Below are 115,343 nucleotides of genomic sequence, written 5' to 3'. Positions count from 1 at the left end.
TTGACGAGACGGATAATATCGTTTTTTTCGGAGGGGCGGGAGTCTCAACAGAAAGCGGAATACCGGATTTCAGAAGTGTGGACGGGCTGTATAACCAGAATTATGATTATCCTCCGGAAACAATTCTCAGCCATACCTTTTACCGGAGGATGCCGGAAGAGTTTTTCCGTTTTTACAGAGATAAGATGCTGTGCCTGGACGCAAAGCCCAATGCCGCACACAGAAAGCTGGCTGAATGGGAGGCGAAGGGAAAGCTGAAGGCGGTTATCACCCAGAACATAGACGGCCTGCATCAGCTGGCAGGAAGCAAAAATGTGCTGGAGCTGCACGGAAGCGTGCACAGGAATTACTGTGAGCGCTGTCATAAATTTTATGATGCGGAATATATGCTGCATACGGAAGGCGTTCCGAAGTGCAGCTGCGGCGGCACGATTAAGCCGGATGTGGTGCTTTATGAGGAAGGACTTGACAACAGGACGCTGACCCGGGCCGTGGAATATATCAGCAGGGCGGATGTGCTTATCATAGGAGGAACCTCCCTGGCGGTGTACCCGGCGGCAGGACTGATTGACTATTATGAAGGAAATAAGCTGGTACTTGTGAACAAAACGCCAACGTCCAGGGATGCACAGGCGGATTTGGTGGTGCAGGGCAGTATCGGGGAGATTTTCTCCCGGCTGTAGAGTGAAATACCCCGCGGGGCGGCATCGGCACAATGCAACAGGGACATCGGGCGGCGGAGGCTGCCTTAGGGTGATGGGAGCATTGCGGGCCGGTTTGTCGTCTGCGGGAATAAAGGTGGGATGACAATATGGATATCCAGGTAGGGAATATTGTAAAACTGAAAAAACAGCACCCCTGCGGCAGCAGGGAATGGGAGGTCCTGCGGGTGGGCGCCGACTTCAGGCTCAAGTGTCTGGGCTGCGGCCATCAGATCATGGTTCCCAGGAAGCTTGTGGAAAAAAATGTCCGGGAAATCCGGGAAAAGGCTTGAAATCGCTGGATTTCTATGATATGATATTACCTCGTGATATATAAATTTCCTTGCTCCCGGGCAGGGGGCCAGAGACCAAAAGGAGGTAACTAGCATGAGCAAATATGAATTAACATTTGTTGTGAATGCGAAAATCGAAGACGACGAAAGAGCTGCAGTTGTGGACAAGTGCAAGGCTCTGATCGAAAGATTCGGCGGCACAATTACAAACGTTGATGAATGGGGTAAGAGAAGACTTGCTTACGAGATCCAGAAAATGAAAGAAGGCTTCTATTACGTAGTTCAGTTCGACGCTCCGACTTCTGCACCGGCAGAAATCGAAAGCCGTATTCGCATTATGGACAACGTTATGAGATATTTAGTTGTTAAGCGCGAAGAAGCATAATCAGTGGATTTTGTAAAGAAGGCAGATGCTTTCTTTCGAATGCGGTGTGCTTTCTTGATTTGTACTGAGGATGCATTCGCAGTACAGGAGGTAATATGAATAAAGTAATTCTTATGGGACGTTTAACCAGGGATCCTGAAGTGAGATATTCCCAGGGAGAGAGCGCAACGGCAATTGCCAGGTATACACTGGCGGTTGACAGAAGATTCAACCGCAACAACGACGAGAATTCAGCAGATTTTATCGGATGCGTTGCATTCGGCAGAAGCGCGGAATTCGCAGAGAAGTATCTCCGTAAAGGTACGAAGGTCGTTGTAACAGGCCGTATCCAGACTGGCAGCTATACGAATAAGGATGGCGTTAAGGTTTACACTACCGACGTGGTTGTGGAAGATCAGGAGTTTGCAGAGAGCAAGAATGCTGCGGCGAATAACGACGGGGGTTATTCCGGCGGTTATACCGCACAGGTATCCAGACCTGAACCGAGCGCACCGGGCGATGGTTTCATGAACATTCCGGACGGAATCGACGAGGAACTGCCGTTTAACTAATGCAATTGTGACTGTCCGGCCCCCGGTTTACAGAGGACCGGTGCCGTGGAAGGGAACTTCCGGGCGGACTGGCCGGACAGATTTATATGATTCAGATAGGAGGCAATACTATGGCTTATAATAAAGCAGAGAGATCTGATTCTCCGATGAAGAGAAGAGGCGGCATGCGCAGAAGAAAAAAAGTTTGCGTATTCTGCGGTAAAGATAATACAATTGATTACAAAGATGTAAATAAATTAAAAAGATACGTTTCCGAAAGAGGAAAAATCCTTCCCAGAAGAATCACCGGAAACTGTGCAAAGCATCAGAGAGCACTTACTGTTGCTATCAAGCGCGCAAGACATCTTGCACTTATGCCTTACGTAGCAGACTAATATTAAGAGCAAAGCGGCTGTCGGAAATTCATCCGGCAGCTGTTTTTTGTTGAAAAAATGAAAATAATTGTCTTTTACGTCGCAGGCCAACAAAGCGAAAAGTATGGCATTCTGCATTAAAAAATGGTATAATATCAAAGATATGTGTGTCGGAGGCCCAGGCCCCCGGTTTTACATGAAGAAATTTATTGACGCCGGCGGGAAGAATTTACAGCCGGGTCTGTCTCAGAGCCTGTTTGAGGATTCATTTTCTTAAGCTGCATATTGTATTTACTGGTAACTTCAGGGATACCTGACAGTTACATCCACAGGAATCAATTTTCAGACACACTCCAGACTACGGATGAGGATAGGAATGAAGAAAAGAGTCAAATTAAAAGGAAGGCTGAAGATATATATGCAGATATCCATGTATCTCGGCCTTTTGCTTTTATTGGTGGACATTGGAATTTATTTTCTGGATACGCGGGCGGGGTTCCTTCTCACCTGCTTCCTTGTATTTTATTTTGCAATGATCCTGTATCTTATGCTGTATAACAGACCCATTATCATCAATGAGCTGGTCAGCTTTGCAACGCAGTACGGACAGATACAGAAGGAGCTTTTAAGAGAGCTTTCCGTGCCGTATTCACTGCTGGATGAGGATGGGAAAATAATCTGGTACAATCATGCATTCGCAAGGGCAATACATAATGAAAAAGCCCAGCGGCGTTCGGTTACCTCCTTTTTTTCCTCGGTAACAAGGGACAGGCTCCCTTCAGTGGAGGAAGGCGTGGCAGAATTTGAAATCTCCTATGAGGAGAGCGAGTATATTGCCAAGTTTACCAGAATATCGCTCCGGGAAATGGCTGACGACAGTGATATCATCGGCGAGGAGGAGTACCAGGGTTGTCTGTATGCCATGTATCTGTTTGATGAAACGGCGCTGAAAATCGCCCTGAAGGAGAATGATGATCAGTCCCTGGCAGTGGGAATGATATATCTGGACAATTATGACGAAGCGCTGGAAAGCGTGGAGGAAGTGCGGAGATCGCTGCTTATCGCGCTGATTGACAGAAAGGTGAATAAGTACATTTCCGGTTTTGACGGAATCTGCAAAAAGATTGAAAAGGACAAGTATCTGACTATCCTCCGTAAGAGCGCGGTCACTCAGATGAGCGATAAGCGTTTCGAACTTCTGGAGGATGTGAAGACCGTAAATATCGGCAACGAGATGGCGGTTACCATCAGCATCGGCGTGGGCCTGGACGGCCTGAGCTATTCCCAGAACTATGAATTTTCCCGGACAGCCATTGACCTGGCGCTGGGCAGAGGCGGCGATCAGGCCGTTGTCAAGACGCCGGAGCAAATCAGCTACTATGGTGGGAAGAGCCAGCAGGTGGAGAAGAACACCAGAGTCAAGGCCCGGGTCAAGGCGCATGCGCTGCGGGAAATTATTACAAGCAAGGACCGGGTCCTTATCATGGGCCATCAGATCGGGGATGTGGACAGCTTCGGCGCGGCTATTGGTATTTACCGGATTGCAAGGACGCTGGATCGCAAGGCGCAGATCGTTATCAACGAAATCACCACCTCCGTACAGCCGCTGATTGACATGTTCCAGAACAGCCAGGAGTATGAACCGGATATGTTCCTCAAGAGCCAGCAGGCGCTGGAAACGGCGGGAAATAACACGGTGCTTGTGGTGGTGGATGTGAATAAACCCAGTATCACGGAATGCCCGGAGCTGCTGAAGGTATGTAAGTCCATTGTGGTTCTGGATCATCACAGGCAGGGAACGGAAACTATTGAGAACGCAACGCTTTCCTATGTGGAGGCCTATGCTTCTTCTACCTGTGAAATGGTTTCCGAAATATTGCAGTATATCAATGACGGGGTACGCATCAAAGGCGAGGAAGCCGACTGTATGTATTCCGGCATCATGATAGATACCAATAATTTTATGACGAAGACCGGCGTGCGTACCTTTGAGGCGGCAGCATTCTTAAGACGCAACGGCGCGGATGTTACCCGTGTCCGGAAGCTGTTCCGTGAAAATGCGGCTGAGTATAAGGCCAAGGCGGATGCCGTGGGACAGGCGGAAATTTACAGGAATGATTATGCGATTTCCATCTGCCGCAGCGACGGGATTCAGAGCCCCACGATTGTGGGCGCACAGGCTGCCAACGAGCTCCTGAATATTAAGGGGATTAAGGCAAGCTTTGTACTGACGGAGTATCAGGGCCGGATTTATATCAGCGCCCGTTCCATAGACGAGGTCAATGTACAGGTCATTATGGAAAGAATGGGCGGCGGCGGCCATATGAACGTGGCAGGCTGCCAGGTAGACGGTTCGGAGCCAGCGTCCGTAATCGGTACAATCAAAGGAACATTGGATAAAATGATAGAGGAAGGTGAACTGAAATAATGAAAGTGATATTATTGGAAGATGTAAAAGCCCTTGGTAAAAAAGGGGAGATTGTGAATGTAAACGACGGCTATGCCAGAAACTTTATCCTGCCCAAGAAGCTGGGGCTGGAGGCCACATCCAAGAACCTGAACGATCTGAAGCTCCAGAATGCCAATGAAGAAAGAAAGGCAAAGGAAATTCTGGAGGCAGCACAGGCATTTGCCAGGGATCTGGAAAGCAAATCCGTTGTGATTAAGATGAAAGCGGGAGAGGGCGGAAAAGTATTCGGATCCGTATCTTCCAAGGAAATCGCAACTGCATTTAAGGAGCAGTGCGATGTTGACATCGATAAGAAAAAGATTCAGCTGACGGATGCAATTAAGGCCTTCGGAACCTATGAGGTGCCTGTGAGGCTGCATCAGCAGGTGACCGGGAAACTGAAGGTAAAAGTGGAAGAATAAGAAGGAATTGACAATGGCATCGATGGATGAGGCTATATTAAAACGGGTATTGCCCCACAGCATGGAAGCAGAGCAATCCGTAATCGGTTCCATGATTATGGACAGAGAAGCGATTGTGGTCGCATCCGAAATGATATGCGGGGAGGATTTTTACAACAAGTCCTATGGTGTATTGTTCGATTCCATGGTGGAACTCAATGATCAGGGGCAGCCGGTGGATCTGGTTACCCTTCAGAACCGGCTGAAGGAAAAGGATGTGCCGCCGGAAATCAGCAGCCTGGAATTCATCAGGGATCTGATTACGGCGGTTCCCACCTCGGCCAATATCAAGTATTATGCCAATATCGTGGCGGAAAAGTCAGTGCTGCGCAGATTGATCCGGCTTATGGAAGAGATAGCCAATAACTGCTATGCCGGAAAAGACAGCGTGGAAGTTATCATGGAGGAAACGGAGAAAAAGGTATTTGATCTGGTCCAGCGCCGGAATACCGGAGATTTCGTTCCGATCCGTGAGGTTGTCATGAACGCCATGGATAAAATAGAAAAGTCGTCCCATAACAGCGGAGGCGTCACCGGAATTGCCACCGGATTCATTGATCTGGATTACCGGACCGCAGGCATGCAGCCCTCTGATTTGGTGCTGATTGCTGCCAGGCCTTCCATGGGAAAGACTGCTTTTGTCCTGAATATTGCCCAGTATGTGGCGTTCCATTCCGGGGACTGCGTGGCTATATTCAGTCTGGAAATGAGTAAGGAACAGCTTGTTAACCGTCTCTTCGCCATGGAGTCCAAGGTGGATTCCCAGCATCTGCGTACCGGAAACCTTTCCGATCTGGAATGGGAGAAGCTGATAGAAAGCGCGGGTATGATTGGACAGTCCAAGCTGATCATCGATGACACGCCGGGTATCAGCATCGCGGAAATGCGTTCCAAATGTCGTAAATTCAAGCTGGAAATGGATTTGAAGATGATAATCATCGATTACCTCCAGCTCATGTCGGGTAGCGGCAGAGGCACGGATTCCAGGCAGCAGGAGATTTCAGATATATCCCGTTCCCTGAAGGCTCTGGCAAGAGAACTGAGCGTGCCGGTGCTGGCGCTTTCCCAGCTGAGCCGTGCCGTGGAGCAGCGGCCGGATCACAGGCCCATGCTTTCGGATCTGCGTGAATCAGGAGCTATTGAGCAGGATGCCGACGTTGTTATGTTTATTTACCGTGACGACTACTACAATCCGGATACGGAGAAGAAGGGGATTGCGGAAATCAACATAGCGAAGCAGAGAAACGGCCCTATCGGCACCATTGATTTGGTATGGCTGCCGGAATTTACAAAGTTTGCAAATCTTCAGAAATAGTTATTTTTAGCGGGTGATTTCGGGAATCTGATAACCGGACGGAGAAGCGGCAGCTATAAAATAGAATAAAGAATACAATACAAAAGAGAACCCAACCTGAGGCTGGCGTTCTCTTTTTTTATAAAAAAAAACAGATATGCCGCAGTCGGCGGCAGACAGGAGGAAAAATGAGCAGTAAAAAATCAGCCAGCAGGGCGGCAGTGATTGAAAAAGATGAAAAACCGGTGGAAAGAGAGGATGAGGAAATGAATACGAAGTATGCGGAACAAACACAAAACAGGCAGGCACAGAAGGTGCAGAAAACACAGAAGGCTAAGAACACAGAGAAGAAACAGAGAGAGCAGCTGGGGAGAAAAGAAAAGGCGGGGCAAACAAATCCGGAAGAACAGGGAGGTGCGGCAGGACAAGTGCAGGCAGCAGACCTGACAGGTGCAGCCGGACAAATTCTGCCGTCAGATCTTGCTGGGGCAGCGGGACAGCCGGAGACAGCAGGGCAGGAGCATCCTGATTTGGAAAAGGACATGTATCTCATTTCGGAAACGGCAAAGCTGGTAGGAGTGGAGAGCCATGTGCTCAGATACTGGGAGGAAGAACTGAAGCTCCCTATCAGGAGGAATGAGCTGGGACACAGATACTATACAAGAGAGGATGTGGAACAGTTCAGGGAAATTAAGAAGCTGAAGCAACAGGGGTTGCAGCTGAAGGCAATACGTACGGTGCTCACAGACAGCACACTTCAGGTTATGGTGCCCATCAGGGAACACATACAGCCGGTGCGCAGCACACAGGCAGAGCTGAACGAACGGGATGACAGGCAGCTTCAGGATAAAAGCGCCCGTTTGCAGCTTCTTTTACATAATCTGGTGGCGCAGGCTGTCAGGGAAAACAACCAGGATCTTACGCGGGAGATCAAAGAGACGATCATGAAGGAGATGGATTATCAGTTCCGTATCCAGGAGGAGGAAAACGAAAAAAGAGACAGGCAGAGAACGGAAAGGGAAGAGGAGCATTATAAAAAGCTGGACGAGCTGATAAAGCAATACAGCGGCAGAGGCCTGACCGGAAAAGAACGCAGGGAGAGGAAAAGACAGGCTGTGAAGGAACGCAAGGCTCAGAAAAGTGAAGAAAAAAGAAAGAAGCATTCATTATTTTGAATGCTTCCTTCCTGAAGTCCTTATGTTGTTTCACGCAGGAATGCGTTATCAGCGCAAAAAGCGCAGATACCTGAATATTACTTATTCCTGGGAAATAGCGCCTGTAGGGCAAGCTCCTGCACAGGAACCACATTCGATACAGGTATTGGCGTCGATTACATACTGTCCATCTCCTGCAGAGATAGCGCCAACAGGACACTGTCCTTCACATGTTCCGCAGCTTACACAAGCGTCACTAATTACATATGCCATAATGATATCCTCCTTTATTCTTATAGACTTTGTTGATTATCATTACTTATTCTAATATAGAAAATCATTTAATACAAGCTATTTTTTGTGAATTATCGGCGATTTTTTGTACTTTTTGAGGAACAAATATACAGATGCGGTAACTGTTTTGATTACACAGAAACAATATTATTACAATATATACAATATATGGGTTCCATGCGAAAATATGCCGTATTTTACATATTTTAATAAAAATAAAATCAGATTAATCCGAAAGTCCGTTACAGCTTATGATGGAGCCGGCTTCTGATTCCTCCGGTCCTTGATACCCTTAAGAATCGACTGTTTTTTGAGCAAAAGCGTGGGCCTGTCCATGGGGGGGATGCCCTCCAGCCGGTAGGGAATTCCCAGCTTTTCATACTTTGCCTTTCCCATTGTATGGTAAGGCAGGACGTCCAGGGCTTTGAGGTTACTCAACCCTCCGATAAACCATCCCAGTCTGTACAGGAAGCTTTCATCATCGGTTACGGTGGGAACCACCACATGGCGGATCCATACGGGTACTTTTTTCTTATCCAGATACCAGGCAAAACGGAGGATATTGTCATTCGGGCAGCCGGTCAGATCCTTATGGCATTTGGGATCAATATGTTTAATGTCCAGCATGACCAAATCGGTCATTCCCAGAAGAATATCCAGCTTTTTCATCCATTCCCTGTTGGAAGGCGCGAATGGAATTCCGGAGGTGTCGATACAGGTGTGGATATTATCCTTTTTGGCCAGCGTGAATAATTCTGTCAGAAAATCCAGCTGGAGCAGAGGCTCTCCGCCGGTTACCGTGATGCCGCCGTCCTTGTAGAAGCTCTTGTTACGCTCATAGCTTTCCATAATCTGTTCTGCAGAAATGTAAGACCCCGCATTTATTTCCCAGGTATCAGGGTTGTGGCAGTAGGCGCAGCGCATGGGGCATCCCTGCAAAAATACAACAAATCTGACGCCCGGTCCGTCTACTGTACCGAAGCTTTCTATAGAATGTATTCTTCCCGGTGTAGGTGTGCTTTCCTGCGTAGATGTTGGCATAATTATCCTCCTGCTTATCAAAGCTGTCATTTGCTCCTGATCCTATTATAGCACGACAGGCCCTGCGGGAAACCGGTTGTTTGGCGGGTTTTCCGTGCAGGGCCTGTCCGTTTTACTTACAATTATAATTACAGCGCTTCATGGAACGTACGGGAAATAACATCTGCCTGCTGTTCCGGTGTAAGCTTAATGAAGTTTACGGCATAGCCTGATACACGGATCGTCAGCTGAGGATATTTTTCCGGGTGCTTCTGGGCATCCAGAAGAGTTTCACGGTTCAGTACGTTGACGTTGAGATGATGGCCGCCTTTTTCAGCATAGCCGTCCAGTAAAGAAACAAGATTGTCAATCTGTGCGTTGTTAGCTTCCATAGTTTGCCTTCCTTTCTTTTCTCGGGAGAGAAGAATCAGCAGCCGTTCCTGCAGGAACAGCAGCATAAATCATTCGTTTTCAGTTCTGTCAAGACCCTCGTGGAGGGTGGGAACGCTGCAGGCCAGCGGTGCGGCCGAGCATTCCGGGCATCCGGTCTGTACCTTCCTGCCGCCGGGGCGGGAAGCGTCAATAGCCACGTTAATATGGCCCACGCCTTCCTGCGCACCGGCATCCAGCATCCTGACCAGATCGTCTATCATAGTCTGTTGATCCATAAAATCAGCTCCTTTTACTCCTGAGGCAGTGTATCAAGGTCGATTTCAATGTCTCCTGCAAAAATCTCATCCTCTTTCCCAAGTGCGCCGGGGATGATGGTAAAGGTATTGGAAATACCATCCTGTGCATCCTTAAAAGGCAGCTTGGATACGGAGGACATGGAAGCTACCGCGCCATGGGTGTCACGTCCATGCATCGGGTTGGCGCCGGGAGCAAAAGGTTCTCCGGCCTTACGGCCGTCAGGTGTGGCCCCGGTTGCCTTTCCGTAAACCACGTTGGAGGTAATGGTCAGTACGGAGGTGGTGGGGAAGCCGTCCCTGTAAGTGTGATGTCTCCTTACCATGGTCATGAAGCTGGACACCAGCTCCCTGGCAATGGTATCCACACGGTCATCATCATTTCCGTATTTCGGGAAGTCACCGGTGGTTTTGAAATCTACAATAATGCCGTCCTCGTCGCGGATGGGCTCAACCTTTGCATATTTAATCGCGGAAAGGGAGTCCGCCACAACGGAAAGCCCGGCGATGCCGGTTGCAAAATAACGGCGTACGTCTCTGTCGTGAAGAGCCATTTGCGCTCTTTCATAGCAGTATTTGTCATGCATATAATGGATAACGTTCAGGGTGTTAACATAAACGCCGGCAAGCCATTCCATCATGTCATGGAATGCATCCATTACCTTATCGTATTCCAGTACATCTCCTTCATACTTACGGTATTTGGGACCTACCTGCTTTCTTGTCTTCTCGTCGATACCGCCGTTGAGAGCGTAAAGCAGGCATTTTGCCAGATTGGCGCGGGCGCCGAAGAACTGCATTTCCTTACCGATTCTCATGGAGGATACACAGCAGGCAATGCCGTAGTCATCGCCGTGGGTAACGCGCATTAAATCATCATTTTCATACTGGATGGAAGAAGTCTGGATGGACATCTTCGCGCAGTAACGTTTGAAGTTAACAGGCAGCCTGGTTGACCAGAGCACGGTCAGGTTGGGCTCCGGGGAAGGTCCCAGGTTGGTCAGTGTATTCAGGTAACGGAAGGACATCTTTGTTGCCATGTGGCGTCCATCAACGCCTACGCCTGCCAGGGATTCCGTAATCCATACGGGGTCGCCGGAGAACAGCTCGTTATATTCCGGCGTACGTGCAAATTTGATGATTCTCAGCTTCATGATGAAGTGATCAATAAATTCCTGAATCTGCTCTTCCGTAAAGGTTCCCAGGGCAAGATCTCGTTCTGAATAAATATCAAGGAAGGTGGAGGTGCGGCCCAGGGACATGGCGGCTCCATTTTGTTCCTTTACTGCAGAAAGATAACCGAAGTAGGTTGCCTGAATGGCTTCCTGTACATTGGCAGCCGGTTTTGAAATGTCACAGCCATAGGATGCCGCCATCTGCTTCATCATTTTCAGGGCAACGATCTGCTCGGAAATTTCTTCACGAAGGCGGATTACATCATCGGTCATCGTGCTTCCGGTGGATTCCTTCTGTGCCAGCTTGTCCTCGATCAGGCGGTCAATGCCGTAAAGGGCGATTCTTCTGTAGTCTCCGATAATCCTTCCGCGGCCGTAGGCATCCGGAAGGCCGGTAATGATGTGGGCGCTGCGGCATGCGCGCATCTCAGGGGTATAGGCATCAAAAACGCCTGCATTATGAGTCTTTCTGTGGGTGGAGAAGAATTCCTCCACATCCGCATCCAAAGTATAGCCGTTGTCAGCACATGCCTTCTGTGCCATACGGATGCCGCCGTAGGGCTGCAGGGAACGCTTAAAAGGGGCATCGGTCTGAAGGCCTACAATAGTTTCTTTGGATTTATCAAGATATCCGGGACCATGGGACGTAATGGTGGAAATGACTTTGGTATCCATATCCAGGACACCGCCGGCTTCTCTTTCCTTACGGCTCAGATCCAGAACCTCATCCCAAAGATCCAGGGTATTCTGTGTAGGTCCGGCAAGAAAAGCTTCATCCCCGTCATAAGGGTGGTAATTCTTCTGGATAAAATCACGCACATTGATTTCGTGCTCCCAGTCACCGCCTATAAAACCATTCCATTCTGTTCTCAAGATTTTCCTCCTCTTCTACTGCCGGGGCAGTATCAAATGTAGATGATAAACGGGCAGACGGTCCCAAAATGCGAACCGTAAAAAACTGCGGATAGAACACCATCAGGTCTCACCCGCACCTGTATTATATGTTTCCCGGAAAGCCGCGTCAAGGCGCGGACTGTTCTTTTTTGTAAACAAACCCCGGTTTTATACTTTTTTAATAAAATTTATCAATAAGCGAGGGAACGGGGCAAAACGCATCCGCCCCAGTTCCTTCCGCTTTTTGCGGGGGCGCCGGAGCCGGGCTTCTCCTTCTTCAGGGGGGCTGCGGTGGGGGTATTTTCTGTGCCAGTTTCAAAAACGGGCTGTTTCTAACTGTTTCGGTTGGCCAGGATTCGGCCAACGCGGCCAAAACTCCTCACGCAGCGACTGGAGTCGGCTGCGTTCGTCAGACAGGCCGCTAGGGGCGGCCGGATCCTGGCCATCCGAAGCAGTTAGAAACAGCGCCGTTTTTTCATATGGCACGGAAAATACCCCCACCGCAGCCCCCCTGAAGAAGGAGAAGCCCGGCTCCGGCGTCCCCGTAAAAGACGGAAGGAACTGGGGCGGATGCGTTTTGCCCCTGGTGGCAGCGGTAGGTTTTGTGTGAGGGATGTTGTTGTTGTTCTGCCATATTTTGTATGATGAAAAAGTATATTGAATTTAGTATTTCATATATTATTGATTTCTATTTGGATTATGTTGTCTGGCTTTTTCCTTTTTCCTTATACACTCGCATATCTTGCGTAATTTGGGGAAAAGTATTATACTAAGAAAATCAGCGGGCTGGGGTCTGCTGATAGTTTCTAAGGAAAAGGAGGTAAGCGAAATGGCGCAGATTACTAAGGAAATGACAATTGGTGAAATCTTAAGAGCCAATCCCGAGGTTGCTCCCATTCTTATGGAAGCAGGCATGCATTGCCTGGGATGTCCTTCTGCTCAGGGTGAAAGCCTGGAAGAAGCGGCTATGGTTCATGGAATGGATATTGAAGATTTAATGAGCAAGATTGCTGCATTATAATCAATTTTCAGGGGCGGACATGCTGTGTACCGACATTTATGCGGCGCGGGTGACGGGATGGCAGGCTGCTTTGGCCTGGCATGTGCGTGCGGCATATAAGGGCGGTTAGCGGGGATGGAGCCTTTGAATACGGGAAGAAACAGACGGGCACGCTGCCAATAAGGCGCGTGCCCGTCTGTTTTTTAGATTTTGCTTAAGTTCTGTAAAGCGTTTTCGCTGATTATCAGTTCGTGATGTTCCTCAAAATAGGCTTCTCCTGCAGGAACTGACTTTTCCTGCCGTCCGTATTCTGACAGACAGTTGCAAAGCTTGTTGAATTCTTCCGGTGTATGGGAAGAACTTGTAACAATCAGGAAATAGCGTCCTGTGCTGCTGTCCTTATACAGTGAGTTGGAGCCGTGATAAAAACCCTTCAGTACGTGGGCCAGCCTGGTCAGATGATTCAGGGAATCAAAGGAATATATCCTTGTCAGGCTGACAGAGCCTTCCGCTGATCCGGCTTCTTCAGCTTTTTCCTCCTGGCGGAGCGTTTTCTGTCCGTTCTGTCCGCCGTTCACGCGGCCTTCATGAATGCGCTTGAATAAATCGAGAACATCGTCTGCGCCTTCATTCAGATCCTGAATCATATCATCCAGGCTGTCGTCGTCATGAACACTGGGGGCAAATTTGGAAAAACGTGTGTCCAGTTCCTCCGGATCCTCCACTTTGGTGATGATTAAAACAATACAATCGGAGTTCAGGGGAATTGCTTCTATCATAAGCGGAATGTCTTCTGCTTCAAAACCGAATTTCAGGGAAGCCTGCTGCATCATATCCCGGAAGAGGCTTTTGGCCTTCTCGGTGCCATAGGCAAGCTCGCTGATTTTCAATTCACGATCTGCCAGGTCGGCTTTTGTCAGGGTACAACGAATCTGATGATCATTTACTTTTTCAATTTTCATGTTCTCACATCCTTAATATAAAGATATTGAAATTGTTGTCTTGTGTGACTGAAAATACCTGTAAAATGAACATATCTGTGTAGTATCTGTGATTATCAAATATATTATACTTAAGGAAGAAATAAGTCAAGCATCCTTTGAAACTGTTTAAACTTTTTTAAGATTTTAGTCTTGCTATTTTTCCATTTATCGGATATAATTCGTTTTAGAGATGCTTCTGGACAATCAGTGTCAGAAGGAGGGCGGTTTTTCAGCCGGAATGAGTTTGTATCACTCATTTATTTATGATTCTATTATATCATATTTTAAGCAAATATTATAGACACACCAGATCTTTCCTGTGTGCTCTATATCTTCTCCTCATCTAATAGTATGAGGATGTCTTACAGGCTTATGTGCTTGTCGGAACAAAAATCATTTCCAAAATTACCACTAAGTTTCGTTTAATTCGCAAAATTCATGTTGTAATTGGTTTTTTTATCTTATTCCGCGATACATGTCCTGGAGCATCTTGTTTTTTCTGTTTAAATATCGTCGCTGCCGTAAAGTCATACGGAAGGGCACATTTATATATCACGATCCTTTTGGGGAAGGACTGGGGCGATTTTTCCGCGCCGTCTGTCCGGGTGCTTTTTCCGTATAGAAAATACGGAGGGGTGTGTACCATGCATTTAGAGAAGGACGAGAAGAAGCTGGAAAGGCATCTGAGGGAAATTTACAGCAAGGGGGTTGATCTGTATCTGGAAGGAGAACCCGCTTCCCCGGAAGAAATCGCCAGAAAATTTTTCGTCAATGAAGATACTGTTTATATGCCGGACTTCGTGACCGACGAAGACGGCACGCTGCGGGAAGTAAGGTATGACAGGGTTGAATACCGCTGATGTCCGCTACGGCCATATATTATTAAGTTTCCTATCTGAAAATAATTGTAAAATGAAAACAGCTGTGAAGCTGCGGGATGGCTTCGTAACAGCTACAGGAAGTATCCGATTCCGACATCCGTATAAACGGTCCCCCGTACCGACGCTGCGGATGGAAGAAAAAGACAGCTGCCGAGCGCGCCTGAGACAGCCGCGCGCGGCGGCAATTAGTCAGATTCTGACGATTTATGTAAAAATAGGTAATGACGATGTTTAAATAGTCTGATATAATAAGGACGGTCAGGAGGAATACGGAAAATGAAAAAAAAGCTTCCGGTAATAATCGCTGTCGTCCTTATTATTGTGATTATTGCCATTACCATGGGTGTTAAAGTCCTTGAAAGATTCTCCTATTCAAAGGAAAGGATGGATCTTGGATCTTATTATGGAATAGAATCGGGGGAGGATGTGGCCCTCGTTTTAAATAATGAAATAAAAGAAGAAAAAGGCAGGCTGTCTGAAGGAAGATGCTATCTGCCCCTGGATACAGTGCATGCCTATCTGAATGACAGATTCTATGCAGACTATAATGAGAATCTGCTCCTTTATACGACGCCGGATGAAATAATCCGGGCGGAGGGCGGCAGTGCAGGTGAGGAAGGCTATGTTCCTGCGTTTATGGATAACGGCGTAATGTACGTTGCGCTGGACTATGTGAAAAAATATACTAATTTTTCCTTTGAACTGTTTCAGGATCCTAACAGGGCGGTGCTGACTACCAGTTGGGGCGAGCATCAGGCTGCCGATATTAAAAAGGATACGGCCGTGCGATACCAGGGCGGCGTGAAAAGTGATATTTTAACCGATGTGAAGGCAGGGGACAAGGTGGTCATCCTGGAGGAAATGGAAAACTGGAGCAAGGTTGCCACATCGGACGGCTTCCTTGGCTATGTGGAAAATAAAAGGCTTGAGAACCTCCGCAGTGAAACGCTGATTCCGGTGACTGATTATCAGGAGCCTGAATATACCAGCATCCGCAGGGATCATAAGATCAGCCTGGGATGGCACCAGGTTACAAGCGAAGCGGCTAATTCCACGCTGTCAACGGTATTGGACGGCGTGAGCGGCATGAATGTTATTTCTCCCACCTGGTTTTTCCTCAGCGATAATGAGGGGAATTTTGTCAGCATAGGCAGCAAAGACTATGTGGAGCAGGCGCACAGCAGGGGGCTTGAGGTATGGGCGCTGTTAGATAATTTCACCTATGACGTGAATACGAAGGAAATCCTTTCCTATACGAGCAAGCGGGCCAATCTGATTTCCGGGTTGGTGAACGAGGCCCTGGCGCTTGGCGTGGATGGCATTAATGTGGACCTGGAGCAGGTGAGTACGGAGGCCGGTGAGGATTATGTGGAATTCCTGCGTGAGCTTTCTATTTCCTGCCGCGCCAACAACCTGGTGCTTTCCGTGGATAATTATGTGCCGAAGAATTATAATGCCCATTATAATTGGAAGGAACAGGGGATTGTGGCCGATTATGTCATAATTATGGGATATGACGAGCATTACGGCGGCTCCCAGGAGCCCGGCAGCGTAGCCTCTATCGGATTTGTGGAGGAAGGCATAAGCACTATGGTGCAGTCAGTACCGGCGGAGAAGGTGATTAATGCGGTTCCCTTTTACACACGGATCTGGGAAACAAAGGGCGGCCAGGTACAGAGCCAGGCTGTGGGAATATCTGCGGTACAGAAGTTTGTTTCCGATAAAGGCGCGGAAACCATCTGGGATGAGGAGGCCTGCCAGAATTATGCGGAGGTGCAGGACGGGGATTCCTTCTATCAGGTATGGATGGAGGATGCACAGTCTCTGGAGGTTAAGATAAATATTATGAAGAATTATAACCTGGGCGGTGTTGCGGCATGGAAGCTGGGTTATGAAAAGGGGCACCCTGAAGTGTGGGATGTGCTGACTTCATTTGTGAATGGATGATAGATGGGCGATAATGCTATATTGCCTTCAATGCGGGAACCGTCAGCAGGCGGTTCCCTTTTTCATTCACAGAACAGGCAGTTTTTAATTCGCAGGACAGAAGGTAAGGAGGAAGTTGCGCCCGCCGGTTCTATTTTGTAGGACAGCACATAAAATGGAATAAGCGAAGGGCGGGAGGTTCCAATGAGTCAGGAACTGAAGGAACAGATTCTAAAGGGCGTAGTTACGATTCTTCTTTTCACGTCCGTTTTTTTTGCTGCAAGGCAGGCGGCGGTTCTGGTAAATGAAGGTGAGGCAGAGACGGAGGAACGGTTCTGCGTGGTTATAGATGCGGGACACGGGGGAGACGATCCGGGAAAAATCGGAATCAACGGCGCACTGGAAAAAGAAATTAATCTTCAGGTTGCTGAGAAGCTGAAGGCATTTCTTGAAGCATCGGATGTAAAGGTAGTCATGACCCGGACGACCGACGGTGGGTTATACGACGAAAACGCTTCCAATAAAAAAGTGCAGGATATGAAGCAGCGTATCCAGATTATTGAAGAAGCCCAGCCGCAGCTCGCGGTAAGCATTCATCAGAACAGCTATGGGGAAGAGTACGTGGACGGGGCGCAGGTTTTTTACTATAACAGCAGCGTTCAGGGAAAGGAGCTGGCGGAAACGATACAGAATCGGATGGTACAATATCTGGATCCGGAAAACCACCGGGTGGCGAAGGCCAACGACAGCTATTATCTTCTGAAAAAGACGGGAAAACCGATTGTAATCGTGGAATGCGGCTTCCTGTCCAACGGCGCTGAGGCGGAGAAGCTGTGCGATGATTATTACCAGGAGAAGGTGGCGTGGAATATACATATGGCGATTATGCAGTATTTGAATAAGCATTATTAATTTGAAAGAAGGAAAGCACAGATTAGTCTGACAGCTTTCCTTCTTTTTTACCCTTAATTTACCATAGGAAATACAAAGATTGTTGATAGGATTAGGAAAAATGATATGCTATTCTGAAACTGGAGTAATTTTGCATAAGAGGAGGTTCAGTATGAAATACAGGTTTGGTTTGATGGGAAAAATTGCTGTTAGTCTGTTCATTTCTAGTCTGATAATTATGTTTCTGGGAATAACAGTATTATATACGAGATTCAGAACTGAGGCGATGAGGATGAATCAACTGCTTCAGGAGGCAAACCTTGAAATTGCAGGGGAAAATATTGTAGAGAAAATGGATGCAGCAGAGTATACGGCCATATCATTATTTTTTGATAAGGATATGAGAAATATATTGCTGAGTAAAAGAGAAGTAAATAACAAAGTAGAGCTTCATAATCAGGTGTATGGTAATTTTCTCAGAATTTTAAATACAACATCATCTATTAGTCGTATTACCCTTTATCGAAAGGACGGGTTTTCTGTATCTGCCGGGTTAGAGAATAATTATGGGCATTTTGATTATGACAGTTGTTTGAAAGTGATACAGAAACATATAAATAATTTTTCAGAAGAAAGCAATTATGCAGTTTGGATTCCGGTGCTCATAAATTTACAGAATGGAACACAGGAGGCATATTTTATGAATGCCCGTATTTTGCGGGACGTGAGTTCCAGTGAACCGGTTGGAATCCTTACTTTTTATGTTAAAGAAAAAGTGATCAGCCAGATGTATTCTTTTTTTGGTAAGGATAGTTATCTGACTGACTCAGAAGGAAAAATTATATCCGCACAGGACCGGGAACGAATCGGAAAAATGGAAGAGATGGATAATACTGGTGTGCCGGAGACTGTATTTGTATCAGTTGGAGACAGACAGTGGTATTTAACAGCAGTGCCTGAAAATACAATACTGGATGCTACACAGGATACTGCTTTTTTTACAATGATGACAGCTGCTGGATTTTGTACTTTTCTGTCAATGGCAGCAGCATTTCTTATATCACGGGGTTTAACTCATAATATTAAGTATTTAAAGGAAATTATAGAATGTACCGGCGCAGGAAATCTTAATTTGCGCTATCAGGGAAAAAGCGGAGATGAAGTTGATTATTTGGGAAAAGCTTATAATAAAATGCTTGATGATATACAGGGGTATATTGCAGAGGATAAAAAAAAGCAGAAACAAATTCAAGATGGGAAAATAAAGTTTCTTCAGGCGCAGATAAATCCTCATTTGTTATATAACACTCTGGATGTTGCAATTTTTTATATGGAAAAAAGTAATATGGATATGGCACTTCATATTTTACGGTCAATGAGCAGTTTTTTTAAGCTTTCTTTAGGAAAGGGAGAACCTTTGCATTCTATTCGTACCGAACTATCCCATATAACCTATTATATGCAGCTGCAAAGGCTATGCAGAGGAAAGGAAATTGAGCTCTTTACGGATATTCCAGAGTCACTTATGGAGATTAAGATTCCCAGAATAACATTTCAGCCTATTATAGAAAATGCTTATCTTCATGCTTTTCAAGGAACAATAAATGACGGGTGGATTAAAATTGGTGTAAGCAGAAAAAGAGAGATGGACAAGTCGGTATTGCACATTTGTATTATGGACAATGGTATGGGGATGGATGAAGTGAAGACGGAAACTATAGAGGCCGGACTGCATTCAGAAAAATGCGGAGAAAACTGCTATGGACTTTGGAATGTTTATAGGAGGTTGAAGCTGTATTACGGAGAAAGCTGTAGAATGAGCCTGGAAAGCGAATTCGGAGAGTATACCAAAGTGATTTTTGCTATACCGGAGGAGGAAGAGAATGTACAGAGTGATGATTATTGATGATGATAAAACGATTAGGGAGCATCTGAAAGAAATTATTCCCTGGAAAGAACTGGGCCTGGAATTAGTGGCGGAGGCATCAGAGGGTGAGGAAGCGATGGCTTGTTTTGTGCAGGAAGAACCGCATATCATAATAACTGATATAAATATTCCGCTAATTGATGGAATGGAATTGGCCCGGCGTTTTTCTGAGAGGGAAAAGGATATTCAGGTTATATTAATTACCGGATTCGGAACGTTGGATTATGCCAGAGAAGCAATTAAGGCCGGTACGGTTGATTTTCTGTTAAAACCTATTGAAGTAGATGAACTTTTAAATGCCCTGAACAAAGCCATAGAAAATATTAAGAAAAAGGCAGAGGAACTGGCCAAATTCCAGCGTATGGAGGAAATACTTCAGGAAAATCTTCCAATATTGCAGGATCGTTACTTACTTGAAGTGCTGGAAGGGGTTGAGGAATCGGAAGAAGAATTGCTCAGGCATTTTGAAAAATTAAATTACAGAATAAATGGAAAGTATTTTCGTGTTGCCGTATTCCTTCCTGATTTTGGGAAAATGAAGATTAATGATAAAGAGATTTTTCAGTTTGCATTGCAGAACATGATTTTGGAAATAGGAAATGAGTATCTGGTGGAATGCAGGGTGCTGTGGAAAAATTTTTCAGAGGGCATTGTTTTTATACAAATGAAAGACAAGGAAAGTGAAACAGCAGAAAGGCTGATGATAAAAGTAAGAGATAAACTACAGACATTCTCTCAATTTGATTTTCAGGCGGGGATAGGATATCTAGTGGATGATTTAAAAAAACTACCGCAATGCTATCAAAGTGCGGTACAGGCATTGGATTATAGTAACATTTATGGAAGAAATCATGTGACGGTGATTGATAATGTTTTGGTCTTGGAAGAGAAAGAACCTGTTCATTTGGAAAAGGAAATTGCTGATGTCGTTCATTTTTCTAACATGGAAGGGATACTTGATATCCGGCATGCAATAGGAAATTATATGAATCGATTGTTAATTGCATCAAAAGGTTCTTTTTTCTGTATTCAAAAAGAATGTATAAAACTGTTGTCAGAGGTTCTAACCTCATCACCGGAAATTCGGTGGAATGTGGAAGAGTGCTTCAGAGAGGATCCCTATGTTGCTTTGCTTCATTGTCGGGAGCCTTTGGAAATGCAGAGCATTTTGCTTGATATTTGTGGTCAGATGAGAACGTACAAACAAAGGCAGTGCCAGAAAAAAGGAAAGAGAGTAATTGAAAAAGCTAAACAGTATATCAAAGAACACTATAAAGAGGAACAATTAAATTTATCGCAGGTGAGTGAGGCAATAGGATTGTCTGCAGTCTATTTCTGCAGCCTTTTCAAAGAGGAAACAGGACATACTTTTGTTGAATATTTAAATATGGTAAGAATTGAGCAGGCAAAGATAATGTTAAAAGCGGGGGATAAGAAAATATATCAGATAGCGTTGGAATCAGGTTACAGTAATCCATCTTATTTTTATGAAGTATTCAAAAAGTTTACAGGTAAAAGGCCGCGTGAATACGCAGAAAGTCAGTAATCTTAAGAATTTATATAAATATTTCAGAAGAATTTAGATGAGAATTTCCAAATCGGCGTGATTTATTTTATATTATGTAAAAACTATAATATAAGTATCCTGCAGGATAGAAACTGAATACCCACAAAATAAGAACCTGTTAAACAGGTGGAGAGGGGACACTATGAAAAAGAAAGGCAAAAGGGTACTGGCAATTTTACTTGCAGCTATGATGATGACTGCTTGCGCAAGCAATAAAGAAGTGCAAAATGATACGGGAAAAACAATCGTGACTTCTTCGGAAACGCAGACAGAAAATATTTTACATGAAGATAAAGAACAGAATACAGATGAGGAAGAAGCAGATCTTATGGGCACTGAGGTTACTTTTTGGTATATGCCGCTATATGAAGGGTTTGACGAGAAGATGAGCCAGGATTTGGCGCAGGAAGTAAAAGAAAAATATGGAATTATATTAAATACAGAGGTTCTTACCTGGGATGCGGGACCGGAAAAGGTAACGGTGGCCATGGCTACCGGTGCAACCCCAGATTTGTACCTGGATACCTATTCCCGGATTGCACCGGCAATAGGGGGCGGTTTATCAGCAGATCTATCGGATACTGCAGATGCGCTTAAAGACCTGTTATATGATGGTGTACTGGGTACGGGAAAGTTAAATGGAATACAGGGTTATATTCCAATTAATTTATCCCAGGGATACAATATTACCGTAAATGTAAGTCTTGCAAGGGAGCTTGGAGTGTATGACTTATTGCCTGAAGATAAAATACACTGGTCATATGATGAATTCCTGGAATTCTGCAGGGCAGCAAGAGAAAATGGAAAAGATAAAAATATTTATGCCACACAGCTTTTTGCAGGCAGTAAGTCTTCTGATGCAGTGTATTACTCATTTATGATGAGCGGCGGCAGTGACATCCTCAATGCAGATCATACAGGAATGGCAATAAATGAGGAAAAGGCTTCAGATACTTTGACATTATTTAAAACAATGATAGAGGAAGAATTGGTGCCCTCAGGAGCGGCAACGACAGTGGATAATGATATTCGTCCGAATTGGTACAGTCAGAAGCTGGCATGTATGTTTGTCAGCACAGGAACCGGAGAAGCTGTTAATGTGAAGAAACAGATTGACAGTGGGGATATTGAGCCATTTGACGTGGACATATATGAGATTCCCACGCCAGATGGAAAGGCCGATCCACATGTAATGAGCTGGGGAAGTACCGGATTTACAATTTTTAAGAATGCAGGAGACAATGCAAAAATTGAGGCATCCAAAAAAGTAATAGAGACTTTCTTGGAAAATCAGTCATACAGTCAGGAAGTGTGTGTGCAGACTGGTAATTCAACAGTTCTTAAAGACTTGGACGTTGATTACGGTGATGATAAATTAAATGAACAGGCTAAACGGGCAGCTGCAAGTACTGCGGAATATGCGGATTCTTCTATTGGAGTATTGGAGTCCTGGTGGTCAGATTTCAGAGAAACCTTTTATGTACAGCTTCAATCATATTATACAGGGGAGAAGAGTGCAGAACAGGTGATAAAGGACTGGGAGGCAGCAGGCAATGAAGTCATAGCAAAATCGCTTCAGCAATAGTTTGCAAGGAGGAAGCATCTCATAAAGCTTCCTCCTTTTATTAACCGAAACATTTCAATGGGACTATAACTGGTTTGAAAGGATTATGAATGAAACGATTACGAAAAGAAAAATGGGGATATTTATTTCTTCTCCCGTGGTTTTGTTTTTTTATTATTTTTACTGTATATCCTTTTTTATATGGATTTAAGGTTTCTTTTTATGATTATACAATAAGCCGTTCGGTATTTGGCGGTGTATCAAATTATGTACAGGCATTTGGAAGTGCTCCTTTTTGGCGGAGTGTATGTGCTACCTTTGAATATGCAGTTATTATTCTGCCAGTCACAGTTCTTGTTTCCCTTTGGATTTCAAAAGTTTTAAGTACGCGTGGAAAAAAGATAAATGCTTTTGCTAAAGCCGTATTTTATTTACCATCCGTAACAAATCAGGTAGCGCTTGTAATTGTCTGGAATTTTCTTTTTTCCCCGGCTTTTGGATTGGTGGCAAGTATATTCCGTATACTGAAGCTGGATCCGATATCATGGTTTGACAGCCCGGTGACTGCAATACCGCTATTGGCATTGTTGATTTGTACATATGGACTGGGGCAGCCTGTCATCTTATATACGGCAGCAATTAATGGAATTCCCGACTGCTATTTTGAGGCGGCAAGGATTGACGGTGCAACGGAAAACCAAATTTTTTTCTCAATTACGCTGAGGCTTTTGCATGGTACAACAACATATATATTGATAACGAGTACAATTGGTATGCTACAAATCTTTGCAGTCCCTTATCTGATGACAAATGGTGGTCCAAGTTTCAGAACTTCAACATTACTTATGCTGGTATATACAAGTGCTTTTCAGAATGGAAGCTTTGGTTACGCTTCAGCAATCGGTGTTGTGCTTTTCTTTATTACTGCAGCCATTGCATTTATTCAGTTTCGTATGATGAGACAAGATGCGATTGAGTATTAGGAGGACTTATGAAAAAAATAAAAAAGAGAAATATATTATCCTTCGGATTATTGTTATTACTTATCGCAGTTTTTCTGTTTCCCTATTATGTCATGGTGGTAGGCGCTTTTAAAAGTCAGATGGCCTTGCAGCTGATTCCGCCGGACTTAAATCCTTTTATAAATCTGACGGGAAAAAACGCTGATTATGTATGGAGAAAAACGGAAATTTTTCTGTGGCTTACAAACAGCGCTATTGTAAGTTTAGGAACAGCGGTAATTACTGTACTTATTGGTGCGACGGCAGGATATTCTTTCGCCAAAAAAAAGTTTCGTGGAAAAGGGTTGGTTTTTATGCTAGTAATAGCAACCATGCTTTTACCAAGGCAAATGCTTCTGATACCCAATTATCTTGTCGCTATGAAGCTACATCTGACAAATTCCAGAATCGGACTGATACTTACTACCGTATCCCCTGCTTTTGGTGTATTTTTGTGCAGGCAGTTTATGGAGAGCATTCCTACGGAACTATTGGAAGCTGCGGAAATTGACGGCTGTGGTGAAATAAAGAGGTTTGTTAAAATTGTTTTGCCAATGGCCCTGCCTGCTTTGGGAGCATTGGGGATATTTTCGTTTTTCAGTGCATGGAATGATTATTTATGGCAGCTTATTATGATTGCAGATAAGGAACTCAGGACAACGCCTATTGGTATAGCGTTATTTTCTCAGGGACAGATAACAAATACAGGCTATCAGCTTATGGCTGCCATGATTGCCACGCTACCTATGCTTCTGATATTTTTAGCCTGTCAGAAGTTTTTTATTAAAGGAATTACAATTGGAGGTGTAAAGGGATGAAAGGGAATTATGGGGATAAGCCTTTTCGAGGAATATATCCAGCACTGCTTACGCCAATATCAGAGGACGGAAAAATAAAGAAGGAGGGATTAAAAAAACTGGTTTCCTGGGAGATGGAAAGAGGTGCGGATGGTTTTTATATTGGCGGAGCGACTGGAGAATGTTATAGCATGGACACTGAGGCAAGAGAAGAACTGGCTCAGACAGCAATTAATGAGATGAACGGAAGAGGTAAGTCAATTGTTCATATTGGTGCATATTCAATCCGTACAGGGATAAGACTTGCACAGCATGCGGAATCGGTAGGTGCAGATGCGGTATCGGCGACACCGCCTCCGGTATACCACTACAATATTGATGAAATTACAGAGTATTATAGAATATTGTCTGAAGCTGTGAAGATACCAATGATTGTGTACATAAATACTATGTTTACAGAAAAAAACGTAGTATCTGCAGTAACCCGTATCCTGGAGCTGCCGAATGTTATTGGAGCTAAGTTCACTCGGAATAATTATTACGAGATGTTTCAGTTATCCCATCTGAAAGGAGGAAAACTTAATCTGTTGAACGGACCTGATGAAACTCTGCTGTGTGGTTTAATTATGGGGGCAGACGGGGGGATTGGCTCAACTTATAATATTATGCCGGATATATATAAAAAGATTTATATTGCCTATTTGCAGAGTAACATAGAGGAGGCCCAGAGATGGCAGTTTTGGGCTGATGCAGTTATCGGAATTTTATTAAAGTTTGGACAAATTCAGTCGATGAAATATCTGTTCTGCCGAAAAGGGATTGATATAGGAAAGGCAGAAAAACCGGGGGCAGAACTGTCTCAGGCTGAAGGAAAGGCTTTGATGAAGGAATTGAAAATAATTGGTTATTTTCATGAATATCCGGAGCTGGAGTGAGGGGGAATTTACGTATGAAACAGTGGTATGCAAAGTGGATTATGTTTGAGGAGTGTCCGGAGAATGTTACGCCTGTTTTCAGAAGGGAATTTATACTGGAGACTATGCCGGGGAAAGCAGAGATACAAATAACCGGGTTGGGGTTTTATCTGTTGGAGATTAATGGAATGCGGGTTGGAGATGAGTTATTACAGCCGGCTTTTACTGTATATGATAAAACGGTGCTTTATAACAGTTATGATATAAGGGAATACCTTGCGGAAGGAAAAAACGAAATTAGGGTAACTTTGGGTAATGGGTGGTTTCATGAACCGGGAGAGGATTGTTTTGATTTTGAACATGCGGTATGGAAAAGCCATCTCCAAATGATATGTGAATTGTATTTGGATGGAACTCTTTTTCTGAAGTCAGATACCAAGTGGCAATGTAGAGAAGGGAAATGGAGTTATAATTCAGTTCGGTTTGGTGAGAATTATGATGCGGGAATAACAGAAAAAGAATGGAAAAATGCAACAATTGCTAAGGGACCTGGAGGAATATTGAAGAAACAGAGACTGCCGGGAATCAGGATTCAGCAGTACCTTTCTCCGATCTGCAATAAAAATGGAGTTTATGATTTTGGAAGGAATATTGCAGGAGATGCAGAAATTACTGTAGAAGGTAAACGGGGAGGGGAAGTTGAGATTAAATACGGGGAACGGTTGGATGCCAATGGAGAGGTTGATCAAACATTGATTAAGAGACATCCGGAGATACCGAGAAATCAGACGGATTATTTCAGAAAAGGAACAGATAGTGTTGAAATATGGCATCCTGAATTCAGCTATAAGGGGTTCCGATATGTTCAGATTAAGGGGAATATCACAATTAAGAATATCAGAGCACGCATATTTTATACGGATTTATCACAGAATGGAGGGTTTCAATGTTCACATAAAACCCTTCAACAGATTTATGATGCTGCATTGTGGTCTGTGAAAACCAATTTCCATCATATTCCCACAGATTGTCCACATAGAGAAAAGAATGGCTGGACAGGAGATGCCCATATATCCAGTGAATTTGCATTATTTAATCTGAATATGGAGGAGGCCTATATACAGTACATAGATAATCTTGTGGATTGTCAGTGGCCCAGCGGTCAGCTCCCATGTATTGCGCCTACCAGTGTTTATGGTTATAACTATCAGAGCGGCCCAACCTGGGATGCAGCATTGATTTTTATACCATGGAATCTGTATTTCTTTACGGGGAGAAAAGAAATCTTGGAACGTTATTATGATTCAATGAGGCAGTATATGTATTATACACAGCAAATATCGGAGGGAGGAATTTGTAAAAGTGGATTAGGTGATTTCCTGCCAGACTGTCTGCAGGAGGTATGTCCAAGGGAGATGATCCTATCCTGCTTTGTTCTCCGGCTTGCTCAGATTATGGAAAAGATAGCAAAAATACTTAAGCGGGAAGAATGCGAAGACTGGAGAAATTTATCCTTAAGAATTAAAAAAACTATTAAGAAGGAATTTTATAATAAATGTAGTAGGACGGAAAGCTATTTAAGCTGTGTGCTTTATTATGACCTTTCGGATAATCCTGAAAAAGAAGCCGCAGAGCTGGCAGCTTTAGTTCGTGCTAAAAAACATTGTGCAGGCGGCGGTATTTTTGGTTCTGTTTATGTGCTCGAGGTGCTTACACGGTATGGCTATTTTGAGGATGCCCTTCAAATTGTAATGCAAGAGAAATATCCTGGATGGGCTTACATGTTGAAGTCTGGAGGAAGTACGCTGTGGGAACATTGGGACGGGGAAAAAGGTTCTTTGAATCATCATATGCGTTCCGCTGTAGGCGCATGGATATATAAGGCTTTAACAGGGCTTGAAATTGACGAAAGTAGCCCCGGCTGGAGGCGGGTGGTATTCAGACCCCGTTTTACGCATAAAATTCCTAAACTTACTGCATGGTTTAATACACCCTATGGAAAATTAAGCATTTTTATAGATAACGGAAAAATGAAATTGGAACTGCCAGAGGAAGTTACAGCTCATCTTTTCTGGAAAAACGAAGTGTATGAGATTACCGGATCTTGGGAAAGAAAATTATATTAGTAAGAAATAGTGTAAAAATAAGGCAGGTACATTTGCGTGATATAATCGCTAACATACCTACCTTATTTGCTATTAAAAAACAAGTTTTCATAATTATTTTACAAGTATTTCTTTAGTCTCACTCCTTCCATACATCCCTCACAAACCCCACATAAGCCGCAATAAAATAAAGCAGATATATCCCCACAAAGATAAGGAAGGAGGTGCCGAAGTAAGTGAACGCCGAGCCGCTCACGCCTGTTGCATTCACGAATTTCCCGCTTATGATGATAACGGCCATGCCGCTTATCAGTACCGCAGGGAGAATCGGGCACAGATAAAACCAGGCCATCTGTTTGAGGAGCGTGCGGTTTATCTGTTTTCTCCGCAGTCCCAGGGAGGAGAGAAGCTGGCAGTGATAGCGGTACTTGCCGGAATCGCTCAGCTGCTGTACGGACAGAATGGTGAGGGCCACGCACAGGTAAACAAGGCCGATGTAAACCATGGGAAGTGAGATGGAGGTATAGCCCCATTTCCCTTCCGCCAGCAGCTCCTGGGAGATGAGCGTATCGGTAATTGTAAGTGTCATGGTGTCCGTGCCACTGGCGATGATATCGCTGTAATCCGTGTGTGAGGAGTAAATCGCACCGATCTGTTCATCGCTCAGCGTGCCCGGAATCATGGAGGCCAGTTCGGTATAATAGACTTCCATCTGTTCCACTACATCATCGTCCGTCACCAGAATGTAGTCAGAGCCATTGTGTCCGTCCTGGCAGAAGGCGTCTGTATAGATTCCGGCCAGATACAGCTCACTGCCGCCGGCCGGGACGGTTACCTGATAAACATCATCCCCCAGTTCTTTGAGAAGCCGGTATTTTGTCTGAAGGAGATAACCGCCTTCGGGAAGTTCGGCTTCCGGAAAGCCCAGCATACGCCGCAGCGCATTGTAATCACTCAGCCGCATGAAAGGATCGTGGTTGTAATACTGTGCCCAAATACCGTCCGGCATGGAAATAAGGCTGTCTACGCTGGCAGAAGCCCCGCCGCCCGGCCCGTTGCCCGGATTTCCTCCATATTTGGCAAAGGCGCGCAGGTGGGTAAGATAATATGTGCGCATCTGTTCCCCACCATTGTGATATACTTTGTAAACATGAGTGACTGCGTCAGGTGAAAGCCCGTTTATTGCCGCCTGTTCCGATTCCATCGTACTTGACGCGTTTCCCAGAATGCTGACGGAAAAAGGGTATTTGTAAATAAGCTGTGTATTCTGGTACTGGTTCAGCATTAATGCAAGGCTGCAGCCAAGCAGGGAGAGGGTGAAAAGCACTGTGAGCGTGCCGAAGGTAAAGCGCATGGTCCGTATTTTTGAGGACAGCTGCCGGATGAGGAACAGATTCGTCCCATGATAGATCCGTTTTCCCCTTTTTTTCAGATAGAGGCTGAAAAGGGAGGCGAGCCCCCAGTAGAGAAGATAAATGGAGAGAATCAGAAGTACTATCATGCGTATGATATCATCATTATCCAGACTTCCGCCTTTGAAATAAAGAACCGTTCCGAAAATGACGAAGTAAGCGATTCCGGCTAGGCTTGTCGCGGCGCCCGTTATCAGGTTCCCTTCCCGGATGCATTCATTTTCCCTGTCTGCCCGGACGAGCCCGGCAATGTTCATCCCCCGGAATTTCTTCTGGTGAAAAAGGAGGGCCAGAAGGTAGCAGGAGAAAAAGCAGAGCAGAGTCATCAGAAAAGAAGGGGTGTTCCAGGAAAAATCCAGACGGTAGCTTTTCCCGATAAGGGTATAAAAGCAGGCAAAGAGGAACTGGCGCAGAAAGAGTCCGATGATCGTACCAAGCAGAAAGGCCATTGCCCCAAGGGCCAGGCTTTCTCCCCAGAAGATATGGGTAATCTGTCTGCGTTTCATGCCCAGGAGCAGGTAGGTTGCGAATTCCCGGCTCCTTTTTTTCATCATGAAGCGGATCATGTACTGGATCAGCCAGGCTAAAACCAGGAGGATAAAAAAGGTGGCAATGCCCAACATGACGGCAATGATGTAGGAGTCAGTTTCCAGTGTCCGTATGTCCGGATCAAAAAGAAGTCCGTTAAAGGAAAACATGATTGCCGCAATTAAAACCAGGGTGACGAAGAAAACCAGATAATCCTTCCAGGTACGTCCGGCATTGCGCAGGCTTAGTTTAGTCAGCATGGGAAAGCTCACCTCCCGTCAGGGCGAGTACATCCAGGATTTCGTTCAGGAAGGCGCGTCTGTCCTGCCCGGCGCGTACCAGTTCGTGAAATATATGCCCGTCCTTTAAAAAGAGGATCCTTTTGCACCAGCTGGCGGAAAAGGCGTCATGCGTGACCATCAGGATGGTGGAATCCATTTCCGTATTCAGCTTGTGGAAGGTTTCCATAAGCATCAGTGAGGATTTGGAATCCAGCGCGCCGGTAGGCTCATCCGCAAGAATCAGCCTGGGGCCGGTGACCAGCGCCCGCGCGCAGGCGCAGCGCTGCTTCTGTCCGCCGGATATCTGGTAAGGAAATTTATCCTGAATGGAGGAAATGTCCAGAATATCCATAACCTTCCGGGTCTTTTCCTCGGCCTCCTTTCCGTGCTTCCCCTGGAGGGAGAGCGCCAGAACAATATTTTCCCGGACAGTGAGCGTATCCAGCAGATTAAAATCCTGGAACACAAAACCCAGGTTATCTCTCCTGAAGTCCGAGAGCTGATCCTCGTTCATGACGGTGATATCGTCAGGTCCGTAAAAAACATGCCCACTTGTTACGGAATCGATGGTGGAGAGGATATTTAGCAGTGTTGTCTTGCCGGAGCCGGAGACTCCCATAATCCCCAGGAATTCGCCCTGGTCCACACAAAAGCTGACACGATCCACCGCCTTCGTGACATTGCTGCCTTTTCCGTAATATTTTTCCACATCGCATACTTCAATAAAATGATTCATACCTATCCTGCCTTTCTTTGCAGTTCCTGCCGCAGCCTTCGGTTTGCCTTTGTGTTGCTCTGGCATTTTTAAGTCCGGCGACGGCTTCTGGTTACAGTATAAAGGGCTGAAAGGCGGGATGGTATCACATTAGCTTTCTTCAGCCTTACAGATCTGTAAGCTTTCTTCTCTGGGGATTTCCAGGGTGATTTGCGTAAATTCGCCCTCGCGGGACTGGGCGTATATGGACAGGCCCAGCTTGCGGCAGAGCTTACGGCACAGATAAAGTCCCATTCCGGTGGATTTTTTCCTGTTCCGGCCATTGGTGCCGGTAAAGCCTTTTTCAAAAATTCTGCCCAGTTCGTTTTCGGGAATGCCTGCGCCGTCATCCAGGACCGAAAGAATTACCCTTTTTTCCTCTTCCTTTGCCGAAATTGTAATTTTTCCCCGTGCCTCCCTGCGGTATTGGGCGCTGTTGCGGATAAGCTGGCTTAAGATAAATACAAGCCATATGCCGTCGCAGTAGATACGGCAGTTCTCCGGCAGGTCAAACTGCAGCATAATATGACATGCGGTGAGGAGCCTACGGTTGCGTGTGACGGCTTCACTGATGATATCGTTGAGGCAGCAGGGGGTGATGAGAAAATCCTGGTAGACTTCATCAGAGCGGGCATAATAAAGGGCCTGTTCCACGGCATTTTCCATGGATTCCGTTTCCCGGAGCATTTTGCGGAAGAAGGCGGCTTCCTCGCCTCCCTCCGATATTTTCCGCGCGCACATGAGATTGACGGCCGTGAGCGGCGCCTTCACCTCATGTATCCAGCTTTCGATATACTCCCGATAGTCCTGCTTCTCCTGCTCCAGCGCGTGAACGGTTTCTATGACTGAACGGTTGGAGATGCGCAGGACACGGCGGTACAGCCTGTCTGTGAGCAGAGGGGATTTTTCCATGACCTCTCCGATGAGGTAGGGCTTATCCAGCTGTTCCAGCTGCAGGAACAGCTGATCAAAATAAACTTTTTTCCGGTAAAAGTCGATTCCGCCATAAAGGAGGACAAGAAATGTCATCAGTCCGGCAAAAAGAAGGGCGTAATCCGCAGGATAGCCGGTAATGCGCAGAAAACAGAAGAGAAGAAGCAGAAGGGCGCAGTAAAAACAAAGAAAAAGGATTTTATCCTTCACATAATCTTTAAGCCTCATATCTGATACCCCAATCCCCGCCTGGTTTCAATGTATCCGGGCGCGCCAATGTCCTCCAGCCTGCCGCGCAGCCGGGTCATATTTACGCTCAGCGCATTGTCATCGATGAAAACCTCCTGATCCCAGAGGTAATCGATTAAGTCTTCGCGGGACACGATTTTTCCGGCGTGCTTCATCAGGAAATAAAGGATTTTCAGCTCATTTCTGGACAGCTCCGTGCTGCGGCCGTCTCCCTCTTTCAGGGAGACGGTCCCGCAGGCCAGATCCAGCCTTACATTTTTCCAGATAAGAGCTTCGTCCTGTTCCCGGGCGGTTCTGCGCAGGACGGCAGCGATGCGGGCCAGCAGGACCGCCGGCTGGTATGGCTTTGCCACGAAGTCGTCTCCGCCCCGCAGCAGGCAGTTCAGCTCGTCCATGGAGGTGTTGCGTGCCGTGACAAAAATAACGGGGATGCGGGATTCTTTTCTCAGCCGGGAACAGATGGTGAGTCCGTCCGTTCCCGGGAGGCCGATATCCAGAAGGAGCAGATCCGGCTGTTCCTTCCGGGCAAGTTCGATTAGATCGGTATCCGGTTCGGGGGCAGTTACCCGGTAGGGCACGCCCTCCAGCAGGCTTTTCAGTTCTTCCCTTATGGCGGGATCGTCTTCGATTATCATTATATACTGCATGCTATCGGCCTCTTTTAACAGTTTTTCAGGGTTTCTTTTTGGCAAATTTCGCTTCGGACTCATTTTTCAGCCGGACGGCGTTCACAATGGGAAGGCCGGTGCTGTAATCCAGCTGTACAGGCTCGTATTCCGTGTTTTCACGCTGTCTGGTCATCAGGCGGCTGTCCCAGGTCTGGTAGGCGGTATCGGGATGCCAGGGCCTGTTTTCCCAGTAATATCCGCGGAAGGGATCCCTGGTGGCATACATATTGTCCAGAAGGGCTTTGTGCAGGCGCAGCTTAACCTCCATATGTTCCTCAGTTTGGGAATTGATGAGGTTGACAAGCTCCTGGGGATCCTCCTGCAGGTCGTAAAGCTCATCGCTGGTCATCAGGTTGACTGCCAGCTTATACCGGCCGTCATATACGGCGCGGACAGGCTGATAGCCGCCGAAGCCGTCGTGATCCACCTCATATCTTCCAAATTCAATGAAAACATATTCATTGGTACGGGTGCCGTCAAGCAGCTCCCGGTATATGCTGCTGCCTTCCATGACCTTGGGGACAGGCAGGCCGAAAATATCCATGACAGTGGGCGCCAGATTGATATGGGAAACCGGATGGGGATCGGTCCTGTTTTCTCCGAAGCCTTTGATAATCAGCGGGATATGCGTGATTTCTTCGTACATGGCGGGACCTTTGGAGGTCAGGGAATGGGAGTAGAGCATATCGCCGTGGTCCGAGGTGTAGATAATTATCGCATCCGGCGCATATTCTTCCGCCGCGTCCAGTACCTTTCCTATTTCGTAGTCAACAAAGGAATTGCAGCCAAGGTAATATTTGGGCTGCAGTTTGAAATCTTCCCTGGCTGCGGCCATATAGGTGTCCTTTGCCCAGATTTTATGGTGGGCGGGTTTATCCTCCAGGGTGTCCAGCATGTTTGCTTTATGGGGGAATTCATAGCCGTCATACATGGACCAGAATTCCTTCGGGCAGAGGAAGGGGCCGTGGGGCTCATCGTAGGATACCACGAGGAAGAAGGAATCATCCCTGTTTTTTTCCAGAAAATCCATGGCCCGGACGGTGCATCTGTGGGCATAGGTGAATTCTTCCTTAATATCATACTTTTCCATGCTTTCCGTCTGGCGGGACAGATACCGTTCCTCTTCCGTCAGCTCCTCAAGATAGCAGCGCATGTCATACCAGTAATCCGGATCCCAGCCGTCCGCGCAGCGGCCCAGGCCGAAATAATCGCCGCCGTCCAGGTGCCATTTGCCGATGTAGGCGGAGTGTATGCCCTGATCCGTCAGCCTGCGCCCAATATTTTGTACATTATCGGACAGCCCCATGCAGTTGGACCAGCCTGCGCAGGAATGGGGATAGCTCCCTGTGAATATGGCGGAGCGGGCAGGCTGACAGACGGGCTGGGTGGTGTACGCCTTTTCAAAACGGATGCCATCCTGCGCCAGCCTGTCCAGAGACGGCGTTTTCATATCCGGGTATCCGTAGCAGCCCAGCATATCCGTGCGCTGGGTATCGGTCATAATAAAAATCACTTTTTTCTTGTCCATATCGCTCCTCCGGGTTTTTAATAATTTTTTTATTGGTAATGGTTCCGTTCTGTCACAATTACTTTTATTGTACCTCATTGTTGGGATTATGCCAATATACCGGCAGAAAACATATACCAAAACAGCATCCTTGCAGTTACTGTTCACGCCCCGTTTGGAGCCCTGCCACCGCCGCCCTATGGCCGTGCCTCTGTGTCCACCAGCCGGAGCGGCCGGAAAACAGGGCTTTTGGACTTTTACATCAGTAATGAATGTGATATAATGTGCAAAGAGCGGGCCTGCGGAGTGCGGGCGGACACAGGATGAAGCGTGCCGGACCGTGGAAGGAAGGGCAGAAAGAGCAGTTATTATGGAAACAATTTATGCGGTAATCAATGGGGATGATACGGATGGGGAGAAAATACGGCAGGCAGGAGAAATCCTGAAGGCAGGCGGGCTTGTGGCGTTCCCTACCGAAACGGTTTACGGGCTTGGCGGTGACGCCCTCAATCCGGAATCCTCAAGAAAAATATATGCGGCCAAAGGACGGCCTTCGGATAATCCTCTTATTGTGCATATCTGCAGATGGGAGGATATTTACCGGATTGCGGACCCTGTGCCTGAGGCGGCGCAGCGGCTGTGCGAGGCGTTTTGGCCGGGGCCGCTTACCATGATTCTTCCCAAAAAGGATACGGTGCCGGATGAGACGACAGGCGGGCTGGATACGGTGGCGGTGAGGTTCCCGTCACATCCGGTGGCGCAGCGGCTGATCGATGCCGCCGGCGGTTTCGTGGCGGCGCCCAGCGCCAATGCGTCAGGGAAACCCAGTCCTACGATGGCGGAATATGTGGCGGAGGACATGAACGGCAGAATAGAGATGATTCTGGACGGCGGTGCCGTGGGGATCGGACTGGAATCTACGATCGTGGATCTCACCGGCGGAGAGCCTACGGTTTTGCGGCCGGGGTATGTGACGCAGGAAATGCTGGAAAAAGTGCTGGGAGATGTGGCCGTGGATCGTACCATTCTGGACGGGACAACGGCGGAACGGCCGAAGGCGCCCGGAATGAAATACAGGCATTATGCGCCGAAGGGAGATCTCGCCATTGTGGAGGGAGAACCGGAGGCTGTGACGGAATATATCAACAGGCTGTGCGCCGAGGCGGCGGCAGCAGGGAAGAAGACAGGAGTTATCGGTACCGATGAGACCTTTTCTTCCTATGCGGCCGACAGTGTGAAGACGGTAGGAAGCCGCGGGGACGAAGAGGCGATTGCCCGCAGCCTGTACCGGATTCTGAGAGAGTTTGATGATGAAGAGGTAGAGGTAATGTATTCCGAATCCTTTTCCACTTATGGGATGGGACAGGCAATTATGAACCGCCTGCTGAAGGCGGCGGGGTACAGGGTTATTACGGTATAAGCGCGCGGAATGCAACGCGCAGATGAAATTAAAGATCCCGCTGCAAGCAACGGGGTCTTTAACCCTCGTGGCAATCGCCAAATATCCATGCAAGCATGGATACTTGGCTCGTTGCTCGCGGGAATAAAAGCCAGAGAGGCGGAAAGGTGTGCAAGGGCATATGATAGTAGCATTAGGCAGTGACCACGGCGGATATGATTTGAAACAGAAGGTTATCGGTTATCTGAAGGAAAAGGAAATCGAATACAGGGATTTTGGCTGTGAAAGCAGGGAATCCTGCGATTATCCTGAGTACGGAAGAGCGGCGGCTGAGGCTGTGGCGAAGGGAGAATGTGATTTTGGAATTGTGATCTGCACCACAGGGATCGGCATTTCCATCGTTGCGAACAAGGTAAAGGGAATCCGGTGCGCGCTCTGTTCGGATACGGTTTCCGCAAGACTGACCAGGGAACATAACGATGCGAACATGCTGGCCATGGGGGCAGGCATTGTGGGCGCTAATCTGGCGCTGGGAATCGTGGATACATTTCTTAATACGCCTTTTTCCGGTGAACAGAAGCATGTACGCAGGGTAAAGGCAATAGAGTGACGGCCGGGCCGTATGACAGGCGCTGTAAATGAGATAATATATAACAGCCGCGTCTGTGCAGATACTGAGCAGTTATATTTTGCATAAAATACACAGGAGGACAAATATTATGTCAAAAGTAGTGATTATGGACCACCCGCTGATTCAGCACAAGATCGGATACATCAGAAGAGTTGAGACAGGCACCAAGGATTTCAGGCAGACTATCAGTGAGATTGCCATGCTCATCTGTTATGAAGCCACAAGAAGCCTGCCTCTTGCCGATGTGGAAATTACGACGCCTATCTGCGATACCACGGTGAAGGAGCTGAAGGGTAAGAAGATGGCAATCGTGCCTATTCTGCGTGCGGGGCTGGGAATGGTGGACGGTGTCCTGAACCTGATTCCGGCGGCCAAAATCGGGCACATCGGCCTGTACCGCGATCCGGAAACCCTGCAGCCGGTGGAGTATTACTGCAAGCTGCCTGCGGACTGCGCGGAGAGAGAGGTCTTTGTAGTGGATCCCATGCTGGCTACAGGAGGTTCCTCTGTGGCGGCTATCCAGATGCTGAAGGATAAGGGCTGCAAAAAAATCCATTTCATGTGCATCATCGCCGCTCCGGAAGGAATTGCGAAGATGCAGGCGGAGCATCCGGATGTGGATTTGTATGTGGGTGCGCTGGATGAGAAGCTTAATGATCACGGATACATTGTCCCCGGGCTGGGCGATGCGGGAGACAGGATTTTCGGAACAAAATAAGAGAAAAAGAGGGAGTTACATGAAAAGAACTGACTATATTACCTGGGATGAATATTTTATGGGGGTGGCCAAGCTGTCGGGCATGCGGTCAAAGGACCCCAGCACGCAGGTGGGAGCATGTATAGTGAGCCAGGATAATAAAATCCTGTCCATGGGCTATAACGGCTTTCCGATAGGATGTTCCGATGATGAATTCCCCTGGGATAAAAACGGCGGGGAAGAGGATACGAAGTACCCTTATGTGACCCACAGTGAATTGAATGCAATACTCAATTACCGCGGGGGCAGCCTTGCCGGAGCCAAGCTTTATGTTTCTCTTTTTCCATGCAACGAATGTGCCAAGGCAATCATTCAGAGCGGTATCCGGGAAATTATTTACGAATGCGATAAATATGCGGACACCCCGGCTGTGAGGGCTTCCAAGCGGATGCTGGATGCGGCGGGCGTGACTTATCGGAAATACGAGTCCGCTGGCCGCAGTGTAACCATAGATTTGTAGGCAGATACCCCGCCGCAGGCTGAAGGATAAGCATGAAATGCAGCAGGCGCGGCGGACCAAAGTCCGTGGGGAATTGACCCTCGCGGCAGTCGCCAATATGGACAGGGGAACCGGAGGTTCTCTGCAGACGTGTCCTTTTGGCTCGTTGTTCATGGGAATAAAGGAGATATTGGATGAAGGCAGCAGGGAGACGGAGGCTGGCAGCGGGATTTCTGGCAGCAGTGCTGATGCTGACGGTTCCCGCCATCGGCGCGAACGCCACCTCGGACACAAGGGAAAAGCTGGAAAAGGCAAAACAGGAAAAGCAGGCGACGGAAAACCAGAAAAATGCCGCGGAAACGAATATTGATAATATGGAAGAGGTGCAGACCGGGCTGAAGGGTGAGCTGAATAATCTGACGGCCCAGCTGACCGAGGTGAGCAACAACCTGGAAACCATAGAAAACAATATTATGGCTAAAAATGATGAAATCGCCGCGACTCAGGAGGAACTGGAGAAGGCGAAGGAATCGGAGGCATGGCAGTATACCTGTATGAAAAAAAGGATACAGTTTATGTATGAGCAGAGCAGCCAGATGTATCTGGAAGCGCTGTTTACGTCATCCTCCTTTGCGGAGTTCCTGAATAAATCGGAATACTTTGAACAGATAGCGGCTTATGATCAGAAAATGCTGGCTAAGTATAAGGAAACAAGAAAGCAGATAGAAGAGAAAGAGGCTGAGCTTGAATCGGAGAAGGCTGAGCTGGATGAAATGAAGGCTTCTGCAGAAGCGGAGCATGAAAAGTTCTCGGGCCTGATTAACAGGACCCAGGGGAATATATCCGCTTATTCCAGTCAGATCGCCAGCGCGGAAGCTGAGGTGGAGGCCCTGGAGGCCCAGATAGAGGAGCAGAATAAAAATATTTCGGCGCTGCAGAAGCAGCTGGCCGAGGAAATCGCCAAATCCCGTCTGGCTGCAAACTCCAGCTGGCGTGATATCTCGGAGGTATCCTTTACGGAGGATGACCGTTATCTGCTTGCCAACCTGATTTACTGTGAAGCGGGCGGCGAACCTTATGACGGACAGGTGGCTGTGGGGGCCGTGGTAATCAACCGTGTGCTCAGCTCCGTGTATCCCAGCACGCTTTCCGGGGTTATATATCAGAACCGCCAGTTTGAACCGGTATCCACCGGGCGTCTTGCACTGGCGCTGGCGGAGAACCGTGCTACGGCCAGCTGCTACCGCGCAGCCGATGAGGCTATGAGCGGCGTGACAAACGTGGGGAACTGTGTATACTTCAGGACGCCTATACCGGGCCTGGAGGGAATTAATATCGGCGGACACGTATTTTATTAATTTCATTTAGGATACGCCGGAAATAACGGCATGAAAAGAGAAAGAAAAAGCGGACCGGAGAATGGTCCGCCTTTTGTTGAATACAGGGCCGGCCTGCAAATAGCAGCGGCCGCCGGCCTTATGCCTGCGCCGCCGGTTCCGTATGGGCCTGGCGTTCAGGGGAAGTCGAACCTGTCGATGGGAGCCGTGAGCGAGGGCATATCCCCGGCATATATGCGTTCCAGAAGCGAGTTCAGGGAATGCAGCGCCGATTTAAGCTGCGGCACGGTGATCAGGTTTTCTTCCAGGGCCTGGGCCATTTCACCGATGTCCACCACCTTGACAAAACCGTCCGGGTAGACGATTACATCCGCAAGGAGATCGGTGACAACAAGCGTATTCTTTTGTTCGTCAAAGTCGTGGGAAATAATGTCGCAGTAGTAGTAGAGCAGCCTGTGATCAGCCGCATAGAATTTGCTTACTTTGTAGCCCTCCCTGAAATAATAACAGGAAAAGCCATGGTGGAGATCCTTTCTTGGTCTGATTGCCTGCCAGCCGGTTACCAGAATCCCGGCGTCGTTCAGAAGAATCCGGTCGTTTTTGAGAAGAATGCATTCTTCCGGTATCAGACGTCTTCTGTACAGAACGGGGTCTTTCATAAGAGCCTCCCTCTCCTGCCGGCCGGAATACGCAGTGCAAGGCCTGCCGCGCAGGGTGCGCCAAATATTAGGAAAACGAAGGTAAATGTGAAGGAACGCAGCATTTAAAAACGAAGTATGTATTTGTCCAAAATACTACACTTACCGGGACAAAATGTCAATGAAAAAAACCACTGTTTTGGTAGACATATTACGGGAAAATGGGTATAATCATAAATGAGCGTTTTAGGGTAAGCCTGAAAATTAATTGTACCCGTTATGGCCGGGGCAGGCAGTTTTCAAATGTGCGATGTCCCGCAGGATAACAGACGGGGAAAGGGAAGCCGATGAAACTGGATAAAAATGTTTTCAGATATTTAACGCTGATTACGCAGTTCGGCATCTATATGCTTGTTCCGATCTTTTTATGCTCCTTTGCAGGCATGTTTTTAGATAAAAAGCTTGGCACTTCTTTTTTTATGGTCATACTGTTCTTTATCGGAGCCCTTGCCGGTTTCAGGAACATATATGTATTGGCACAGAAATTAACCAGGGACAAGAGTAAAGGTTGCCGTGATGAGAAATCTTCTGGAAAAAGTAAATGAGACAGTTCTGGAACTGTGGACAGGCATCCTGATATGGGGTGCTGCCTGTCAGTTAATTCCCATATGGTTTATAAAGGATAAGGGAGGCTACAGCCTCGGCCTGTGGATCGGAGTGATCCTTGCGTCAGCTGCGGCCTTTCATATGTGGTGGTCCCTTGACCGCGGCCTGGACCGGGAGGGCGCCGCCCAGGGCTTTATCAGAAAGCATGCCTTCATCAGGTATGCCGTGATAGTTGCGGTATTTGCGGTGGTAATGCTGACCGGCGCCGCCAATCCGCTGGCCGCTTTCCTGGGAATTATGGGACTTAAGGCGGCGGCTTACATGCAGCCCTTTATCCATAAGCGGCGGCATCCGGATACGGAGGGGCAGGCTGATGCTTCCCTGCTTTCGTCCCCGCCTGATTTGAGTATGTGCGGCGGCGCACATACGGGATCTGAAAATGAAGAAAAAAAGGAGGTGAACCTAGGATGAATACTGGAATTCTGATGTCCGCGGATTCGGGAGTGGATTTCATGATACATGGAATCTTTTCCTATAATTTCTTCGGACACGAGGTGTGGATTACAACGACACATGTATGCCTGCTGATCGTTATGCTTGTGATTATCGGGTTTGCCATTGCCGCCAACCGTGCGATGAAGCATGCCTCAGAAGTGCCCGGAGGCTTCCAGAATGTTGTGGAGATGATTGTCGAGAAGCTGGACGGCATGATTCACAATGTAATGGGAAAGAATGCCGTGAAGTTTGCGAACTATATCGGAACGATATTTATTTTTATTCTGATAAGCAATATTTCCGGACTGTTCGGCCTGAGGCCGCCCACGGCGGACTACGGTGTGACGCTTCCCCTGGGTCTGCTTACGTTTACGCTGATCCATTACAACAAGCTGAAGCACCAGAAGCTGTCAGGCGTATTAAAAGGACTGTGCGAGCCATGGCCTATCTGGGCGCCGATTAATATTATCGGTGATGTGGCAGTGCCTATCTCATTGTCGCTGCGTTTGTTTGCCAACGTGCTTTCAGGTACCGTTATGATGGCGCTTGTGTACGGACTGCTGAAGTGGTTTGCGGTGATCTGGCCGGCTGCGCTGCATGTGTATTTTGACCTTTTCTCAGGCGCAATACAGACCTATGTGTTCTGTATGCTTACGATGACATATATATCGGATGCCATCGGTGATGACTAAACATGGAAACAACAGCGCCCGGCAAGCCGGCGCAATTGTTCATAAAAAAGAAATTATTTTTACCCGCCGGGAGGCGGAGGAATGGAGGAAATTATGGAGTTCAATGAAAGCTTTATTCTGGGATGTTCAGCAATCGGTGCAGGTCTTGCGGTTATCGCAGGTATCGGACCTGGTGTAGGACAGGGTATTGCCGCAGGACATGCTGCAGCAGCGGTAGGACGCAACCCCGGCGCAAAATCCGATATCACATCCACCATGCTTCTTGGACAGGCAGTTGCCGAGACAACAGGTCTGTACGGCCTTCTTGTTGCCATGCTGCTCATGTTCGTTAAACCGCTGATTTAAGGTGCGGCCCCGACCGGAAAAAAGAATGAAAGGAGGCTTGCATCTTGACGACAAAATTAGCGATGGCAGCGCTTTTGACTGCTGACGGAATGACACCCCGCCTGTTTGACCTGGATTTCCAGCTGCTGGCGGACGCAGTGCTTTCCATTATTGCAGTATTCGTTCTGTTCCTGGCCCTGTCCTATTTCCTGTTTAATCCCGCAAGGGAGTTCTTAAAGAAGAGACAGGACAAAATCCGGAATGAACTGGAAGAAGCAAGAGTCAGCCAGGAAGAAGCTGCCGCTTTGAAAAAGAAGTATGAGGACAAGCTGGCAAATATCAATAAGGAAGCCGATGATATCCTGAGTGCAACCAGAAAGAAAGCCATGGCCAACGAAACCCGTATTATTACGGAGGCCAGGGATGAAGCGGCCAGAATCGTGGCGAGAGCCAAGATTGAGGCGGAGCTTGAGAAGAAGAAGGTTGCGGACGAGGTGAAAAAGGAAATGGTTTCCCTCGCTTCCGTACTTGCGGGCAAGGTAATCGGCACCACAATCGATGCATCCGCACAGGATGGCCTGATTGATGAGACTCTGAAGGAAATAGGTGATAGCACATGGCTAAGCTAGTTTCGGAAACTTACGGAGAAGCGCTGTTTAGCCTGGGGCTGGAAAAGGGAATTGTGGACAGCCTTATGGAGGAGATCGATGCCCTCCGCGGAATACTGGAAGAAAACCCCGGCTTTTCCAGGCTGATGAACCATCCGGACATCGGCAGGGACGAGAAGCTGGAGGTCCTTCAGAAGGTTTTTGAAGGGAAGCTTTCGGATACCATGTACGGTTTTCTGGAGGTGCTGATTCACAAGGGCCGTTACGGCGCTGCAGAAGATATTTTTACTTACTATACGGACAGATATAAGGCCTATCACAGGATAGGGGTGGCTTTTGTCACAAGTGCGGTGGAGCTGACCGGGGCGCAGAAGTCCAAGATTGAGAAGCGCCTGCTTGAGACCACGCAGTTCGATAAAATGGAGCTGCATTTCAGCCTGGATGAGGAGCTGATTGGCGGGCTTGTTATCCGGATTGGCGACAGGGTGGTGGATTCAAGCATCCGTACAAAGCTGGAAGGGCTGCAGAGGCAGCTGATGAAGGTACAGCTTTCGTAACAACAAGAAAATGAGGAAGGTTGAAAGTCCATGAATTTAAGACCAGAAGAGATTAGCTCGGTTATAAAAGAACAGATAGAGCGATACTCCTCCAAGCTGGAAGTGGCGGAAGTTGGTACGGTCATCCAGGTTGCGGACGGTATCGCACGTATCCACGGACTTGAAAACGCAATGCAGGGCGAGCTTTTGGAATTTCCCGGTGAAGTGTACGGAATGGTACTGAACCTGGAAGAGGATAATGTGGGTGCCGTTCTTCTGGGCAGCCAGAGAAATATCCGCGAAGGCGATATCGTAAAGACCACCGGCAGGGTGGTTGAGGTTCCTGTAGGCGATGCGATGACAGGACGTGTAGTCAATGCCCTTGGACAGCCGATCGACGGCAAAGGGCCTATCCAGACGGACAAATACCGCAAGATTGAAAGGGTTGCGTCCGGCGTAATTACAAGAAAATCTGTAGATACTCCCCTGCAGACAGGTATTAAGGCGATTGACTCCATGGTGCCCATCGGAAGAGGGCAGCGTGAGCTGATCATAGGCGACAGGCAGACCGGAAAGACTGCCATAGCAATTGACACCATTATCAATCAGAAGGGGCAGAATGTTAAATGTATCTATGTGGCAATCGGCCAGAAGGCATCTACGGTTGCAACGATAGTAAAGACCCTGGAAGAATTCGGCGCCATGGCTTATACCACGGTGGTTGCATCCACCGCAAGTGAGCTGGCACCGCTGCAGTATATAGCGCCTTATTCCGGCTGTGCAATCGGCGAGGAATGGATGGAGAACGGCGGCGACGTGCTGGTGGTTTATGATGACCTGACCAAGCATGCGGCGGCTTACCGTACCCTGTCTTTGCTTCTTAAGAGACCGCCGGGACGTGAGGCATATCCCGGAGACGTATTCTATCTGCATTCCAGACTGTTGGAGCGTGCGGCGAGAATGAGCGAGGAGTACGGCGGCGGTTCCCTGACTGCGCTTCCGATTATTGAAACGCAGGCAGGCGATGTTTCCGCTTATATCCCTACCAACGTTATTTCCATTACTGACGGCCAGATTTATCTGGAGACGGAAATGTTCAATGCGGGCTTCCGTCCTGCTGTTAATGCGGGCCTGAGCGTTTCCCGTGTAGGCGGTGCAGCGCAGATTAAGGCCATGAAGAAAATTGCCGCTCCCATCCGTGTGGAGCTGGCACAGTACAGGGAGCTGGCGGCTTTCTCACAGTTTGGATCCGATCTGGATGCGGATACCAAGGAGAAGCTCGCACAGGGCGAACGTATTAAGGAAGTTCTGAAGCAGCCTCAGTATAAGCCGATGGCTGTAGAGTACCAGGTTATTATCATTTATGCCGCTACCAACAAATATCTGCTGGATATTCCGGTAACCGATATTACAAGATTTGAGAGCGAGCTGTTTGAATTCCTGAACGTGAAGTATCCGGAGGTTCCGGCGGCAATCCGTGAGGAAAAGGTAATTTCCGAGGAGACGGAAAAAACGCTGATTAAGGCCATTGAGGAATGCAAGGCACAATTCAGGTAGAAAGAACAGGTGAATTTGTATGGCTTCCATGAGAGATATAAAAAGGCGGAAGGGGAGTATCCAAAGTACCCAGCAGATTACGAAAGCCATGAAGCTGGTCTCTACCGTCAAGCTGCAGAAGGCCAAGACAAAAGCCGAGGAATCCAAGCCTTATTTTGACACCATGTACCAGACGGTCCGTTCCATTCTGAGCATGTCGGAGAACATCAGCCATCCGTATCTGGACGGCGGAGCCGGCAGTAAGAAAGGGGTAATCGTCATTACCTCCAACAGGGGGCTGGCCGGCGGCTACAATTCCAATATTACCAAGCTGATTACCAAAGGGGACTTTTCCAAGGAGGACCTGGAAATCTATGCTGTGGGTAAGAAGGGCAGGGATACGCTGGAAAGAAACGGCTACCATATCGCCGCCGATTATTCGGAGGTGATGGAGGAACCCTCCTACCATGATGCCATGCATATCGGAAGGCGTGTTCTTGAGGCTTTTGAAAAGGGTGAGATTGGAGAAATCTACCTGGCCTATACAATTTTCAAAAATACAGTGGTGCACATTCCGGTTTTGGTGAAGCTGCTCCCCGTATGTACGGATGACTTCGCCGGAGAAAAGTACTGCCGCGGGAGCCTTTCGGGCTCTGAGGCGGAAACGCCGGAAGAACAGCAGGGACCCACAGCGCCCATGAATTTTGAAATGGAAGAGGTGGATGCGCTGGATCTGCTGATACCCAAATATATTACCAGTATGATTTACGGAGGCCTTCTGGAGGCTTCCGCCAGTGAGAACGGCGCGAGAATGCAGGCTATGGATTCCGCAACGAGCAATGCGGAGGATATCATTGAGGATCTGACGCTGCTGTACAACAGGGCGCGTCAGGGATCCATTACGCAGGAGCTGACGGAGATTATTGCAGGCGCCCAGGCGATCAGCTAGTGATCGCCTGCAATCAGTTAATGATTGTCTGCGCTCAGCTAGTGACAGCTAATCATTGCCTGTAAGCTGCTTATGGCTGCGGGCGCAGTGACTGGCTGCAGGCAGTTAACTGCCTGCGGGTATTTACGAAACAGGAAAGGAAACAACAATGGCAGAGAATAAAAACGGAAAAATCACGCAGGTAATCGGCGCGGTTCTGGACGTGAAATTTGAACAGAACTGCCTGCCGGATATCAATGAAGCGCTGAAAATTCCTACCAGAAGCGGCGGCACGCTGGTTGCAGAGGTTGCCCAGCATCTGGGTGACGATATTGTGCGCTGTGTTGCCATGGGTTCCACGGACGGACTGGTGAGGGGAATGGACGTTATCGCCACAGGCGCCCCCATCTGTGTCCCGGTAGGGGAGAAAACGCTGGGACGTATGTTCAACGTTCTGGGAGAGCCGATAGATAACCTTCCGGCACCCACCGGAGTGGATTATGAGCCCATTCACAGACCGGCGCCGGATTTTGAGGAGCAGTCAACGGAAACGGAGCTGCTGGAAACAGGCATTAAGGTAGTCGATCTGCTCTGTCCTTATCAGAAGGGCGGCAAGATCGGCCTGTTCGGCGGCGCGGGCGTAGGAAAGACGGTCCTGATCCAGGAGCTGATCCGTAATATCGCCACAGAGCACGGCGGATATTCCGTGTTCACCGGCGTAGGCGAACGTACGAGAGAAGGAAATGACCTTTATTATGAAATGAAAGAATCCGGGGTTATCGATAAGACCACCATGGTATTCGGTCAGATGAACGAGCCTCCGGGAGCGAGAATGAGAGTCGGACTTTCCGGCCTGACCATGGCGGAATATTTCCGTGACAAGGGCGGTAAGGACGTGCTTCTGTTCATTGACAATATTTTCAGGTTTACCCAGGCAGGTTCCGAGGTGTCCGCGCTTCTGGGACGTATGCCCTCTGCGGTAGGCTATCAGCCCACGCTGCAGACGGAAATGGGCGCCCTGCAGGAGCGTATCACATCCACCAAGAACGGTTCCATTACTTCCGTTCAGGCGGTATACGTGCCTGCCGATGACCTTACGGACCCCGCTCCGGCCACAACCTTTGCCCATCTGGATGCGACAACGGTACTTTCCCGTTCCATCGTAGAGCTGGGTATTTATCCGGCGGTTGACCCGCTGGAGTCCACCTCCAGAATTCTGGATCCCAGAATTGTAGGGGAGGAGCATTACCGTGTGGCCAGAGGTGTGCAGGAGCTGCTGCAGCGTTATAACGAGCTGCAGGATATCATTGCTATCCTGGGTATGGATGAGCTTTCCGAGGAGGATAAGCTGGTGGTATCCCGTGCGAGAAAGGTACAGAGATTCCTTTCCCAGCCCTTCTTCGTTGCAGGGCAGTTTACAGGAATGGAAGGAAAGTATGTTCCGATTTCCGAAACCATCCGCAGCTTCCGCGAGATTCTGGAAGGTGAGCATGACGATATTCCGGAGAGCTACTTCCTCAACGCGGGAAGCATTGACGATGTGCTTGCCCGTGTGAAATAGAGGTGCATTTATGGCAGAGGACAGGAATTTTACATTGAAAATCATCACGCCGGAACGGGTTTTTTATGAAGGGCCGGTGTCTATGGTGGAGTTCAATACAACGGAAGGGGCAATTGGCATCTATAAGGGCCATATTCCCATGACCGTTATGATTAAACCGGGCATTCTCACCATTACTACGGATGAGGGCAAAAGAGAAGCGGCGCTGCATGCAGGATTTGTGGAAATACTGCAGACACAGGTGACCGTGCTTGCCGAAGTGGTGGAATGGCCTGAGGAAATTGATGCAAACCGTGCAAAGGCAGCGTTGGAAAGGGCAGAGGAACGCATCAGGCGCCATGAACCGAATACGGATCTGGCAAGGGCGGAAACTGCGTTGGACAGAGCCATGGCACGTATTAACGTTTTAAAATAAAAGGGAGGAGAAAGCAGGTGTAATCTTTAAGGATATGCCTGCTTTTTCTTAAGTATGCCCGTAGGCGTACATTACATAACAGCTTACATGGAACAGGGCTGCTGTTTACGGTACTGCGGCCGTTTGCAGCCATAATGTTCCGGGGCGGGAGGAAAGACGATGCGTGAAGATATTAACAAGGTATTGGAAAATGTGGGAAAGGTGATTATCGGAAAGAAGGATGTGCTGGAAAAACTGCTGGCCGGACTGCTGGCGGACGGGCATGTGCTTCTTGAGGATGTGCCGGGGACAGGGAAGACGAAGCTGGCAAAGGCCCTGTCAGCCTCACTGGGCGTGGATTTCGGCAGAATCCAGTTCACGCCGGATATGCTGCCAGCGGATATCACGGGTATGCATATTTACAGCAGGGAAACGGAACAGTTTGAATGGAAGGAAGGGCCGGTGTTCACCAATATCCTGCTGGCGGATGAAATCAACAGGGCCACGCCCAGGACTCAGGCCGGACTGCTGGAATGTATGGAGGAGCGCCAGGTGACGGTGGACGGAGAGACACGGAAGCTGGCCGAGCCTTTTTTTGTAATCGCCACTCAGAATCCGGTGGAAACTGCGGGAACCTTCCCTCTTCCTGAGGCACAGACGGACCGTTTTATGATGAAGCTTTCCATGGGGCTGCCGGACAGGGAAGAGGAAATCCGGATTCTGGAAACCTACCGGGAAAAGGATCCTCTCCTGGAGCTTAACGCCGTCATGACATGCGAAGAGCTGATTGCGGTAAAGAGACAGGCGGAGAAAACATATGTGCATCCGCTGATAAACGGTTATCTGGCGGATATTGTCCTTGCCACCAGAAAGCAGGAAAAGGTGGTAATGGGAGTAAGCCCCAGAGGAACACTGGCCCTGATGCGGTGCTGCAAGGCGCTGGCCTGTATGGAGGGAAGGGATTATGTGACCCCTGATGATGTGAAAAAGCTGGCTCCTGCGGTATTGGCCCACAGGCTGGTGTTTTCCTTCGGAAGGAGCCGGCAGGAGGAAGCGGTGAAGCTGATGGAAGAAATTCTGAAAAGCGTGCCGGTGCCGGTGGAGGATTTTAGCAGGAGATAGCTTGCAGGCTGCCGTTTTCAGCCTTTTTTTGCAGGATAGCTGGATACGGCGGCGGCTTCAGGGGAGAAATTATGCTGATTATTTGGATTGGACTGGGCGCTGTGCTGCTGTTTGCGGCACAGGCGTGGATATACAGCCACTATTGGGAAAAGGGCTTGTCCGCAGAACTGCTTTTTTCCAGGGAGAGTGCGGTGGAAGGGGAGGAATGCCTTCTGCTGGAGCGGGTGGAAAACCGGAAGCTCCTTCCCCTTCCCATGCTGAAGGTAAAATTCCAGGTTTCCAGGAACCTGCGGTTTTCCGACGAAGGGGACGGCGCGGTCACCGATAAATATTACAGGAACGATATTCTGTCATTGGGGCCCAGACAGCGTGTGACGAGGAAAATACCCTTCCTCTGCGGAGCCAGGGGCTATTACCGTATCCGGGGGCTGGATCTGGTGGCTGCGGATCTGTTCCTGACAAGGGAGATGATTGCCGAGGCGGAGGCGGACACCACGCTGTATGTTTACCCAAGACCTGCGGCGGGGGTGGAACTGGATACGGCGCTGCAGAAGCTGAACGGGGAAATCCTGGCAAAGAGACATATGCTGGAGGATCCCTTTGAATACCGGGGAATCAGGGAATATGCGGCTTTTGATGAAATGAAGACCATCAACTGGAAGGCCACGGCCCGGATGGGAGAGCTGATGGTGAATATGCGTAATTTCACCTCCCTGCGGGCGGTGCGTATTTTCCTGAATCTGGAGGATTCCGGCATCCTGAAAAACGACAGGCTGGTGGAGCTGTGTATTTCCATTGCGGTCCGGTTTGCAGGAGAGCTGCTGGGGCAGGGGATCCGCGTGGCGGTATATGCCAACGGCAGGGATGTGCTGACCGGGGAACCCATGAAAATGCAGCCAAGCGCGGCGCCGGGGCATATGGAAAGCATTAACCGGGCTTTTGCCAGGCTGGATTTGGAGAAGGAAGTGTACCCGTTTAGCGAGGTGTTTGAACGGGAGCTGGAGGAAGAGGGAAAGGATATTGCCACACTGTTCCTTTCGGTGGACCGGAGTGCGGCGTTCCAGGAGCTTATACGGCATTTTGCAGGAAGCGGCGCGGATTTTAGCTGGATGTGCCCGTTGTTTCCAAGGATGGAGGGCCTGGTGGAGGACGCTGAAAAACTGCATTTTATCAGGCTGAATGCGGAGGAAATGCTGAATGGAAAATAAATGGATTGATCGCTGCATGATGTGTCTTGAGGTTTTGATGAATTACCTTGTGATTTTCTGCCTGGAGACGGTAATATTTGGTTCATTTCCCAATTTGGAAAAGGTATTGGAGGCTGAAAACGGGCAGTTTGGCGCTCCCGGTCTGTTCCGGCAGATCCTGCTTATGGCAGTTCCGTTTCTGTTTTTGCTGATCCGGGCGAAGGCGGCCCATTTTATGAGCTTTGTGGCGCTGCATGGCGCTGTTGCCGCGGGGGCGGTGCTTCTGCTGGGACAGGGCACGGCGCAGAGGGTCTGCTTCGGGGTTTTTGTGTCTATTTATCTGATGCTTTCCTTTATGCTCCGGATTTCAAAGCAGAGAATCGGGGAAGGACAGCTGGGGGCGGTGGCTGCGGGAATCGGTGCCGGCGCTTCTTTCCTGCTATGCGCCTATATGGGGATGGAGGCCGGCTGCGGCCGGATTATTAATACAGCGCTGCTGTATACCTTTCTCTTTTTCGTATACTCCTATCTGGAGCATCTGGATCGGTTCGTACAGTTTAACCGCAGCAGCAATGCCCATATCCCGGTGAAGAAAATGCTCGTAAGAGGCGGGACAATGGCGGGGCTTTTCGGTCTGTTCACGGTGATAATCCTGGGTGCGGGCACGAACAACCGGCTGGTGCAGGGAATGATGGATCTGGTAAAAAAGCTTGGCTATTATATTGCCAAGGCCATTGCCATAGCTGTCAGCTTTTTACTGCAGCTTTTTTCCGGCAAGGAGCAGGAGCCTGTGACGGAGATTGTACAGCAGCAGCAAATGGATATGGGTGTTGGCGAGGCGGCAGCCCAGCCAGCCTGGCTGGAACTGTTGATTAAAATCACGGAATATCTGATGGCGGCAGCAGTGGCGGCGCTGCTTTGTTTCCTGGTATATAAGCTGGTCCTTGCCGCAATCCGGCGTTTCTATGAAAAGGGGAATGCGGTGGAGGTGGAGGAAGGCAGGACGACGGAAATCCGGGAATCCCTGGAACGGGACAAAAGAAAACGGGACAGGGAAAAGGCTCTACCTCTCCTGGCCAGAAGCCCGGAGGAGAAGATCAGGAAGATTTTTGTTAAGACCGTTAAGAAGCTGGGGCTTCTGCAGGCACCGGAGACAGGACGCCGCGGCCGGGGTTCATGGAAAAAAGAGGAAGAAAGCATGACGGACGGCAGGATCCACACGCGGACAGCCAGGGAAATCCTGGAGGCCGGCTGCTTTACCGAAACAGAAAACCTGAAGGCGGCGCAGGAGCTGCTCGGGCTGTATGAAAAGGCCAGATACTGCGGCGGCTGCACGAAGGAAGAGGCCGCAAGAGCAGGGCAGGCAGCAGACAGAATTACAGAAAAGAAAAAAATGGCATAAACCCTTTCCTTTCCGGGCGCATAACATAAGATAAAGGCTGATTGGATGTGAAGCGTCTGAGCCGGTGTCTTATCTCATTCATATTCCGTCTTGCGGCGCAGCCTGCCGCGCCGAATATCAATGAGATAAGATACCGGGCTTCAGGGGCGGAGTGTCCGGAAAGGAAAATGGAATGGACGATATCAGAAAATTCCCGGGCCGATTTCCGGAAGAACCCTACCGCGAAGAAAGCGAAGGACGGAGAATGCCCGGTTACAGAGGAAACCAGCGAAATTACAGAGAGTACAATATGGAGGGAGCTCCGGAGGAGTGGAGGAACGGGGGAGCGAATATGAATTACGGCTGCCCTTATGGAAACTGCGGCGTACCGGGGACCCCCCTTCCTTTTTATATGACCTATCCCATGCCCATGTTCTGGGAGGAAGAGGACGATGCAATTCGTGATCTGGAATATTTTCTTCAGCTCTATCCCCAGGATGCCCAGCGTTATCAGAAAAAAATCAGTGATATCCTGGATACCATGGATTACAACGGCAGCATGATTTATGATGAATATCCTGACCGGATGGCGCTTTACCGTCTGGGAGAGGATATTTATGATAAGATAAGAAGGGAAGAGGAGCAGGCTGATGAGGGCCGGGCGGCGGTGGAAAGAGAGCTTGCCGCCGGAGCTTCCGCAAGAAAAAAGGACGGAGAGGAAACCCAGGCACGTGTGCCGGACGGAGAGGAAGCTGCGCCGGAGGAGGCCGCGGCAGTATCTGAAACGGCGGCTGTCATCCCGGGGCCGCAGCAGATGCAGATCACTTCCCGCAGGGAAGAGGAATGGAATCATAGAAGAGATCTGATTCAGGTCCTCCTTTTTTACGAAATATTCCGCAGAAGACACGGAAGAGGAAACCGGATCAGGAGCGCATCCTATGGCGGTTTTTCAGCTTTTGGAGGAAATAACGGATTTTATAAATTCTAGTTGTGCATTTCAGACAAAGGAATTAAAATAGATTCAGACTTTTGACGGCGCCGCGCGCCGGGCCTGCTGTGGTATCAGGGCAGGCCGGCGGCGCAGCCGGAGTGAAGCCACTGCGGATGATGGCGGAAAATACGGAGAAACAGCAGGTATTGTTATGGAAGAATTATACAAGCTTTTGCAAGAGAGCCTGAATGAAAGGCTGTATCAGATAACGGCGGGAGGCCCCAGAAAAAAGGACGGAGCCGTCAGGCTGAAGCTGCGGCCTGTCATGATAAAGGACGAGCTGTGCTTTCAGATGGAGTGTTACCGGGGTAACCAGGTGTTCCACCGCAATGTAAGCGCTGCCGAAGCCATGGAGGAAATGGGAAAGGCCATGGAAGACAGCTTCCGGCAGCTGGATGTGGAAACCATGGATTTCCAGGCGGTGGCCCTTGTCAGTAAGAAAGGGAAAATAACAATAAAGAAGAAAAAAAGCGGAGGGGAAAAAGCGAAGGAGCTTTCCCTTTCCCATAACAGAGCAAAAAAATATATTCTGGAGGAAGGAAAGCAGGTTCCTTTTCTTGTGGATCTGGGTGTGCAGACTCAGGACGGCAGGATTGTGAAGAGCCGTTATGATAAATTCAGGCAGATTAACAGATTTCTGGAATTTATTGCGGATATTATGCCTATACTTCCTAAAGACAGATGTGTGCGCATCATAGATTTCGGCTGCGGCAAAAGCTATCTGACCTTTGCCATGTATTATTATCTGCATGAGCTTTGCGGCCTGGATATCCGCGTTACGGGGCTGGATTTGAAAAAGGAGGTCATCCGGCATTGTCAGGAGCTGGCGGATAAATACGGGTATGAAGGCCTGGAATTTTTGCAGGGTGATATTGCGGATTATTCCGGGGAAGAAAAGGTGGATATGGTGGTCACGCTGCATGCCTGTGATACGGCTACTGATTATGCTTTGTATAAGGCCGTGCGCTGGAATGCGGAGGTTATCCTGTCCGTTCCCTGCTGTCAGCATGAGATGAACAGGCAGATCGCATGTGATATTCTTAAGCCCGCACTCAAATACGGACTGGTAAAAGAACGGATGTCGGCCCTTCTGACGGACGCGCTGCGCGGAAACCTGCTGGAGGAGGCAGGCTATGACACGCAGCTGCTGGAGTTCATTGATATGGAGCATACGCCGAAGAATATTCTTATCAGGGCGGTAAAAAGGAAGGGGACAAAGCCGGCGGATACCGGCATACAGGAAATGACGGACTTCCTGCACGTACATACCTGCCTGCAGGAACTTTTGAAGCAGTAAAGGAAGCGGAATGAAGAAAACAATTATTAAGGGCTGCGTGTTTGCGGCGACATTTATCGTGGTGCTGATTGTCAGCAGCCTGTTTCTGAACAGAGGAAATACGGATATGACAGCGGAAATGAAGCTGCCGGAGCTGCCTCTTGTCTATGTAAACGTGGGAGAGCAGCATGTGAATATGATGCGCGGCTTTTTAAACGCCATGGATGAACAGTATATGAAGGAAAGCGTTATGCCCATTGAGTCGGATAGAAGGCTGTCCTTCAGCGTAAAAAAGTACGGGCAGTCCGTGGAATCCCTCGCCTTTGAGGTGCGCAGCGTGGACGGCAGCCGTCTGGTGGAAAATACGGAAATCACCAATTACCGGACGTTGGGGGATACGCTGACGGCGGATATCGTCCTGAAGGATCTCATTGAGGAAAAAACGGAATACGGGCTGACCTTTCTCGTGAATCTGGAGGATGGCAGGTGCGTCCGTTATTATATGCGGATTATTCAGGCGGACGGCTACGGCGTAGAGGAAAAGCTGGAATTTGTGAGGAATTTTAATGAGGCAACCTTCAGTGACGGATGGCCGGGCGAGTTTGGCAAGAATCTGGAGCCGAAAAGCGACGCCGATAATACTACGCTCAGCCGGGTAACGATAAACAACACGGCGTCCCAGATTGGCTGGGCCGGGCTGGAGGTTGAGCAGATAACGGAGCCGGTTTTCACCATCCGGGAGATTTCGGAGGAGACCGCATCCATCACGGTGGAATATCTGGTAAACTACATCCGGCAGGGCAGGGAAACCTATGCCTCCGTGGAAGAGGTTTACCGTGTCCGCCAGGGAACGGACCGTATGTATCTGCTGGATTATGAACGGCAGATGAGTGAAATTTTTGCGGAGGATAATTCTGCCTTTGTGGGAGATAAGATCGTGCTGGGCATTACGGATCCGCATGTGGAAATGATGGAGAGCGACGGCGGCAAAATACTTGCGTTTGCCCAGGCCGGCGTGCTTTACAGCGTGAATGTGACGGATAATAGGCTTTCCAAGCTTTTTTCTTTTTACGATTCTGAGGGAAGGGATGAAAGAACCTTCTACAGCGGGCATGATTTTAAAATCCTTCAGGTGGATGAAGCGGGAAATGTATTTTTTATGGTATACGGCTATATCAGCCGGGGCCGCAGGGAAGGTTATACCGGCGCGGAAATCTATCTGTACAATAATTCCCTGAACACGGTGGAGGAGCTGGCATTTATCCCCAGCGCCAAATCCCCGGAAATCTTTGAGGCGGAGCTGGAACGCCTGGCCTATATCAACGGTAAGAACGAATTGTATCTGCTGATGAATAACCAGATTAACTGTGTGCATCTGGATCGGCAGACGGTGGATGTGATCGCGGAGAATATGAGCGGGGATACCTACCAGGTATCGGACAGCAACCGTATGATCGTGTGGCAGAATGAGGGGAAAAAATATGCCAGCAGCAGCCTGACCCTGATGAACTTAAACAGCGGGGAGCAGATGAAGATAGAAGCGGGAAGCGGCAATTATATCATGCCTCTTGGCTTTATGGGGGAGGATGTGATATATGGCGTGGCGAGGCAGTCGGACGTGATTCTTGATGATACGGGAACCATGATTTTTCCCATGTTCCAGGTAAGAATACAGGATGAGAACGGAAAAGTGCTGAAAACCTACGAAAAAGACGGCTTTTATACCACGGACTGCAGTATTAACGGAAATCAGATTAACCTGAGCCGTGTGGAAAAAGATGGGGAAGGTAATTATGCGGCCGCGCCCAATGATCAGATTGTGAGCGGGGCGGCAGAGGTAGTCAAGAGCAATAAGGTTATCACCATTCCGGTGGATGATTTTGAAACCATAACCGAGATACAGATGAAATCGGCTCCTGACAGCAAGAAGCTGAAGCGGCTTACGCCTAAGGAGGTTCTGTACGAGGGCAGCAGGGAGATTCAGCTGCCGCAGGCGGAGCAGCCTATGGAAAGCTATTATGTATATGGGCCTGACGGGGAGGTGACCATCCTTTCCACTGCGGGAGAAGCCATCAGCCTTGCCTATGAAATCAGCGGCACAGTCACCGGGGAAAGCGGCGCTTATGTATGGCGGAAGGACAAAATCAATACCAAGAACCAGATTATGGCCATTGAAGCTTCGCCGGTAACGGAGGACAAAAACAGCCTGGCAGTCTGTCTGGATACGATTCTGGCATATGAAGGTATTATGAGAAACTCGGAATATATGCTTACCCAGGGCAAGACGGTGCAGGAGGTGCTTCAGGAAAACCTGGAGAACGTGCAGGTGCTGGATCTGTCCGGCTGCACCCTGGACAGCGTGCTTTATTATCCGGACAGAGAGATTCCCGTACTGGCCATGCTGGGCGACGGCAATGCAGTGCTGATCATCGGTTTCAATGAAAAGAATGTGGTGCTGATGAATCCGGAGACGGATAAGGTATACAAAATGGGCATGAACGATGCGGCAGACTGGTTTACGGAAAATGGCTGCCACTTTATATCCTATGTGAAAAAATAACAGCCGGCGCCTGCGGGCGGCCCGGTCCGTGCACTTTTTTCTTTAGATTATTTTCTTAAGATTAAGGGTGTACGGACCAGACTGACCTGTGGGAAGCCGGCTGCAGGTATATTCCGGGAATACGCATAAAATGGCTGTTTCCGGGCAATGCAACCGATAGTTGCGGTGATGAAAAGCAGAATTGGTAGTGCAACTTTGGCTAAATCCCTTATAATGCAAGCCAACAGAAACGATAAATTTTTTAACACAGCAGGAGGTTATGTTATGAATATTGAGATCGCCAACAGGCTTGTAAATTTAAGGAAACAGAACAGTCTGTCCCAGGAGGCGCTGGCGGAAAAGCTGGGCATCAGCCGTCAGGCGGTAAGTAAATGGGAAAGAGCTGAAGCATCGCCGGATACGGATAACCTGATTCTGCTTTCACGGATTTACGGAATTTCCATGGATGAGCTGCTGCGGACGGAGGATGAGATCCCCATGCCGGAAAATGCAGAGATGCCGGAGATTGAGGAAGCAGCGCCAGCACCGGCTGGGGACGGCGGCCCTTTTTCGGGAGACGCTGCAGAGACAGCGGCGGATGGACGGTGGAACACACCGGAATATGTACATATCGGCCTGGACGGAATCCACTGTAAGGATAAGGACAGCGAGGTGCATGTGGGCTGGAAGGGGATCCATGTGGTGGATACGGAGGATGAGGTGCACGTGGATTCCAACGGCGTCTATGTCAATGGTGAAAAATATGACGGCAGATATCTCTGGGAGCTGGCCAGGCCGGAGTTCCCCTTTGCGGTTCTGGTAATTGCAGCCTTTATCGTTATTGGCGTCCTTACCGGGGCGTGGCATCCGGCCTGGGTAATCCTCCTTACGATTCCTCTGTGGCATACCTGTCTGGAAGCTTTCCGGAAAAGGGATATGATGAGGTTTGCCTTTCCTTTGCTGACCTTCCTTATTTTTCTGCTCCTTGGCATCTTCAAGGGGCTGTGGCATCCGGGATGGCTGGTATTTCTGGCAATACCGGTGTACTATGCCGTTGCGGATTATTTCAGAAGACTGAAGAAAGAAAGGACGAAAGAAGATAACCAGGGGGAAAATTATAAAGAAGAGGATTCTTCCTTATAAAATCCTTAGAATTTCCTGCTATCCTTTGAATTGAAAAAATAAGGGGAATGTATGACGGAGAGTTTACATTTCCCGGATTCAGGAGGCAGGTATGATGGAAAAAAGAAAGCAATGGAAGGGTTTCACGGATTTTCAGCTGAAGTGGCTGGCATTGGTATTGATGGTATTTGACCATATACACTATTTTTTTGAGTTTACGGGAAAGGTCCCGGAATGGTTTTCCATGCTGGGCAGGTTGTCGGCGCCGCTGTTTTTGTTCTGTCTGCTGGAAGGCTTTGCTCATACGCGGAACCGGAAAAAATATTTTCTGCGGATTTATGCCATTGCCGTGGGCATGGGAGCGCTGCAATATGTATTTCTCAGCTTTGTGAGACGGCCGGATGGGTTTGTGCCGCAGAATCAGATGCTGGCTACCTTTTCCATTCTGCTGGTCATCCTGCAGGGGATTGAATGGTGCAGACAAAGACAATGGCTGAAGGGTCTGTGCGCGGTATTGCTGCCATTGTTGTGGCCGGTGCTTGGAATGGGGCTTATATATCAGGTTCCCGCTTCCACGCCTGTGGTGCTGATTCTGCACTATACGGTCCTCCCCATGCACACTGCAATTATGGATGGCGGAACATATTTTATCCTGGAAGGCCTTCTTCTTTACGGATTGAGGAAAAACAGGGCTCTGCAGGCTGCCGGTTTTTTTGCGGCGGCGCTGCTGCTGGAGGGGCTGGCGCCCTTCCTGCTTACTCCGGGAGCGGAATTCCGGATGCTTTTTACGCAGATGTATGGATGGATGAGCGGTTTTGCCGCCATACCGATGTATCTGTATAATGGAAAGCGGGGAAGAGGAAATAAAAAGCTGTTTTACTGGTTTTATCCGGCCCATGTATATGTACTGTACGGGATATCCTGGGTGATGCAGATTTTCTAATGGCAGCAGGAGTGAAAAGCGATGGCAAGAATAATTGTGGTGGATGATTCGGAGGATATCTGCCGTTTATTAAAAAGAGCCCTGGAAAAGGATGGACATTCTGTAACGGCGCTGCCTGATACGCAGGAGCTGGATGAGAAGCTGTGCAAAGCGGCGGATCTGATTTTGCTCGACGTGATGATGCCGGGAGAGGACGGCGTGGCTGCCTGCGGGCGGATACGCGCATTTACAGACTGTCCGATTCTGTTTCTTACGGCCAGGGGAGAGGATGAGGATGTGCTGAACGGGCTGGGTGCGGGCGGGGATGATTATCTGACCAAGCCCTTCAGCGTTTTACAGCTTCGGGCAAGGGTGGAGGCGCATCTGCGCCGGGAACGCCGGGTGCCCTCTTACCGGTTTGTTTCCGGCGGCCTGCGCTTTGACCTGCAGGCGAAAAAGGTATATGCCGGAGAGCAGGAGCTGAGTCTGACCAGAAGCGAATATATGCTCTGCGAGACGCTGGCCAGGCATCCGGGGCTGGTATATACGCGGGAGCAGCTGCTGGAAGAGGTCTTCGGATTTGACAGTGATTCCGGGGAGGCGGCGGTGACGGAGCATATTAAGAACCTGCGCGGGAAGCTGGCCTCCTGCGGCAGCGCACCGATAGAAACAGTCTGGGGAATGGGATACCGATGGAACAGCGAAAAAGCATAAGTTTAATTTGGATTCTTGTAAAATATATGATTCTGTGCATCCTGGCGGCAGGCGCTGCTTTCCTGGGCTTCTGGGCGGGGATGAGCCTTCTGCTGGGTTCCGGTGCGCTGTACGCCGCCAACGCCGGGGAGCGTATGGCTCAGGAGGCCGCGGCGCGGATGGAACAGGAGGGGATAACAAAGGAGCTTGTGCCGGATTTATGTGGATATGTGATATGGGAAAAGGGGAGCCTTGTGGATACTGACCTGAACGGCAAAGCGCTGCGTGCTGCCGGGAACTATCGGGAAAACGGAAAAAACGCATCCGGCCGGTTTCATATTTCGGTCAAAAATGGGGAGAAAGAGGCGGTGCTGCAGTATACCTTCCATATGCAGCTTGCCGATCCGGCATGGAGAAAACGGATACCAGGCTTTGAAGGGCTTTATATGACTTTCTGGGGCACGTTTTTTATCGGCTCCCTGGTACTGCTTACATTTCATTATGTAAAGGTGATTAAGGCCAGGCTGAGGGTGCTGCAGGAGGCTGCGGTCAGCCTGGCCAGAGGAGAACTGGAGCGTCCGCTTGGGAATCCGGGGATCCGGGAATATAACGAGGTGATGAGGGCCATGGAACAGCTGCAGGCGGCACTGCGCCAGTCTCTGCAGGAGCAGTGGAAAATGGAACACAGCAGAATCGCGCAGACAAGCGCCCTGATCCATGATTTGAAAACACCTCTGACAGTGATTGACGGAAACACCCAGCTTTTGGCGGAGACTGAGCTGACAGCGGAGCAGCGGGAATACGTGGATGCTGTTCTGAAAAATACGGCGGCAGCGGGGGAATACCTGGAACGGCTGAAAAAAATTGCCCGCAGTCCGGCAGAGGGCGCAGCGAGGAAGACAGCAATGTCCGGGGAGCATGTACAGGCAGAACTGATTCGGGAAGCTGAAGAGCTTTGCAGGGTATATGGGCTTACTGTGAAGGGAGATAAGACAGAGCTGCCGGAGCTGGAGGCGGTTTGGCAGGATATAAAAAGGGCCGTGCTGAACATTGTCCGCAACGCGGCGGAGCATACGCCCCGGGGCGGGCAAATATACCTGCAGTTTATATGGACGGTGCCCTGGCTGGAAATACTGGTCACTGACGGAGGGCCGGGATTTACCAAAAAGGCGCTGCGGCATGGCCTGGAGCCAATGTACACAGAGGCGGAGAGCCGTCCCCAGAACGGACATATGGGCATTGGCCTTGCTTTTGCCCAGGAGACGGCCAGGCTTCATGGAGGAAGCGTGCGGCTGTCAAACACGGAGGAAGGGCATGGCCGGGTAAGCTTCCGTATCCGGCCGGATTGAAACGGTAAATGGGTAAAAGAGAAGGAGAAGAGATGAAGGTGAAAAAACTAATTTCAGGGGCGGCCGGTATTGCGGGATGTATAGCAGGGGGCATGGCAGTGGCAGCAGCGGTGAATAAAGCGCTTGCCCGGCAAGAGGAAAGACATTTGACACCTCTCGGGAAAATAATTGAGGTGAACGGCCATAAAATGCATGTATATGGGGAAGGCGCGCGGACGAAGGTGACATGTGTATTTTTATCCGGTGGAGGGACGATTGCGCCGGTCTATGATTTCAGGCCTTTGTACAGACGGCTTTCGCCTTATTACAGATGTGTTGTGGTGGAAAAGGCAGGGTATGGATATTCGGAAATCTCGGCAAAAAGCCGAAGGCTGGATGTCATGCTGGAGGAAACGCGCCGGGCGCTGATCCTTGCGGGGGAAAGAGGGCCTTATGTGCTTTTGCCGCATTCCATGTCCGGACTGGAAGCCATATATTGGGCGCAGAAGTATCCGCAGGAGATCAAGGCGATTATCGGGTTGGATATGGCATTTCCGGAGGCGTACGAAAAAGCGGAAAATGCAGGGAAGGGGATCGGTCTGCTGAGACTGGCAGCGATGTTAGGATTGCACAGGCTGCCGCTTTTCTCGTTGGCAGCTGACGATGGACTGACGGAAGAAGAATACGCGCAGGCAAAGCTGCTGGCAAAACGGAATTTCATGAACAGGTGCATAGCGGCGGAAACGGATATTGTATATGAGAATGCTGTCTTGGTTGGAAAAAGCGGATTGCCGGAGGTCCCTTTTTTACTGTTTTGCTCCGATGGGAAGGAAGTGGCTGATTTCTGGGTGGAGCTTCAGCGGGAATGCGCTCAGAAGCTGCAGGCAGAGCTGATCGAGCTTCCCTGCGGCCATTATATCCATCATTTTAAGGCGGAAGAAATAGTCAGCGAAATACGAAAGTTCCTGGAATAGGGATCTGCAGCAGAAATCTATAAAATGAATGTAACACAAAGGCGCTGCCGCGACACACAAAGCTGAGCGAGAAGTGTGTTCATTCGGCAGCGCCTTCGGGGTTATTGCCCCTTTGTTTATAGCTTTTGGAATATATCTGATATAAATCGCCGATACTGCATTCCCTTATTATACTGTGCCGAAAATCTGCGTTTTATATTTATTCAGCACCGCGGCAAGTATGAGGCCAAGCACCCCACAGGAAATTATCTCGCCGGCTGTAACAGTTACGAATGAGAACCAGAGAGGTTCGATTCCGTAAGCGTATTTCAGTACCAGAGGTACAATAACAGCGTTGGCAATAATGGGAGGGAGCACAGCCAGGAAGCGATTGGATTTCAGCTTATAAGTGCCAAACGCGCCGATGAGTGTGGCAATGGAACCGAAAATGATATCCGGCAGGGCGCAGCCTGTGAGCACGTTGCTGATAATACAGCCAATAAATAAGCCGGGAATACCCGCTGTGGTGAAAATCGGCAGAATGGTAAGTGCCTCTGAAAAGCGGACCTGCACTGCATAGTTGGCAAGGCCGAAGGCGTTGGCTATAAAGGTAAGCACAACGTAGAGAGCGGCAATCATTGCCGCCTGGGTCAGGAAGTGAATGTTCTTCTTTTGCATTATTCTGTTCTCCTTTAGTTTTGTTTTTGCGCAGGCTGTGAGGAAATCTTTCGTCATGTTTGCATGAGCGAAAATTCGACGAGCGCTGCGACAGCGTGCAAATTTATTTGCACACTGAGGTCAGGAAGGTCTCGAACTGACCGGTTATTTGCCATAAATCCTTGAAACATTGCTTGAAAAGGCTTTGTTTATAAGATTTTACGGCTTTTTTAGTATAGCAGGAAAAATGGGAATGTCAAGGGCTGGCCTATTTTTTTCCTTTTGACTTATTTTTGAGGAACAATAACGGAGATGTTTTTGATGGAGGATTTATTTCTTGGAAATGTTGCAATCTGACGCAGGGAGTGCTATTATAATGACATAGAAGGTGCTGCCGATAGACGGTTGCCCTTGAAATTAAACAAAAATAACCGCTTAGTTTCTCAGGCTAGGGCGGTTATTTTTTGTGTGAAATCTTGTAAACAAGACCAACAATAGCAACGATTAATAATCCAAATTGAAACAATTCATCATATGTAACCATGGCCATCCCTCCTTTCCGGAAAGCATTGCTTTCTTGTAATTGGAGGGCACGCCCTCCAATGAAGAAGAGCAACCGCCTACCGTGTAGGGTAGCACCGTAATCATTATAGTAGAGAAATATGTTGAAAACAAGCGTAATGATGTAGAAAAATAAGCTATTTGACGAAGCTTTGTAAAATTACAAATGTTATAAAGCTTGGCAGGACAGCCTTAATTTTTAAAAAGATATTTTTCCAATATTCCCGCCGTCCTGGACTGATACATTATATTAAACAGACTGCTCATCCAGCAAAGCTTCGTATTTCGCCTGCGGCATGGGGCGGTAGAATACATAGCCCTGCACATAATCACATTCGAATTTTTTCAGGTACTCCACCTGTTCAGGAACTTCAATTCCTTCTGCGACCGTACGGATATTAAACTTATGCACCAGCTCAATAATACTCCGTACGAGATCCAGGTCTCTGGAATGATCATTGCTTTCCAAAAAGAAGTAGCTGTCTATTTTCAGAACGTCAACAGGGAGCTCCTTAAGCAGGCTCAGGGAGGAATAGCCCTTTCCGAAATCATCAATAGAGCAGGAGAAGCCATTCGCCTTCAGGCTTTTTACGATCGCAAGGAGAAAGCCGGTATTGTCAAATACGATGGATTCCGTAAATTCGATTTCAAGGAGCTGAGGGGGAATATGATATTTATCCCTTATTTCCACATAGCGTTTGACGAAATCGGGATCATAAAACTGCAGCCGGGAAACATTGACGGAAACAGGAAGGGCGGTTTTCCCTTCATCAAGCATATGGCGGAGCCAGCGGCAGACCTCTTCAAAAACATACTGATCCAGCCTGTGTATCATAAAATTGCGTTCAAAAACGGGGATAAACCGATCTGGCGGAATAATTGTGCCATCTGAAGTCTGCCAGCGTACAAGTGCCTCTGAACAGCCGATTCTGCCGGTCTTCAGTTCCACCTTTGGCTGGTAGTAAACAAGGAACTCGTGATTCTTCAAAGCGTCGTGCATCTGGCCCTCCACATTTTTCTCTTCCCAGAGATGGCGGCGGATGCTTTCGTTATAGAATACATAATTATGATTGGAGCCGTTTTTCACCGTTTTTCTGGCGAAATTGGCCCGATCCAGATAACCTTCTATTTTCAGGTCTTCGACCACATCCTCCAGGCAGCAGATTCCGCAGTTTGTGGCAATGGACTGGCTGGAAGGAGAACTGTGCATATATTCGGTAATCTGCTTGTCCGCCCGTCGCTGTCTTGAGGCTACCTCTTCTTTATCACTGTAATGGAGGAGAAGCACAAAATTATCGGCGGTAACCCTGCCGCAGATCTCGTCCTCCTGCAGGCCGGTGCGCAGAATTTCTCCGTAACGGGAAAGGATACTGTCCCCATAGGCGTACCCAAATACATCATTGATATATTTGAAATCTGTAAAATCCGTATAGACCACAGCATATTTTTTGTTTCCGGCATTATCCAGTAAAAGCTGGGCTTTTTCTTTAAAGCTTTCGTACTGATAAATCCCAGTAAGCGGATCACGGTGGGTCAAGTCACTCAGCTGCTTGTTTTCGCTTTCCAGGAAAGTGACTTTTCTGGAAAGGGCCAAAAAGAGGAGCCCCCATACAAGAAGCATTGTTGCAAACATGCCAATACAGATGGAAGAGAGCATATGAATCTGGGCAGAGGAATAACGGTCAGCGCTAAAAACGGTCTCGTTGGCCTGGGTGAAATAATCCTCGCTCAATTCAAGCAATTCATTTCCGTCAATGGTTCCCTGCCTGAACTCCATGATGGATTCCTTCATACGCGTCCACATATCGTTCAGGTTTTCCAGATCCAGCCGGTAATCGCCGTCTTTAACCAAAGGAAGATCATAAGGACCGTTTCCGGTCAGAAGTTCCTCAAGAATTTCGTCAAGATAGTTTATGAGTTCGTCGTTTGGCTCGTGCGCCAGTTCCAGCTTAACCAGCTTTTGCGAGGCGCCCCGCACGATACCCACATAGTTGACAAGCTTTCCGTAAGACTGCGCCTGGATTATAGTGTGAATCGTAACTGTACCCAATAAAACAAATAACAAAAATAAGACCACCAGCCCGCCTTTGAAATAACGCTTCATTTTTCCCCCGCCCGCTTTCTTTCTCAGCTAAATGATGCCCATAATTTAGTTCAGCCATTACACATAAAGCTATTATAGCAGATTACTTTCATAAAGTGTAATTAATTTTCTGATAAGGAAACCCCTGAAAGAAGAACCTGAAAGAGAACCCGGAAAGAAAACCCGGAAAGAAAACTCTCCGGAAGGAACGCCTGATTACGTTACAAACAAAAACAGGCCCGCACACTGCAGAGGCATGCGGGTCTGTTTTATTATGAAATCGGCCAGTTATAAAAATACATATTACAGCTGATTTGCACGATATTTTGCAAGCAGCTTCTGAATCTTTTCATTGGGATCCAGCAAATCGCTGATGGAGGTATCGTGATTCAGCGTGTCGATTAAGTAGGCGACATATTTGCTCATATTGCAGTTGATATACCATTCCCGTTCCAGCAGCTCGGGTGTCTGGTAAATCAGGTTGGTGGTCAGGACACGGTCGATGTTTCCCTCCTCATAGGCTTTATCGAAGCCTTCCAGGCCGTTGGTGAAAAGACCGAAGGTAGAGCAGATGAAAATCTTGCGGGCTTTTCTTTTCTTCAGGGCGGCTGCCACTTCCAGAACGCTTTCACCGGAAGATATCATATCGTCAATTACGATCACATCCTTGCCGTCCACATCAGAACCCAGGAATTCATGGGCAACAATAGGATTGCGGCCGTTTACAACGCGCGTATAGTCCCTGCGCTTGTAGAACATACCCATATCCAGGCCGAGTACGTTGGCAATATAGATTGCGCGTCCCATACCGCCTTCATCGGGGCTGATTACCATCATATGATCGGAATCAATCTGCAGATCCTTCTGATCGCGCAGCAGGTTCTTAATGAACTGGTATGCAGGCTGTACGGTTTCAAAGCCGTGCAGGGGGATGGCATTCTGTACCCTCGGATCGTGTGCGTCAAAGGTGATGATGTTGTCCACGCCCATTTTTACAAGCTCCTGCAGTGCAATGGCGCAGTCCAGGGATTCACGGCTGGAGCGTTTGTGCTGCCTGCTTTCATAGAGGAAGGGCATAATTACATTGATTCTTCTGGCTTTGCCGCCTACGGCGGAAATGATTCTTTTCAGATCCTGGAAATGATCATCAGGGGACATATGATTTTCATGCCCGCATAAAGAATAGGTCAGACTGTAGTTAACCACATCCACAAGAAGATAAAGGTCCATACCGCGCACGGACTCCAGAATGACACCCTTTCCTTCACCGGTGCCGAAACGCGGCACTTTGCTTTTCAGGATGTAGGAATCGCGCTGATAGCCGGAAAAAGCAAGGCTGTTTTTGTGCTCGCTTTCTCTTTCCTGACGCCATTTAACCAGGTAATGGTCTACCTGTTCTCCCAGCGTCTGGCAGCCGGCCAGAGTGATAATACCAAGAGAGCCTGCAGGGATTGTTTCTAGGTTTCTTTTTTCTTCCGCCATGGAATGAGTCCTCACTTTCTGTTCGTTAGTCTTTTTTTACACATTCGTATATCCGGTCCTGTGAGCTTGCAGAATTCAAAATTGCTTGTGATTCTTGAAAAAATACGGTCCTGATAACGTTCCTTCAGCTCAGGAAGGGAAAGGTTGGTGGAAATAATCATGGACTTTCTGCGGATCAGCCGTTCGTTCAGGCATGTAAAAAGATGAGACAGGGTAAAAGGCGTGCTTTGCTCCGTCCCAAGGTCGTCGATGACCAGCAGATCACAGTTATACAAGTCATTATATAAGTAATCCAGGGATTCCTGGTTCTTATAATCAAAAGCGTTGCGGGAAAGGGTGTCAAAAAGGCTGGAAGCGCTGAAATAAATAACAGAATGTCCGCTTTCTATGCTTTCCCTTGCAATACAGTTACTTAAAAATGTCTTTCCGGTTCCTACGGTCCCGTAAAAGAAAAGATTGCTTCCCAGACGGGAAAAGCTGCGGGCAAAATCCCGGCATTTATTGACGGCCGTCTGAAATGCGGCCAGCTGTTCCCCTTCAAAAAAATCGTAGGAAAGGGTGTCAAAATTTTCTTTTTCCAGCACATCCTTTAATTTGGACTGCTGATAAAGAAGCTCTATTTCCGCCTGGCGGAAGCAGTGGCATTTCTTCCCATCCACATATCCGGTATCCCGGCAGTCAGGGCAGTCAAAAACCGGCTCCAGAAAATCGGCGGGAAGGCCCGCAGCATTCAGCAGCCGCTGTTTGTCCTTGGTCAGTTTATGCAGGCATTCTTTCAGCTCGGACAGGGCGTTGGGATCACCATTAAGCATCTTCTTTCCCTGGGCAACGGAGAGGGTTGCCACGGATTCGTCCAGTTTCTGATACCCGCTTACATGGGTATAGACATAATGAATCCGTTCGTCACGCAGATGGCGGTTTTTGGTCTGTCTCTGCTCATACAGCCTCATAATGGAATTGTATTGGGTATTGGTTAAAGCCACGGCTGTTCTCCTTCAAATCACGGATACTGACGGTCGGACTCAGTTGCGCAGAAGCTCCTGCTCCAGGGCGTCGTAATCATAATTGTTCTGCATAAAACGATTGTACTTATCTATGGAACGGTCGGACGTCTGTTTTGCAGGCTTGGTCTTCTGGAAGCCTTCATCCAGCTTGGCAATGTCGGCCAGATGCCGCACGCCAGCCTCTTTCCATGAAAGTAAAATCTTATCCGCATACTCAAAACGGTGCCTGTCGGTAGCCAGTACGGTTCTTTCACAGGCCTCTATAATAATATCTGTTTCGAAGGTATATTCCTCGCGCCAGCGGCGGATATATTCCGCTTCACGCCTGGTGGGGGCATTTGTCTTGCCCAGGGCGTTCATGATGGTATAAACACATTTATCGTAACGGCTGGCATGGCCTTCCGCTTCAACAGGAGTGGATACATGGGCTTCAGCCCAGCTGATTGCCACCTTTTCGATATAACGGAAATCCTTCTTGCCGCGTTCCACGCAGTACTGCAGAAGATAATCAATCAGATCGTCTGAAAAATGCAGGCCGTCCGAAAAGAAAAGAATGGATTTCATATCGGCGGGGCTCAGCGTTCTTCCCAGGTACTGTTCCGCAATAAAAAGGAGCTGTGCCGTGGAATCTTTTTCCTGAAAGGCCTTCAGCTCGTCCAGCGAATAGGCGGGTTTGACGAAAGCGGAGGAAGCGGCTGCAGCGGGCTTGTCCTCTTCAGAAGCAGGCGCATTCTTTGCAGAGGGAACCGGCGCCGGTGTTTTCATGGCTTCGGCCTGGACAGGCTTCTGCACGGACGGCTGCGGCTCTGCCTTATCGTCCTGCCTGGATACGAGAGAAACAACAGGAGCCTTGGGAGCTTCTGCGGCTTCCCTGGCTTCCAGCGCAAGGAGATGAATGCCGCTTAAATTCCTGTTACTGTCGTATTCCAGGGAAAAAACCCTGCATTTCTCCCAGTATTTGAGAGCGCGCATGACATCCTTTTCCGTGTGGTTGAAGGTGTCGGCAATTTCAGAAATACTGAAAGCACGCCCTGCATTCATCATGCGCAGGATAAAAAGATAGATCTTCAGCTGCGCATCATTGGCGTCCGCCATATATTCATCAATAAAGCGATTGGATACGATGGTCGCGTCAATATAGTTATCCTGGTAAATCCTCAGACAACTCATAATCTCACCTATTTCTTCTATTATTAACCAAGACGTAACCGCTCAATACCTTCACAGCTACATCAAACCGCACAAAAGCCGGGCGGCTTTGTGCATTTCATATTTTAAGCAAATGCATTATATCATACGAATGTGGAAAAAGAAACAGTCAAATTGCCGAAAAACCTTGTAAATACTGGGTTTGCGGAAATTGTGGATAATGTGGAAAGTGTGGATGAACCTGTGAATATGACGCAAAATCAAGGAAGGAGAAAGTAAAATATCCACACTTTTCATACACATGAAAAATGTGGATATTGTGGATAACTATCGTTTCAGAAGGTTTTCTCCGATATTTACAACGTCTCCGGCCCCCATAGTTATCAACAGGTCACCGGCAGTGCAATTTTCTAAAATAAAGTTTTGTATTTCTTCAAAGGATGGGAAATAATGGCATTCCGTACCTTTTTTACCGATTTCTTCTTGCAGATCGCGGGAGCTGATTCCCAGGGTATCCGTTTCGCGGGCGGCATAAATATCGGCGAGAATGACCTTATCCGCCAGGGACAGCGCGTCTGCAAAATCAGAAAGGAAGGCTTTTGTCCTGGTATAGGTATGGGGCTGGAATACGCACCAGAGGGTTTTATGGGGATAATTCACAGCAGCCTTGAGAGTTGCTGTAATTTCTGTGGGATGATGCGCATAATCATCTACTATGGTGATGCCGTCCAGGCTGCCTTTATACTCAAAGCGGCGATCCGTGCCCGTAAAATTCTTCAGGGCGCGGGAAGCGGTTCCCATGTCAAGCTGCAGATAATCTGCAAGCGCGAGCGCCGCCAGGGCATTCAGGATATTATGTTCCCCGGGCACTCCCAGAGATACGGGAACGGGTGAGCCGTTCCTTCGGTTGAGCGTAAATCCGGCATGGGCAAGCTCATCATGGCTGATATCGGTCGGGTAATAATCGCAGGTCTCCAAAGAGCCAAAGGTGATTACGGAACAGGCCAGGCCCTCTGTAATTTCACGGTAGTCTGGAATATCGCCATTGATAATCAGAACCCCGTCTTCCGGAAGAAGCTGGGCGAATCTGCGGAAGGAGGAACGGATATCCGCCAGATCCCGGAAGAAGTCCAGATGATCCTCTTCTATATTAAGTATAATCCCGATACGGGGATAGAAGCTGAGGAAGCTGTTAGTATATTCGCAGGCCTCCGTAACGAAAAGGTCGGACTTGCCAACCCTGATATTTCCATGGATAGCCTTCAGGATTCCGCCAACGGAAATGGTGGGATCTGCTTTGGCCTCCAGAAGTATTTCCGTAATCATGGAGGTGGTGGTGGTTTTACCGTGAGTTCCGCTGACCGCCACGGGGGTTTTGTAGTTGCGCATCATCTGTCCCAGAAGCTGTGCGCGGGTCAGGCTGGGAAGCCCCAGCTCTTCCATGGCTGCGTATTCCGGGTTGTCTTTGTGGATAGCGGCGGTATATACCACCAGATCGATATCATCGGTTATATTTTCACGACGCTGCCCGTAGTGGATGACGGCGCCTTCTTTCTCCAGAAGTTCGGTAAGTGACGATTTTTTCATGTCGGAGCCGGATACACGGAAGCCTTCGGAGAGAAGAATCTCTGCCAGGCCGCTCATGCTGATGCCGCCTATGCCGATGAAGTAAACGTGAACCGGATGATTAAAATCTACTTGATACATAAGGATACCCTTCCTGTTTTTTATTTGGACAAAGCCTGGCAGGAACTATGAAGGTAAAAAGCCGCAATTATCCGTCAGCCATTGATACCCTCCACTGACAGTGTACGCAAAGTAAGCAGTCTTTGTTCATTCTGATATGTATTATACGCATTCATGAAAAAAAAACCAATAGGCAATTACAAAAAGAAAAGACCGGAAAAGGATTTTTGCGCGAAAAAGCGCATATTTTGTGGAAAATAGAAGAAAGATGCATAACTGGGAGGGGTAATATCTTATGTAAAATACATAATACTGCAAAATGAAAGGTTTGAAATATGTAAAATATACACAAAATTTAAAAAAATACAACAGAAAGAAATTGTAAAAGATTATTCACTTTTGTACAAGCATGTGGTATAATCTTATTACGTTATATACGTAAATCTATGCAGAATATGGATGCAGAAACATGAGGTGATGACATGATTAAGAAAGAAATGATTGCTATGCTGCTTGCTGGCGGTCAGGGAAGCAGGCTGGGTGTGCTGACCTCCAAAGTGGCGAAACCTGCCGTGTCCTTCGGCGGCAAGTACCGGATTATTGATTTCCCATTAAGCAACTGTATTAATTCAGGCGTGGATACGGTAGGTGTACTGACACAGTATCAGCCACTTAGATTGAATACCCATATCGGGATCGGTATTCCGTGGGATTTGGACAGAAATATAGGCGGCGTAACGGTTCTTCCTCCTTATGAAAAGAGTGAGAACAGCGAGTGGTATACCGGAACGGCCAATGCCATCTATCAGAACATTGATTACATGGACAGTTATAATCCGGACTATGTATTGATCCTGTCAGGGGATCATATTTATAAAATGGATTATGAGGTAATGCTTGATTTCCATAAGCAGAACGGCGCAGAGTGCACGATTGCGGTAATGCCTGTACCGATCGACGAAGCGAAGCGCTTTGGTATTGTCATCACGGACGAAAACAGCAAGATAACAGACTTTGAAGAAAAACCCGAGAATCCCAGAAGCAACCTGGCCTCTATGGGAATCTACATATTTAACTGGAAAACTCTGAAGGAAGCTCTCATTGCCAGATCCGATCAGCCCAATCTGGATTTCGGAAAACATGTCATTCCTTATTGTCATGAAAAAGGCGCTCCGATGTATGCCTATGAATTCAATGGTTACTGGAAGGACGTAGGAACCCTGAACTCATACTGGGAAGCGAATATGGAACTGATTGATATCGTTCCCGAATTCAATCTGTATGAGGAATATTGGAAAATCTATACAAAGAGCGAGATTCTTCCGCCGCAGTATATTGCTCCGGAGGGGGTTATTGAGAGAAGTATTATCGGCGAAGGCTCAGAGATTTACGGAAAGGTATACAATTCCGTTATCGGCTGCGGCGTTACCATCGGCAAGGATTCGGTAGTGCGCGATTCCATCATCATGAATAATACGGTTATCGGAAGCGGCTGTGAGCTGAACAAGGCGATTATTGCCGAAAATGTACAGGTAGGAGAAGGCGTGAAGATGGGCGTGGGAGAGGAAGCTGAGAATGATATCGCTCCCCACATCTATAACAGCGGTATTGTTACCATTGGAGAAAAGAGTACGATACCAAAGGGAATTACTATCGGAAAGAATACGGTTGTGTTCGGTGAGACGGCGGCTGAGGACTATGAAGGCGGCACTCTTGCAAGCGGGAAATCTTTGATTAAGGCAGGTGACGAACAGTGAGAGCGATAGGAATTATTTTAGCAGGCGGCAATAACCACAGGATGAAGGAATTATCCCAAAAGAGAGCTATCGGGGCAATGCCTATCGCAGGCAGCTACAGAAGCATCGACTTCGCCCTCAGCAATATGTCCAATTCCCACATCCAGAAAATAGGCGTTTTTACCCAGTATAATGCCAGAAGTCTGAATGAGCATCTGAATTCCTCCAAATGGTGGGATTTCGGCCGTAAGCAGGGAGGGCTGTTCGTGTTCACTCCTACGGTAACTGCGGACAACAGCTACTGGTACAGAGGGACTGCGGATGCCATTTATCAGAATCTTTCCTTCCTGAAGAGCAGCCATGAGCCTTATGTAGTGATTGCATCCGGTGACTGTGTTTATAAAATGGATTATAATAAGGTACTGGAATACCATATTGAGAAGAAGGCCGACATCACGGTGGTGTGCAAGGACATGCCAATCGGCGCGAATGTGGAACGTTACGGCACCATCAAGATGAACGAGGACAGCAGGATTGAGGAATTCGAGGAAAAGCCCATTGTGGCGAAATCCAACACAATTTCCTGCGGCATCTATGTAATCAGGCGCCGCCTGCTCATTGAAATGATTGAGCGCTGCGCCATGGAAGACAGATACGATTTCGTGAAGGACATCCTGATCCGTTATAAGAACCAGAAGAGAATTTACGGTTATAAGATCAAGGAATACTGGCGCAATATTGCGTCCGTAGAAGATTATTTTTCCACGAATATGGATTTCCTGAAGCCGGAAATCAGGGATTACTTCTTCAAGCAGTATCCTGATGTTTATTCCAAGGTGGACGACCTGCCTCCCGCAAAGTACAATGTGGGCGCCAAGGTCAGCAACAGCCTGATTTCCAGCGGCTGTATCGTAAATGGTACGGTGGAGGATTCTGTGATATTCAAGAAGTCCTTTGTGGGCAATAACTGCTATATTAAGAACTCCATTATCTTAAATGACGTTTATATAGGAGACAACACACACATTGAGAACTGCATCGTAGAGAGCAGGGATACGATCCGTGCAAATACCTTCTACAAAGGAGAAGACGGAATTAAGATTGTGGTTGAGAAGAACGAGAGGTATGTCATCTAAAGATAAAAGGGGGAATCTCAAATGAAGATTACAGACGTGCGTGTGCGGAAAATCACTAAAGAGGGAAAGATGAAAGCCATCGTATCTATTACAATTGATGATGAGTTTGTCGTTCACGATATAAAAGTAATTGAAGGAGAGAAGGGGTTGTTTATAGCGATGCCCAGCAAGAAGGCTACTGATGGAGAGTACCGGGACATTGCGCATCCGATTAACCAGGCTACGAGAGAGAATATCCAGAGGATTATCCTGGAAAGATATGAAGCGGCGCTGCTGGAACCGGATGATGGAATTTGATTCTTACTAAGGCGGGAATGCGGAAGGCATTCCCGTTTTTTTATTCCATAGGAAAGTACTCCTATGGAATAAAAAACGTTCCGCGAGGATCGCACTGCGGCGGAAAGGAATCATGCCGCTAAAGCGACCCGCCGCAGGCGGAGAATCATGCAAGCGAGATTCTTTTTTACCTGGCGGTATACATTTCATAGAGAAGGCGGTATAGTAATACAGAAGGGAGCAGTGAGGGGACTGAACAGCTGCTGCAGAAGAGGAAGGCGGCCAGGAAGGGCCTGAATGGCTGTGTATAAAAGCTCATCGGAAGGAAAGCTTGAAAAGGAGTAGGCAGATGCAAAGAGAGAGGCAAAAGGGAAACAGAGATTTTGGAAACAGGCATATAGCCTTGTTTCTCTCCCTTGTATTATTAATTTTATGTCTGGTGCCGGGGTGCGATACGCTGGCGGTGGGTATTGGCGGGGATGCCGGTTCTGATACGGCGGCCGTATTTGACAGCTTTACACGGGATCTGTTTATTGATTTGGCTTCCCAGGACGAGCTTACGCTGAATTATACGCTGGCGGATCCTTCGGCCTATGGGATTACGGAAGCAAAATCGGTTTTCGGCAGTTATTCACTGGAAAATCAGAAGGCGGAAGAGGAGCTGGACGAACAGCTGCTGGAAGCGCTGAAGGGAATCCGGGAAAAGGATCTGACCGGGGAACGGCTTCTTACCTATAAGATCCTGAAGGAGGTTCTGGAAAAAGAACAGGCGGGGAAAGGGCTGGAGCTGTATGCTGAGCCGCTGAGCCCCACTATCGGGATGCAGACGGAGCTTCCCGTACTGTTGGCGGAGTATCATTTTTACAGAAAAGAGAGCGTGGATACTTATCTGAAGCTTCTGGGGCAAATCGACGAGTATTACCGGCAGATTCTCGAATTTGAGCAGGAAAAGGCGAAGGCAGGGCTTTTTATGGGGACGCGCATGGCGGATCAGGTGCTTGCCTCCTGCGAGCCTTACATGGAGGCGCCGGAGGGCGGTCTGATGGATCAGTCCTTCCGGGAGCGGCTGGAGGAAATGCCTGAACTGACGCCGGAAGAGAAAGAGGATTATATAAAAAAGAATCTGGAAGTGCTGGAAACACATTTTGTGCCTGCCTATGAGGAGCTGTATGCCGGACTCAAACAGCTCAGGGGCAGCGGAACCAACGAGCTGGGTATTTATTATTTGCCAGAGGGACGAAGGTACTATGAATATCTGGTGGACTGCAGCATTTATACCTCTTTTTCCTCAGTTAACGATCTGCGCAAGGCGATAGAGGAGCAGCTGGAAAAGGACTGGGATGCTATTGTGGAAGTGTTGGATAATAATCCGGACGGACTGGAGGAGATGTGGGAGGAAAGCTTTTTCAGCGATGACCCGGAAACAGTGCTGACGTATTTGAAAAAAGAAGTGGAAAAGGCATATCCTGCGCTGCCGGAAAACGGCTACCAGATCAAGTATGTGCCGGAGAGCCTGGAAGCCAGCATGAGCCCGGCCTTTTACCTGACACCGCCCATGGATATGCCGCAGAACAATGTGATTTATATCAACAGAGGGAGCGGCAGCTATGATGTGCTGACGGTGCTGGCCCATGAGGGCTATCCGGGGCATTTGTATCAGAACGTTTATTACCTGGGCAGAGAAGTTCCGGAGGTAAGGCATGCACTTAATTTTACGGCATATTCTGAGGGCTGGGCCACTTATGTGGAAAACCGCTCCTATCTGTTTGAAGACAATGGCCTGGGGAATGTGATGGGAGAGCTTATGAGGCGGGATTCCTCCGTTACAAAGGCGGTTTATGCGCTGCTGGATATCAGAGTCAACTATGAAGGCTGGAACCGGGAAGAAACGGCTTCTTTTCTGCAGCAGATTTATAATCTGGACGAGGATACGGTCAATGAAATCTACGATGCCCTGATTGCCAATCCCGGCAATTATCTGCAGTATTATGCGGGATGCCTGGAAATAGAGAGGATGCGCGCGGAGGCGGAGGAGAAGCTGGGAGCCGCATTTGATGAGAAGGAATTCCATACCTTTATACTGGATATGGGACCGGCGCCGTTTACCATTATACGGGATTATTTTGATGAATGGCTGAAAACGGCCCAAAAAAGTGGTTGACTTTGAAAAAACACAATGCTAAGATACAGGTAAACAGACAAAAGCAATGAAGGAAAGAGTAGCCTTGCATCAGCGTAACCAGAGAGAAGGGCATCAGCTGAAAGCCCTTTTGCGAATGAAGAAGGTGAAGACCATTCCGGAGCCGCCATGTGAAGGCTGTCCGGGCAGATGCCGGTCAGAGATAAATATGGACGTATATCCGCGTTAAGGATTAAGGTTTGAAAGAATCTGAAGTGAAAAATTAAGGTGGAACCGTGCAGGATAGTGGGAAACGGAACCGGCGGAGGCATATTCAGTAAGTGCTTCAGGATGTGCGGGCCGTGGCCGTTAGGAAAAGAAAAATTATTGCACCCTTAGGAAAAGCAGCGATGGCTGTTTTTTCTGAGGGTGTTTTTTAATGCAGATAAAAGAAAAGGAGAAGAGAAAAATGGATGTTATTTTAAAGGATGGAAGCTTAGGCGAACAGAGCTTTGAAGACAGGGATGGGGCAAGGACCTTCCGTCATACGACTTCTCACATATTGGCGCAGGCCGTAAAGAAGCTGTATCCGGATGCAAAGCTGGCAATCGGACCTGCGATTGATGACGGATTTTATTATGATTTTGAATTCAGCAGCCCTATTTCCAGTGACGATTTCAAGGCAATTGAAAAGGAAATGAAGAAGATTGTGAAGGAACGGCTGCCAATGGAACGTTTTACCCTTCCCAGGGAAGAGGCGATTGCGCTGATGAAGGAGAGAAATGAAAGCTACAAGGTGGAGCTGATTGAGGATCTGCCGGAGGATGCGGTCATCAGCTTTTTCAGGCAGGGTGATTTTGTGGATCTGTGCGCAGGGCCTCATCTTTCCAATACCGGCTATGTGAAGGCCTTCCGGCTGACCAGCCTGGCGGGCGCTTACTGGAGAGGCAATGAGAAAAATAAGATGCTTACGCGTATTTATGGAACCTCTTTCCCGGATAAGGAGCAGCTGGAAGCGCATCTGGCAAGAATTGAGGAAGCAAAGAAGAGGGATCACAGGAAGCTGGGAAAAGAGCTGGGACTCTTCACTTTAATGGAAGAAGGCCCGGGCTTCCCGTTTTTCCTGCCCAAGGGCATGATTTTGAAGAATACGCTGATTGATTACTGGCGAAAGCTGCATGAAAGAGAAGGATATCAGGAGATATCCACGCCCATTCTTTTGAATAAGAAGCTTTGGGAGACTTCCGGGCATTGGGATCATTATCGGGAAAATATGTATACAACCGAGATAGATGAGGAAGAGTTTGCGGTAAAGCCCATGAATTGTCCGGGCGGTATGCTGGTATACAAGTCCCAGCCCAGATCCTATCGGGATTTGCCTCTGCGAATCGGCGAGCTGGGGCTTGTGCACAGGCATGAAAAATCAGGGCAGCTCCATGGCCTGATGCGTGTCCGCTGCTTTACGCAGGATGATGCCCATATTTTTATGACGCAGGAGCAGATTACGGATGAAATCAAGGGCGTTATGCGGCTGATCAATGAGGTATACAGTAAATTCGGCTTTATCTATCACGTAGAGCTTTCCACACGTCCGGAAAACAGCATCGGCAGCGACGAGGACTGGGAGCTTGCAACACAAGGGCTGCGCAAGGCTCTGGAGGAAATCGGGATGGAATATGTGGTGAATGAGGGGGACGGCGCTTTCTACGGACCCAAGATCGATTTCCATCTGGAGGATTCCCTGGGAAGAACCTGGCAGTGCGGTACGATTCAGCTTGATTTCCAGCTGCCTATGCGTTTTGAGGCGGAGTATATGGGGGCGGACGGGGAAAAGCATCGTCCTATCATGATTCACAGGGTAGTGTATGGCTCCATTGAACGTTTCATCGGTATTCTGATCGAGCATTATGCGGGTAAATTCCCGTTATGGCTGGCGCCGGTGCAGGTGAAGGTACTGCCGATTTCCGAGAAATTCTTCGGTTATGCGGGAGATATCCTGCAGTCGCTCAAGGCAGCGGGAATCCGCTGTGAGATGGATAACAGGGATGAAAAAATCGGCTATAAAATCAGGAGCGCACAGATGGAAAAGGTGCCTTATATGCTGATTGTCGGCCAGAAGGAGGAGGAGAGCCAGACGGTATCCGTAAGAAGCAGAGAGGATGGGGATTTGGGAAGCTTCGCTCTGGAGGATTTTGTAAGGAAGGCGGCAAAAGAGGCTGAAGAATAATAAAATCTTTATATAATGAAAAAATACCCGGGGCGGTGATGCAGATGCCCCGGGTATTTGCTTAAATGATTACGGCAGAACCCGGATTTCATCCGGTGTGGTCTGCGCAGGGATGCTCATGGTCATTATCTGATACCAGGCCAGGACTTTGGTGCCGGGTGTCAGGTCGGCGGCTGTCAGTTCTTTTTTGCCGTCCAGGGTTTTAATGACGGTATTTTCACCGATAAAGTAGATGATGTCCCGGTCGGTAACATATGCGGGAGTGCCGTCATTCATGGAGGTAATTTCGGTGATGGTGGCATAGGTCGGTGCAGCCATATCTTCAGGGACCTGACAGATAACCAGCTCCGCATTGGAAATGGGAGGAAGGCTTCTTGTCATCATAGGGCTGACATAGGCGTAAAGGGTTTCGCCTACCTTCAGATCCTTCAGCTTCTTAGGAATACAGTCTGTGGCTGTGAGTATCAGGGTATCCTCATTGATATTCAGGACGATGCGGGAATAGGGATCATTCTGATTGTCATTTTCCAGCATAACCTGATTGCCGTTGATTTCCGTAACTGTGCCGTATACCTGGATGGAGGAAGGCATGGTGGCTTCAGGCAGGGCGGACGTATCGCCGGTGGCATTCCCAACAGGAGATTCGTCGCTCATTCCGGACGCCACATGGAGCAGACCAGGTTCCAGACCTTCTTTTTCCAGCTTTTCAAGCATTTCTTCAGCCTCCTGACTGGTTTCAAATTCTCCGGAAACAATACAGAAGCTTCCGTCCTGGGCCTTCACCAGACTGCTGTCCAGTGTGCCGAGGGATTCCTGCAGCAGCGCGGTTTCCTCTCCGCCGTCCATCGCGTCGGAGGACAGATAGAAGACCTCGCGGATTTCATCGGCAGTATCTGCAGGAGAAAGGCTCAGCTCCAGATAGCCGTCCGCCGTTTGCTCCGTCAGCTGAAAGGCCGTATTAATGGAAAGTTCCACCACAAAGCTGACTGCGGAATCATCCAGCAGGATGCTGCGGTAAACATCTTTTACCAGAGAGGAGTCCATTAATTCTTCACTGAGGGCATCAAAGTCAAAATCACGCACATCATACAGGGTGAAAACAAGACGGTGGGGGGCCAGCTTTTCTTCCATTTTATAGACGGGAACCTGTGTATCGGCGTCTGTTGTCTGGCGGCAGGGAATCCGATAGACTTCCGCTGCCTGGGTCTCCACGGGTTTCTCATCGGAAAAGGCCTGGGGAGTCACCGGGGTGTCTTGGGAACGTGCGGCCATAGGCGTGTCGGGTGTCTGGGTATTATTGCTTCCGGAAAACGGAAGTATGCGGAAGAGAACCACGATACACAGGCAGGCGGCCGCCAGAGAACCGAAGCCTGTAATCCATTTTTTTCCCGTATATCTCTTTCCCCGGTCCAGCCCCTTCTGAATGGAAGCGGAAAGGGAATCGGGAAGGGGTATATTGTTATAGCTTTCTTTTCCTTTATTCATAACAGCATCTCCTTTCTTAAATGAGTCAGACCGATACGGCGCTTTTCAGCTTGCCGATGATGCGGTACAGACGTGTTTTCACGGTGCTTTCAGGCAGCTTCAGGGTTTCGGCGATTTCACGGAAGCTCCGGTCTTCGAAGTACTTCAGGATAATCAGCGTTCTTTCATCTGGCTGCAAAGTGTTCAGCGCCTGGTAAAGATCAAGGCGGTCGTCAACGGATAAATCCTCTTCCCGGGCAGGAAGGGTATCATCCGGTACGATGAATTCGTATTTTTTCTGTTTTTTCAAAAGATCATAAGCACAATTGATGATGATACGGCTCATCCAGGTATCAAAAAATTCAGGATTTTCCAGTTTTCCCAGATTTATAAAGCCTTTGTAGGTAGCCTCTGATATAATTTCCAGGGCATCGTGCTCGTTTTTGACATAACAGAAAGCGAGACGGTAAAATTTTGCCTTGTTGTTTTCCATATGCTGTGCGAATTGTTTCTTGCTTAAATGTTGGCTCATGTGCCCCACCTTCTTTCTAAAAGTCTTGTTTTCGTCCCTTTACATCTGTTAGACTGCCCGGGGAACAAAAAAGTTTGCGTTTCATTAAAAAAAATGTTAAAAATTTAGGTAGTGGGCAGTTCCGGGGAAGCCGGACGGCTTTATGGCTTCGTCGTTGTCCTGTCCCGTCCCCGCCGGGGCGTCCCTGCTGTGTCTGTCCGGGGGGCGGGTGTTTTCTGCTGCCTTTCAGATTTGGGCCGTTTCTAAAAGCGGAAGGAAACCGCTTGGACGTCCCTGATTGCAGCATGAACTCGTCGCAGGCTCCTCAGACAATGCTGCATTGGCGGGATAAGCGGTTTCCTTCCGCTTTAAGAAACGGCTCCAAATCTTCAAAGGCATCTGAAAACACCCGCTCCCCCGGACAGGCACAGCAGGGACACCCCGGCGGGGACGGGACAGGACAACGGCAAAGCATAAAGCCGTCCGGCTTCCCCGGAACTGCGCGCAGGTTGTAAGGGCGTTTTGTTCCTGTAGGTAATGAACTGAGGGAATACGTTTTTGTATTTTTTTGAATTGGTATGAGTGTTGTATACTTTGGCAGTTTATTGTGTAAATGTTGGGCGGAGTTAGTGTTGGTGGTTAGTATAGCATATTTTGTGCAGAAGAGACAGAGATAAAGTGAGTGTGGGGAGCAAAGATTTGGGGCTGTTTCCGGGGGATGGGGGCGGTTCTGCTTTCGGGTGTCCCTGGGGTGGGGGCCGGTGGGGGTATTTTCCATGCCATGGGAGAAAATGGAGGTATTTCTTACTGCTCCCTGCGGCCGGTTCCCGGCTGCTCTTAACGGCTTGTTTGACGAGCGCAGGCAACAAATGGAATTAACAAGAAAACGTTACAAGCGAGGAGTTCAGCCGTGTTAGCCGGGGACCGGCCGCAGGGAACAGTTAGAAATCCCCCATTTTTGAGGTTGGCAAGGAAAATACCCCCACCGGCCCCGCCCCAGGGACACCTGAAAGCAGAACCGCCCCCATTCCCCGGAAGCGGCCCCAAATCTTTGCTCCCCGCACGGACGGGAAACCAATGGAGGATGAAGGGATGAGATTTATTATTTCACCGGCTAAAAAGATGAATGTGGACGGGGATACGATGGAGGCTGTTGGGAGGCCGGTTTTTTTGGAGAGGGCGGAGGTGCTTAAGGGATGGCTGCAGGGGCAGTCTAAGGAGGAGCTGCAGAGGCTTTGGGGGTGTAATGAAAAAATTGCGGAGTTGAATTATGAGAGGCTGCGGGGGATGGATTTGGAGAAGGGGGTGACTCCGGCGGTGCTGGCTTATGAGGGGATTCAGTATCAGTATATGGCGCCCCGGGTGTTTGAGGCGGGCGAGTGGGAGTATGTGGAGGAGTATGTGAGGATTTTATCGGGGTTTTATGGGATACTGCGGCCGCTTGACGGGGTGGTGCCGTATCGGCTGGAGATGCAGGCGAAGGGGAATCCGGAGGGAAAGGGAAATTTGTATGATTTCTGGAAGGATGCCATTTATGGGAAGCTGCGTGAGGAGACGGATTGTATTGTGAATCTGGCTTCCAAGGAGTATTCGCGGTGCGTGGAGGATTGGCTGACGGCGGATGTGAGGTATATAAGCTGTGTTTTTGGGGAAGAAAAGATAAGAGATGATAAGAGCGTACCGGGGAAAAAGGGGTGGCCGCCGGTGGTGCAGAAGGGGACGCAGGCGAAGATGGCGAGAGGGGAAATGGTACGGTTCGCGGCGCAGCAGGATATCAGGGACTGGAGGGAGCTGAGGGGCTTTAACAGGCTGGGATATGAATTCAGGGAGGAGTATTCCTCGGAAAGTCAGCTGGTGTTTGTAAAAAAGAAGGATTAGGTGCGGTCCGTATCCCCTTTGGCTTTCTGCTGTAACGGTCTGCTCACCGGCCTCTTTGCCGGCCTGCACCTGGAATTGCGAGGAGGGCGGATGAGAGCGCTATTTGACAGAGGGAGGATCAGGCATTAAACTAAAGAATGAGGAACAGCGGTTCGGGTGGCTGAAACGTTAGAAACAGGAAAGGAAATGGATTGAGATGTACGTGATAGCTGGGCTTGGTAATCCGAAGCGGGAGTATGAGAATACCCGGCATAATGTGGGATTTGATGTGATAGATGCCATTGCTTCCAAATATGGAATCAGGGTGATTGAGAGGAAGCACAAGGCCCTTGTGGGCAGGGGCTATATTGACGGGATGAAGGTGGTGCTTGCAAAACCGCAGACTTTTATGAATCTGAGTGGTGAAAGCATCCGGGAAATCATAGACTATTATAAGGTAGATCCTCAGTCAGAGCTGGTGGTGGTGTGCGATGATATCAGCCTGGAGCTGGGACAGCTGCGTATCCGGAAAAAAGGAAGCGCAGGTGGGCATAACGGATTGAAAAATATTATTGCCCAGTTGGGGACGGATGGCTTTGCGCGGATTAAAATGGGCGTGGGCAACAAGCCGGAGGGATATGATCTGGCGGATTATGTGCTCGGACATTTTACCGGCGCGGAGCGCAAAATCATGGATGAAAGCATTGGGTATGCGGTGGATGCTGCCGTGACCATGCTGGAGAAGGGGCCGGACGAGGCCATGAACAGATTCAATGGAAAGCGGGCAGGCGGGGAAGGTAAATGAATGCGATAACAGCACCGTTACGGGAACTGGCGGAATTTGAAGAGGGTCAGGCGCTTCTGAAAAAGGAGAGGGCCTGTATCGGCTTTACCGGATGTGTGGATTCCCAGAAGCTTCATATGGCGTATGGACTCAGCGATGGTTTCCGGTATAAAATCATCGTTACTTTCAGTGATTTGAAGGCGCGGGAAATTTATGAGGATTATCAGTTTTATGACAGGGATGTGACCCTGTATCCTGCGAAGGATCTGATTTTTTACCAGGCGGATATCCATGGGAACCAGCTGGTGACGGATCGGATGAAGGCGCTGCGTAAAATTATTGAGGGGAAGCCGCTGACGGTGATCACCACCTTTGCGGCGTTGATGTCCCCCCAGGTGCCTTTGGAGGAAATCGCTGCGTCGGTCATCCATATTGACGGCGACAGCAGGCTGGACGAGGGCAGTCTCGCCCGCAGCCTGACGCAGATGGGATATGAAAAAAATTATCAGGTGGACGCGCCGGGGCAGTTTTCCATCCGGGGCGGGATCATTGATATTTTTGATCTGACGGAGGAAAATCCATACCGTATCGAGCTGTGGGGGGAGGAAGTGGAGTCCATCCGCAGCTTTGACCTGCTCAGCCAGCGCAGTGTGGAGAAGCTGGCTAACGTGGATATTTATCCGGCGACGGAAATGATGCTTTCCGGGCAGCAGAAGGAGGAAGGGCTTCGGAAAATTGAGAAGGAAGCGAAGGCTTTTGCCGGGAAGCTGCAGGAGTCGTTCCAGACGGAGGAGGCGCACCGGGTCAGGACGCAGGTGAAAGAGCTGCGGGAGCAGGTGCAGGAGTTTTCCCAGATTACGAACCTGGAAAGCTATATCCGGTATTTTTATGAGGAGACGGTTTCGTTCCTGAAGTTTTTCCCGGTGGGGGAGACCTGTGTTTTTATTGATGAGGCGCTGCGGGTAAAGGAGCATGCTTCAGCGGTCGAGATGGAATTCAGGGAGAGCATGGGGCACAGGCTGGAGAAGGGCTATATTTTGCCGGGACAGGCGGATCTGTTGTATGGCTTTGAGGAAACAGCCGGGTTTCTGCAGAATTTAAGGTGTGTGCTGCTTTCTTCCATGGACAGTAAAAATGCGCTGCTGAAGCCGCAGAAGAAGTTTGATGTGAATGTAAAAGGCATGTCCTCCTATAACAGCAGCTTTGAAGCGCTGGTTTCGGATTTGAAGCGGTACAAGAAAAACGGCTTCCGGGTGCTTCTGCTTTCAGGCTCGCGGACCAGGGCGAAGCGGCTTGCGGAGGATCTGCAGGAGCAGGGGCTGTCAAGCTTTTACAGCGAGGATGGGGATCGTGAGGTAAAATCCGGAGAGGTCATGCTGTATTACGGGCATGTGAAGCGGGGGTTTGAGTATCCGCTGCTGAAATTCGTGGTGATTACGGAGAGTGATATTTTCGGTTCGCAGCAGAAGAAAAAGAAGAAGAAAAAGAAGTTTGAAGGCCAGAAAATCAATGATTTTGCCGAACTGAAGATCGGCGATTATGTGGTGCATGAGAGTCATGGTCTGGGCATCTATCAGGGGATTGAAAAGGTTGAGGTGGATAAGGTTGTAAAGGATTACATCAAGATTTCCTACCGGGACGGGGGAAATCTGTATGTGCTTGCCACGGGGCTGGATGTGATTCAGAAGTACGCGTCCTCCGATGCGGCCAAAACGCCCAAGCTTAACAAGCTGGGTACCCAGGAATGGAGCCGGACCAAATCCAAGGTGCGCAGCGCTGTGGATGAGGTGGCAAAGGATTTGGTGGAGCTTTATGCCGTCAGACAGCAGAAGGAGGGGTATCCTTATTCCAGGGATACGGTATGGCAGAAGGAGTTTGAGGAGTGCTTCCCGTTTGAGGAGACGGAGGATCAGCTGGCGGCGATTGCAGCTACCAAGGAGGATATGGAAAGCTACCGGATTATGGACCGCCTGATATGCGGCGACGTGGGCTACGGTAAGACGGAAATCGCCATCCGGGCCGCGTTCAAGGCCATTCAGGATGGAAAACAGGTGGCGTTTTTAGTGCCTACCACGATCCTTGCCCAGCAGCATTATAATACCTTTGTCCAGAGAATGAAGGATTTCCCGGTGCGGATTGATCTGATGTCCCGTTTCCGGACGCCGTCGGAGCAGAAAAAAACGGTGGAGGATCTGAGAAAAGGACAGGTGGATATTGTCATCGGGACGCACCGCATCCTTTCTTCGGATATCCAGTTCAAGGATCTGGGGCTTCTGATCATCGACGAGGAACAGCGTTTCGGGGTGACCCACAAGGAAAAAATCAAGAAAATCAAGGACAATGTGGATGTGCTGACGCTGACGGCGACGCCTATCCCCAGAACCCTCCATATGTCGCTGGTGGGCATCCGGGATATGAGCGTGCTGGAGGAGCCGCCCAACGACAGGCTGCCGATCCAGACGTTTGTATGTGAGTATAATGAGGAGATGGTGCGGGAGGCCATTGTCAGGGAGCTGACCAGGGGCGGCCAGGTTTATTATGTGTATAACCGGGTCAACAATATAGCTGATGTGGCGGCCGCGCTGCAGCAGCTGGTGCCGGAGGCTGTCGTGGCCTTTGCCCACGGGCAGATGAAGGAGCATGAGCTGGAGCGGATTATGTATGATTTCATTAACGGGGAAATAGACGTTCTGGTTGCAACCACGATTATTGAAACCGGGCTGGATATTTCCAATGTGAACACCATGATCATTCATGACTCCGATCAGCTGGGGCTTTCCCAGCTCTATCAGCTGCGCGGGCGAGTGGGGCGTTCCAACCGGACCGCCTATGCCTTCCTGATGTATAAACGGGATAAGATGCTTAAGGAAATCGCGGAAAAACGTCTTTCCGCCATCCGGGAATTTACGGATCTTGGAAGCGGGTTTAAAATTGCCATGCGGGATCTGGAAATCAGGGGGGCAGGCAATCTTTTAGGACGGAAGCAGCATGGTCATATGGAGGCGGTAGGCTACGATCTTTATTGCAAAATGCTCAATGAAGCGGTGAAGAATCTGAAGGGCGAGCTTACGATTGTGGATTTCACCACCACGGTGGAGCTGGAGGCGGATGCGTTTATCCCGCCCTCTTATATCGTCAACGAGCAGCAGAAGCTGGATATTTACAAGCGCATTGCCGGGGTGGAAACCCATGCGGAAAGCGAGGATATGAAGGAGGAGCTGCTTGACCGGTTCGGGGAGGTTCCGAAATCTGTGGATAACCTGCTCCGGATTGCGCTGATCCGTGTATTGGCGCATGAGCTGTATATTACGGAAGTGAAGGGGCGGAACGGGGAACTGAAAATCACCATGCGGCCGGATGCCAATTTGAAGGGGGAAAACCTCCCTGTAATTTTAGGGAAGCATAAAAACAAGCTGACCTTCAGCGCCAGGGGGACGCCGGTATTTTTTTACCGTTATAAGAAATGCGGCGTTGTGGAAAAGGATGCGGAAAACCTGATCCGTCTGACGGAGGGACTGCTTGCCGACATGAAAGAGATACTGGCGGGGAATTAGGACGGCGTTTTTGCCGTAAGGATAGGAGACAGCAATGGATAAAACAGACTACAGGATTTTACGGATATTGAAGGAAAACGGCCGGGAGTCCGCCTCTGATATCGGAAAGGAAATTCATCTGTCCGTGTCGGCAGTACTGGACCGGATAAAAAAGCTGGAGGATTCCGGTGTGATAAAAAGCTATACGATTCTGGTGGATTCGTCAAAGCTGGGCAATGATGTGATCGCCCTGATGGAGGTCAGCCTGGAGCATCCCCGTTTTTATGATGAATTTACGGAGACGGTGAGGGGGATTGACGCTGTTGTGGACTGTTATTATCTGACGGGGGATTTTGACTTTAACCTGAAGGTGACCTGCGCGTCCTCGGATGAGCTGGAGCAAATCCACAGGAAAATCAAATCCATTCCCGGAGTTTCGGCCACCAGGACGCATTTTGCGCTGAAGGAAGTGAAGAATGTGTATGCGGCAATACCCGGGGAATAAGAACGGCGGCCCGATTGCCTGAATTGCTCCCTGTAAAAAAGGGGCGGTAACAGCCGGAAGGTTCCTTTCAAATTGCTGATTGATGCGGTATCGCAGGCGGGCCTGCGATAGACAGGAGGTAAACAAATGAAAAAGGTTCTTGTAGTGATTGACATGCAGAATGATTTTATTGACGGTTCTTTGGGAACTGCGGAGGCGCAGGCCATTGTGGGAAAAGTGCTTGAGAAAATAAAGGCCTATCCTGCGGACCGGATTTACGCCACCAGGGATACGCACGGTGAGAATTATCTGGAAACGCCGGAAGGAAAGAGCCTTCCGGTGGTTCATTGTGTGCGCGGCACCGACGGCTGGCAGATCCGTCCTGAAATTGCCAGGGCCATGCCGGATGCGGTCATTGTGGATAAGCCCACCTTCGGTTCCACGGCGCTGGCAGAGCTTCTTTTTGAGGAAAATAAAAAAGAAACGCTGGAAATTGAACTGGTGGGGCTGTGCACCGATATTTGTGTGGTGTCCAACGCGCTTCTTCTTAAGAGCTTTATGCCGGACAACCGGATCGCAGTGGATCCTGCATGCTGTGCGGGAGTGACGCCAAAGAGTCATGAGGCGGCCCTGCTCACCATGAAAATGTGCCAGATAGCCATGGAAGGGCAGGAACAGGCATGAAAATCATATATCAGATAGGTATCATTTTTTCCCTGTGCTGGGTGAGCCAGATTGTGGAGGCTCTGCTTCCCATTGACTTTCCCGCCAGCGTTATCGGGATGATTCTGTTGTTTGCCCTGCTCGTATTCCGGGGGCTGAAGGTGGAGCATATCCGGGAAAAGTCGGATTTCCTGCTGGCAAATATGGCTTTCTTTTTTGTGCCTGCGGGAGTGAGCATTATCAATTATTTTGATGTTTTAAAGAGCAGCGTGGTACAGCTTCTTCTGATATGCCTGTTCACTACCGTGCTTACCTTTGCGGCTACGGCAGGGAGCATACGGCTGACGCTGAAGCTGATGAACCGCAGAAAGGGAGGGCAGGAAAATGGCTGAGCTGACATCTTCTCCCTTTTTCGGCATTGCCCTGAGCATTATTGCCTTTTCCATCGGGGTATGGATTCAGAAGAAAACAGGGCTTGTGGTCTGCAATCCCCTGATTATTGCCATTGTGCTGGTTATCGGGGTGCTGCTGCTGTTTCATATCCCTTATGAGGCTTACAATGAGGGCGGAAGCATTATTAATATGTTCCTTGCTCCGGCCACCAGCTGTCTGGCGGTTTCTATCTATACAAGGGTGGAGCTTCTGAAGAAGAACTGGCTTCCTATTCTGGTGGGCTGTACTGTGGGTTCGCTCACCTCCATGGGGAGTGTTTTCCTGCTGTGCAGGCTGTTCGGCCTGGATGAAGCGATGACGAATTCCTTGCTCCCCAAGTCCGTTACCACGCCTATTGCGGTGGGAATTTCCGAGAGCCACGGCGGTCTTGTGCCGGTAACGGTGGTAGCGGTTATTATCACGGGCATTATGGGAAGCATTCTGGCGCCGTGGCTGATACGTATCTTCCGGGTGAAGGATTCCATGACGGCAGGCCTTTCTATCGGCGCGTGCAGCCATGCGGTGGGAACCTCCAAGGCAATTGAGCTGGGGGAGACGGAAGGGGCCATGAGCGGGCTGGCCATCGGTATCTGCGGGATACTTACCGTTGTATTTTCTTTGTTTTTGATTTAGTTCCTGCTTCGTTCAGGCATGGAGTAAATACCCTGAGTAAAATGTGAGGTTTCCGTAAGGGAAGCCTCTTTTTAGTTTATAAGCTGTAAAATGAGTCAACTTTCGGCAGTAACTGTGAGGAGGCTGAACAGTTACGGTTATAGGCGTGTGATATTCATAAAAAAGCATGAATCCTGTTAATGATTTTTAAGTAATAAAAACAGTGAATATTTTCCTCAATTTTACAAATACTACATTTACCAAACCAATGAAGTCAAATACCTTACAGCAAGCGCGGCGGACAAGTTCCGGGGTATCTGGCCTCGCGGCAGTCACAGGATGGACATGCGGGTATGTCCGGCCGGCCGTTGCCTGCGGGAATAAAATAAATGTAAAAAGAGGTTAAGAGGCGCACAGCCAAAGACCCTGCAGAAGGAGGAAATATGAAAGCAACAGGAATTGTGCGGAGAATAGATGATCTGGGTAGAATTGTCATCCCCAAGGAAATCAGGAGAACATTGAGGATCCGGGAAAGTGATCCCCTTGAAATTTTTACCGACAGGGAGGGAGAGATTATACTGAAAAAATATTCCCCTATCGGAGAGATGAGTACATTTGCAAAACAGTATGCGGAAAGTCTGGCACAGGTATCCGGGCAGATGACGCTGATTGCGGATCGTGACCAGTTTATAGCGGCAGCAGGCGGCTGCAAGGCGCTTATGGGAAAATCCATCAGCAAAGCGCTGGAGGAATCCATTGAGAACAGGGAAAGCATTCTCGCTGCAAAGGGTGATAAGAATTTTATTCAGGTAGCTGAGGAAGGAGAACCGGAATTTATACATGAAGCCATCAGCCCTATTATCTGTGAAGGCGATGTAATCGGCGCGGTGCTTCTTCTGAATAACGATCCCAAGTTAAAAATGGGAGAAGTGGAGCAGAAGCTGATTCTGTCCGCAGCCGGTTTTCTCGGCAGGCAGATGGAGCAGTAGAAAAAAGAAAGCTGAAAAAAACAACAAGGCAGGCAAAAAGCGGCTGCAGGGTTTCCGGGAGAGAAGTGACATGCTCCAAATATCGGAAAAACCTGCGCCGCTTTTATTTTTTTATATGGAAGCCGGAATAATTTTCAAAATCGCTCTAACAGGCATCAGGGCAGCCGGGGGCCGCTTTGTCCACACCGATATACATCCTGTCCTCAAAGGGGAGATAAATGCGTTTTCCCTGCAGGGAGGAAAGATAAATTCCTTTTACGATTTCCAGCGTTTTCCGGCCCTCGGTGACATCCACCCTGACAGGCTCGTCGTTGATTATGGAAAGATAGAAATCACGGATCTGGGACAGGTGGCCGCTTCCCCAGTAGGCAGGAATATTGCCGTCGGCATCGGCAGTGGGAAGGATTTCCTGGTAAACCCCGTCTGTTTCATAGAAACCGGTGTCCTGCTTCAGGCCGCAGCGCCCTTTTTCCCCCTGGAATTCCAGGTAAATGGGGGCGTCCGCTGCATAGGAATTGCAGGCATAGAGGCTGTAAATGCAGCCGTTCTTAAACTGGATGGCCGCTTCCGCGGTATCCTCTACAAAAATTTTGTCGTGATAATGGTTATGCACGCTGCCATCTATCCACTCTACGTCGCTGTCCAGCATATACCTGATGCGGTCAATGCTGTGGATTGCCTGGTCGATGAGCACGCCGCCGCCTTCCTTGTCCCAGGTTCCTTTCCAGTCGCTTCCTTCATAATAGGAATAGGGGCGTGACCAGGTGAGATAGGAGCGGGCGCTGAGGATACGGCCGAAGCGGCCTTCCCCTATCATCTGGCGGAGCTGCTGTACGCCTTTTTCATAACGGGTCTGAAAAATGACGCCCAGTTTTTTACCGGAAGCGGCTTCGGCAGCTTTCATAAGATCCGCGTCCTGAAGCGTGATGGCCACCGGTTTTTCCGTAAGGACATGCATTCCTGCCTGCAGGGCGCGGACTGCCATGGGGGCATGCAGGTAATGGGGCAGGCAAAGGTGGACCACATCAATTCCTTTTTCCTGCAGATCCTCGAAGCCGGTTCCGTAAGCGGCGCCGAAGGGAGCGGCAAAGGCCCGAGCCTTTTCAATATCTGTGTCTATGGCACAGACGAATTCTGCGATATCCGATAATTTCGGAAATGCGTTTGCATAGCAGGCGGAAATTCTTCCGCAGCCTATCAAGGCAATTCGAAGTTTTTTCATAAGGACTCCTGTCTGCGTGGCGAAGCACGTGTTTTAATGAGGCGGTTGCAGATGCGTTCCCGCCTTTATTTTTTTGCTTTTGGATGGAAGGGCTTCCGGCCTGCGGCCGGGCCGGCAGTTCTCCTAACTTATCCGATAAAAAAGCTGCCTTTCATTGATCCCGTAAACTGATAGTGGATGTCAAAAAAGTACTTCATGGCGCCGTTATAGCAGGCGTAGGCATCCAGCCCGCTGTAGCGTATGCGCACGTTTTCCGTCATGCGGCGAAATCCGGTTTCCTGCAGGGACAGACGGATTTCCTCTAAAAAAACGGGGCCGAGGGTACAGGCGTTGCCGCCAAGGACAATCAGGCGAGGATGGACGAGGCAAATCAGGTTGGACAGGGCAAAGGAAAATTCCCGGGCCATTTTCCGTATTACCTGAATCGCTGTCTGGTCCCCATAAAGGGCGGCTCTCCCCAGGTCGGCATAGCCGATGGAGGGCAGGGAAAGAAGGGAGGAGGAGGTTCCTTCGGCATGAAGCCGTCCGGGCAGGGCTTCTTCCGAGAGAACCAGCTCCAGGCAGCCGTTATTCCCACAGGGGCAGGGCGGACCCTGTGGGGAGATGCTGAAATGGCCGAATTGTGTATAGGAGGCGCAGGCCCTTCCCAGAAGCCTGTCCTGGATAAAGAGCGCCGCACCGATTCCGCGGCTGAAGCGGATGAAGGCATAGTCCTTTTCCAGGATTGCGGTGTAAATCTTTTCCGCATAAGCGGCGCAGGCGGTGTCGTTGAAAACCGCTGCTGCATAGGAGGAAAAGGTTTCCCGAAGAAGAGGAATCACGCCGGTCTCCCCCTGATCCTGCGCCAAAGAAATGGTAGTGGAGAAAACCGTTTCTTTTTCCGGATCAATCATGGCGGGCAGCACGAAGCAAATCCCGAGAAGCTGCGTACTGCGGATGAGCTTCAATATCCTTTCCTCCAAAAAGGCATGGCAAAGCTCCGTATAGGAGTCCCCGGGCGTTCTGTAAAGCTCCTGCTGCAGGAGGGTGGAACCACAGATATCAATGAGCTGGGCGTGCACCCTTTTTTCCTCCCAGCCAAAAACAGCGATATAGTGGTTCCCGGAGCAAAGCTCCAGGCAGTTGGGCTTTCTGCCCACGCCGGCGCTGTCTCCGGTGCCGGAATCATACAGGAAGCCGCTTTCCGTCAGCTCATCGATAAGCGCTGAAACGGCAGTGCGGCTCAATCCTGTTTTCTTTGCAAGGGCGGCCCTGGAGATTCCGCGGTTTTCAAAAATGGAGTTGTAGAGCAGCTTCAGGTTGGTATTTTTAATGAGCTGCTGATTGACTAATTTCATGGGCACCTCTTTGGTGAATTGCGGCCATGCCGGCATGGCGGGCAGTGTATTATAGCAGTAGCTGTGATGACACAAAGCATATAATTGTTTATGGATAAGCATAATTGTTATCTCATATTACAATTGGAATTTTAACACAGACAACAAAGAAAGGCAACGGATACGTTCTCATTACGCAGTGATTTTAAATGGCTGGATGCCTGCAGCAGTTTAATTGTCAGAACTGTTTTAATTGTAGTGGAGAGAAAAATTTAGGCATGCAAAAGGGATTGACAAGTACATTGTAGAATGCTATCTTGAATTTGTAAGATGATATTACTAATTAAGGCTGCAAAACAGGGAAGGGAAAAAAGAGAAGCCGGAAGAAGCATACTGCCAGTCTGTGTAACAGGCAGGGGCATTAATTCGGGCAGACAGGAGGAGTCATGAAAATTGGATTAATTGGTTGCGGGGGCATGGGAACCACACATAATCTGTCCCTGAAAGCATTATCCGGGAAAATGGATGTGGAGGTAACGGCGCTTGCCGACTGCAGGCAGGAATTTCTGGAGCGGGCCGCAAAGCAGTGGCCGCAGGCAAAGACCTATGTCACAGGCAGGGAGCTGCTGGAAAATGAAGAACTGGATGCGGTACATATATGTCTTCCCAGCTATCTTCATGCAGAACATGCCGTTTTAGCCATGGAAAAGGGTATGCATGTTTTTTGCGAAAAACCGGTCTGTCTTACGGCGGAGGAGGGCAGGCGGCTGCTTGAGGTGCAGAAGAAAACCGGTGTCAGCGTGATGGTAGGGCAGGTAGTGCGCTCCTTTGATGAATACCGTTATCTGAAGGATGTATATGATAACAAAACCTACGGGAAATTAAAGTCCATCGTAATGCAACGTATCAGCGGCGATACGAAGTGGGGCTTTGAAGACTGGTTCCATGATGAGAAAAAGAGCGGTAGCGTGATACTGGATCTGCATATCCATGATCTGGATTTCCTGCGGTATATGCTGGGAGAGCCGGATTCCTTTGAGGTAAAGGCAACTGCTTTTGACAGCGACATGGTAAACCAGGTGCTTGTTTCCTACCAGTTCGGGGATGTTTTTGCCACGGCGGAGGGTATATGGGATGTGTGCACACAGCTTCCCTTCGATCCGTCCTTCCGTGCCTGCTTTGAAGAAGCAACGGTAATATTCCAGGGCAGGAGCAATCCTTCCCTGACGGTCTGGCACAAAGGCGGGGAGGTCAGCCACCCGCAGCTTGCGCCTGAGTTTACCATGCATGATACCTCAGCTGGAATCAATATATCTGACTTGGGGCCTTACTATACGGAAATTAAATACTTTTATGACTGCCTGAAGCAGGGAAAAGAGATCGAAAGGGCGCCGCTTTCGGAGGGCATAAAATCTGTGCTGCTGGGGCTGGAGGAGCTGAAGGCGGCTAAAAAATATCTGGAGGAAAACAGAAGGAGGGCATAGGCAAATGCGTGTAGGCGTGGTGGTAGGTTTACATAAGGATACGGATTTAAAGGAAAAGTTCAGCGAACTGCGGGAAATGGGAATGGAAAGCTGCCAGCTTGTGTGCTGGGACAGGACGCTTCTGAATGAGGAGACGGCAGCCCTTGTAAAACAGGCGGTTGAGGAAGAAAAGATTGACATCACAGCTTTCTGGTGCGGCTGGGAAGGCCCCAGGACCTGGAATTTTTATGAAGGGCAGGAAACGCTCGGCCTGGTGCCTGCGGCATTCCGGTTCCAGAGGCTGCAGATGCTGATGGAGGGTTCTGATTTTGCAAAGCTGATCGGTGTGAAGAATCTGGTAACACATGTGGGATATATGCCGGAAAATCCATATGATCCGAATTATCAGGGCGTGATCATATGTCTGAAAGAGCTTGCTGCAAAATGCAGGGAAAACGGACAGAATTTTCTGTTTGAAACCGGCCAGGAAACTCCTGTCACGCTGAAAAGGGCAATTCAGGATATCGGCCTTGATAACGTGGGCGTGAATCTGGATCCGGCCAATCTGCTCATGTACGGTAAAGGAAATCCGGTAGATGCGCTGGATGTGTTCGGAGAGTATGTCCTTGGTATCCACGGCAAGGACGGCTGCTATCCCACGGACGGCCATGAGCTGGGGGCGGAGATGCCCTTGGGCCAGGGAAGGGTGAATTACCCGGCCTTTATCAGAAAGCTGAAGGAAATCGGCTATGAAGGCGATATCACGATAGAACGGGAAATATCCGGTGAGGAACAGAAGAAGGATATTTTGATGGGGAAGAAGCTGCTGGAGGATTTGATAGCAGCGGAATAAAAAGAACCGTTGTATTCATCTTATCAGAATACAACGGTTCTCTGTTTTAGAGATATACCAGGAGAACTGTAATATTATTCTCCAATCACTTTTTTAGACATATAGGTGTCATAGCCTTTTTGTTCCAGTGCGATTGCTTCTTCTATCCCCAGGGATTTGATTGTTTCCACATATTGATCAAAATTTTCAAGAGGCTCTGCGCCTGTGATGAATTTCAGAACCATCTCATCGCAGTAAGTAAAGACTTCATTTTCTATCTCACCCAGTCTCTGCTGTTCCTCATCATTTAACTGAAAAGGAGGAAGCTGGAGGGCGCTATCCACATCTGGGTCGTCAGCCCATTGAAGTCTGCTGTTTAGGGCACCTTCGCTTTTAAGAAGGTTTGCATGACATTCTATATCAGGCCAGGTCAGAAGAGGACCAAAATGGACCTTATAGATATAGCTGGCTTCTTCTGTGCCGAATTCATTTTCCAGCATTGTATCATTGTATACCCGTTTATCACCCTGCCAGTCCCAGTTCAGGCCTTCTACCCCCCAATTATAAAGTTCCGCGCCTTCCTGGGTATATCCATAGTTTAAAAAGGTAAGGGCAGCCTGAACATTGCTGCAGTCCTTGCTTATGACGGCTACACTGGCATTATAGTTCATTTTAGGCCAGATATCGCAATCGTTCCAGTGTAATTTCTGTCCAGGTTCCAATCTGGTGTAGGGCGCTGCTGTAACAGGAATACCTAATGCTTCACAGCGGTTGTAATTTGCTACAATAGGACCTAAAAAGGTTCCGATTTTTCCGGTATCGAAAAGGGTATTTACTTCGGTTGCTTCGATGCTGGTAAAGTCTTTGGAAATGTAGCCTTTTTCATACCATTTATTCATCAGTTCAAGATAAGATTTAAAACCAGGCTCCATCTGGCCAAATTTAATCTTCCCATTGTCTACGTAAAAATCCCTTAATATGTCCCACATTCCCATCAGTTGTTGTTCATAGCCGGGACGATCTCCCGGTTCAGGCATATAAGGTGTAATTCCTTTTGCGAGCATTTTGTCAAACATGGCTTCTAAATCGTTTACTGTTTCAGGTATTTCACATTCTAATTCCGCCAATAAGTTTTCGTTTAGTATCCATCTGCGAAATGGAGGATCTCCAACGGGCTTATATCCGTAAAATGCAGTCACTCTCCCGTTTTCATCGGTCGCTTCCCTGTAAAATTCTTCATCCTCAGTCAGTGTTTTATAATAATCAGGCGCATACTCGGGAAGTTGGTCGGTAATATCCAAGAATACGCCATCACGCATTCCCTGAAATTCGCCGCCGGTATAAAATTGGGCATAGCTGATGATATCGGGAAGCTTGTCTCCTAAAAACAGCAGGTTAAACTCCTCCTTTTCCTGCCCCACAGCGGGATGAATGAATTCGATTTGAATGCCCAATCTTTTCATTGCTTCCTGGTATGCCGTATTTTCATTATAGCTTTGAATGAATTTAGAAGCACTTCCTTCCAGAGGCACCCACCAGGTTAATGTGGTGATTTCTCCGTCTTCGGCCTGGGTAGCAGTATCGCTTTGTACAGTGCCATCTTCTTTTGTCACATCTATATTTTTACCGCATCCGGTAAGCATTCCGGTCATCATTATTGTTGCTAATCCTGCCGCAATCCATTTTTTAATCTTCATATCTTTGCTCCTTGTCTATCTAATTTTTACACATCATTCTTTTACAGATCCCATCATTACTCCGGTCATAAAATATTTCTGTACAAACGGATAAATACAAAGAACCGGGACTGTGGATACAATTATTGTCGCATATTTTACTACCTCTTCCAAAAACATTACATCTGAATCCATCGTATTTCCGCTTGTACTATTTGCTATTAGAATTTCTCTCATTATCAGCTGCAGTGGAAATTTTTTTCTGTCGCTCAGATATATCATTGCGTTAAACCAAGAGCTCCACTGAGTCACTGCATAAAAAAGAAGCATGACAGCCATCGTCGCTTTGGAAAGTGGTAAGAAAACTTTCAACAATATAACAAAGTCATTTGCTCCGTCCAGTCTGGCCGATTCTTCCAAACTTACCGGAATTGCCTGAAAACAGGTTTTCATTACAATCAGGTTCCAGGTAGAAATCGCTCCTGGTACAACGAGGGCCCAAATTGTATTATACATTCCCAAGGCCTTAACCAGCAGGAAATTGGGAATCAGTCCGCCGTTAAAGTACATAGTGAAAACAATAAGCAAGGTTATCGTTTTTTTGAACATATAACCCTTCCTTGAGAGCGCATAAGCTCCCAGCGTTGTCATCAGGATATTAATGGAGGTTCCAACCGCCACATAAATAATCGTGTTCAGATAACTTACCGGGATGTTTGGATTTTTCAGTACAATTTTATAACCTTCAAGGGAAAATCCAAGCGGTTTCAGGATAACTCCCGTATGCTGCATCAGCCGTATGGGGTCACTTATGGATGCAAACAGTACATGCAGCATAGGATAGAGGCACATAAGGGCCATTAATCCGGTTATGATATAAACGGTGCCAATAAAAATCCTGTCCCCAGGACTCCTGTTTTCGATCATAATTTCCCCTCCTGTTACCACAGACTTTCCTGAGTAATCCTTTTACTTGTATAATTAACAAAGACAAGTATCAAAAGGTTTACTGCTGAATTAAATAAACCAACTGCCGTTCCGTAACTGTAATTTGTCAGTTCCAATCCCTGGCGATATATGTAGGTGGAAATGATATCAGCCTTATCATAGGTAAGCGGACTGTAAAGCAGAAAGACCTTTTCAAATCCTTGTGTTAATATGTTTCCCATTCTCATAATAAATTGTACAATGATGATTGGCACTAAACAGGGAAGGGAGACATGAAGCATTCTCTGGAACCGGTTGGCGCCGTCTATTGCTGCAGCCTCATGCAGTCCGGGATCCACGGTTGACAGCGTTGCCAAATAAATAATACTTCCCCAGCCCGCTTCCTGCCAGATTCCGCTTCCTACATAAATAGTCCTGAATAAATCAGGTTCGGCCAACAGACTTCTTCTTTCCATTCCTAAAAGAGCTAAAAAATCGTTGAACAGCCCATCAGTCCTGCAGAAGGTTGCCAATAATCCGCAGATGACAACCAGAGAAATGAAATGTGGCATATAACTGATTGTCTGTACTACCTTTTTATATGGTCTGCATTTAATTTCGTTAATCAGAAGCGCGAGGAATATGGGAATCGGAAAAGCGAAAAGAATCTGAAGAACATTGATAATCAGCGTATTTCTAATCACTCTCCAAGCATATGGGCCAAATAAAAAGTCCTTAAAATATTTCATCCCCACCCATTTGCTTCCCGTAATTCCCAGGGCAGGTTTGTAATTCTTAAAAGCAATTATGGTACCGCCCATAGGACCATAGCAGAATATAGCATAATACAGAATAACCGGAAGCAGCATGAGATAAATATATTTGTATCTCTTCATGTTTCTTTTCCATCGGACAAAAAATGTTTCTTGGCCTATCTGCCATTTTTGTTTTTTGACATTCGTCATAACTTTCCCCTCCTTTTATCAATAGATGTGTTTGGATTTTTGCTCCTGTGGCTACTTTACTACTGATTTCTGTGAGGGGACAATCTGTGGTTCTCTTATGGATATGTGAAAATATACTTTTCTGATATGTAAAAAAATATTAATATGCTGTATTGGTTTCTTTTCTCATTTTTTCCCTGTATTGACCTGGGGTGACACCTTCATATGCCTTAAATTTACGTACAAAGTTGGCAACATCGATATATCCAATCTGTACTACGATGTCCTTTATGGGCAGGTCTGTATTGAGCAGCAGCTCCCTGGCTTTATCCATACGCAGCATGGTAATATACTGGATGAATGAGCATCCGGTTTCCTGCTTGAAAAAGCGGCTTACATAATTCGCAGAGAGATTGAATTGTCCGGCCAAAACATCCAGTGATATAGTTTGCTGCGAATAATGGTCATTTACATAACGTAGCATTTCCGATTTTTGCTCTTTGTTTTTCAATGTCCTGTAGCTTCCGTACTGTTCACAGATTGAGATGGTAGCCTTTTTGCTTTTTTCATAAAATTCTTCAACATCATGAAATGTGCAGAGTTCTTTCAAATCCAGAGATTGGCTTTCCAGGCCGTTAATCTGATTTACTGTTTTTATCAGAAGATTGATAATATCGTAGCAGAGACATTGTGAAATCAAAAAAGAATTAAGCGCTCTTATGTCGTCCACCATTTTTTCCAATGCCTTGAGCGCTTCTCCCGTATTCGCTTGCTTAATACACTGAATATACAGCGCTTGTTCTAAAATGGGAAATTCCGTATTTTCCTCTTTTTCCGCTATTTGTTCAAATAAAATAATAGTGTTTTCTTTTCCGAAGCTATATTCCGAAGCAGCTGCGGAAGCTTCCATAAAAGATGTGGAGATTTCTTCTATAGTTTCATAAATCCTTCCGGCATAAAGCTGAATATGTATATTATCACATTGGTTGATTTCATTAATGATGTGCCTGCCGATAATCAGCCTGATATCCACGCCGTTTTCTTCTTTTTCCCTGCAGTTTACAATCACCGCAATCCCGTTATCACGCAGTAAATCCACACCGTATAAATGTCCATACGCGTTTGCAGCGTTGTGTACATGAAATAATATCTCCTGGGAATGATCCTCCTCTTTATTCAGGCTGGATGGTAAGGGGATCAGGATGGCAAAGAAATAAGGAAAAACGAAATTGATGTTGGCCGACTGCAGCATGGTAATAAGTTCCTTCTTCCCATTGGTACGGCCTTTCAGCAGGCTTTTCAGGCAGGAAGCCACGACCAGAGGGCGCTGTCGGCAGAGCAGGCTGTATAATTCCTGGCTGCGGTTCTGTATGTCTTCCCAATATCCCTGTATGAGTTCAAATTCATTCATATGGGAAATTGGTGGTGTTTCCTCATTATTTATCTGAATTTTTCTGAGTAAATTCTGAATGGGAACATAATTAATTCTTGATAAATAGAAAGCAAGCCCCAGCCCGGTCAGAAGCATTAGAAAACTAAGAAGTATAAAAACCTTTTCAAATTTGTCATCTCTGTTATAGAAATTTTTTTCTGAGCTGACCATGATTATGGTAAAACCGGAATTGGGGGAAACTGCTCTCATTACAACATAGTCTTGTCCGTCAATTGTCTCTTTAAATACGCCTGTTCCCTTTAGGGTTTTGCTTAGACTCTCTAACCTTTGATTTTCATTTTCACTGAAATCCCCTTTTTCGGAGGAAAAGATATTCTGAAAATGTTCATTAGTAATATAAATATTGGCTTTCATGCTCCCGACGTAATTTTTTACCAATTCGAAGATATCTTCATTACCGAAACCAATTCCTAAGGTAGCCATTGGCAAGCTGCTCATATAGGGAACCGGGTACAGATAAAAGGTCATACTGTTTTTTGTCTGATTTTCAGCATTTTGGTGTATTTTTACAGAGGTATTATAACGCAGTGCGTTGATATTTGAAAAAAAGGAGCTCCTGTCCAGAATCCCATATTCATCAATGGTTTTTTCAAATTCTAAATATGATAATTTCCCTGCTTCTGTATATATGTATTTATCTCCTCTGACATAAAAAACGGTATACGCTTTTATGCCTTCTATATTTTCCGTATAGGTTTTTAACTGTTGAGTCAGCTTTACCTCCAACTCTTCCTTGAGTATTCTGTCATTTGTTTCAAAGCTCTCCCCGAAATCATAGCCGGATATATGATATGCCATGCCATCCATTTTTTCTTTAATATAGTCCAGCTTATTGATTACCTGCCCCATTGCTGTATAATTTTTATTTTCAATTTCTTCATACCATGAAAGTCTGTTTCCATAATAGAAAAAACAGGCCATAACAATGACCGGTATCAATGCAACAAAAACATAGGATAAGAAAAATTTTCTCCACCATTTTCCTTTTTTCATATTATTTCCTCATAATGTGGCTCTGCAGTTCCTTTTTTTGTCTACTGTAAAACACCTTCCTGCCACGAAAGCATTTCCATGACAGGAAGGTGTTATTAGATTAAGCGATTCCGATTCTTCTTGTTGTTCTATCCTGCTGCTCTAACATTTTCTGCATCAGCCTTTCGAGCATATGGTACTTTATTTCTTTATATTCGTAACATTCCCACAGGTTCTCTCTTTCCTGAGGATCTTTTTGCAGGTCGAACAGTTCCCCATATGACTGATGTGAATATACTGTAATTTTATAACGTTCTGTTATCAGTGTTCGCAGATTGACATGCCTGATATCATCATCATCTTCAACCAGAATATCCTCCTGCACCTTTTCTGCCTTCTTCTCCATCAGGGGAACAAGAGAATGGCCTGGCAGTGGATCGGAAGTATAAAGCGGCTTCCCTTCAAAAGGACCTTCCCAGGCCTTTATCGGTCCCTCAGGATAATCAATATGGGCCAGATCCAAAATTGTAGGCATGAAATCCAACAAGGATACCAGAGAACTTTCTCTTGTATTTTCAGGAAGGTGTCCCGGCCAGGAAATCAGGAAGGGAACCCGTAATAAACCTTCATAATGGAATGGTCCCTTGCAATACATTCCATGATCGCCCATTAATTCTCCGTGATCCGCAAGAAATATAACTACTGTATTTTCTTTTTTCCCTGTCTCCTCCAGGTGCTTCATAATTTCGCCGATGCAGTCATCTATATGCTTCACCATTCCCCATGCAAGAGCTTTTGTCTCCTTTATCTGTTCCAAAGTATAGGGGCTTGGACCACCGTCAATAGACTCTTCGCCGCGTGCCTTATAACAGGAAGCATGATACCATTCATTCATATTATCTCTGCTGTCATCCCAGGCAATTGGATCCGGCATCTGTTCTTTCTTATAAGCGTCGTAGTAAGGAGCCGGAGGACCGAATGGAAAATGAGGATCCGGGAAGGAGCACCACAGGAAGAAAGGCTTATCCGACTCACATTTATCCAGTTCTTCCATGGTATGTCTTTTAATCCATTCATTGTAATGATATTCCTTAGGGACTTCCGAATAATAATTATCTTTTTTGCCGGTAGTTTCTTTTGCGGAATTCTGGTTTTTTAAGGCTTCATAAATATCCGGACGTACGCTTTGCAGCCATTGAACATATTCGCCGAAGCAATAGCTGCCGTGGCCTCCAAGAAAATGTGTCACTTCCAATCCGAAATAATTATCAGGAAGCTTGTTACACTTGTTTTCATTCCATACTGTTTCACATTCCGGAAGCAGAGCAGGGTCATATTCAGTGATATTTTTGTTTCCCCTTTCCTTTGACATATGCCAGGCTTTTAGATGTATCTTTCCTACGGATATTGTTTTGTATCCATTATCCTGAAGAATCTGTGGAAGCACCGGATATTTATTATCCAAGTCAACACCATTGGTTCGTGCACTGTGGACACTGGAGGGCAGACCTGTCCACATGGTTGCTCTGGAAGGCATACATAGAGGCGTATTACAATATGTATTTTCAAATAAAACGCCTCTATGTGCGATTTTATCAATATGGGGTGTTTGCAGGATGTCGTTCCCCATACAGGATAACCAGTCTGCACGATGCTGGTCAGTAACAAATATTAAAAAATTTGGTTTCAATGCGGTTTCTCCCTTCCTTTTTTGCATAAGTTAATTATACGACATGTATTTTTTACTACACAATATGTACTTTTTGGAACATAGGTAATTTTGTTCTTTTATGAATTAGAAGGACATTTCAACAGACCGCTTTATTTAGATTTAGGCTCATTTTCCTATAAAAAAGCTGCTGCAATTTAGTTTGCAACAGCCCGTTAGGTAAAAAATATTTGGATGAATGTAATCCTGATAATAATCCACAAAGCTTCACATCATTCCAGGTAAACATATCTGACCGCATAGATGCGGTTGCCAAAGTCAGATAACGGTACAAGCGAGTCCGAAGGGTTCATGGGATCCATGCACCGGAATTCTTTTCCGTCACTGTTTACGATAAGTACATAATGAAAGCTGCCGGAACCGTTTACGCGGACCCGTACGATGGGGAATATGCGTTTTGCCAGAAGCTTTTCCAGCGTTTTTCCGGTGATGCCGTCTGCGCCCTGCCTTACGGCTGTGACGTTCAGGGCGTTTTCCAGCGGCTTCCATTGGATATTGCCTTCATTATCATACACATGCTCTTTGGATAAGAACATATTTAAGGCGCCCGGATCGATACTGTCCGCGGCGCCTGTTATTGTTTCAGGCGTGATTCCCTCATACTGCAGCGCTGCTGCAAGGCAGGTGGTGAGGCAGCCGGAGGACTTCATGGTATAGGAGGATGAGCCGAGAAAATCCTCCGCCCAGGCAGGATCGCTTTGCAGATAACAGATGATATCGGAAGAACCTGCGGCATGGGATGCGCGGACCAGGACGCTGCCACGCTGGCGGGACATGCCAAAGAACAGGGCTCCGGCGGCCAGGATTATCAATAGTACGGTCAGGGCATATAAGTGTTTTTTCTTCATTTTACTCCCATCTGCCTGATCCGGCGGGCTTATAAAGCGGGTGGATCAAGGCATTTCCCTTTCGGCCCGTTAAATTGCTGTTTGCTATTGCTTTCCGTTTGATTTTTCGTTCCGCACAGGGCAGGAACGGCTTATTCTTTTTGAATAAAGTATATTCAGTATACGCGTACTTTTTTCCTGCTGTCAATCTGCCGTATTATTGACATCTGCCGTATTATGTAAGCTGCTGTATTGCCATATTGCAGAAGCCACTATATTGCGTATTCCTAAATCTCCAGTATTGCGATAATTCAGCGGCAGCTCCACCGTTGTTACTGCGCATGGAATGAATAGCGGCTTTTAGGCCACACCCTATTAAATTTATCAGAATTTGTTCCCGGGATAGAAATATACATTCATATGAGGTATGATGATAAAAAGAGGAGCTTAAGCTGCGGAGGAGGGACGGACCGCGGCCGGTGCTCCGGAATAGATGGTGGCTGCCTATGAATTTACAGAAGTTCTTGTTGCTTGCAGCAGCGGCGGTGCTGACGGCTGCTTTCGGTCAGCATTATTTTCGGAATAATACAAAAAAAGAAAAACAGGTGCTGGTATTCAAGGCGCTGGCTACGGCCATGCCGGTTATGCTGGCATTTTTGTATGCCCTGACAGCGCAGGAGGTGCACAGGACGCTTTCCCTGATGATTTTGGCAGGGGCTTTCCTGTGCATGACGGCGGATGTGCTGTTGGAGCTTTATTTCCTTTCGGGAGTTGTCTCCTTTGGGCTGGGGCATGTCTGTTTTATCGCGGCTTATATGCATCTGACACAGTTTCGCGGATACACGGTGCTGGTATTTCTGCTGTTCTTTTTGCTCATGCTTTTGCTTCATGGGAAATTTCTGCCGCAGCCCGGCTGGCAGATGATACTTATGATAGGTTATGCGGCGCTTCTTTCCGCCATGTCGGCGATGGCTGTGACGGCGGCGGTTCAGCTGGGCAGCCCGGCCGGGTATCTGACGGCGGCAGGAGGAATCTGTTTTTATATATCCGATAATATTCTGGGCTTCCGCCTGCTGCACGAAACGAAATCCCGTGTTTTGAGCGGGGTGCTTCTGACGCTGTATTATTCGGCGGTATATCTGATTGCAGCCGCAATGTATTTTCTGTGAGCAGCGGGAGGAAAAGAGAGGTGCTTACGGCAAAAGAGAAAGCCGCCGGCAAAAGAGAACGTCACCGGCAAAAGAGAAAGCCACTAGCAAAAGAGAACGCCGCCATGGAGTTAAAGAGGAATACCAGGCGGCGTTTTTTACAGCTGTCTATGAACCAATCGGTCTGGCGGCCATCAACTGAACGCAAAATATGCAATGTTTTTACTTCCTAAAACACAATTAATACATAGACTATGCGATTTAATTACGTTATACTCAGAAAAGTAAAGAAACGATCAGTTATGTAAAATCTTAGGCCGTTCTCTAAGAAGCCGGCCGGTTGACTGGCTTTTACGGTATTCCGAAGGAGACTCGTTGCAGAACTTATGGAAGACCCGGTTGAACTGTGAAAAGCTGGTGAAGCCGCAGGCGGAAGAAATATCTGTAATCTTGTCTTCCGTATTGAGCAGCAGGAACTGACAGTTGCGGATGCGTACCAGGTGGATGTATTGGGTAATGGTATAGCCGGTGACTTCCTTAAATTGATGGGACAGATAAAAGGGATCCATGTAGATGCTTTTGGCAAGTTCCTCCAGGGTGAGGTTGTCCATGTAATGGGTATGGATATAATTGGCTACGGTATATATTCGTTCGGACAGACGATCCTCCGGGTTCTCTGTCTTGTAGATATTGCAGTCCTGGAAGTCCTTCAGGTAATACAGAAACTGGGTAAAAAGGCTGTGTACCATGAGCTCATAGGCGCCGGTCATTTCCTGGGAGCCGGCCTGGTGGGACAACGCTACGATTTCATTCAGAATCCGAACCAGAACCTCCTGTTGGGCATCCGGAAAACGGAAGATAGGTACGGGCTCATGAAAAGGCGTTAAAAGATTTTCATAGGTGTCTTTGAAACCATAGCCATCGTCGCGGTACATAAAGGTGATGACCAGTCTCTTGGAGGGCGTTTCACTGGGATAAAAGGATTTATGCAGGCGGGAAGGCTCCAGCAGAACGAAATCATTGGTTCGGATTCTGTAGGGGATACCCTCGATGAAATGTGTGGCCATTGGGCTTAACAGTATATGGATTTCGTAATAGGAATGAAGATGCTCAAATTCCATGTTCTTTTCCGTAGAACGGACGTCAAAATCAAAAAAATAAAATAGAGAATTTTCAATATCGTTGACAATGATAAAATGTTTTTCTTCATATTCAATTGCCTGAGGCATGGATAACGTACCTTCTTTCTGCCGTGCCGGCATTTAGCCAATTCTTTCACAATTATATTATAGCAGGGCAAATGCCAAATGGCAAGTAATATGAAAAATACAGCAGGTTATTGTTCAGACAAAGGTTACTGTTCACTCAGTACTGTGCATTTACTGCACAGTACGTAAGAAAGTGATTCAAGAGTGCATAAATCCCATCGCCGCAGGCGATTTTTAATGGATTTATGCAGTTACTGGTCACGGAGTGAACAGTAACAGATAAAGGCAGGAGGATAAAGGAATGTTACAGGAAGTTGACAGAAAGCTTCAGCAGCTGATAGGAGCCTTTTCGGAGATCTTATATGAGGATGATGAAATATTCATGGAGAATATGCGCCGGAAAAAGAACCTTCCTGAGGAAGAACTGCAAAAATACGCGCACTGGGAATGGACACAGGGAGTAGGACTTTACGGCATCTGGAAATTGTTTGCCGCTTCCGGCGAGAAAAAATATCTGGAAATGCTGACCCGGTATTATGACAGACAGCTGCAGGTAGGCTTTCCGCAGTGCAATGTGAATACGGCCGCTCCTTATCTGACCCTCTCCTATCTGGCGGAATACCTGCAGAGTGAGACTTACCTGCAGCCCTGCCGGGAAGCCGCGGAATGGATTATGTACGAAATGCCCAGAACCTCGGAAGGCGGGATACAGCATATGACCTCCGATGATGTCAATGAGCAGGAGCTTTGGGACGATACCCTGGTGATGACCGTACTTTTCCTGGCCAATATGGGAAGGATCCTGGATCGGGAGGACTACAGGAACGAGGCTCAATATCAGTTTCTGCTGCATATGAAATACCTGCAGGATCCGGTCAGCGGCTTCTGGTACCATGGCTGGACCTTTCTGGAAAGAAACCATTTTGCAGGGGCTTTCTGGGGGCGGGGGAACTGCTGGATTACAATTGCAATTCCGGAGCTGCTTGACAGCATAGCCTGTTCCGAGCCTGTGGCGCGTATTTTACAGGAGACCCTCAGAAATCAGGTGGAAGCTCTGGCGGGGTATCAGTCGGACAGCGGTATGTGGCACACGCTGCTGGATGATCCGGAATCCTACGAGGAGGCCAGCGCAACCTGTGGCTTTGCCTATGGAATCCTGCGGGGAGTGCACTGCGGGCTTCTGGAGGAAAAGTGGCTGGGAACGGCGGAACGGGCGCTGAAGCCTGTTTTGTCCCTGATATCGGAGGAGGGAGTTCTGGGACAGGTATCCTATGGAACACCTATGGGAAGGGAAAACAGGGATTTCTACAAGGAAATTCCGTTGAAGCCCATGCCTTACGGACAGGCGCTGGCTATTTTATTCCTGGTGGAATGGAAAAAATTAAGAGCAGATGACGAAGTGACTGAATAGTTACCGGATTTATCAAAACAACAGGAGGACATATGAAAGGGAAGAACACACCGTCCCGGGCGGACAGGAAAAAAACAAATGCAAAACTCTACCTGAGAAATAACTGGCAGCTGTATGCCATGCTGCTGATTCCCGTCATCTACATGATTTTGTTTAAGTACAAACCCATGTTGGGCGTGGTCGTAGCGTTTAAAAAGTTCAATATTTTCCAGGGTATCTGGAACAGTCCGTGGATTGGACTGGCACATTTTAAGGAAGCCTTTACTTCCCGTGATTTCTGGGATGCCTTGAAAAACACCCTGATACTGAATATGGGAGATTTGATTATCGGCTTTCCCATCCCTATATTTCTGGCAGTTTTCCTGAATGAGCTGCGCAGCGGCAGGGTGCGTAAGGTGACGCAGACATTGCTGTATCTGCCAAATTTCCTGTCCTGGGTTATTATTTCAGGTATTGTTACCCAGCTGTTTGCCAATACCGGTATGGTGAACAACATCGCAAACGCCCTGGGCGCTGAAAGTATCCCGTTTTTGAGCAACAGCGGAATATGGCGGTTTGTGTACTGGTTTTCCGGCGTATGGCAGGGCGCAGGCTATTCTCTTATCGTTTACCTGGCGGCCTTGATGGCTACGGATGCTTCCCTGGGAGAGGCTGCTTACATAGACGGCGCTACACGCCTGCAGCGTATCTGGTATGTGACGCTGCCGCAGATTTCTTCCACGATAACCGTCCTGCTGATTATGCAGATTGGCAAGCTGGTGTCCATCAGCTTTGACAGGCCTTATCTGATGGGAAATACCATGGTGCGTGATGCATCCAGTGTAATCAGCACTTATGTATATTCCATTGGTCTGGCGTCAGGGCGGTTTGACTTTGCTACGGCGGTGGGACTTTTCCAGACGGTGGTAGGAGTCGTGCTGGTACTGTCGGCCAACTGGGTGATTAAGAAGATGGGACAGGAGGGGATTGTGTAATGAACAGCGGAATTAACAGCAGAACAGAAAAATTATTCCAGTTCTTCTGGACGGCATTTTTTATCCTGATAACGGTAATCGCAATGATTCCAATTCTGCGGGTTATCTCTGTATCCTTCAGCTCCAAGGATGCGATTACGGCAGGCAGGGTTTTTGTATTCCCGGTAGGCTTTAATACGGAAGCCTATACCAAGGCGCTGCAGAGCGGAAGCTTCGTACGTGCATTTGGCTATTCCATCGTACTGATGCTGGGTTCTACGGCAGTGAACCTTCTGATGACCGTGCTGGCGGCATATCCGCTCTCCAAGAAAGGCTTAAAGGGCGGCGGCCTCATCATGACCCTGTTTGTACTGACCATGTATCTGAATCCGGGCATCATCCCTGAATATTTGAATGTAAGAAGCTTTGGCATGATCGATACGGTATGGGCTTTGATAATTCCGGGAGCGCTGAGTGCCTACAACATGATTATCATGTGCAATTCCTTCCGCGGGATTGATTCCGCCATCTATGACGCGGCAAAGATAGACGGCTGCAGCCAGCTTACCACGCTGACAAAAGTGGCGCTTCCGCTGGTATACCCCACAATGGCGACCCTGGGCCTGTTCTATGCGGTGGGCCGGTGGAACGGGATCAGTGATGTATTGTACTACATAAACTCTTCTTCGCTTTATACCGTTCAGATGGTATTGAAGCAGTTTGTGGAAGCGGTGAACGTATCCGTAGAGGAAGGTATGACTACAAACCTGATAGCGGAAAATATCAAGGCGGCAAGTATTGTGATTTCCATGCTTCCCATGTTGGTGGTATATCCGTTTGTACAGAAATTCTTCACTAAAGGCATCATGATCGGGGCTGTAAAGGGGTAACCGGTAAGGTTCGGAAAAACCGATGTACAGCTCCGGAGAGGTGATATGGTTTTGTTAAACTATATCCGGCGGAAAATCCGGATATTTTTAAGAAATATAGAAGCACGAAAAATTTTAAATGGAGGAACAGCTATGAAGAGAAAAGGTATTTTTAAGAAGACACTGGCAGTTGCCCTTGCCGCTGCAATGACTTTGGCAATGGCAGGCTGCGGCGGAAAAGAGACAGGAGCCGGCACGGCGGACGGAGGCAGCGCCCAGACAGCCGCTTCCGGCACAGAGGCGGCAGCCGGAACAGATACTGCGGAAAAAGGGAAAGAGGTTACCATCCGCGTGATGGCTTGGGACAGAGGAAATGCGGCGCCCGGAACAACCACAGAGAATAACGCTCTGACTCAGTGGATCCAGGAGCAGGTAAAGGAACTGTATAATATTAATGTGGAATATGTTTCCGTTCCCCGTTCGGAATCCGATGACAAGCTGAATATCATGATGTCCGGCGGAACTGCCCCGGATATTGTATTTACCTATGATCAGACCCTGTTCTACAGCTATGCCAACAGCGGCGCGCTTCATGAACTGACTGACGTTTATAATCAGTATGGATCCAATATCCAGAAGTTCTGCGCTGAAGCCCAGGATATCAGTGTAATGGAGAATAAGAAATATGCCGTGATGAAGCAGAGAGGTACTGAGGAACCCCGCCACATGGCATACATCAGAAAAGACTGGCTGGACGAGCTTGGCATGGAAATGCCCACTACGAAAGAGGAACTTGGCAAATATCTCTATGCTGTAAAAGAAAAAAATCTGGGAGGCGACACCACTATCCCCTGGGCTATGAGCGGCCGGAATGATACCGAGAAGATGTACCTGAATTTCCTTGGTTCCTATGTGGATCTGCCGGATGACCGTACAGCCTATATCTATAATGAATGGTATATGTCGGTGGCTCCCGGTGCGGAGGAAGGCCTGAAGCAGCTGAACCAATGGTACAATGACGGCCTGATCACCAAAGATTTCCCTACCGATACGGCTGAAGATGTATATATGGCGGCAATTTCCAACGGCAGCGTGGGCTTCGTCCTGGACGACCCTTATCATCCTCATGCAAGCTTTGAAATTCTGAACAATGCATTGGGTCATGAGACCTTCGTACCCATTCAGTGCTTTGATCTGCCGGATGGAAGCTACAGAAATCCTTTTGAGTACCGTTATGCCATGTTTGTAATGATTCCCACCACCACAAGTGATGAGAAGGTGGAAGCCTGCATGAAGTATCTGAACTGGATGGCTGACCCTGAAGTGGCTGTCAAAATACGTTATACACCGGATTACAAGACAGATGATCTTGGCGTGGCAGTAGAGCCTGCCGAGGCTGAAAAGAACGAGAAAGGTTATCCTGGCACCTGTGATGACTGGTGCATCATGAACCTGAACTTTGAGTGGGCCAATGATCCCGAGGTGCTGGCGCAGACTTCCTTCAACAACCAGGCCACCCAGTGGGCAAGCCTTGAATGGTATCAGAGTATCCAGACAGTGAAGGAAGTAGGAAAGTTCCGTTTCCCTGTATTCTCCTACATAGCAGAGGATGAGCAGACCTACGGCACGGATGTTAAGACCCGTATGATTGAGTTTGTATATCGCTGTATCGTAGCGCCCGCAGATCAGTTTGAGGCTACCTATGAGTCAGGCCGTAACGAGCTGGTAAATGCAGGATTGCAGAAAATCCTGGACGGAAGAGCAGAATACTTTGACAGCCAGAACTAGAGTGCGTTAATATGGAAGGCGAAGGCTGGATGCACCGAAATTTATAGTTATTGATAAGCAGAATAAGCCTGTTACTCCGGTAGCAGGCTTTTTCTCAGGTAATCAATTGATTTCCTGTGCCATGAGCGGCTCCGGGGATAAAATAATATGCTTAAGCCACACTTCTTTGTACCTGAGCAAAGGGAAAGGAATGAACGAGAATGGAAAAACATTATGAAATAATTTTAAGGGATACCGAGGAACGGGTATTCAGCCGTCTGCGGTCGCAGGAGCTGGATGAAAAAAGCCCCTGTTACGGAGGCTTTTATGACAGGGATCGGATGGTCCAGGCCAAATATACGATTATCTGCGTGGAGCCCATGATCACGCTGTATTGTAATCCGGACAGCCGTTATTACCGCAATTCCCTGCTGGCGCAGCGGGCAGAACTGGGGCTTTCCTATATCCGCAGCGTGCAGCACGAAAACGGACTTTTTGACTATGTTACCTGTAACTTCTTCTCAGCGCCGGATACGGCTTTCTGCATTGGTTTCTTTATCCCGGTGTATGAGTATCTGCAAAAGCTTGGGAATCGCACCGAACAGGAAGAGATTTTTCTACAGAAGGTGGGGGAAATTGTACATGACGGCGCATACGGCCTGCTGGAGGGCGGCTTCCATACGCCCAACCACCGTTGGGCAATTGCTTCTTCACTGGCGAAATGCGGGGTTCTTTTCAATGATAAAAAGCTGTCGGAAAGCGCAGGTATTTACCTGATAGAGGGGATTGACTGCAATGCCGACGGTGAGTTCGCAGAGAAATCCGCCGGTAATTATAACAGCGTTAATAACGATGCCATGCTGATGCTTTCCGACGCTACTGGAGACGCCCAATACGAGCAGCATACCATCCGCAACCTTCATATGATGCTTACCTACTGGGAGCCGGACGGAAGTATTTTCACTGCCAATTCCACCCGTTTCGACAAAGACAGGCTGGTATATCCATTGAGCTATTACATAGAGTATCTGGCCATGGGCATGAAATATGACATTCCGGAATTCCTCGGGATGTGCAATACTATTTTTGACATCATTGAGGAAAAAAAGATTTCCTCGCCGGAATGCCTGATTTATCTGATGCTGCACCCCGAATACCGAAGCTTTGAGTATGCGGGACGCTATGAACAGCCGGATTTCGTCCGGTTTTATGAGGATTCCGGAATACTGCGGGCCAGGAAGGGGCACTACAGCTACACGGTGATGCGGGAGAAGTCCAATTTCCTCTATTTCCATAACGGAACCAGCAAGCTGGAGATGAAGGTGGCGGGAAGCTTCTGCGAGCACAGGGCGTTTAAGGCGGAAACGATGGAAATCCTGCCTGGCGGCACGGCCCATCTCCATCAGACCATGAGGGGCTGGTACTACCTGCCTTTTGAAGAAAAGCCGGAAACCAGCGACTGGTGGAAGATGGATCAGAGCAAGAGGAAGAAGAAGCTGGGACCGGATATGGAGATTGATGTGTATGTGGAGCCTGCGGAGGGCGGCATAGACGTGCGTGTGGTAACAGAGGGAGTGCAGGGAGCGCCCTGGAGAGTGGAGCTGGCCTTTTCCGGCATTGATTATATGGCAAGCGAGCATGTGATGCTTCCGGTGAACGGCAGTGAGGTGTTGGTAATCAAGGATCCGGAGCTGGAGGCCTACAATGAAAAGGACAGCCTGTTAATCGGGCCGGGATTTGGAGAGCATCGTTTTACAGAGGGGAAGGAGGACAGTGAAACCAAGACCCCGGGAGCTGTTACGGTATATTTCACTGATTATACTGCCTTCGACCATACGATCCGCATCCGTAACCGCAGGGATCTGGAGGAAAAACTGCTGGCGAGGCGGTAAGGGCGGCCAGGAAAATGGAAAGAGAATATTATGAATGATAAAAAAATAAAAAAAAGAATATTGATGGCCTTTATCGGCGTCATCGTCAGCGGACTGGCGGTGGGATTATTCCGGAACGCCCGGTTTGGGACGGATCCATTTCAGGTGTTTGTGAATGGAATCAGCAACAAGGTTACATTTATAGACTTCGGGACGCTGTATATGCTGATAAACCTGTTGATGCTGCTGCTTATTTTTCTCCTGAATAAACATCATATCGGGATATCCACTTTTGTGAACATTTTCCTGCTGGGATACGTGGTACAGTTTTCGGACGACGTGGTGGCAGGCCTGGTGGGGGACAGCCCGTCCATGCCGGTGCGGATTGCGCTGCTGGCAGCAGGACTGGTAATCCTCTGCTTTGCATCGGCCATGTACTTTACGGCGGATCTGGGAGTATCCACCTATGATGCCGTGTCCCTGATCCTGACGGAACGGAAGCTGGGAAAATTCCGGTATCTGCGGATTACCACGGATGTAATCTGCGTCATTGTGGGATTTGCCCTGGGAGCGGTAGTGGGGGTGGGAACGGTAGTGACGGCGTTCTTTATGGGACCGCTGATAGACTTTTTTAATATTCACGTCGCGCGGCCGTTTTTGTATGGAAAGGAAAATAAACAGTAGCTGCGAGAAAAAAGAACAATTGCAATATACAAAAAAATGCCTGTCATCCGGGAGCTGATTCTTCCGGATGACAGGCGTTTTTTATACTGATATGATTTCTTCTGTGGAGATTGCAGCGTTCAGAGGATTAAACGGTTACAGATACTTCCGGTACGGCTCCTCTGAAGCATCCAGGAAACAGACACCCACGAGTCCGCGTCCCGTATGGGCGCCGATGGCACAGCCTACAACCGATACCATAATATCTGCGGGATGCAGTTTTTCCCGGAGCAGGTCCAGGACGAAATCCATGGCCTCCTCATCCTCGCCGTGGCAGACGGAAAACAGCTGTTTTTCGATTTCAACGCCGTTTTCCTGGGCATATTCCACCAGGCTTTTCAGGGATTTCTTGTGCCCGCGCACCGTTTTCAGGACCTGCAGGCTCCCTGCTTCGTCCACAATCAGCACCGGCTTCATATCCAGCGCTTCCGCCAGATTACCCTTCCATTTGGAAAGCCTGCCGCCTTTAATCAGATAGGCAAGCGTATTTACCGTAAACACATGCCGGATGTGCCTGCGGTAGAATTCGGCGGCTTCCAGCAGCGTCTCCTTGGAGGCGCCGTTCTCAAGCATGGTCAGCAGCTTGACCACCAGAAGGCCGAAGCCTGCGGAGGCGCAGAGGGAATCGATAATGGTCAGATCAAAATCGGGGTATTCCTCCAGTACATTGGCCTTTGCCAGATTGGCGGCATTAAAGGTGCCCGCGATTCCGGTGGAAAAGCAGAGATATATCACACTGTCCCCGTTTTTGGCATAGGGGGTAAAGGCTTCCTCAAACATGGCCGGGTTGATGTGGTAGGTTTTCACATCGCGGCTGGTATCGTCCAGTATATTGTAAAATTCCCTGGAATGGATGGTCTGGCCGTCAAGATAATCCACTTCATCAATGACCACCGGAGTGGGTATGACATGAAGCTGATAGCGGCGGATGACTTCCTCCGTCAGGTCAGAGGCGGAGTCCGTGATTATTTTAAGCATAAAGTCTCCTTGTTGTTTTTATATTGGTCAGTGAACCTGTCCCATCTGATCCAGCAGCTGGATTTTGATATGATACAGCTTGGAGGAAAGATCCACATATACCTGGTGAGGGTTGACAAGACGTCTCGTTTCATCCCAGAGCGTGTCCAGCTCCTTCTGACAGTATTCCCTGATTTCCATAACACTGGGAGAGGTGTAGACACATTTCCCATCCAGGAAAACGGGAACCATCAGTTCACGCATGGTATAGGTACCGGGCTCCAGCAGCGTCTTTTTCCACGGCTCCAGGGGATCGAAGAGGAGAAGAGGCTCATTCTCGTCAAAAACCTCATCCTCCAAGGCGATGAGATCCGCCTTGATTTTTCCTGATTCCTTTTCATAGATGCGGTGAATTACTTTATTGCCCGGATTGGTGATTTTTTCTGAATTTTCAGAAAGCTTTATTTTGGGGATGAAGTTCCCGTTCTCGTCCATAATGGCGGCAAGCTTGTACACGCCGCCGAAGGAAGGCCAGTTCTTGGAGGTGATCATATGGGTGCCCACGCCCCAGGAGGTAACCTTGCAGCCCTGTGCCTTCAGGCTGTCGATCAGGTATTCATCCAGATCGTTGGAGGCGGAGATAACGGCATCCGGGAAGCCTGCCTCATCCAGCATCTTCCTTGCTTTCTTGGAAAGATACGCCAGGTCGCCGCTGTCCAGGCGGATTCCGTAGAAGGTCAGCGGAATGCCCGCCTCACGCATTTCCGTAAATACGCGGATGGCATTGGGAACGCCGGATTTCAGGGTATCATAGGTATCTACCAGCAGGATGCAGGCGCCGGGATACATGTCCGCATATACCTTGAAGGCGGTGTATTCATCCGGGAAGCTCATGATCCAGCTGTGGGCATGCGTGCCCTTCACGGGTACATCAAACATCTGTCCGGCAAGCACGTTACTGGTGCCGATGCAGCCGCCGATCATAGCGGCCCTTGCGCCGTAAATGCCGGCGTCAGGCCCCTGCGCGCGGCGGAGGCCGAATTCCATGATTCCGTCGCCGCGGGCCGCATAGCATACCCTGGACGTCTTGGTGGCGATGAGGCTCTGGTGGTTGATAATATTCAGAATAGCGGTTTCAATCAGCTGCGCTTCCATAATAGGAGCGATGACTTTAATCATTGGTTCCCTGGGGAACATGATGCTTCCTTCCGGAATTGCATAGATGCTTCCGGAAAATTTGAAATTTTGCAGATATTCAAGGAAGTCGTCCTCAAAAATTCCCAGACCTTTCAGATAGGTAATTTCATCATTATCGAAATGCAGGTTTTCCACATATTCGATAACCTGCGCAAGCCCTGCGCAGATGGCGTAGCCGGATTCCATCGGGTTATTCCGGTAAAAGGCGTCAAAAATTACCGTTTCATTACGGTCCATGTTCTTAAAGTAGCCCTGCATCATCGTCAGTTCGTAAAGATCGGTCATGAGGGTAAGATTCCGCGTTTTCATGGTTTCTCCTCCGCTTTCAGCATTATGGGTTCAGACACGGGACGGCGGATGAAGGGCTGTCCCCTGCCTGTATAGGAATGTATTAAATTACACATATCATACGCGTAATTACCCAAGAAAGCAAGATTTTTTCGCGAGGGGGGGGGCCGCCCGTGGAGGAAACCGGTGTGCCGGCGGCGGGCTATGTTCTCCAGGGGAGCGGCGGTGCGGGTGTATTTTTTGCGGGTGCCGGTTATGCCGGGCATTCCGATGAGCCCAGGACTAAAACCGGCAGGGGCGTCTGCCGGTTTTAGTCCTGGGCTCATCTCCATGGCATAAAAGGCACCCGCAAAAAACACACCTGCACCGCCGCTCCCCTGGAGAACATAGCCCACGCCGGCACACCGGTTTCCTCCACGGGCGGCTGGTGAGCAGGCAGGTGATGGAAGAATTCAGGAGGAAAAGAAAAAGGACTTAAAAGCGGTGGCTGGTGGGTTGGTTGACGTATTTGTTTTCGAACTTGGAGTAGACGATGGTCTGGCTGTGGTAGAGGCTGTAGTAGCCGGAGAGCATGTAGCTGGTGGCTACGGCTATGAGGAAGTAGTAGGCGTCGTCGAAGCCGAAGAGTTCGAAGGCTATGAGGATGGAGGTTACGGGGCAGTTGGTTACGCCGCAGAAAACAGCTATCATGCCAACGGCGGCGCCGAGGGAGGCGGGAAGCCCAAGGAGGGCGCCCAGGGTGCAGCCGAAGGTGGCGCCAATGAAGAGGGAGGGCACGATTTCCCCGCCTTTGTAGCCGGCGGATATGGTGATGACCGTAAAGAGCATTTTAAAGAAAAAGGCCCAGGGGATCGCTGTCCCGGAGAGGGCGTGCTCGATGACGGGCATGCCTGTGCCAAGGTAGTCCTGGCTGCCGCAGATGAGGGTGAGGAGTATCAGGAGCAGGCCGCCGGCAGCGATTCGGATATAAAGGTTGGAAAAATATTTTTTAAACAGGGCCTCCCCCATCTGCAGCATCATGCAGAAAAGGATGCTGAGAATCGCACAGCATATGGCCAGCAGCACCACCTTCAGCCCGGGGATCAGGGACAGTTCCAAATCATTCATCACATGGAAATTTTCGGTCTGTACGCCCAGGGAAAATGCAATTTTATGGGCAATGAGCGCCGCACAGATACAGGGCACCAGCGCCGCATAATACATAATCCCCACACTGGAAACCTCCATGGCAAAAAAAGCCGCTGCCATCGGCGTCCCGAAAAGCGCCGCAAAAGCCGCCGCCATGCCGCTCATCAAAATGATTTTTTTATCCTTTACATTAAAATGGAAGATATCCCCCAGCTTTTTGCCGATGCTTCCCCCAATCTGCAGCGCCGCCCCTTCGCGCCCCACGGAGCCGCCGCACAGGATCGTAATAATGGTGGAACTGAAAATCAGCAGCGCCATCCGGAACGGAATCGTGATCTCACTGTGAATGCTCTCAATCACCGAATCCGTCCCGCCGTTATTTTCAAAATGAAACGCCTTATACGTAAAAACAATAAGCAGCCCGCCCAGCGGCAGCGTCAGAAACATATAACGATGCCCCATCCTGAAAGACGTAACCTGTATCAGGCACCAGGAAAAAAGCGAAGCAAACAACCCCACGGCCACCCCCGTAACAACCCCAAACAAAAGCCACCGAAAATACTGCCCCAGATTCCTGTATATCTTTTCCGCATAAGCCCTAAGCCAGTTCATAATGTCCTCCTCATTCTCCCTATCCATATCACGCTGCCCAAAACAAACCATACATACCACATTTAACCAAAATCCCGCATTTACTCCTCCTATCCCCGCCCGCCACCCCCTGTCCTCCATACCAACTACAATTATACAACCTCCCGCGCATAACAACAAACCATTCAAACAGAATACAGCACAAAACCCCCATCCGTCAAATTTATCCCCATACAATCCCCAACCCTCCCCCTACCCGGAATACAAATTTCACCCTCCCCAATTAGCGCTTACAAATTATCCCTCTATTTAATCGTCCTTTTTACCTGAACGACTACCACTACGTAGCTCCAGGTGCTTCCGGCTGGTGTTCGGGGTCCGCTGTGTTCTCCGGGAGGCGGCGGGGCGGGTGGGTGTTTTGCAGGTGCCGGTT

101 protein-coding genes (1 of these 101 running past the window's edge) are annotated in these 115,343 nt (G+C 48.3%); 69 read left to right on the top strand and 32 right to left on the bottom strand.

The window, feature by feature from the left end:
• The 9 genes from DXC51_RS09145 to DXC51_RS09105 all read left to right on the top strand — a co-directional run.
• Positions 1-683, top strand: partial view of an NAD-dependent protein deacylase gene (locus tag DXC51_RS09145; RefSeq protein ID WP_021634324.1) — the 3' portion only. The gene continues 34 nt to the left of window position 1, outside the view; 683 of the gene's 717 nt are visible here — the last part of the coding sequence; its start codon lies beyond the left edge, outside the window; it ends in the stop codon at positions 681-683.
• 128 nt (positions 684-811) lie between these two features.
• Entirely contained in the window at positions 812-994 is a 183-nt protein-coding gene (locus DXC51_RS09140) for a DUF951 domain-containing protein (RefSeq protein ID WP_021634322.1), read from the top strand.
• Positions 995-1,088: 94 nt separating this feature from the next.
• Positions 1,089-1,379 (top strand): 30S ribosomal protein S6, encoded by a 291-nt coding sequence (gene rpsF, locus DXC51_RS09135; RefSeq protein ID WP_021634321.1) that lies wholly within the window; start codon positions 1,089-1,091, stop codon positions 1,377-1,379.
• Positions 1,380-1,474: 95 nt separating this feature from the next.
• Entirely contained in the window at positions 1,475-1,930 is a 456-nt protein-coding gene (locus DXC51_RS09130; protein ID WP_021634320.1) for a single-stranded DNA-binding protein, read from the top strand.
• Between the two features lie 110 nt (positions 1,931-2,040).
• On the top strand, positions 2,041-2,304 hold the full coding sequence (gene rpsR / locus DXC51_RS09125; RefSeq protein ID WP_025487679.1) for a 30S ribosomal protein S18: 264 nt from the start codon (positions 2,041-2,043) through the stop codon (positions 2,302-2,304).
• A gap of 355 nt (positions 2,305-2,659) precedes the next feature.
• Positions 2,660-4,711: a DHH family phosphoesterase gene (locus DXC51_RS09120; RefSeq protein WP_025487678.1), complete on the top strand. Its 2,052-nt coding sequence runs from the start codon at positions 2,660-2,662 to the stop codon at positions 4,709-4,711.
• Positions 4,711-5,154, top strand: coding sequence for a 50S ribosomal protein L9 (rplI, locus tag DXC51_RS09115; protein ID WP_021634316.1), 444 nt, complete (start codon positions 4,711-4,713; stop codon positions 5,152-5,154). Before DXC51_RS09120 ends, rplI begins: the two co-directional genes overlap by 1 nt.
• A gap of 22 nt (positions 5,155-5,176) precedes the next feature.
• Positions 5,177-6,508: a replicative DNA helicase gene (dnaB, locus tag DXC51_RS09110; protein WP_025487677.1), complete on the top strand. Its 1,332-nt coding sequence runs from the start codon at positions 5,177-5,179 to the stop codon at positions 6,506-6,508.
• Between the two features lie 167 nt (positions 6,509-6,675).
• The gene (locus tag DXC51_RS09105) at positions 6,676-7,662 is read left to right on the top strand and encodes a MerR family transcriptional regulator (protein ID WP_243003164.1); all 987 of its coding nucleotides are present in this window, start codon (positions 6,676-6,678) and stop codon (positions 7,660-7,662) included.
• 81 nt (positions 7,663-7,743) lie between these two features.
• On the opposite strand, the gene DXC51_RS09100 is transcribed toward DXC51_RS09105, so the two are convergent.
• The 5 genes from DXC51_RS09100 to pflB form a co-directional block, all read right to left on the bottom strand.
• Positions 7,744-7,914 (bottom strand): 4Fe-4S ferredoxin, encoded by a 171-nt coding sequence (locus tag DXC51_RS09100; RefSeq protein WP_021634313.1) that lies wholly within the window; start codon positions 7,912-7,914, stop codon positions 7,744-7,746.
• 270 nt (positions 7,915-8,184) lie between these two features.
• The gene (pflA, locus tag DXC51_RS09095) at positions 8,185-8,976 is read right to left on the bottom strand and encodes a pyruvate formate-lyase-activating protein (protein ID WP_025487675.1); all 792 of its coding nucleotides are present in this window, start codon (positions 8,974-8,976) and stop codon (positions 8,185-8,187) included.
• A gap of 128 nt (positions 8,977-9,104) precedes the next feature.
• On the bottom strand, positions 9,105-9,347 hold the full coding sequence (gene grcA3, locus DXC51_RS09090; protein ID WP_025487674.1) for an autonomous glycyl radical cofactor GrcA3: 243 nt from the start codon (positions 9,345-9,347) through the stop codon (positions 9,105-9,107).
• A gap of 69 nt (positions 9,348-9,416) precedes the next feature.
• The gene (locus DXC51_RS09085) at positions 9,417-9,623 is read right to left on the bottom strand and encodes a hypothetical protein (RefSeq protein WP_117544327.1); all 207 of its coding nucleotides are present in this window, start codon (positions 9,621-9,623) and stop codon (positions 9,417-9,419) included.
• 14 nt (positions 9,624-9,637) lie between these two features.
• Positions 9,638-11,689, bottom strand: coding sequence for a formate C-acetyltransferase (gene pflB / locus DXC51_RS09080; protein WP_021634308.1), 2,052 nt, complete (start codon positions 11,687-11,689; stop codon positions 9,638-9,640).
• An 850-nt stretch (positions 11,690-12,539) separates the two neighbouring features.
• Here pflB and DXC51_RS09075 point away from each other — a divergent pair.
• Entirely contained in the window at positions 12,540-12,731 is a 192-nt protein-coding gene (locus DXC51_RS09075) for a DUF1858 domain-containing protein (protein WP_025487671.1), read from the top strand.
• Between the two features lie 182 nt (positions 12,732-12,913).
• Here the strand turns inward: DXC51_RS09075 and DXC51_RS09070 are convergent, their stop codons facing one another.
• Positions 12,914-13,672 (bottom strand): adaptor protein MecA, encoded by a 759-nt coding sequence (locus DXC51_RS09070; RefSeq protein WP_117544326.1) that lies wholly within the window; start codon positions 13,670-13,672, stop codon positions 12,914-12,916.
• A gap of 665 nt (positions 13,673-14,337) precedes the next feature.
• Here DXC51_RS09070 and DXC51_RS29280 point away from each other — a divergent pair.
• From DXC51_RS29280 to DXC51_RS09015, 10 genes are all read left to right on the top strand, one after another.
• Positions 14,338-14,553: a hypothetical protein gene (locus tag DXC51_RS29280; protein WP_035320905.1), complete on the top strand. Its 216-nt coding sequence runs from the start codon at positions 14,338-14,340 to the stop codon at positions 14,551-14,553.
• A gap of 297 nt (positions 14,554-14,850) precedes the next feature.
• The gene (locus tag DXC51_RS09055) at positions 14,851-16,521 is read left to right on the top strand and encodes a glycosyl hydrolase family 18 protein (RefSeq protein WP_117544323.1); all 1,671 of its coding nucleotides are present in this window, start codon (positions 14,851-14,853) and stop codon (positions 16,519-16,521) included.
• A 195-nt stretch (positions 16,522-16,716) separates the two neighbouring features.
• Positions 16,717-17,412, top strand: a complete 696-nt coding sequence (locus tag DXC51_RS09050) for an N-acetylmuramoyl-L-alanine amidase (protein WP_025487669.1) — start codon at positions 16,717-16,719, stop codon at positions 17,410-17,412.
• A gap of 151 nt (positions 17,413-17,563) precedes the next feature.
• Positions 17,564-19,297, top strand: a complete 1,734-nt coding sequence (locus DXC51_RS09045; protein WP_181970071.1) for a histidine kinase — start codon at positions 17,564-17,566, stop codon at positions 19,295-19,297.
• The gene (locus DXC51_RS09040; RefSeq protein ID WP_025487667.1) at positions 19,275-20,864 is read left to right on the top strand and encodes a response regulator; all 1,590 of its coding nucleotides are present in this window, start codon (positions 19,275-19,277) and stop codon (positions 20,862-20,864) included. The genes DXC51_RS09045 and DXC51_RS09040 overlap by 23 nt, the downstream gene beginning before the upstream one ends.
• Before the next feature lie 163 nt (positions 20,865-21,027).
• On the top strand, positions 21,028-22,470 hold the full coding sequence (locus DXC51_RS09035; RefSeq protein WP_117544321.1) for an ABC transporter substrate-binding protein: 1,443 nt from the start codon (positions 21,028-21,030) through the stop codon (positions 22,468-22,470).
• 89 nt (positions 22,471-22,559) lie between these two features.
• Positions 22,560-23,432 (top strand): carbohydrate ABC transporter permease, encoded by an 873-nt coding sequence (locus tag DXC51_RS09030; protein ID WP_117544320.1) that lies wholly within the window; start codon positions 22,560-22,562, stop codon positions 23,430-23,432.
• 8 nt (positions 23,433-23,440) lie between these two features.
• Positions 23,441-24,268: a carbohydrate ABC transporter permease gene (locus DXC51_RS09025; RefSeq protein WP_021634355.1), complete on the top strand. Its 828-nt coding sequence runs from the start codon at positions 23,441-23,443 to the stop codon at positions 24,266-24,268.
• On the top strand, positions 24,265-25,182 hold the full coding sequence (locus tag DXC51_RS09020) for a dihydrodipicolinate synthase family protein (RefSeq protein ID WP_021634356.1): 918 nt from the start codon (positions 24,265-24,267) through the stop codon (positions 25,180-25,182). The genes DXC51_RS09025 and DXC51_RS09020 overlap by 4 nt, the downstream gene beginning before the upstream one ends.
• Positions 25,183-25,196: 14 nt before the next feature.
• Entirely contained in the window at positions 25,197-27,287 is a 2,091-nt protein-coding gene (locus tag DXC51_RS09015) for an alpha-L-rhamnosidase (protein WP_117544319.1), read from the top strand.
• Between the two features lie 118 nt (positions 27,288-27,405).
• Here DXC51_RS09015 and DXC51_RS09010 read toward each other — a convergent pair whose 3' ends face one another.
• The 5 genes from DXC51_RS09010 to DXC51_RS08990 all read right to left on the bottom strand — a co-directional run bounded on the left by DXC51_RS09010 (position 27,406) and on the right by DXC51_RS08990 (position 33,619).
• Positions 27,406-29,466: an ABC transporter permease gene (locus DXC51_RS09010; RefSeq protein WP_117544318.1), complete on the bottom strand. Its 2,061-nt coding sequence runs from the start codon at positions 29,464-29,466 to the stop codon at positions 27,406-27,408.
• On the bottom strand, positions 29,456-30,223 hold the full coding sequence (locus DXC51_RS09005) for an ABC transporter ATP-binding protein (RefSeq protein ID WP_025487662.1): 768 nt from the start codon (positions 30,221-30,223) through the stop codon (positions 29,456-29,458). The genes DXC51_RS09010 and DXC51_RS09005 overlap by 11 nt, the downstream gene beginning before the upstream one ends.
• A 129-nt stretch (positions 30,224-30,352) precedes the next feature.
• Positions 30,353-31,402, bottom strand: a complete 1,050-nt coding sequence (locus tag DXC51_RS09000) for a sensor histidine kinase (protein WP_117544317.1) — start codon at positions 31,400-31,402, stop codon at positions 30,353-30,355.
• Positions 31,399-32,070 carry a response regulator transcription factor gene (locus tag DXC51_RS08995; protein ID WP_117544316.1) on the bottom strand — a complete coding sequence of 224 codons (672 nt, stop codon included), beginning with the start codon at positions 32,068-32,070 and terminating at the stop codon, positions 31,399-31,401. Before DXC51_RS08995 ends, DXC51_RS09000 begins: the two co-directional genes overlap by 4 nt.
• A gap of 25 nt (positions 32,071-32,095) precedes the next feature.
• Positions 32,096-33,619 (bottom strand): sulfatase-like hydrolase/transferase, encoded by a 1,524-nt coding sequence (locus DXC51_RS08990; protein WP_117544315.1) that lies wholly within the window; start codon positions 33,617-33,619, stop codon positions 32,096-32,098.
• Positions 33,620-33,968: 349 nt separating this feature from the next.
• Here DXC51_RS08990 and DXC51_RS08985 point away from each other — a divergent pair, with 349 nt between their 5' ends.
• The 5 genes from DXC51_RS08985 to DXC51_RS08965 all read left to right on the top strand — a co-directional run bounded on the left by DXC51_RS08985 (position 33,969) and on the right by DXC51_RS08965 (position 38,182).
• Positions 33,969-35,018 carry an L-threonylcarbamoyladenylate synthase gene (locus tag DXC51_RS08985; protein WP_117544314.1) on the top strand — a complete coding sequence of 350 codons (1,050 nt, stop codon included), beginning with the start codon at positions 33,969-33,971 and terminating at the stop codon, positions 35,016-35,018.
• A 163-nt stretch (positions 35,019-35,181) separates the two neighbouring features.
• Positions 35,182-35,607: a ribose 5-phosphate isomerase B gene (gene rpiB, locus DXC51_RS08980; RefSeq protein ID WP_025487660.1), complete on the top strand. Its 426-nt coding sequence runs from the start codon at positions 35,182-35,184 to the stop codon at positions 35,605-35,607.
• A 109-nt stretch (positions 35,608-35,716) separates the two neighbouring features.
• Positions 35,717-36,346, top strand: a complete 630-nt coding sequence (gene upp, locus DXC51_RS08975) for a uracil phosphoribosyltransferase (protein ID WP_021634368.1) — start codon at positions 35,717-35,719, stop codon at positions 36,344-36,346.
• Complete coding sequence (locus DXC51_RS08970) at positions 36,315-36,845, top strand: deoxycytidylate deaminase (RefSeq protein ID WP_035320889.1); 531 nt, start codon at positions 36,315-36,317, stop codon at positions 36,843-36,845. The genes upp and DXC51_RS08970 overlap by 32 nt, the downstream gene beginning before the upstream one ends.
• Before the next feature lie 173 nt (positions 36,846-37,018).
• Positions 37,019-38,182 carry a cell wall hydrolase gene (locus DXC51_RS08965; RefSeq protein ID WP_021634370.1) on the top strand — a complete coding sequence of 388 codons (1,164 nt, stop codon included), beginning with the start codon at positions 37,019-37,021 and terminating at the stop codon, positions 38,180-38,182.
• 155 nt (positions 38,183-38,337) lie between these two features.
• On the opposite strand, the gene DXC51_RS08960 is transcribed toward DXC51_RS08965, so the two are convergent.
• Entirely contained in the window at positions 38,338-38,820 is a 483-nt protein-coding gene (locus tag DXC51_RS08960) for a ribonuclease FAU-1 family protein (RefSeq protein ID WP_117544313.1), read from the bottom strand.
• Between the two features lie 326 nt (positions 38,821-39,146).
• On the opposite strand from DXC51_RS08960, the gene DXC51_RS08955 reads away from it, so the two are divergent.
• The 21 genes from DXC51_RS08955 to DXC51_RS08855 all read left to right on the top strand — a co-directional run bounded on the left by DXC51_RS08955 (position 39,147) and on the right by DXC51_RS08855 (position 60,014).
• The gene (locus DXC51_RS08955; RefSeq protein WP_021634372.1) at positions 39,147-39,404 is read left to right on the top strand and encodes an AtpZ/AtpI family protein; all 258 of its coding nucleotides are present in this window, start codon (positions 39,147-39,149) and stop codon (positions 39,402-39,404) included.
• Positions 39,376-39,876 carry an ATP synthase subunit I gene (locus DXC51_RS08950; protein ID WP_021634373.1) on the top strand — a complete coding sequence of 167 codons (501 nt, stop codon included), beginning with the start codon at positions 39,376-39,378 and terminating at the stop codon, positions 39,874-39,876. Before DXC51_RS08955 ends, DXC51_RS08950 begins: the two co-directional genes overlap by 29 nt.
• The gene (atpB, locus tag DXC51_RS08945) at positions 39,873-40,592 is read left to right on the top strand and encodes a F0F1 ATP synthase subunit A (RefSeq protein WP_021634374.1); all 720 of its coding nucleotides are present in this window, start codon (positions 39,873-39,875) and stop codon (positions 40,590-40,592) included. Before DXC51_RS08950 ends, atpB begins: the two co-directional genes overlap by 4 nt.
• 93 nt (positions 40,593-40,685) lie before the next feature.
• Positions 40,686-40,937, top strand: a complete 252-nt coding sequence (atpE, locus tag DXC51_RS08940) for an ATP synthase F0 subunit C (protein WP_009251917.1) — start codon at positions 40,686-40,688, stop codon at positions 40,935-40,937.
• 44 nt (positions 40,938-40,981) lie between these two features.
• Positions 40,982-41,545, top strand: coding sequence for a F0F1 ATP synthase subunit B (gene atpF, locus DXC51_RS08935; protein WP_081745178.1), 564 nt, complete (start codon positions 40,982-40,984; stop codon positions 41,543-41,545).
• Positions 41,533-42,081 (top strand): ATP synthase F1 subunit delta, encoded by a 549-nt coding sequence (atpH, locus tag DXC51_RS08930; protein WP_021634377.1) that lies wholly within the window; start codon positions 41,533-41,535, stop codon positions 42,079-42,081. The genes atpF and atpH overlap by 13 nt, the downstream gene beginning before the upstream one ends.
• Before the next feature lie 30 nt (positions 42,082-42,111).
• Complete coding sequence (atpA, locus tag DXC51_RS08925; protein ID WP_021634378.1) at positions 42,112-43,617, top strand: F0F1 ATP synthase subunit alpha; 1,506 nt, start codon at positions 42,112-42,114, stop codon at positions 43,615-43,617.
• 19 nt (positions 43,618-43,636) lie between these two features.
• Complete coding sequence (gene atpG, locus DXC51_RS08920; RefSeq protein WP_021634379.1) at positions 43,637-44,545, top strand: ATP synthase F1 subunit gamma; 909 nt, start codon at positions 43,637-43,639, stop codon at positions 44,543-44,545.
• 148 nt (positions 44,546-44,693) lie between these two features.
• Entirely contained in the window at positions 44,694-46,085 is a 1,392-nt protein-coding gene (atpD, locus tag DXC51_RS08915) for a F0F1 ATP synthase subunit beta (RefSeq protein WP_021634381.1), read from the top strand.
• 10 nt (positions 46,086-46,095) lie between these two features.
• Positions 46,096-46,500: an ATP synthase F1 subunit epsilon gene (gene atpC / locus DXC51_RS08910; protein WP_021634382.1), complete on the top strand. Its 405-nt coding sequence runs from the start codon at positions 46,096-46,098 to the stop codon at positions 46,498-46,500.
• 159 nt (positions 46,501-46,659) lie between these two features.
• A complete protein-coding gene (locus tag DXC51_RS08905) occupies positions 46,660-47,601 on the top strand; it encodes an AAA family ATPase (RefSeq protein WP_021634384.1) in 942 nt (313 codons plus the stop codon).
• A 71-nt stretch (positions 47,602-47,672) separates the two neighbouring features.
• Complete coding sequence (locus DXC51_RS08900; RefSeq protein WP_117544312.1) at positions 47,673-48,809, top strand: DUF58 domain-containing protein; 1,137 nt, start codon at positions 47,673-47,675, stop codon at positions 48,807-48,809.
• On the top strand, positions 48,799-50,190 hold the full coding sequence (locus DXC51_RS08895) for a hypothetical protein (RefSeq protein WP_117544311.1): 1,392 nt from the start codon (positions 48,799-48,801) through the stop codon (positions 50,188-50,190). The genes DXC51_RS08900 and DXC51_RS08895 overlap by 11 nt, the downstream gene beginning before the upstream one ends.
• 172 nt (positions 50,191-50,362) lie before the next feature.
• Complete coding sequence (locus DXC51_RS08890; RefSeq protein ID WP_117544310.1) at positions 50,363-51,157, top strand: hypothetical protein; 795 nt, start codon at positions 50,363-50,365, stop codon at positions 51,155-51,157.
• Positions 51,158-51,311: 154 nt separating this feature from the next.
• Entirely contained in the window at positions 51,312-52,457 is a 1,146-nt protein-coding gene (locus DXC51_RS08885) for a class I SAM-dependent methyltransferase (RefSeq protein WP_117544309.1), read from the top strand.
• Positions 52,458-52,467: 10 nt separating this feature from the next.
• Positions 52,468-54,996 (top strand): hypothetical protein, encoded by a 2,529-nt coding sequence (locus DXC51_RS08880; RefSeq protein ID WP_117544308.1) that lies wholly within the window; start codon positions 52,468-52,470, stop codon positions 54,994-54,996.
• 264 nt (positions 54,997-55,260) lie between these two features.
• Entirely contained in the window at positions 55,261-56,118 is an 858-nt protein-coding gene (locus tag DXC51_RS08875; protein WP_117544307.1) for a helix-turn-helix domain-containing protein, read from the top strand.
• A gap of 91 nt (positions 56,119-56,209) precedes the next feature.
• Entirely contained in the window at positions 56,210-57,040 is an 831-nt protein-coding gene (locus DXC51_RS08870; protein WP_117544306.1) for a TraX family protein, read from the top strand.
• A 21-nt stretch (positions 57,041-57,061) separates the two neighbouring features.
• Complete coding sequence (locus DXC51_RS08865) at positions 57,062-57,733, top strand: response regulator transcription factor (protein WP_021634393.1); 672 nt, start codon at positions 57,062-57,064, stop codon at positions 57,731-57,733.
• Positions 57,712-59,061 (top strand): sensor histidine kinase, encoded by a 1,350-nt coding sequence (locus tag DXC51_RS08860; protein WP_117544305.1) that lies wholly within the window; start codon positions 57,712-57,714, stop codon positions 59,059-59,061. The genes DXC51_RS08865 and DXC51_RS08860 overlap by 22 nt, the downstream gene beginning before the upstream one ends.
• 32 nt (positions 59,062-59,093) lie before the next feature.
• The gene (locus DXC51_RS08855) at positions 59,094-60,014 is read left to right on the top strand and encodes an alpha/beta fold hydrolase (protein ID WP_181970070.1); all 921 of its coding nucleotides are present in this window, start codon (positions 59,094-59,096) and stop codon (positions 60,012-60,014) included.
• A 168-nt stretch (positions 60,015-60,182) separates the two neighbouring features.
• Here DXC51_RS08855 and DXC51_RS08850 read toward each other — a convergent pair whose 3' ends face one another.
• The 6 genes from DXC51_RS08850 to murC all read right to left on the bottom strand — a co-directional run bounded on the left by DXC51_RS08850 (position 60,183) and on the right by murC (position 68,636).
• Positions 60,183-60,671: a QueT transporter family protein gene (locus DXC51_RS08850; protein WP_021634396.1), complete on the bottom strand. Its 489-nt coding sequence runs from the start codon at positions 60,669-60,671 to the stop codon at positions 60,183-60,185.
• 790 nt (positions 60,672-61,461) lie between these two features.
• The gene (locus tag DXC51_RS08845) at positions 61,462-63,315 is read right to left on the bottom strand and encodes a putative bifunctional diguanylate cyclase/phosphodiesterase (RefSeq protein WP_102290392.1); all 1,854 of its coding nucleotides are present in this window, start codon (positions 63,313-63,315) and stop codon (positions 61,462-61,464) included.
• A gap of 282 nt (positions 63,316-63,597) precedes the next feature.
• Positions 63,598-64,776, bottom strand: a complete 1,179-nt coding sequence (locus DXC51_RS08840; RefSeq protein ID WP_021634399.1) for a ribose-phosphate pyrophosphokinase — start codon at positions 64,774-64,776, stop codon at positions 63,598-63,600.
• Between the two features lie 11 nt (positions 64,777-64,787).
• Positions 64,788-65,759 carry an ATP-binding protein gene (locus DXC51_RS08835; RefSeq protein WP_025487650.1) on the bottom strand — a complete coding sequence of 324 codons (972 nt, stop codon included), beginning with the start codon at positions 65,757-65,759 and terminating at the stop codon, positions 64,788-64,790.
• Positions 65,760-65,798: 39 nt separating this feature from the next.
• Positions 65,799-66,950 carry a DnaD domain protein gene (locus tag DXC51_RS08830; RefSeq protein ID WP_117544303.1) on the bottom strand — a complete coding sequence of 384 codons (1,152 nt, stop codon included), beginning with the start codon at positions 66,948-66,950 and terminating at the stop codon, positions 65,799-65,801.
• A gap of 306 nt (positions 66,951-67,256) precedes the next feature.
• Positions 67,257-68,636 carry a UDP-N-acetylmuramate--L-alanine ligase gene (murC, locus tag DXC51_RS08825; RefSeq protein WP_021634403.1) on the bottom strand — a complete coding sequence of 460 codons (1,380 nt, stop codon included), beginning with the start codon at positions 68,634-68,636 and terminating at the stop codon, positions 67,257-67,259.
• Positions 68,637-69,097: 461 nt separating this feature from the next.
• On the opposite strand from murC, the gene DXC51_RS08820 reads away from it, so the two are divergent.
• The 5 genes from DXC51_RS08820 to thrS all read left to right on the top strand — a co-directional run bounded on the left by DXC51_RS08820 (position 69,098) and on the right by thrS (position 76,109).
• Positions 69,098-70,372, top strand: coding sequence for a glucose-1-phosphate adenylyltransferase (locus DXC51_RS08820; protein WP_021634405.1), 1,275 nt, complete (start codon positions 69,098-69,100; stop codon positions 70,370-70,372).
• Complete coding sequence (gene glgD, locus DXC51_RS08815; RefSeq protein WP_021634406.1) at positions 70,369-71,487, top strand: glucose-1-phosphate adenylyltransferase subunit GlgD; 1,119 nt, start codon at positions 70,369-70,371, stop codon at positions 71,485-71,487. Before DXC51_RS08820 ends, glgD begins: the two co-directional genes overlap by 4 nt.
• 21 nt (positions 71,488-71,508) lie before the next feature.
• Complete coding sequence (spoVG, locus tag DXC51_RS08810) at positions 71,509-71,784, top strand: septation regulator SpoVG (protein ID WP_021634407.1); 276 nt, start codon at positions 71,509-71,511, stop codon at positions 71,782-71,784.
• A gap of 328 nt (positions 71,785-72,112) precedes the next feature.
• The gene (locus tag DXC51_RS08805) at positions 72,113-73,924 is read left to right on the top strand and encodes a DUF885 domain-containing protein (RefSeq protein WP_117544302.1); all 1,812 of its coding nucleotides are present in this window, start codon (positions 72,113-72,115) and stop codon (positions 73,922-73,924) included.
• A gap of 427 nt (positions 73,925-74,351) precedes the next feature.
• Complete coding sequence (thrS, locus tag DXC51_RS08800) at positions 74,352-76,109, top strand: threonine--tRNA ligase (protein WP_035320916.1); 1,758 nt, start codon at positions 74,352-74,354, stop codon at positions 76,107-76,109.
• A 69-nt stretch (positions 76,110-76,178) separates the two neighbouring features.
• Here thrS and DXC51_RS08795 read toward each other — a convergent pair whose 3' ends face one another.
• Both DXC51_RS08795 and DXC51_RS08790 read right to left on the bottom strand, forming a co-directional pair.
• Positions 76,179-77,594 carry a hypothetical protein gene (locus DXC51_RS08795; protein ID WP_117544301.1) on the bottom strand — a complete coding sequence of 472 codons (1,416 nt, stop codon included), beginning with the start codon at positions 77,592-77,594 and terminating at the stop codon, positions 76,179-76,181.
• Positions 77,595-77,619: 25 nt separating this feature from the next.
• Positions 77,620-78,105 carry a sigma-70 family RNA polymerase sigma factor gene (locus tag DXC51_RS08790; protein WP_021634413.1) on the bottom strand — a complete coding sequence of 162 codons (486 nt, stop codon included), beginning with the start codon at positions 78,103-78,105 and terminating at the stop codon, positions 77,620-77,622.
• 1,071 nt (positions 78,106-79,176) lie between these two features.
• On the opposite strand from DXC51_RS08790, the gene yaaA reads away from it, so the two are divergent.
• The 8 genes from yaaA (at position 79,177) to spoVT (ending at position 87,438) form a co-directional block, all read left to right on the top strand.
• A complete protein-coding gene (gene yaaA, locus DXC51_RS08780) occupies positions 79,177-79,962 on the top strand; it encodes a peroxide stress protein YaaA (RefSeq protein WP_102290184.1) in 786 nt (261 codons plus the stop codon).
• Between the two features lie 196 nt (positions 79,963-80,158).
• On the top strand, positions 80,159-80,746 hold the full coding sequence (pth, locus tag DXC51_RS08775) for an aminoacyl-tRNA hydrolase (RefSeq protein WP_021639542.1): 588 nt from the start codon (positions 80,159-80,161) through the stop codon (positions 80,744-80,746).
• A complete protein-coding gene (gene mfd / locus DXC51_RS08770) occupies positions 80,743-84,279 on the top strand; it encodes a transcription-repair coupling factor (protein ID WP_021639541.1) in 3,537 nt (1,178 codons plus the stop codon). Before pth ends, mfd begins: the two co-directional genes overlap by 4 nt.
• A gap of 34 nt (positions 84,280-84,313) precedes the next feature.
• A complete protein-coding gene (locus DXC51_RS08765; protein WP_021639540.1) occupies positions 84,314-84,763 on the top strand; it encodes an Lrp/AsnC family transcriptional regulator in 450 nt (149 codons plus the stop codon).
• A 126-nt stretch (positions 84,764-84,889) separates the two neighbouring features.
• Complete coding sequence (locus tag DXC51_RS08760; RefSeq protein WP_025487641.1) at positions 84,890-85,426, top strand: cysteine hydrolase family protein; 537 nt, start codon at positions 84,890-84,892, stop codon at positions 85,424-85,426.
• On the top strand, positions 85,423-85,797 hold the full coding sequence (locus tag DXC51_RS08755) for a CidA/LrgA family protein (RefSeq protein ID WP_117544299.1): 375 nt from the start codon (positions 85,423-85,425) through the stop codon (positions 85,795-85,797). The genes DXC51_RS08760 and DXC51_RS08755 overlap by 4 nt, the downstream gene beginning before the upstream one ends.
• Entirely contained in the window at positions 85,790-86,470 is a 681-nt protein-coding gene (locus tag DXC51_RS08750; RefSeq protein WP_102290182.1) for an LrgB family protein, read from the top strand. The genes DXC51_RS08755 and DXC51_RS08750 overlap by 8 nt, the downstream gene beginning before the upstream one ends.
• A 422-nt stretch (positions 86,471-86,892) precedes the next feature.
• The gene (gene spoVT, locus DXC51_RS08745) at positions 86,893-87,438 is read left to right on the top strand and encodes a stage V sporulation protein T (protein WP_021639528.1); all 546 of its coding nucleotides are present in this window, start codon (positions 86,893-86,895) and stop codon (positions 87,436-87,438) included.
• 145 nt (positions 87,439-87,583) lie between these two features.
• Here the strand turns inward: spoVT and DXC51_RS08740 are convergent, their stop codons facing one another.
• Positions 87,584-88,660, bottom strand: a complete 1,077-nt coding sequence (locus DXC51_RS08740) for a Gfo/Idh/MocA family protein (protein WP_117544298.1) — start codon at positions 88,658-88,660, stop codon at positions 87,584-87,586.
• Positions 88,661-88,788: 128 nt separating this feature from the next.
• Positions 88,789-89,997: an ROK family transcriptional regulator gene (locus DXC51_RS08735; protein WP_117544297.1), complete on the bottom strand. Its 1,209-nt coding sequence runs from the start codon at positions 89,995-89,997 to the stop codon at positions 88,789-88,791.
• A 425-nt stretch (positions 89,998-90,422) separates the two neighbouring features.
• Between DXC51_RS08735 and DXC51_RS08730 the strand changes: the two genes are divergently transcribed.
• The gene (locus tag DXC51_RS08730; protein WP_117544296.1) at positions 90,423-91,460 is read left to right on the top strand and encodes a Gfo/Idh/MocA family protein; all 1,038 of its coding nucleotides are present in this window, start codon (positions 90,423-90,425) and stop codon (positions 91,458-91,460) included.
• A gap of 4 nt (positions 91,461-91,464) precedes the next feature.
• The gene (locus tag DXC51_RS08725) at positions 91,465-92,292 is read left to right on the top strand and encodes a sugar phosphate isomerase/epimerase family protein (RefSeq protein ID WP_021639523.1); all 828 of its coding nucleotides are present in this window, start codon (positions 91,465-91,467) and stop codon (positions 92,290-92,292) included.
• 74 nt (positions 92,293-92,366) lie between these two features.
• On the opposite strand, the gene DXC51_RS08720 is transcribed toward DXC51_RS08725, so the two are convergent.
• The 6 genes from DXC51_RS08720 to DXC51_RS08695 all read right to left on the bottom strand — a co-directional run bounded on the left by DXC51_RS08720 (position 92,367) and on the right by DXC51_RS08695 (position 100,820).
• Positions 92,367-93,968 (bottom strand): type 2 periplasmic-binding domain-containing protein, encoded by a 1,602-nt coding sequence (locus DXC51_RS08720; RefSeq protein WP_117544295.1) that lies wholly within the window; start codon positions 93,966-93,968, stop codon positions 92,367-92,369.
• Between the two features lie 33 nt (positions 93,969-94,001).
• Positions 94,002-94,874: a carbohydrate ABC transporter permease gene (locus DXC51_RS08715; RefSeq protein ID WP_117544294.1), complete on the bottom strand. Its 873-nt coding sequence runs from the start codon at positions 94,872-94,874 to the stop codon at positions 94,002-94,004.
• A 14-nt stretch (positions 94,875-94,888) separates the two neighbouring features.
• Positions 94,889-95,770, bottom strand: a complete 882-nt coding sequence (locus DXC51_RS08710; protein WP_242991603.1) for an ABC transporter permease — start codon at positions 95,768-95,770, stop codon at positions 94,889-94,891.
• 208 nt (positions 95,771-95,978) lie between these two features.
• Positions 95,979-98,264, bottom strand: coding sequence for a helix-turn-helix domain-containing protein (locus tag DXC51_RS08705; RefSeq protein ID WP_117531877.1), 2,286 nt, complete (start codon positions 98,262-98,264; stop codon positions 95,979-95,981).
• 100 nt (positions 98,265-98,364) lie between these two features.
• The gene (locus DXC51_RS08700) at positions 98,365-99,933 is read right to left on the bottom strand and encodes a sulfatase family protein (RefSeq protein WP_181970069.1); all 1,569 of its coding nucleotides are present in this window, start codon (positions 99,931-99,933) and stop codon (positions 98,365-98,367) included.
• Between the two features lie 251 nt (positions 99,934-100,184).
• The gene (locus DXC51_RS08695; RefSeq protein WP_117531873.1) at positions 100,185-100,820 is read right to left on the bottom strand and encodes a cysteine peptidase family C39 domain-containing protein; all 636 of its coding nucleotides are present in this window, start codon (positions 100,818-100,820) and stop codon (positions 100,185-100,187) included.
• Between the two features lie 485 nt (positions 100,821-101,305).
• On the opposite strand from DXC51_RS08695, the gene DXC51_RS08685 reads away from it, so the two are divergent.
• A complete protein-coding gene (locus DXC51_RS08685; protein WP_102290176.1) occupies positions 101,306-101,968 on the top strand; it encodes a lysoplasmalogenase in 663 nt (220 codons plus the stop codon).
• Between the two features lie 275 nt (positions 101,969-102,243).
• On the opposite strand, the gene DXC51_RS08680 is transcribed toward DXC51_RS08685, so the two are convergent.
• On the bottom strand, positions 102,244-103,176 hold the full coding sequence (locus DXC51_RS08680) for a helix-turn-helix transcriptional regulator (RefSeq protein ID WP_117531881.1): 933 nt from the start codon (positions 103,174-103,176) through the stop codon (positions 102,244-102,246).
• Between the two features lie 280 nt (positions 103,177-103,456).
• On the opposite strand from DXC51_RS08680, the gene bglB reads away from it, so the two are divergent.
• The 6 genes from bglB to DXC51_RS08650 all read left to right on the top strand — a co-directional run bounded on the left by bglB (position 103,457) and on the right by DXC51_RS08650 (position 110,710).
• Complete coding sequence (gene bglB / locus DXC51_RS08675) at positions 103,457-104,566, top strand: beta-galactosidase BglB (RefSeq protein WP_025487622.1); 1,110 nt, start codon at positions 103,457-103,459, stop codon at positions 104,564-104,566.
• Between the two features lie 32 nt (positions 104,567-104,598).
• Positions 104,599-105,540 carry an ABC transporter permease gene (locus DXC51_RS08670; RefSeq protein ID WP_025487621.1) on the top strand — a complete coding sequence of 314 codons (942 nt, stop codon included), beginning with the start codon at positions 104,599-104,601 and terminating at the stop codon, positions 105,538-105,540.
• Positions 105,540-106,409, top strand: coding sequence for a carbohydrate ABC transporter permease (locus DXC51_RS08665; protein WP_021639510.1), 870 nt, complete (start codon positions 105,540-105,542; stop codon positions 106,407-106,409). Before DXC51_RS08670 ends, DXC51_RS08665 begins: the two co-directional genes overlap by 1 nt.
• A 132-nt stretch (positions 106,410-106,541) precedes the next feature.
• The gene (locus tag DXC51_RS08660; RefSeq protein ID WP_180998400.1) at positions 106,542-108,176 is read left to right on the top strand and encodes an extracellular solute-binding protein; all 1,635 of its coding nucleotides are present in this window, start codon (positions 106,542-106,544) and stop codon (positions 108,174-108,176) included.
• Positions 108,177-108,376: 200 nt separating this feature from the next.
• Positions 108,377-110,047, top strand: a complete 1,671-nt coding sequence (locus DXC51_RS08655; RefSeq protein WP_117531867.1) for a hypothetical protein — start codon at positions 108,377-108,379, stop codon at positions 110,045-110,047.
• A gap of 30 nt (positions 110,048-110,077) precedes the next feature.
• Positions 110,078-110,710 (top strand): YczE/YyaS/YitT family protein, encoded by a 633-nt coding sequence (locus tag DXC51_RS08650; RefSeq protein WP_117531865.1) that lies wholly within the window; start codon positions 110,078-110,080, stop codon positions 110,708-110,710.
• 135 nt (positions 110,711-110,845) lie between these two features.
• Here DXC51_RS08650 and DXC51_RS08645 read toward each other — a convergent pair whose 3' ends face one another.
• Positions 110,846-111,727, bottom strand: coding sequence for a DegV family protein (locus tag DXC51_RS08645; RefSeq protein WP_021639506.1), 882 nt, complete (start codon positions 111,725-111,727; stop codon positions 110,846-110,848).
• A gap of 27 nt (positions 111,728-111,754) precedes the next feature.
• Positions 111,755-113,212, bottom strand: coding sequence for a nicotinate phosphoribosyltransferase (locus tag DXC51_RS08640; RefSeq protein WP_021639505.1), 1,458 nt, complete (start codon positions 113,210-113,212; stop codon positions 111,755-111,757).
• 152 nt (positions 113,213-113,364) lie between these two features.
• Between DXC51_RS08640 and DXC51_RS29485 the strand changes: the two genes are divergently transcribed.
• On the top strand, positions 113,365-113,505 hold the full coding sequence (locus tag DXC51_RS29485) for a hypothetical protein (protein ID WP_181970068.1): 141 nt from the start codon (positions 113,365-113,367) through the stop codon (positions 113,503-113,505).
• Between the two features lie 160 nt (positions 113,506-113,665).
• Here the strand turns inward: DXC51_RS29485 and DXC51_RS08635 are convergent, their stop codons facing one another.
• Complete coding sequence (locus tag DXC51_RS08635) at positions 113,666-114,931, bottom strand: chloride channel protein (protein ID WP_181970067.1); 1,266 nt, start codon at positions 114,929-114,931, stop codon at positions 113,666-113,668.
• Between the last annotated feature and the right edge of the window lie 412 nt (positions 114,932-115,343).

It is taken from the genome of Eisenbergiella massiliensis, from assembly GCF_003435485.1.
Note: the sequence above shows the minus strand (reverse complement) of the source record. Positions and strands in the feature narration are given on the sequence as shown.

Coding starts and splice junctions, on each gene's coding strand:
- DXC51_RS09140 (WP_021634322.1), top strand. CDS start 812: ATGGATATCCAGGTAGGGAATATTGTAAAACTGAAAAAACAGCACCCC.
- rpsF (WP_021634321.1), top strand. CDS start 1,089: ATGAGCAAATATGAATTAACATTTGTTGTGAATGCGAAAATCGAAGAC.
- DXC51_RS09130 (WP_021634320.1), top strand. CDS start 1,475: ATGAATAAAGTAATTCTTATGGGACGTTTAACCAGGGATCCTGAAGTG.
- rpsR (WP_025487679.1), top strand. CDS start 2,041: ATGGCTTATAATAAAGCAGAGAGATCTGATTCTCCGATGAAGAGAAGA.
- DXC51_RS09120 (WP_025487678.1), top strand. CDS start 2,660: ATGAAGAAAAGAGTCAAATTAAAAGGAAGGCTGAAGATATATATGCAG.
- rplI (WP_021634316.1), top strand. CDS start 4,711: ATGAAAGTGATATTATTGGAAGATGTAAAAGCCCTTGGTAAAAAAGGG.
- dnaB (WP_025487677.1), top strand. CDS start 5,177: ATGGATGAGGCTATATTAAAACGGGTATTGCCCCACAGCATGGAAGCA.
- DXC51_RS09105 (WP_243003164.1), top strand. CDS start 6,676: ATGAGCAGTAAAAAATCAGCCAGCAGGGCGGCAGTGATTGAAAAAGAT.
- DXC51_RS09100 (WP_021634313.1), bottom strand. CDS start 7,914: ATGGCATATGTAATTAGTGACGCTTGTGTAAGCTGCGGAACATGTGAA.
- pflA (WP_025487675.1), bottom strand. CDS start 8,976: ATGCCAACATCTACGCAGGAAAGCACACCTACACCGGGAAGAATACAT.
- grcA3 (WP_025487674.1), bottom strand. CDS start 9,347: ATGGAAGCTAACAACGCACAGATTGACAATCTTGTTTCTTTACTGGAC.
- DXC51_RS09085 (WP_117544327.1), bottom strand. CDS start 9,623: ATGGATCAACAGACTATGATAGACGATCTGGTCAGGATGCTGGATGCC.
- DXC51_RS09075 (WP_025487671.1), top strand. CDS start 12,540: ATGGCGCAGATTACTAAGGAAATGACAATTGGTGAAATCTTAAGAGCC.
- DXC51_RS09070 (WP_117544326.1), bottom strand. CDS start 13,672: ATGAAAATTGAAAAAGTAAATGATCATCAGATTCGTTGTACCCTGACA.
- DXC51_RS29280 (WP_035320905.1), top strand. CDS start 14,338: ATGCATTTAGAGAAGGACGAGAAGAAGCTGGAAAGGCATCTGAGGGAA.
- DXC51_RS09055 (WP_117544323.1), top strand. CDS start 14,851: ATGAAAAAAAAGCTTCCGGTAATAATCGCTGTCGTCCTTATTATTGTG.
- DXC51_RS09045 (WP_181970071.1), top strand. CDS start 17,564: ATGAAATACAGGTTTGGTTTGATGGGAAAAATTGCTGTTAGTCTGTTC.
- DXC51_RS09040 (WP_025487667.1), top strand. CDS start 19,275: ATGTACAGAGTGATGATTATTGATGATGATAAAACGATTAGGGAGCAT.
- DXC51_RS09035 (WP_117544321.1), top strand. CDS start 21,028: ATGAAAAAGAAAGGCAAAAGGGTACTGGCAATTTTACTTGCAGCTATG.
- DXC51_RS09030 (WP_117544320.1), top strand. CDS start 22,560: ATGAAACGATTACGAAAAGAAAAATGGGGATATTTATTTCTTCTCCCG.
- DXC51_RS09025 (WP_021634355.1), top strand. CDS start 23,441: ATGAAAAAAATAAAAAAGAGAAATATATTATCCTTCGGATTATTGTTA.
- DXC51_RS09020 (WP_021634356.1), top strand. CDS start 24,265: ATGAAAGGGAATTATGGGGATAAGCCTTTTCGAGGAATATATCCAGCA.
- DXC51_RS09015 (WP_117544319.1), top strand. CDS start 25,197: ATGAAACAGTGGTATGCAAAGTGGATTATGTTTGAGGAGTGTCCGGAG.
- DXC51_RS09010 (WP_117544318.1), bottom strand. CDS start 29,466: ATGCTGACTAAACTAAGCCTGCGCAATGCCGGACGTACCTGGAAGGAT.
- DXC51_RS09005 (WP_025487662.1), bottom strand. CDS start 30,223: ATGAATCATTTTATTGAAGTATGCGATGTGGAAAAATATTACGGAAAA.
- DXC51_RS09000 (WP_117544317.1), bottom strand. CDS start 31,402: ATGAGGCTTAAAGATTATGTGAAGGATAAAATCCTTTTTCTTTGTTTT.
- DXC51_RS08995 (WP_117544316.1), bottom strand. CDS start 32,070: ATGCAGTATATAATGATAATCGAAGACGATCCCGCCATAAGGGAAGAA.
- DXC51_RS08990 (WP_117544315.1), bottom strand. CDS start 33,619: ATGGACAAGAAAAAAGTGATTTTTATTATGACCGATACCCAGCGCACG.
- DXC51_RS08985 (WP_117544314.1), top strand. CDS start 33,969: ATGGAAACAATTTATGCGGTAATCAATGGGGATGATACGGATGGGGAG.
- upp (WP_021634368.1), top strand. CDS start 35,717: ATGTCAAAAGTAGTGATTATGGACCACCCGCTGATTCAGCACAAGATC.
- DXC51_RS08970 (WP_035320889.1), top strand. CDS start 36,315: ATGCGGGAGACAGGATTTTCGGAACAAAATAAGAGAAAAAGAGGGAGT.
- DXC51_RS08965 (WP_021634370.1), top strand. CDS start 37,019: ATGAAGGCAGCAGGGAGACGGAGGCTGGCAGCGGGATTTCTGGCAGCA.
- DXC51_RS08960 (WP_117544313.1), bottom strand. CDS start 38,820: ATGAAAGACCCCGTTCTGTACAGAAGACGTCTGATACCGGAAGAATGC.
- DXC51_RS08955 (WP_021634372.1), top strand. CDS start 39,147: ATGAAACTGGATAAAAATGTTTTCAGATATTTAACGCTGATTACGCAG.
- DXC51_RS08950 (WP_021634373.1), top strand. CDS start 39,376: ATGAGAAATCTTCTGGAAAAAGTAAATGAGACAGTTCTGGAACTGTGG.
- atpB (WP_021634374.1), top strand. CDS start 39,873: ATGAATACTGGAATTCTGATGTCCGCGGATTCGGGAGTGGATTTCATG.
- atpE (WP_009251917.1), top strand. CDS start 40,686: ATGGAGTTCAATGAAAGCTTTATTCTGGGATGTTCAGCAATCGGTGCA.
- atpH (WP_021634377.1), top strand. CDS start 41,533: ATGGCTAAGCTAGTTTCGGAAACTTACGGAGAAGCGCTGTTTAGCCTG.
- atpA (WP_021634378.1), top strand. CDS start 42,112: ATGAATTTAAGACCAGAAGAGATTAGCTCGGTTATAAAAGAACAGATA.
- atpG (WP_021634379.1), top strand. CDS start 43,637: ATGGCTTCCATGAGAGATATAAAAAGGCGGAAGGGGAGTATCCAAAGT.
- atpD (WP_021634381.1), top strand. CDS start 44,694: ATGGCAGAGAATAAAAACGGAAAAATCACGCAGGTAATCGGCGCGGTT.
- atpC (WP_021634382.1), top strand. CDS start 46,096: ATGGCAGAGGACAGGAATTTTACATTGAAAATCATCACGCCGGAACGG.
- DXC51_RS08905 (WP_021634384.1), top strand. CDS start 46,660: ATGCGTGAAGATATTAACAAGGTATTGGAAAATGTGGGAAAGGTGATT.
- DXC51_RS08900 (WP_117544312.1), top strand. CDS start 47,673: ATGCTGATTATTTGGATTGGACTGGGCGCTGTGCTGCTGTTTGCGGCA.
- DXC51_RS08895 (WP_117544311.1), top strand. CDS start 48,799: ATGGAAAATAAATGGATTGATCGCTGCATGATGTGTCTTGAGGTTTTG.
- DXC51_RS08890 (WP_117544310.1), top strand. CDS start 50,363: ATGGACGATATCAGAAAATTCCCGGGCCGATTTCCGGAAGAACCCTAC.
- DXC51_RS08885 (WP_117544309.1), top strand. CDS start 51,312: ATGGAAGAATTATACAAGCTTTTGCAAGAGAGCCTGAATGAAAGGCTG.
- DXC51_RS08880 (WP_117544308.1), top strand. CDS start 52,468: ATGAAGAAAACAATTATTAAGGGCTGCGTGTTTGCGGCGACATTTATC.
- DXC51_RS08875 (WP_117544307.1), top strand. CDS start 55,261: ATGAATATTGAGATCGCCAACAGGCTTGTAAATTTAAGGAAACAGAAC.
- DXC51_RS08870 (WP_117544306.1), top strand. CDS start 56,210: ATGATGGAAAAAAGAAAGCAATGGAAGGGTTTCACGGATTTTCAGCTG.
- DXC51_RS08865 (WP_021634393.1), top strand. CDS start 57,062: ATGGCAAGAATAATTGTGGTGGATGATTCGGAGGATATCTGCCGTTTA.
- DXC51_RS08860 (WP_117544305.1), top strand. CDS start 57,712: ATGGAACAGCGAAAAAGCATAAGTTTAATTTGGATTCTTGTAAAATAT.
- DXC51_RS08855 (WP_181970070.1), top strand. CDS start 59,094: ATGAAGGTGAAAAAACTAATTTCAGGGGCGGCCGGTATTGCGGGATGT.
- DXC51_RS08850 (WP_021634396.1), bottom strand. CDS start 60,671: ATGCAAAAGAAGAACATTCACTTCCTGACCCAGGCGGCAATGATTGCC.
- DXC51_RS08845 (WP_102290392.1), bottom strand. CDS start 63,315: ATGAAGCGTTATTTCAAAGGCGGGCTGGTGGTCTTATTTTTGTTATTT.
- DXC51_RS08840 (WP_021634399.1), bottom strand. CDS start 64,776: ATGGCGGAAGAAAAAAGAAACCTAGAAACAATCCCTGCAGGCTCTCTT.
- DXC51_RS08830 (WP_117544303.1), bottom strand. CDS start 66,950: ATGAGTTGTCTGAGGATTTACCAGGATAACTATATTGACGCGACCATC.
- murC (WP_021634403.1), bottom strand. CDS start 68,636: ATGTATCAAGTAGATTTTAATCATCCGGTTCACGTTTACTTCATCGGC.
- DXC51_RS08820 (WP_021634405.1), top strand. CDS start 69,098: ATGATTAAGAAAGAAATGATTGCTATGCTGCTTGCTGGCGGTCAGGGA.
- spoVG (WP_021634407.1), top strand. CDS start 71,509: ATGAAGATTACAGACGTGCGTGTGCGGAAAATCACTAAAGAGGGAAAG.
- DXC51_RS08805 (WP_117544302.1), top strand. CDS start 72,113: ATGCAAAGAGAGAGGCAAAAGGGAAACAGAGATTTTGGAAACAGGCAT.
- thrS (WP_035320916.1), top strand. CDS start 74,352: ATGGATGTTATTTTAAAGGATGGAAGCTTAGGCGAACAGAGCTTTGAA.
- DXC51_RS08795 (WP_117544301.1), bottom strand. CDS start 77,594: ATGAATAAAGGAAAAGAAAGCTATAACAATATACCCCTTCCCGATTCC.
- DXC51_RS08790 (WP_021634413.1), bottom strand. CDS start 78,105: ATGAGCCAACATTTAAGCAAGAAACAATTCGCACAGCATATGGAAAAC.
- yaaA (WP_102290184.1), top strand. CDS start 79,177: ATGAGATTTATTATTTCACCGGCTAAAAAGATGAATGTGGACGGGGAT.
- pth (WP_021639542.1), top strand. CDS start 80,159: ATGTACGTGATAGCTGGGCTTGGTAATCCGAAGCGGGAGTATGAGAAT.
- mfd (WP_021639541.1), top strand. CDS start 80,743: ATGAATGCGATAACAGCACCGTTACGGGAACTGGCGGAATTTGAAGAG.
- DXC51_RS08765 (WP_021639540.1), top strand. CDS start 84,314: ATGGATAAAACAGACTACAGGATTTTACGGATATTGAAGGAAAACGGC.
- DXC51_RS08760 (WP_025487641.1), top strand. CDS start 84,890: ATGAAAAAGGTTCTTGTAGTGATTGACATGCAGAATGATTTTATTGAC.
- DXC51_RS08755 (WP_117544299.1), top strand. CDS start 85,423: ATGAAAATCATATATCAGATAGGTATCATTTTTTCCCTGTGCTGGGTG.
- DXC51_RS08750 (WP_102290182.1), top strand. CDS start 85,790: ATGGCTGAGCTGACATCTTCTCCCTTTTTCGGCATTGCCCTGAGCATT.
- spoVT (WP_021639528.1), top strand. CDS start 86,893: ATGAAAGCAACAGGAATTGTGCGGAGAATAGATGATCTGGGTAGAATT.
- DXC51_RS08740 (WP_117544298.1), bottom strand. CDS start 88,660: ATGAAAAAACTTCGAATTGCCTTGATAGGCTGCGGAAGAATTTCCGCC.
- DXC51_RS08735 (WP_117544297.1), bottom strand. CDS start 89,997: ATGAAATTAGTCAATCAGCAGCTCATTAAAAATACCAACCTGAAGCTG.
- DXC51_RS08730 (WP_117544296.1), top strand. CDS start 90,423: ATGAAAATTGGATTAATTGGTTGCGGGGGCATGGGAACCACACATAAT.
- DXC51_RS08725 (WP_021639523.1), top strand. CDS start 91,465: ATGCGTGTAGGCGTGGTGGTAGGTTTACATAAGGATACGGATTTAAAG.
- DXC51_RS08720 (WP_117544295.1), bottom strand. CDS start 93,968: ATGAAGATTAAAAAATGGATTGCGGCAGGATTAGCAACAATAATGATG.
- DXC51_RS08715 (WP_117544294.1), bottom strand. CDS start 94,874: ATGATCGAAAACAGGAGTCCTGGGGACAGGATTTTTATTGGCACCGTT.
- DXC51_RS08710 (WP_242991603.1), bottom strand. CDS start 95,770: ATGAAGAGATACAAATATATTTATCTCATGCTGCTTCCGGTTATTCTG.
- DXC51_RS08705 (WP_117531877.1), bottom strand. CDS start 98,264: ATGAAAAAAGGAAAATGGTGGAGAAAATTTTTCTTATCCTATGTTTTT.
- DXC51_RS08695 (WP_117531873.1), bottom strand. CDS start 100,820: ATGAAGAAAAAACACTTATATGCCCTGACCGTACTATTGATAATCCTG.
- DXC51_RS08685 (WP_102290176.1), top strand. CDS start 101,306: ATGAATTTACAGAAGTTCTTGTTGCTTGCAGCAGCGGCGGTGCTGACG.
- DXC51_RS08680 (WP_117531881.1), bottom strand. CDS start 103,176: ATGCCTCAGGCAATTGAATATGAAGAAAAACATTTTATCATTGTCAAC.
- bglB (WP_025487622.1), top strand. CDS start 103,457: ATGTTACAGGAAGTTGACAGAAAGCTTCAGCAGCTGATAGGAGCCTTT.
- DXC51_RS08670 (WP_025487621.1), top strand. CDS start 104,599: ATGAAAGGGAAGAACACACCGTCCCGGGCGGACAGGAAAAAAACAAAT.
- DXC51_RS08665 (WP_021639510.1), top strand. CDS start 105,540: ATGAACAGCGGAATTAACAGCAGAACAGAAAAATTATTCCAGTTCTTC.
- DXC51_RS08660 (WP_180998400.1), top strand. CDS start 106,542: ATGAAGAGAAAAGGTATTTTTAAGAAGACACTGGCAGTTGCCCTTGCC.
- DXC51_RS08655 (WP_117531867.1), top strand. CDS start 108,377: ATGGAAAAACATTATGAAATAATTTTAAGGGATACCGAGGAACGGGTA.
- DXC51_RS08650 (WP_117531865.1), top strand. CDS start 110,078: ATGAATGATAAAAAAATAAAAAAAAGAATATTGATGGCCTTTATCGGC.
- DXC51_RS08645 (WP_021639506.1), bottom strand. CDS start 111,727: ATGCTTAAAATAATCACGGACTCCGCCTCTGACCTGACGGAGGAAGTC.
- DXC51_RS08640 (WP_021639505.1), bottom strand. CDS start 113,212: ATGAAAACGCGGAATCTTACCCTCATGACCGATCTTTACGAACTGACG.
- DXC51_RS08635 (WP_181970067.1), bottom strand. CDS start 114,931: ATGAACTGGCTTAGGGCTTATGCGGAAAAGATATACAGGAATCTGGGG.